A 115343-nucleotide genomic window follows, 5' to 3' on the forward strand; every position below is an offset into this window, starting at 1 on the left:
CGAACCGTCGACAGCCATATGAGCAAGCTGCGCAAGAAGTTGGATGCCGCCGGCGTCGGCGATCTCCTCAACGGCGTCAGGGGAGTAGGATACCGCCTTGGCGATTTCGGTTAGCAACAGCCTCAATGGGAAACAAGGTGGCCGCCGACCATCGTGACAAGAATGATGCCACAGACCACGGCAATGAGGCAGATTGCCGGCGTGCACTCAATACACTCAAGGGCGATGCGCAGGGCTCTGTTTTCCCGTGAACGTATCGTGGGCTCTGGCTGGCAGGGGCGTGCCTGATGACCTTGCTGGGTGTTTAAAGTCGGAGGGATCGCTCGCCGCAAATCTTCCGGCATCCACCAGTCTATTTGCAAACCAAGGGCACGGCGGCCATCATCTGTCAGCACATAGCGCGCACCATTGTTCCAGCCTGTGCTATCCTCTCTGATCACGCGAAGATTCAGCGCTTGTGCCAGCAATCTTGTCGTCTTGCGATCGACATCCGTAAAATCGGAAATCTCATAGATGCCGTCGCGAAGAATTCTCCTTAGGAGCTTCAATAGATCGGATTCATCTGGCGTTTGCATGTTCGCGTCCAATAGCGTCGGTCGTGTAATAGGCGTTCGCAAGCTCAGCACAGTTGCATGGACATTGCGTGGACGTTTGCGTGAGAATTTGCAAAGCGGCGGATCGTCAGCAGGCAAGCCGCTGCTACCGGCAAATTGTGTCTGTCCATGCGTCTGACATGACAGGAGGGCGCATATTCACTGTTCTGTGCCGTCTTCACTCGACCTGCATGCGACCTCCACAGAACCTGCACAAAAACGGGCTATATCGCCGGCAATCGTTGCGGAACATTCCAGATATGGGCAACCGCGATATGGTCGAGAAGGAAGCCATCGAAACATGAAATTCCCGGCCGAAGTAAAACAGATCCTGCTCGCAAGCGTTCTGGCGGCGGCATATCCGATGGTCGTTCATGCAGCTGTGATGGAATATTCGAAGACCGACGTGGTGCTTCGATCGGGACCAAACGACCGATTTCCGGCCGTCGGAATGGTGATGGCAGGCTCCCGCGTTCATATGTCCGGATGCACAAGAGAGTATGGATGGTGCGATGTCACCGTTTCAGGGCGAAGCGGATGGATGCCTGCCGCCGATATCGACGTCGAATACAACCATCAAAGACTGCCAATATCACGCTACATTCGCATCGCGGAAAGACCAGGTATCGCTGTCGTTTCCTTCGACATCGATACCTACTGGTCTCGAAACTACGCGCAATTGTACTTCTATACCGAGATAGGGATCTGGCGAAACATCCATTAATCTCACGACGAATTAGATCGAACCAAGACATTGATGAGATGCGCATAGAGGCTGGAAGCCTATGCGACCGCCAGGGCCACGAAATGGATCGCATAGTAACAAGATGATGATCGGCAGATCCTACAGAATTGCGTACCGACTGCGCGGCATAGGCAAAAAGGAAGCTCTCCATATATCGAATGGCAAGCTCAAGTATCTGTATCTCTTGTCGATCATGGCCGTCACGTTGATATTGCCGGCTTGCCAAACGATGGATTTAGTTCCGCCTGCGACACCTCCTCGCTTGCCCAAAGCCTATGCGGGAGCATCGCATGGGGTCGCTCGCGCGGAAGCAGGTGGCCTCGCATGGTGGGCGAGCTTTCACGACAGGACGTTGTCATCACTTGTCTCTCGCGCTGCCAACAGCAATCTGACCGTTGCGCAGGCTCGACAGAATCTCGCGGCGGCAAGGGCCATGGCTCATTCGGCGATTGCCGGCTATCGTCCCGAAGTCGGTGGCATTGCGCTTGCAAATGCCTCGACCGGCTCTCGGGTGAACAACGATTTCACACGGCGTCCGCTGCAATTGAACCTCGAGGCCAGCTGGGAGGCGGCACTTTTCGGGCAGGACAAACTAACACAGAGATCGGCTGACCTAAGCGCGGCAATCGCGAACGCGGATCTGGCGGCGGTGAGACTGGCGGTAACGACGGAAGTTGCTGCCAGCTATGTTCACCTTCGGGCACTCCAGAGACGTCACGCCGACGCCGTTGAGATGATCGGGTTGCTGGAGAAGAATTCAAAGCTTGCGAGCGTCAAGGAAAAGGTTGGGCTGTCCACGGCAATCGAAACCGAACCCCAGAAATTAGGCCTTGAGGCTGCGAGGTCGAAGCGCCTCGAATTGGAAAATGAGATCGCCATCGCAGCGCAGCAAATCGCGACCCTGGAAGGAACTTCCATTCCGGCCGCAGACATTCTCAAGCCTCAGCCGCAACCGCTCGCACGGACAAGCCTGATCGAAGGCCGGCCTGCCGATCTCTTGCGCTCACGGCCCGATGTGATGCGAGCCGAACTCGCAGTCGCTCAGGCCGGCGCGCAAGTGGGTATTGCAAGAAGCGATCTTTATCCGAAATTGCGCCTTTCGGGAACAATCGGGATTGGCGCTCCGATCGGTCACTCGTTGTTTGGGGTCGCCGGCGGCCCATCGCTGCAAATGCCGATATTCGATCTCGGTCGGCGCAAAGACGTCGTCGCGGCAAGCGAGGCGAAATTCCGCGAGGCGGGCCTGGCATATCAGCAGGTCGTTCTTGTCGCCTATGAGGAAGCGTCAAGGGCACTGCGAGAGTTCAATGCCGCAAGACAGAGAACGGCGGAACTGAGATCGCGGTTGAAACGCGTTACCATGGTCCGCAATGGTGCCGACATTCTCGTTCGCGAAGGTCTTGAAGATGGATCGAAGTCCATAAAGGGCGCGCTCGACCTACTGGAATTGCGGGCCTCATTGACCGACAGCATCGAAGACGAGGCTCGCGCCCTGATCGCCTTCCACAAGGCAACGGGCACTGCGCAGCAGGACGTCCCCCCGCGGACGTCGGACAGGCGGATGTGATCATGGCCGTGCCGATCGCGCGAAAAACTCTCCTCTATGAGTGGCGCCGGTTTCTGCCGGCGGTTGCGGCGGTTGCGTTTTCCGGGCTGCTCATGACGGCTCAGGGGGCACTTCTGTTGGGGATTGTGAGCGCGAACTCGCTTTATGTGTCCCAGTCAGACGCCAATTATTGGGTCGGCTTTCCGGGTACTCAAAGTGTCGAACTCGGGCGCACGGTCAAGGTTGGCGTATTGATGAGCCTGTACTCGGAGCCGCTTGTTTCTCATATCGAGCCGTTGCTGTTAGGATCGGGCGATTGGCGCGCGACCGGCGGCAATGGCGGCGTCAGCGTCACGGTCGTGGGTGTCGAGACGCAAGCCGACAGTGTCGGACTGGCCCGGGTCGTTCCAGCGGAACTACGCAATCAGCTACGCGAACCTGGCGCTGTGGTTGTCGATGCTTCGGACAGCGACAAACTTTCCACCAGGCCTGGCGATCTTGCGGAGGTGAATGGCCATACGGTACGCGTCATTGGCCTCATTGACGGGCTTCGCGGTCTGGGCGGGGTGAATGTCGTCAGTTCGCTCGATACCGCGCGCATGCTCGATCCGACACTGCCTGATGACGGCGCTGCAACGTATTTCCTCTTCAATGTGAAGGCCGGCAGTGATCCATCGGCAGTTATCGCGCGCCTCAATCGAAGGGCATCGGTCGAACGCTTCGAGATCTGGCCTTCGGGACAGCTGGCAAGTATGTCGACCAACTATATGCTGTTTGATTCCGGTGCCGGCATCGCTTTTATCTTCGCGACACTTATTGCCGCCACCATCGGGGCACTCATAACCAGCCAAACCCTAATGGCTGCCGTAGCAGGCGCGCTTCCGCAATATGCCACGCTTCGAGCGCTTGGCGTACCATTTGGCGGCTTGAGAACCATTGTTGCCGAGCAGGCGGCCTGGGTCGGTATTTCCGGCTTGATCATAAGCGGTGGCCTAAGCCTTCTCATTGCCCTCATTGCGCAGCTCTATAAGGTTCCCTTCGTGCTTGATGGCGTCGTTGTCCTTCTTGCTTCGCTCGTTGTGCTCGTCGTGGCAATTCTAGCCTGTCTTTTAGCAATTCATCGGCTGCGTCAGGCCGATCCCGCTTCGTTGTTGAGATGATCTCATGCGGTCCGCTATCTCGGCCTTCAATCTCCATAAATCGTTCACCGTTCAGAACGTGCGCACGAGCGCGCTCATTGATATTTCCGTCGAGATTTATCGCGGCGAGTTCACGGTGCTGAGCGGCCCTTCCGGCTGTGGCAAGAGTACGCTTTTGGCGACGCTCGGCGGCATGACGAAGCCGGATAGCGGACTTCTGCGCGCCGGTGAAATCGATCTCTCGTCGTCGACGGATGCGCAGAGGGATGCGTTTCGCTTAAAAAATTGCGGATTTATCTTTCAAGGCTTCAATTTGTTTCCTGCTCTGACGGCTCTCGAACAGGTTCAGGTGCCGTTGGACTATCTGAATATCCCTGAAGCCGAAGCGCGTGCGCGTGCGCTCGAGGCGCTGGAACGCGTCGGCCTGCTGCACCGCCAGCACTTGCGGCCCTCGCATCTGTCGGGCGGGGAAAAGCAGCGCGTCGCCATCGCAAGAGCAATCGTCAAGGAGCCGGCCATCCTGTTCGCCGACGAGCCGACAAGCGCGCTGGACACCAGCAACGGGCAGCGGATCGTCGAGATTCTGCGAGACACCGCAAGACAGTTGGGAACCGCGGTTCTGTGCGTTTCACACGATACGCGCCTGTTTTCGAAAGCAGATCGCCTCCTGAGGATGGAGGACGGGCGTCTGCTGCCTGATGAACGGCCTGCCTCCGGGCAAAACATTGACAAACGGGAATACTGGCATGGATCAAATTAAGCGCTCCCGCCGTCTTTGGGTGACCGGCTTGTTGGGATCGTCCCTGACATTGGGCCTTTTATGGATGGCCGTCGGCGTCCCGCAGGCGGACGAAAGCTCCGACACCATCGAGCGAGGCACGCCGGCAATCGCGGCCGCCGCGCGTGGGACGGTCGATGTGGAAGGAGGGCTCTATCGAATAACTGCCGTGCGCGATGGCGTCGTTACCGAGGTACGGGCGATGGAAGGGGCCTATGTGCGCAAAGGGGACGTGCTTGCCGCTCTGGATAGCCGGCAGGAGGAAGCTGCGGCGCGCATCGCCGAACAGGAGGTTTCCCAGGCGGATGATCACCATAAGCTCCTCGAAATCAAGGAGAAGAACCTTTCGAAGACGTATGAAAGAATGCGCCGCGCCGCTGTCGGCATGGCCGTGTCGGATCAGGCGCTTGCAGATGCGCGTGATGCTTATGAGACGCAGGTGATAGAAGCCAACTCCGCGGCGACGGCTCTGACCATCGCGCGTGAGCGTCTCGAAATAGCCAAACGTGAGGTCAGTCTGCGCTCGATCAAGGCGCCGGCCGACGGCATCGTCGTGCGCCAGGCGGTGAAGGCCGGCGAAGCCGTTTCCGCGCAGGCAATGAGCGAGATGTTCGTCTTGCTGCCAGATGGTCCGAAAATTGTGCGGGCAGACGTGCCGGAAGAATATCTCGATCTTGTCGGTCCCGGCATGAGTGTGGAGATCCTTCCCGAAGGACGCACGGCGCAAATCGTTTCGGGGCGCATCAGTCGAGTGTCCAAAGTGCTGTCGCATGCGAAACCGACGGAGAATTCCGGAGACCGAAGTGATATGAGAGCGGCAAACTGCATCATCACCGTCGCCCGCGACGCACATTTGGCCATTGGACAGCGCGTCGTGGTCCGCGTTCTAAAATGAAGCGGCCGGGGCCGTGACATACGACGGTATGTCAAAGGATCGGCCATGCCGTCTTGTCCGCAAAGGAGCGACGAGGTTCGCTGCTTCGGCCCTTGCCTCAATTCTTCTTAGGGCCGAACGACATTGCCTCTTGCGTAAATCATCTATCCCTAGCCTTACCGCCGCGCGTATGTAATTGGCGATGATGATAGATCTCAGGTCTTTTTGTACTCGCAACACGTTGGCGAAAGTCGCGATCCGTCGCATCCATCTTGCTACAGCATGCGCGGAAGTACATCCGTGTCTCCACCCTTGTCCGTCAGCCTGTGCTTTAATGTGCCTGCGAGATGCAGAAGGATACAGGTCAAAAGAACATAGGCGCTGTACTTATGCAGCGTTTGAAATATCGCGAAAGCTGCGTCGTTCTTGGGCAGGAGTTCCGGAATTTGGGAAATGAAGAAGAAAGGTACGCCATCGCTCTGCGTGAAGCTGCTCGACATGGAATAGCCAAGCAATGGAGTGATCAATGTCAGGACAACGATAAGACGGTGCGTGACATGCGCGAGCCATTTTTCCCAAGGCGCCAAGTTCAAAGGCGGATTGGGAAGAGAGGTCGTATATCGCCAGCGCAAGGCGAGATGTACCAATGCCAGAAGCCAAACCAGAACGCCAAACTGCTTGTGGTTGGGATAGAAAAAGCCGGCGGCGGCGACGGCATCTTCCGGGAGCCGGGTCATGTACAAGCCGGATGCCAGCAAACCCAGGATCAGAACTGCACGCAGCCAATGAAGAATTCGCATTGATAACGGATATTTTTTAATGCCGCTTTTGCGCGGGTATTCAGTCATGCCAGCTCCTTTCCAGAACGGAGAATCCGTCTTGGTTCGTGAGGATTTGCGATGTAACGAGAGGAACGGAAAAAACAATGGCACACAGCATCGCGACCATTAAAATTCCGGGCAAAAAACGAACCATATCGACAACTCAGCTTCCTTAATCATCTAAGGCGATAATTGTGGACGTTGCGCTGTCAGTTCGTGGAGATCTCGTGGAATGGTGCGGCCCGCTCAGCAAAGAAAGTCGCCAATCGCTGAGACAAAAGGACGACCGAAGTAATAGATGAACGGCTTCGCCATCGAGCATCGTGGTATCCTGCCGTTCTTTGATTGTGATCGGGATTGCCTGCGGCAGTTGGTTAATATCCGGCTGTTTCTCGCAGGCTTCCGACAAACTGAGTGATCGTGATGATTAAGAGACTGAACGGCCACATCGTTAGGGCGATGCTCATCCTGGCGCTGATCGCCTTCATCGTCACTTATCTAGGTCTCACCATTTACTATGTTTGGGTGGAGCAATGGCTTTATCCCGATGCCATTGATGAAACCAAATGGCAGATCAGCGACTTCGTCCTGATAGGCGTAATCCTCGCGATTGGCCTCATGGTGGCCTCCATTGCCGGCTGGCGTCTCACAAAGACTATAGTTGAGCCTCTGGAGGCAGTCGCCTCCGCTGCGCGAGCGATCGCCGAGGGCGATTTCACGGCGAGAGCGCCAAAAGTTCGGTCCGCTTTCCACGAGGCCAGCGCTTTGGTCGAGGACTTCAATTCCATGGCGGAGCGCCTGAACAAAGCGGAGGCTGAGCTCAAATATTCCAACTCGTCCATCGCCCACGAACTGCGCACGCCGCTGACCATTCTCCGCGGCCGACTGCAAGGCTTACTTGATGGTACATTCGAGCCGAGCTCGGATCTTTATGTTCGGCTGATTGCACATGTCGACGATTTGTCCACGATCGTCGAGGAACTGCGCACGCTGGCGCTGAGCAGCGCCGGAAAGCTGGATCTCGAACTCGATACGATTGATCTGGCAAGCGAGGTGAGGGGCATCCTCGAATCCATCGCGGAGGAACTGAGGCGTGCTGGAATAACATTGGACGGATATTTCGCGCCGGCGGTCTCGATGGCTGATCGGACCAAGATCCGCCAAGCCGTGTTGGCATTGCTGGAAAACTGTCGCCGCTATGCGCCAGGCAGCAAGGTCGAATTGCACACCGGGCAGACGTCGGATCACGCTTTCATACGGATCGCGGATAATGGGCCAGGGTTGAAGGATACAGGCCGCGAGCGTGCCTTCGAGCGATTTTGGCGAGCTGATGAATCCCGGACACGCGCTTTAGGCGGTTCGGGACTGGGTCTTTCTGTTGTGCGCGGAATAGCTAGAGCACATGGCGGCGAGGCGCTTATCGTCGATCAGCAGGGTCCTGGATTGGCGGTCGAAATTCGGTTGCCATTGAGACATGTCCAAACATAGAGCGTTCCATATGATGGCCGCGCTCACCACCGTGTGCAAATAGCGATCTCCTGTCATTCAAGGCTCAAGTTTGTCAGCTTTTTCTTCGGCAAGAGCGATGGATCAGGTCAGCAGCCCGTGCATGACAAGATCAATATGCGCTTTTAGATAGACGCTTTTGTCCAGAGCCCGGCGCTCGTCAAAAAGGAGCTTGAAGAATAGAAAGGCGATGGCGGGCGCCACGACTGCGTCGCAGAACGCCGCCGGCGCCGGCCGGAACTCCCCGAGTTTTACCCCTTCGTCGATAAGCGACTGCATTTGACGCTCGAGGGGATCGATAAATATGTCGTGGTGCCGATCGACGATCTGCGGGAAGCGCGAACCTTCGGCAATGACGAACCGCATCAGCTCCCGCAATTTGCGATCCTTGATTATGAGGTCGTAGATGAGCTCGATATTTCCCTGAAGCCGCTCCGTGGCGGTCCCTTTCAGTTCGTTTGCGCTTGCCAGCAGATTTTCGAGAGGCCCTGAAATATGCCTGATCATCGCCTCGAAAAGCTGTTCCTTGGTCTCGAAGTAAACATAGACGGTTCCCTTCGTAACGCCGACCCTGCTGGCAATATCTTCGACGCGTGTCGCGACATAGCCGCGCTCGACGAATTCTTCAAATGCGGCATCCAGGATCTGTACGGGGCGGCGGGCCTTTTGCTCCGCGCGCGTCGGCTTTTTTAGGTCGGTCATGATTCCACCTTGAGCGTTATTGACGGTTCGACGTCAACACAAATTCTATTGACTAATGGGTCAGTCAATAATATTCGTCGCGCCAACGGATGCAAGAGGTCAAATCATGAAAACTATCCTTGTCATCGCATGGCTGGGTGCGAGCGCGGTCGCGCTGTCCTCGTGCGAAAAGCAGGCCGAGAGTGAGACAAAGCCAAAGAACGTGGAGGCTGTCGTGGCCAAGGTCACGCCGGTCGTCGAAAGCAATGCCATTACCGGCGAGGTGAGTGCCCGCGTCGAAAGCGACCTCTCCTTCAGGGTAAGCGGACGTATCGTCGAGCGCCTTGTTGACGTCGGGACGTCGGTGAAGGCCGGGCAGGTGCTTGCGCGCATGGACGCCGAAGAACAGAAGGCGGATCTCGATGTTGCCACCGCGAACCTGCAATCGGCGCTCGCGCAGCAAACCCAGGCCCAATTGGCCTTCGACCGCCAGCAGAATCTCTTCAAGACGCAGGTGACGACGCGCGCTGCACTCGATCAGGCCCAGGAAACGCTGCTGACTGCCCAGGGAAGCGCGAAGTCGGCCCAAGCTCAACTCGACACGGCACAGGATGCGCTCTCCTATACGGAGTTGCGCGCTGATGCCGATGGCGTCATCACCGCCAGAAACGCCGAAGTGGGGCAGGTCGCGCAAGCCGCGCAGTTGGTCTTTACGCTTGCGCATGACGGCCCCAGGGACGCTGTCTTTAACGTCTTCGAGTCCCTCTTTTTGGGTCGCAACCTTGAAAACAAGGTCGCCGTCAGCCTCCTTTCGGCGCCATCTCACAAGATAGAAGCTTCCGTGCGCGAAATCTCGCCCACGATCGATGCGTCGACTGGAACGATCAGGGTCAAGGTGGGTCTCGAAGGCGCATCGGACATGCAGCTTGGCGCTCCGGTCGTCGGCTTGTTCCGGTCCACCGTGCGGGACGCAATCGAATTGCCGTGGTCGGCAATGGCCTCAAAAAGCGGCAAGCCGGCCGTTTGGATCATCGATCCCGCGTCATCGAGCGTGTCGCTGCGCCAGATCGACGTCTCCGGCTATGAGACCGGTCGCTTCGCAGTGCGGACGGGCGTGTCTCCGGGCGAGATCGTCGTCGTCGACGGCACGAAATTCTTGCGATCAGGCCAGGCCGTCACATACGACAAGGGAGCTGCAAAATGAATATCCGTATCACAGCCGGCCTTGCGATCCTTGGCTCATTGCTGCTGACGTCCTGCCAGAAACAGGATGAAGCTTACCATGAGCCGGCGCGCCCCGTGCTTTCCGTTGTCGTCAAATCAACCGCGGCCTCCGCGCTGACCCTGCCGGGAACGGTCGAGGCCAAGATCGAAACCCAGCTCGCATTTCGGGTCCTGGGACGGGTCATCGCGCGCAAAGTCAGCGTCGGCGACATCGTCAAGAAGGGCGATGTCGTTGCCGCCATCGATCCGCTGTCGCTGGAACTTGCGGTCAAAAGCTCGCAATCCGAGCTTTCCAACGCCCAGGCTCAGCTGGCAAATGCCGCATCCACCGAAGAGCGCCAGCGGTCCTTGCTTGAAAGCAGATCGGGAAGTGAAGCAGCCTACGAAGAGGCGGAACTTGGGCGCAGAAGCGCCAGTGCCGCGGTTGCCAAGGCACAGGCCAATTTGGACAAGGCCGAAGAGCAATTGGGATACACACAGCTTGCAGCGGAGTTCGACGGCGTCGTGACGGCTACTTCGGCGGAAGTGGGCCAGGTCGTGTCCGCGGGCCAAAGCATCGCCACCGTGGCCCGACCCGATCAGCGGGATGCGGTGATCGACATACCCGTCGCGAGTTTCGATGGGCTCAAGGTGGGGTCGCCCTTTGAAGTCGCTCTCCAGCTGGATCCGACCATCCGCGCGAGCGGTGTCGTCAGGGAGATCGCACCGGAAGCCGAAGCTACGACGCGCACGCGACGCACGAAAATCACGCTCATCGATCCGCCAGCAGCGTTTCGCCTCGGTTCTGTCGTCACCGCAACGGCGACCGTCGTTGCGGATCCGATGATCCTGCTGCCCTCTTCATCCATCCTGATGAAGGATGGAAAGCCGAACGTCTGGGTGGTCGATACCACGGCTCGCAAGGTCTTCATTCGCGCGATCAAGATCGACGGGGATCTCGTCGAGGGCGGTTCCGTGAAGATCGCAGAAGGCATCAGCGCCGGCGAACGCATCGTCGTTGCCGGAGTTCACAAGCTTGCCGACGGCCAGGCCGTCAGAGTAGATTAAGGAAAGCCCCCGTGAAAAAATTCAACCTGTCCGACTGGGCGCTCGAGCATCGTTCGCTCGTCTGGTACTTCATGATCGTCTTCATTCTGGCCGGCGCGTTTTCCTATATCGGTCTCGGCCGCGAGGAAGATCCCGCTTTCACCATCAAGACGATGATCATTCAGGCGCAATGGCCTGGTGCTTCGGCCGAGGAAGTGACGAAGCAGGTCACCGACCGTATCGAAAAGAAGCTCGAGGAACTGGATTCGCTCGATTATACCAAGAGCGAGACGGTTGCCGGCCAGACGACCATTTTCGTCGAACTTCTGCCGACGACCAAGGCCAAGGATGTCAATGCCATCTGGATGCGGGTCCGCAACATGATTGGCGACATCAAGGGAGATTTTCCGAGCGGTGTCGTCGGGCCGTTTTTCAACGACAACTTCGGCGACGTCTACGGCAATATTTACGCCTTTACCAGCGATGGGCTGACACAGCGCCAGCTTCGCGATCTGGTCGAGGATGCGCGCGCAAAAGTGCTGACGGTCCCAAATATCGGCAAGGTGGACATTATCGGCGCGCAGGACGAGGCCATCTATCTCGAATTTTCAACGCGAAAGATTGCGGCGCTGGGGCTTAACCAGCAGTCCGTCATCGATACGCTGCAGGCGCAGAATGCCGTCACCCAGTCCGGTTTCGTCGATGCCGGTCCCGAGCGCATCGCCTTGCGGGTCAGCGGCCAGTTCACGTCCGAGGAAAGTCTCCGGTCGATCAATCTTCGTGTTAATGACCGCTTCTTTCCGTTGACCGATGTCGCAACGATCAAACGTGGCTACGTCGATCCTCCCTCGTCGCTGTTCAGATTCAACGGCCAGCCGGCTATCGGGCTTGCCATCGGCATGAAGACCGGGGCAAATCTGCTCGAATTCGGCGAGGCGCTCGACAAGGAGATTGAACAGGTCACGGCCGATCTTCCCATCGGCGTGGACGTCCAGCGGGTTTCCGATCAGCCCGCCGTCGTCGACGAGGCCGTGTCGGGCTTCACGCGTGCACTGTTCGAGGCGATCGTCATCGTGCTGGCGATCAGCTTCATCAGCCTCGGCGTTCGGGCGGGGCTCGTGGTCGCCATCTCCATTCCGCTGGTGCTGGCGATTACCTTTCTCGTCATGGCCTATTCTGGCATTTCCATGCAGCGTATTTCGCTTGGGGCGCTGATCATCGCCCTTGGCCTCCTTGTCGATGACGCCATGATTGCCGTGGAGATGATGGTTGCCCGACTGGAGGTGGGCGATGATCTGAGAAAAGCCGCGACATACGTCTACACCTCGACCGCCTTTCCGATGCTAACAGGCACGCTGGTGACGGTCGCAGGCTTTATCCCCGTCGGCCTCAATACCAGCGCTGCCGGCGAATTCACCTTCACTCTCTTCGTGGTCATCGCCGTTTCGCTTCTGGTTTCGTGGGTGGTTGCGGTGTTGTTCACGCCGTTGCTCGGCGTCACGATCCTTCCGAAATCCATGAAATCGCATCATGAGCAGAAGGGGCGTTTTACGCGGGCCTTCGCATGGCTCCTGCGCGTGGCTATGCGTTGGCGCTGGATCACGATTGCCGCCACCGTTGCGGCCTTCGCTCTTTCCATCGGCGGGATGAGCCTCGTGCAACAGCAGTTTTTCCCTTCCTCCGACAGACCGGAGCTGATCGTCGACTGGAACCTGCCGCAGAACAGCTCGATCTCCGAGACGAACCAGCAGATGGCCAGGTTCGAACGCGAGATGCTGGCGAACAACAAGGACATCGACCACTGGACGAGCTATGTCGGCCAGGGGGCGCCTCGCTTCATCCTGTCCTTTGACGTGCAGACCCCCGATGTCTCCTTCGGGCAGACGGTGATCGTCACCAAGGGGCTCGACGTTCGCGACAAGGTCAAAGCCGAACTGCAGGAATATCTGACGAAGACCTTCCCCGGAACCGACGCGTTCGTGAAGCTGCTCGACATCGGCCCTCCGGTCGGCAAGCCGGTGCAATATCGGGTCAGCGGGCCGAATATCCAGAAAGTCCGGGACATTGCCCAGCAATTCGCAGGCATCGTCGGCCAGCATCCCCTGCTGTCCAACATGACATTCGACTGGAACGAGCCTTCGCGAGTGGTCAAGGTCGATGTCCTTCAGGATAAGGCACGGCAACTGGGTGTCTCGTCGCAGGACATTGCAACGGCTCTGAACAGCATCGTCGAGGGATCGGCGGCGACCCAGATCCGGGACGACATCTATCTTGTCGATGTGATCGGCCGGGCCGAAACCTCCGAGCGAGGTTCGATCGAAACGCTGCAGAACCTTCAGCTTGGCGGCTCCAATGGCAAGTCGGTGCCGTTGTCTGCGGTTGCGAATTTTCACTACGAATTGGAGCAGCCGACGATCTGGCGGCGGACGCGCATACCGACCATCACCATCAAGGCCGCAGTCGTCGGATCGACACAGCCGGCGACGATCGTCAACGAACTGCAGCCGAAAGTCGAAGAGTTCCGCAAGAGCCTTCCGAGCGGCTACCACATCGTCGATGGCGGTTCGGTTGAGGAAAGCGCAAAAGCGCAGGGGCCGATCATCGCCGTTGCACCGCTCATGCTGTTCATCATGGCGACGATCCTGATGATCCAGCTGCAAAGCTTCAGCAGGCTGTTCCTGGTCTTCGCCGTCGCACCATTGGCATTGATCGGCGTCGTCGGAGCTTTGTTGCTCAGCAATGCACCGCTCGGATTTGTCGCGATCCTGGGTGTCTTGGCACTGATCGGCATTCTGATCCGCAACTCGGTGATCCTCATCGTGCAGATCGAGCACCTTCGAAGCGAGGGCATGCCGCCTTGGCAAGCCGTCATCGAGGCGACGGAGCACCGGATGCGACCCATCATGCTGACGGCGGCTGCCGCAACGCTCGCGCTGATCCCGATCTCCAGGGAGATATTCTGGGGACCCATGGCCTACGCGATGATGGGCGGCATTGTCGTCGGTACGGTTCTGACGCTGCTCTTCCTCCCCGCCTTGTATGTTGCCTGGTTCCGAATTCCCCGCGACAGCGCGCAACACTGAAGAGGGGATCCGATGTCAAAGGCTGGAAGAACGGGTTTTGTCGTGCTGATGACCCTATCGGTATTGGCGGGTTGTGCGGGGCGGCTGGAGAATGTTCTCCAGCCGCTTGCAGCGGCCACGCCAGGCACGAGCACCGTGGACATGATGGTGGCCACTACCCGTCGGCCGACCGACAAGCCAGGCGAGCTTTATTCCGGCGAGCGCGGAACGGCGATCTCGTTCAACGATATCGTCGTTTCCATTCCTCCGGATCGAAATCGTAAAATCGGCGAGGTGCAATGGCCATCGCATGTGCCCGCCAATCCCGCGAAGGAATTCGCCGTCCAGAAGGTCGCAGGGGTCACATCCGAGCGCAATGTTTTTGAATGGTTCAGCAAGAACCGCAACGCCAAGCGGCAGGTCGTCATTTTCGTGCACGGCTTCAACAATACCTATTCCGATGCCGTCTTTCGCTTCGCGCAGATCATGCATGATTCCGGAACGGATGCCGCGCCGATCCTCTTTACCTGGCCCTCGCGCGGCAATGTCTTCGACTACCTCTACGATAAGGAGAGCACGAATTTCTCACGGCGAGCGCTGGAAGATCTGATCCTGCAAGCCGCGAAAAGTCCTGACGTCGGAGAGGTGACGATCCTCGCCCATTCGATGGGATCCTGGCTGACGGCGGAAGCGTTGCGTGGCGTTGCCATGCGTAACAAGACAATTCCGGCGAAGGTGAAGAATGTCATCCTGGCATCGCCTGACATCGATATCGACGTATTTCGCCGGCAGATGATCGAGATGGGGCCGCAACGTCCGCACTTCACGATCTTTTCCTCGACCAAAGATAAGGCGCTGCAGGTTTCGCAATGGCTCTCCGGCGGCGTCAGTCGCGTCGGCGGCTTCGATTCGACGCCCTATGCCGCGGATTTGGCTAAGCTCGGGATCACGGTCATCGACACGAGTTCCGTCAAGCCGGACGATGCGCTCGGCCACAATACGTTTGCGGATAATCGGGATATGGTCCAGCTGCTTGGACGGCGGCTGGCGGGACAGTCGCTGGATACCGGACGGGTCTCGCTTGCGGACCGCGTCGGCATGGCGGCCGTCCGAACGGCGGATCTGGCGGGATCGGCAGCGAAAGTCGCAGTCGCAGCGCCCATGTCGATCGTCAGCGATGATGCAAGGCAGGTGCTGAAGCAGCAATTTTCCTCGGGACCGTCGCCCATCGTCGACGGGCGTATCTCCTACTAAATTCCTTTATTGTTTGAAATTTCTAGGCTCGCTCATCCGTCCTGCCGTACCCGGGTGGCTTTCGGGGGATTTCGAGTGTGATGGCAAGGCCGCCGGCAGCCGGCAGCGACGCAAACACGCGTCCGCCGTGGCGCTCGATCGCCTGCCGGGTGATCGCAAGGCCAAGGCCGTATCCATCTCTGCTCACGGCGTCGTTGCCGCGCGAAAAAGGCTGGAAGATGCGCTCCAGCTCGTCCCGCCCGACCCCCGGCCCCTGATCGGTGACGCAGATGGTAAGCAGGTCGGGTTTCGCTTCGCAAAACACGGCTATACGGCTTTGCGCAGCAGTATATTTGACAGCGTTCCTCACCACGTTTTCAAGTGCCCTGTAGATCAATTCGCCCTCGACTTCCGCGAGGAACGTGCCGCCGACACTGGTGGTGATCGAGATCTCCCGCGACTGCGCTTCGAAATCTGCATCGCCCAGGATTTCGTTCAGAAGTTCGACGATATCGAGGGATTGGGTTTTCAGTGGCATGCTGGAGCCGGCCGTCAGCCTGGCAAGCGTCAGGATTTCGCCCACCAGCACATCGATGCGCTCGACCTCTCGATCCACACGGTCGAGCATGGCGTCGAGTTTCGCCGGGCTTTGCCGCAGAACACCCACGACGGCCTGCAGGCGGGACAGCGGCGAGCGCAATTCATGGGAGACGTCGTGAAACAACTGCTGTTGCGCATCTTGAAATTTCTGCAGTCGCGCCGCGCTGGAATCGAAGTCGTGCGCGAGCGCCGTAACTTCGTCCGTGCGTCCCGCCATCTTGTCGCCGATGCGGAAGTCGAAGCGGCCATGCGCAAGCGCGCTCAGGCCGTCACGCAGATGGACGACGGGGCGAATGAGATATCGCGCGAGCGCGCCCGCCGATATCGTGCTCGATATCAGGATCGTGAGCCATGGCAGGAATGGGGCGAGGTTCTCAAAGGTAAAACTCATCGGCGCCGCCGCGAAAATGCGGTAGCAACTCCCATCCCTTGAGACGGAACGTGCATCGGTCGCGTTCTCCTGCGGGCATGCATTGACGCTGGCGGACTTCGACAGGGAAAGGCCAACCGGTCGCGTCTTTTCGCTCGTCAACACGAAATGTCTGGCGGCGTCCTCGCCATCCTCAATCAGGACGTTTGCGGCAAGATTGATGAGGAGTGTCCGCCTGTCCTGTTCCAGTTCATGTGCGAAGGGGACTGCTTGAATGAGCTTGACGGTAATAATGACGACGCCGACAGTTGCTGCGAGCGTCAGCCAGATAATCGTGAAGAACTTCCAGAAGAGCTTGGGCATGGTCAATCCACGAGCAACTGATAGCCGAAACCTCGCACGGATTGGATCCATGATTGCCCGTCCTCTCGCAGCCCAAGTTTCTGGCGAACGCTGCTGATATGAACATCGATGCGGCGATCGAAGGGCGTAAGTGGCTTTCCAAAAGCCTGTTTGGAAATGTCCTGTTTTGACACCAGCTGGCCGGCGTTGCGGGCAAGGACTTCGAGCAGACCGAACTCGGTGCCGGTCAGCTCCAACGGTTCGCCGCACCATTCAGCGCTTCTTTTGCCCGGATGGATCACGAGCCGACCTGCCTTGACGACATCGATCGATGCGCCTGCGGGCTGATGCGTCCGGCGCAAGATCGCACGCAACCTCGCGGCAAGTTCGCCCGGCGAGCACGGCTTCGGAACATAATCGTCAGCGCCAAGGTTTAGACCGGATATTGTGTCGACGTCATCGCCTCTTGCCGTCAGCATCAGCACGGGGATCTGGCTGAGCTTGCGGATTCTCTGCAGAACCTCGATCCCGTTCATCCGGGGCATCATGATATCCAGGACGATGATGTCGACCGTATTTCCGGCGGCCGCCGCAATGGCCGCGCGCCCATCCGTGTCGGTTGCGACGTCATATCCTTCTTCAGTGAGGTATTCCTGCAAAAGTACCGTTAGCTCGACATCATCGTCGATGAGAAGAACCCTGCTCATTCACCCTGTCCATCATTCGTATCGGCGATCCATACAATATAAAGCCGAAGGTCGGACCAAGTTTTACATAACTTAACACTCACTTGACCGCACTTAACATTCGTCCGGCTACTGATTGCTATCGGTGAGCTGTGATCGGTTGCTCGATTGGAATAGCTCGCGCTCCTGCCAGAAGCCGCAAGGCCAGAAACTGCAAGGCCAGAAACTGCAAGGAATGCATTGTTGAAAAAGCTGTCTCCAAGGTTCGCAGTCGCATTCGTTGTGGCTACGCTTCTCTTTCCCTTTTCCGTTCGAAATGCCGCGGCGGAACAGACCGCAGCGTCCGCTCTTACCGTTTCTCTGACCGCGCCAGAGCAGCGGAACTGGCCCGAAGCCGTTCCGGCGAGCGGCTGGCTGAAATCATGGCAGGACGCAGTCATCGCCTCGGAAACGAGCGGCCTTCGCATCACGGACGTTCTGGTCGATGTCGGTTCCGTGGTGAAGAAAGGGCAGACGCTGGTGCAGCTGTCGCAGGACAGCGTTTTGGCGGAGCTTCGCAAACAGGAAGCGGCCGTCGTGACCGCCAAGGCAAGTCTCGCCAAAGCCAAGGCCAACGCAGATCGGGCACGGCAGCTTCAGTCTTCCGGCGCACTCTCCGCCGAGAAAATCACCGAGTATTTCGCCGACGAGCAAACCGCAACTGCGAGCCTCGCATCCGAGGAGGCGGCACTCGACAGCGAAAAGATCAAGCTTGCGCAGACGACGATTACCGCCGTAGACGACGGCCTGATAACCTCGCGCTCCGCCAATCTCGGTGCGGTCGTCTCCACCGGCACCGAGCTGTTTCGCATGGTTCGCCAGCAGCGCGTGGAATGGCAGGCGGAAGTATCGGCCCGCTATCTTCTAAGCATCTCGGAGGGTTTGAAAGCCACCATCAACGGCCCCGACGGCCGCCGGATCGAAGGCAAGGTGCGGCTGGTTGGACCGTCGGTGAGCACGGATACCAGCCGCGCGATTATCTATGTCGCGCTGCCGACGGATGTGCGGCCGCGGATCGGGTTCTACGTCACTGGAAGCATAGAGCTGCGGACGACGCCAGCCTTGACTGTTCCCGAACCGGCGATCGTTTTCCGCGACGGCCTTAGTTACGTTTTCACCGGGGGCGACGACAGCCGGGTGCGACGGGTTCGGGTGGAAACCGGGCGTCGCAACAATGGCGAGGTCGAAATTCTTTCCGGCATAGACCGGACAACGAAGATTGTAACGTCGGGCGGTGCATTTCTGTCTGATAACGACGTCGTAAAGATTGCGGAGACGCACTGATGAATTTCTCGGCGTGGTCTATTCGCAATCCCGTGCCTGCGATTTTGCTGTTCGCGATGCTCGGTTTTGGCGGGCTCCTGGCCTTCAAGCAGCTGGCGATCCAGAACTTCCCGGACATGGATCTGCCAACGATCAAAATCTCCGCCACGCTCGATGGCGCGGCGCCGACCCAGCTCGAGACGGAAGTCGCCCGCACCATCGAGGACAGTCTCGCCTCCCTCAGCTATCTCGATCACATCACGACGACGATCACCGACGGCAGCGTCTCGATCAAGGTTTCCTTCAAACTCGACAAGGACAGCGAAGCGGCACTGAACGAAGTCCGCAATGCCGTCGATAGCGTAAAGGCCGATCTGCCGGCACAGATGGAGACGCCGAGCGTTACCAAAGATACCGTGCAGAGCTCCGCGTTGGTTGCCTATGCCGTGCGCTCGACCAGCCTCGACGAGACGGAATTGTCCTGGTTCATCGACAACGATCTGACCAAGGCGTTGCTATCGGTCCCGGGTGTCGGACAGGTCAATCGTATCGGCGGTGTCGATCGCGAGGTTCATGTCGATCTCGATCCCGCGACCATGGCATCGCTCGGCGTCACCGCGGCCACCGTATCCTCGCAGCTCAAAGCGGTGCAGGCCGACACGTCGGGCGGGCTCGGCGAAATCGGGGGGACGCGGCAAACATTGCGTACCCTTGGCAACCTCCCGTCGGCCGAGGCGCTGAAGGGACTTAGAATTCCACTGGCGAATGGCCAGCAGGCGCGTCTCGACGATGTCGCATCGGTCCAGGACAGTTTCGCGGATCGCACGTCGATCGCCTATCTCGACGGCAAGCCTGTGATTGCCGTCGAGATCAAGCGTTCGAAAGGCTTTTCGGATAGCGGTGTCGCTGAAGATGTCGATGCGGCAATCAAGACGTTCGCTGCCGCTCACCCCAATGTGCAAATCGACCAAGCCTACAGCACGATCGGGCCGATCATGGATAACTACCATGGCTCGTTGCACATGCTGTATGAGGGTGCCATTCTCGCAATCATCGTCGTCTGGTTATTCCTTCGCGACTGGCGCGCGACAATCCTGTCCGCGGTGGCGCTGCCTCTGTCGGTCATCCCGACATTTCTTGCCATGTATTTTGCAGGCTTCAGTCTGAATATCCTTACACTGCTTTCCCTGTCATTGGTGATCGGCATACTCGTGGATGACGCCATCGTCGAGATCGAGAACATCGCTCGCCATCTGAAGATGGGCAAACGGCCGATCGACGCCGCGCTTGAAGCCGCCGATGAAATCGGGCTTGCCGTCATTGCAACGACCTTTACGCTGGTTGCCGTCTTTTTGCCGACGGCTTTCATGGGCGGTATACCGGGCCTTCTGTTTCGGCAGTTCGGCGTCACCGCCGCCGTCGCGGTCCTCGCCTCGCTTGTGGTGGCGCGTCTCCTGACGCCGATGATGGCGGCCTATTTCATGAAGGCCTATCCGTCCGAGGAGAAGGACGGCCGCATCATGCGCACCTATCTGGCCGTCGCGAAGGCCGCCCTGAATCACAGGATGACCACGGTTACGACAACGGCTGTCATCGTGGCGCTTTCGCTTTCCACCATTCCCTTCCTGAAATCGGGCTTTCTGCCCGCCTCCGATGATGCCCGCACACAAATCACGCTCACGATGCAACCCGGCTCCACAATCCTCCAGACTGATGCAATGACGCGCAAGGCGGCCGACATTGTCGGCAAGCTGCACGACGTCACACGTGTATTCTCCTCGGTTGGTTCGTCATCCTCCAGCAGCGGTGTAGATAGCAGTTCCACGAGTGATGTCGGCTCCGCCACGATCGTGGTCGTCCTCACACCCATTTCCGAGCGCAATCGAAAGCAGGCGGAGATCGAAAACGATATTCGTCAGGCACTCTCCGTCCTGCCGGGAATGCGCGTGGAAGTCGGGAATGGCGGCAACGGCACCAAGCTCGAGATTACCCTTGCCAGCGACGACGCCGATGCGCTCGACAGCGCAAGCACGGCACTGGAGGAGCAGCTTCGAACGGTTCAGGGGATCGGCGCGGTCACATCGACAGCAGCCAGGCAGGCGCCTGAGATCCAGATCACGCCCGATTTTGCCCGCGCCGCGGCGCTCGGCATAACATCCAATGCGATTGCCAGTGCCGTGCGCGTGGCGACAAACGGAGAATATTCCTCGGATCTGCCAAAGCTTACGCTGCCACAGCGGCAGATCCCGATCGTGGTTCGCTTTTCGCCTGAAACGCGCGCCAGTCTTGTCGATATCAAGAATGTGCGGGTGGCGGGAACGAACGGCAATGTCGACCTCGGTTCGATTGCCGACATCCATATCGGCGGCAGTCCTTCCGAGATCGACCGCATCGATCGCATGCGCAATGTCACGGTCTCGGTCGAACTCAACGGCCGCATCCTGGGCGATGTCAATCGCGAGGCGAAGGCGCTGCCGGCGCTCCGGCATCTGCCGCAGGGTGTAACGCTTGTGGAACAGGGAGAATTGCAGCGCAGCTCGGAGCTGTTCCAGAGCTTCGGTCTTGCGATGGCGATCGGCATCTTCTGCATCTATGCCGTCCTCGTCCTGTTGTTCCAGGATTTTCTGCAGCCTCTTACGCTTCTGATGGCCCTGCCGCTTTCGCTTGGCGGCGCGCTGCTGCCGCTCGTGATGACCGGAACGAGCTTCTCGATGGCGGCAGTCATCGGGCTGCTCATGCTGATGGGCGTGGTGACGAAGAACTCGATCCTGCTCATCGAATATGCGATCATGTCGCGACGGCAAGGCATGTCCAGGTTCGACGCGCTCATCGATGCATGTCACAAACGCGCGCGGCCGATCGTCATGACCACCATTGCCATGGCGTCAGGCATGCTTCCCGTTGCCCTTAGCCTGACTGGCGGCGATTCGAGCTTCCGTCAGCCGATGGCTATCGTGGTGATCGGCGGCGTGACAACGTCGACCTTGCTGAGCCTCATTGTCATCCCCGTTATCTTCACCTTCGTCGATGATTTGGAAACAGTCCTCAAGCGTCTCCTGCGTCGCGTCGGCCTGACCCATGAAACCGCCACGGAAACTCTGGCATCCGATGGTCACGAGGCTATCGCCTTCAACTCTGATCGTACACGGCGAGGACATGGTCACGGTTAATCCTCCCGTTTTGGAGAGTGGTCAGCCCCGCCGCCGGTTAATGTTCGTCGCCTTTCGGCTGCCATGGATCGCGGTTTGTGCCGACGCCTTCGCCCCCGACCGCAACACAGAATTGGAGAGATAAAGGAGATCCATGTTTCTGACCATCATCCCCGATATTCTGGTTGTAGATGGCGACGGCAAGGTTCGCTCTCTCCTCAGCCAATATCTTGGCGAGCAAGGCTTTCACGTGAGAACGGCAAGCAATCTCCTCGGGTGCAATGAGGCCATCACTCTGCGTCCTCCCGATCTTATAATTTTGGAGGTTATGCTGCCCGACGGATCGGGCCTCGATTTCTGCCGCGACCTGCGAAATCGCCGCTCCCGCGTTCCGGTCATTTTGCTGACTAACCTGACGGAGGACATCGACCGGATTCTCGGTCTTGAGATCGGCGCGGACGATTATCTTGGCAAGCCATTCAATCCGCGTGAGCTGGCAGCGCGCATTCGTGCCGTCCTGCGTCGAACGAGCAATAAGACGCCTCCAGAATCCGAGGCAAAACGGTTTAGGTTCGCTGACATCGCACTTGATCCGCAGCTTTGCCGCGTGACCAGGAGTAACGGCGAGCTGATCTTGCTGACTGGAGCCGAATTTGATCTGCTCAAGGCGTTTCTGGAGCGTGCTGGCCGATTGCTGTCGCGCGATCAACTGCTCAATCTGACGCAGAAGCGCGGCCGCGATCCTGCGGATCGTTCGATTGATGTCCTCGTCAGCCGGCTGCGTCGCAAGCTCGGTGAAACGCCTGAGGAGCCGATATTCAGGACGATCCGCAATGGCGGTTATCAGCTTGTGGTCCCGGTGGCGACGGCATAACGACATGCGCAAAATCAAAGACCTAAAGCGTGGGAAGCGAATCTGAAAGATTGCGGCGTCTTCAGACGTTTCTTTGCATGGCCAGATAGGCGGCAATTGCGGTCGATTATAGGTTACTGCAACCGTCGCCTATAACTCGATGAGGCGCTCGGCGCTGAACTTGTCCGTAATCAGCGTATCGATAACGCCGATACGCAAGGCACCGGCGATCGCGGCGGTCTTCTTCGTGCCGCCGGCAAGCGCGATGACCCGATCGACTCGTTCGAGATCTTCAAGCGGGAAGCCGATGACGCGCTCGTCGAGCGGCGTCTTTACAGGCCTGCCGTCCTTGTTGAAAAAACGCAGCGATATATCGCCGACGGCACCTGCCTCGGCAAGGTCGGCAAGCTCGCGCGACGAAAAGATATTGCCGGACCTTGCAAGCAATTCCGATGGCTCGACGGCCCCGATGCCGACGATGGCGAGCGTGATGCTGCCGAAGAGATCCATCGTCTCCCGCACGAACGGGTCCGACTGCATCAAAAGCTTGGCCTCGCGCGAGGTGGTCACGCCCTGCACCGGAAGAAGTTTCGGCTCGGCGCCGGTCAGTCGTGCAAGGCGGGTGGTCAGCTGGGTAGCATGCGTTTGCACCGACGGATCGCCCATGCCGCCAAGCGTCTGAACGACATACTTGGCCTGGGCGCTCTTCTGGGGATGAATATTTTCCACCATCTTGAAGATCGTCTGGCTCCAGCTGGAGACGCCGATGATCTCGCCAGGCGCAAGCGTGACCTCCAGAAGATGAGCAGCAGCTTCGCCGATCCGAGCCATGATGGCGCCATCACGGTCTTCGGTGCATTCGACGACGATGGCTTCGGGCAGACCGTATTTTGCGCGCAGCGCTCCTTCGAGTTCGCTATAGGTACCCACGGGCGGGATGACGCTCGTGCGGACGATGTCTTCCGCCTCGGCTCGCTTCAGCATTCGCGATACGGTTGCCTGCGATAGACGAAGGTGCTGTGCGATATCCGCCTGGCGCTTGCCCTCTATGTGGTACATCTGGGCAACTCTTGAGATGAGGCGGAGTTCGTTAAGGCGAGCCATCGTTGATCCCGAGGTGAATTTTTATTCACCTTTAACCGGAGTTGGGCGCAAGGTCGAGCGGGCCAGCGCATCATTCCATCTATTCAGGAGAGCCGTGTCGTCGATGCTTTCCGGCTTGATGACCTCGGTATTTCTCGGAAGCGCCGCGATGGCATCAAGATCCCGCCACAGGCCGATCGAAAGCCCCGCGAGATAGGCCGCGCCGAGCGCGGATGCTTCCGGTGCCTCGCATTGGATGATGGCGTGGTTTACGAGGTTCGAGACGCACTGCATGAGGAAACTGTTCCGGCTCGGCCCGCCGTCCACATAAAGCCTGCCGAGCTCGCCGCCGCTCTGTGCCCGCATCGCCATGATCACGTCATAGACCTGGAAAGCGATCGAGTCGGTGACCGAGCGCGCCATCTGCGCGCGGGTGGTGCTGAAATTGATCTGCGAGAAGAGAGCGCGAGCGTCGGAATTCCAGTGGGGAGCACCCAATCCGACGAAGGCGGGCACGAATCCCGGACCGCCCGGTTCCGCCGTCGCGGCAAGATCGACAAGCGATGCAACGTCCGGAAGGCCCAGAATGCCGGCCATCCATGGCAGGCTCGCGGCGCAAACAAGGATGTTGCCTTCGAACGCGAAGGTCGGCTGGCCGGCGATGCGCCAGGCGACTGTCGTGGTGATGCCATTGCGCGGCGCAATGAAGCGCGGCAGGGTGGTCATGACCGAAGACCCCGTTCCGAAGGTCGCCTTGCCATCGCCGGGATTGAAGGCGCCGTGGCCGAACAAAGCCGCATGGCTGTCCCCGATGGCCGATCTGATCGGCGTGCCGTCCGGAACACCGGGAAGGCCATGCGTGGTCCCGAAGTCCGCGGAGCTGTCGAGCACCTCCGGCAGGAGGCGGATATCCACGCCGAAAATCGTACCCAGTTCTTCGCTCCAGGCTTGAGCCTCAAGGTCGAACAGCTGGCTTCGCGCAGCATTCGAGGCGTCGCAGACATGCCTGCGGCCATCGGTCAGGCAATGGATGAGCCAGCTGTCGATCGTGCCGATGCGGACCTTTCGCCCATAGGGAACCCGCTCAAGGAGCCAGCGGAACTTCGGGCCTGGAAACATCGGATCGAGAGGAAGGCCGGTCAGCGCTTCGACGCGCTCCAGATGCCCGTCGGCGATGAGACGCTCGCAATCCGGCGCCGTGCGTCTGCACTGCCAGCTCAGCACCGGTCCAAGCGCCTTGCCCGTTTCGGCGTCCCAAACGGTGACGGACTCCCGCTGGTTGGAGATCGCCACCGCTTCGATCGTCGAGCCTTGCGCGCTTTGCAGGCAGAGTTCGATCGCTTCGCAGACGGATGCATAGAGCCGATCCGGATCCTGCTCGACCCAGCCGGGCTTCGGATAGGAGATACCAACCGGCGCCGAGCCTCTGGCAATAATGTCGCCGCCCTCAGAGACGAGAGCCGCCTTCGAGTTGGTCGTCCCCTGGTCGATTGCCAGAATGGCCCGCATCATATCCTCCACCAGAGCATGATGCCGAAAAGTGTGAGCGGTTTTCGGGCGACATTATGCTCTACTTCTTTGATTTCAGAGCGGGGCGGCAATCCGCCCCGGCTCGAATGCGCGCCGCTTGTCTACTTGCGCTTGATAAGTGCCTGTGCGGCGTCTGCAATGGCCGAGGGCGCCATGCCGAATTCATCGAGCAGGAACTCGGCCGAGCCGGTCGGCGCGTAGATGCCGGGAACGCCGAGGCGCGTCATCGGGACCGGAGCGTTGTCGACGACAACCTCGGCCACGGCCGACCCCAGCCCACCGAAGATCGAGTGCTCTTCCGCCGTCACGATCGCGCCGGTTTCCTTGGCGGCCGCAATAATGGCATCTTCGTCGATCGGGCGAACCGTGGCGAGATTGAGCACCCTGGCGCTTATGCCACGTTGCGCAAGGATGTCGGCGGCTTTCACCATGCGATGGGTCAGCGTCCCGTTTGCGATGAGCGTGACATCGGAACCTTCGCGCAGCAGATTGGCCTTTCCAAGTTCGAACCTGTGCCCCTCTGGCAGGAGGTCGGGCACGCCGACACGCGACAGGCGCAGGAAGCAGGGGCCATTGTAGCTCGCCGCCCATTCCACTGCCGCCGCCGTTTCGATGCGGTCGCATGGCGCGATGACCGGCAGGTTGGGCAGAACGCGCGTCCAGGCGAAATCCTCGATCGAATGATGGGTCGGGCCAAGCTCGCCATAGGCCATTCCAGACGAAATGCCGACGAGCTTGACGTTGGCATTCGAGTAGGAAATGTCGGCCTTGATCTGCTCGAGCGATCTGCCTGTGAGAAACGGCGCCGCGCCGCAGACATAGGGAAGGCGTCCGCCATTGGCGAGGCCCGCGCCGACGCCGACCATGTTCTGCTCGGCGATGCCGACATTGACCAGGCGATCGGGAAATCTGGACTTGAAGCCACCGAGCTTCGAAGATCCCACAGAATCGTTGCAGACCGCCACGATCGTTTCGTTCTCGGCGGCAAGGCGTTCGAGAGTCGATGCGAAGGCGTCGCGGCAGTCATGGAGCTTGGGTGCATTCACAGGCGCGTTCATTAGAGTGCCTCCGACAGTTCTGCCAATGCGACTTCGTATTGTTCCTTGCTCGGAACCTTGTGGTGCCAGTCGACACGGTCCTGCATGAAAGAGATTCCGTGTCCCTTGTTGGTGTGGGCCACGATGCAATGGGGGCGGACGCTTCGATGTTCGAGCGCTGGGACGACCTCGCGCATACTGTTGCCGTCGATTTCGCTGACCTCCCAGCCAAAGGCTTCGAGCTTCGGACGAAGCGGAGCGATATCGTTCGTATCCGAAAGTGCTGCACCCTGCTGGAACCGGTTATGGTCGACAATCAGGGTGAGGTTATCAAGCCGGAACTGCGCCGCGGCCATGATCGCTTCCCAGTTGGAGCCCTCCTGCATCTCGCCGTCGCCGGTAATCACATAAGTATGGTAGCCGGCGCCCGATAGTTTCGCCGCCTTGGCCATGCCGACCGACACCGGCAGACCATGCCCAAGAGGACCTGTGTTGGTCTCGACGCCCGGCACCTTGTTGCAATTGGGATGGCCATTGAGCCTCGAATGCGGCTTCAGGAATGTCGAGATTTCCTCTTCCGGAATGAAGCCGCGTTTCGCTAGGGTGACATAGAGCGCACATGCGGTATGCCCCTTCGAAAGCACAAACCTGTCCCGATCGGGATGTTTCGGCTGGTCCGGCCAGACACGCAGCACGCGAAAGTACAGCGCGGCCAGGAGGTCGATCACGGACATCTCGCCGCCAATGTGTCCCGCCCCTGCCTCATAGACGGCCTGGAGATCTCGCAGGCGTATCTGGCGAGCAACACGTTCAAGTTCGGAAGGCTCCATCGTTTCCTCGTGTGAATAAATATTCATCCGTTTATATTTTTGCACATGAAGGCAGTTAGTCAAGCCCCGGCGAGGGACAAGTTGCAAAACATGGTCCAGAAAACTCGGTTGACAGGCCTAAATTGAGTTGATAATGAATTTTCCGGCAAGCATGAATAAATATTCTAGCTTGAGGAAATATTGGCCGCTGGCCCTAATCTCCGGGAGGAATAATGGTGGCGATCAACGTCAGCGAAGAAAAACATCCGTCCGCGATATGGCTGAGCAAGCTCGCCGGTGCGACCGGACCGCTCGTCGGATTGCTTGCTCTTTGCGTTTTCCTGAGCCTCGGCACCGATGCGTTTCTTTCGCTCCGCAACGGTCTCAACATTCTCGATCAGATCACCGTGCTTGGAATCATGGCCGTGGGCATGACCTTTGTCATCCTGATCGGCGGCATCGACCTCTCGGTCGGTTCGGTCCTGGCGCTTGCCATGATGGTCATGGGCTGGACGGCAAATATTGCCGGCCTGCCGCTTGTCGCGGGGATTGCCGTGGCGCTCCTTGCCTCAGCTGTCAGCGGATTGATCGTCGGACTTCTCGTCACCCTGTTCAGGGTCCCGGCCTTCATCGCGACATTGGCGATGATGTCGGCAGCACGCGGCGTCGCGAACATGATTACGGACGGACAGCAGATCGTCGGGTTTCCCGACTGGTTCATGATGCTCGCGATCGATCGCCATTTCGGCGTGCTGACGGCGACGGTCTTCCTGATGCTGGCGGTCGTCGCCGTGGCCTGGGTATTCCTGCATTTCCGCTCCGAGGGTCGCATGCTCTATGCAGTGGGCGGCAATCCGGAAGTTGCTCGTCTTGCCGGCATCAATGTCCAGCTGGTGACGATTGCGGTCTATGTCGTAAGCGCGGTTCTTGCCGGTCTGGCGGGCATCGTGCTGGCGGCGCGCCTCGACTCCGTTCAGCCGTCCAGCGGCTTCGGCTATGAGCTGGACACGATTGCGGCTGTCGTCATCGGTGGAACTTCGCTCTCCGGCGGATCCGGCGGCATTGGCGGCACGCTCATCGGTGTCCTGATCATCGGTGTCCTGCGCAACGGGCTCAACTTGCTCAACGTCTCGCCATTCCTGCAGCAGGTCATCATCGGCATCGTCATCGTGCTTGCGGTGGGTGCTGAAACGATCCGCAGGCGGCGGGCCTGACATTCAGGTCCGCGCCCGGCGGACCCTAACGAGTTCCTCTCCGAGAGGTTTGGAGCGGATCACTTGCCCGAGGGGGAGGATGTACCCAAGGGTTCACTACAAAAAGGAGGAAATAAAATGAAACTTGCGCGCATTCTTCTGGCCTCGGCCGCCGTGCTGGCGATGTCGTTGGGCTCGGTTCAGGCAAAGGAGGCCAAGAAGATCGGCCTGGCCGTCGCAAACCTGCAGGCAAACTTCTTCAACCAAATCAAGCAGTCCGTCGAGGATGAAGCCAAGAAGCGTGGCCTTCAGGTCGTAACGGTGGATGCCAAGGGCGACGGTCCGACCCAGATCAACCAGATCCAGGACCTGCTGACCCAGAATATCGATGCACTGATCTACATTCCGGCCGGTGCTGCGGCGGCAAGCGTTCCCGTCAAGCTCGCCAAGAATGCCGGTATTCCGGTTGTCAACGTCGACCGCAATGCCGATAGTGCCCCCGGTGACACTTTCCTCGCCACGGATTCCGTCGCGTCCGCCAAGGCCGTTTGCGACTACATCCTCAAGCAGGCTGGCGGCAAGGGCAAGATGGTGATCATTCACGGTCAGAAGGGCACGACGCCCGAAGTCGACCGCAGCAAGGGTTGTGCTGAATCACTGAAGGCAAATCCCGGCGTGAAGGTCGTCGCCGAGCAATATTCCAACATGTGGGCTCAGGACGAGGGCTTCCAGATCATGCAGAACATGCTGCAGGCAAATCCCGACGTATCGATCGTGTTTGCTCAGGCAGACGCGCTCGCACTCGGCGCCGCGCAGGCGATCAAGGTGGCAAACCCATCCCAGAAGATCGTTGTCGGCGGCTTCGACGGCGATACGGCGGCTCTTGAAGCGCTCAGCAAGGCTGTCTTCGACGTCACTGCGACACAGCAGACGCAGAAAATGGGCCGCGATGCCGTCGCCAATGCGGTCAAGCTCGTCGCCGGCGAGAAGGTCCCTCCAGTGCAGCTCATGGACGCCACGCTGACGACCAAGGAAAACGTGGCCGGCTTCATCGCCAACCATCCGTAATCGTGCCGAAGTCTTGAGGAGGTGTGCCGTGACTGAGCCCGTTCTTTCCCTGAGGGGCATATCCAAGCGCTATGGACCGCTTCAGGTGCTGAAGAATGTCAGCCTGGATGTCCATCCCGGCGAGGTGGTCGCGCTTCTTGGGGAGAACGGGGCCGGCAAGTCGACATTGTCCGGCATCATCGCCGGATCACGGACGCCCTCCGAGGGAACAATGACATGGCTGGGGCAGCCCTATGCCCCGGCTACCCCACGCGAGGCGATCGATAAGGGCGTCGTTCTCATCCATCAGGAATTGCAGCTCCTGCCGCATCTTTCGATCGCCGAGAATGTCTTCATCGGGCGATGGCCGATGAAGAACGGAGCTGTCGATCGCCCCCAGATGATCCGGCGCGCGCAGGAGCAGCTCGCCCGCCTCAATCTGCATATACCGGCGACGCGAAAGGTCGCGGGTCTGTCGACGGCCAATCAGCAGCTCATCGAAATCGCCAAGGCGCTGGCGCTCAACGCCAAGTTGCTGATCCTCGACGAACCGACCGCCGCTCTTGGCGGGGCGGAGACGGAAGCGCTGTTCGAACAGGTGAGGAAACTTCGGTCCGAAGGCGTCGGCATTGTCTACATTTCGCATCGCATGGAGGAGATCAGGCAGATCACCGATCGCATCGTCGTCCTGCGCGATGGCGAGCGTGTCCAGGAGTTCGCCGACAGCGCGACACCCGTTCGCACCATCGTCGAAAGCATGGTCGGCCGCTCGCTCGACCGCCTGTTTCCTGCTCTTCCAGAACCGACGGATCGTGCGGTGCTACAGGTCAGCGGGTTAAGCTCGCCTGACGGCTCCTTCCGGGACGTGACGTTCGATGTTCATGCGGGTGAAATCCTCGGTATCGCCGGGCTGGTCGGTGCCGGTCGCACGGAACTCGTGCGTGCCATTTCCGGCGCAGATCCGATCAGCGTCGGTTCGATCAGGCTGGAAGAAGAAGAGCTCAAGCTTCGCGATCCGGCGGATGCGATCGCAAAGGGTATCGTGATGGTGCCCGAGGATCGCAAGGAACAGGGCCTCGTCGTCGGTCACCGCATCAGTGAAAATATCATCTACGCCAATCTCGACAAACTCGGCGGTCGTTGGATCACATCGCGCGTCAAGCGTGCCTTCGCCGAAAAAGCGGTGGCGAAATTCGGCGTCAAGGGTCGCGCCGAGCAATATGCCTCCGACCTTTCGGGCGGCAACCAGCAAAAGGTCGTCATCGCCAAGTGGCTGATGCGCGATCCCAAGGTCGTGGTGCTCGATGAACCCACACGAGGCATCGATGTCGGCGCGCGGGCAAGCATCTACGACATCATCGTGAACCTGGCGAAACAGGGGGTCGCGGTCATCGTCGTCAGCTCCGATCTCGAGGAGGTTCTCGGCGTGTCGAACCGCATTCTCGTGCTCGCCCAGGGCAAGCAGGCAGGCATTCTCAGTCGTGACGAGGCGAACGACGTCTCGGTCATGGAACTGGCGACAATTTAGATAACAGAAAGGAAGAGCGGTGTCCGACATCACTCTCAACGCCCCAAAGCTTTTCGATCTCAAGGGACAGGTCGCCATCGTGACCGGGGCCGGAAGCGGGATCGGGCAGCGTATCGCAATCGGCCTCGCGCAGTGCGGCGCCGACGTCGCGCTCCTTGACCGTCGATCCGACGACGGTTTGGCCAACACGGCGTCGCATATCGAGGCGGCCGGTCGCCGCTCCATCCAGATCGCGGCCGATGTCACCAGCAAATCCTCGCTTGGGGATGCGGTCGCCCGCACCGAGGCGGAGCTTGGGCCTCTGACGCTTGCGGTCAACGCCGCGGGTATCGCCAACGCCAATCCTGCGGAGGAGATGGAGGAAGACCAGTACCAGACGCTGATGGACATCAACCTGAAGGGCGTTTTCCTGTCGTGCCAAGCGGAAGCGCGCGCCATGCTGAAACATGGACGCGGATCGATCGTCAACATCGCCTCCATGTCCGGCGTCATCGTCAATCGCGGCTTGAGCCAGGCCCATTACAATGCCTCCAAGGCCGGCGTAATCCACATGTCGAAGTCGCTGGCGATGGAGTGGGTCGGCCGCGGCATCCGCGTCAACACCATCTCGCCGGGATACACGGCGACGCCGATGAACACGCGCCCGGAAATGGTCCACCAGACCAAACTTTTCGAGGAGCAGACGCCGATGCAGCGTATGGCAACGGTCGATGAGATGGTCGGCCCGGCCGTCTTCCTGCTGTCGAATGCCGCAAGCTTCGTGACGGGCGTCGACCTGCTCGTCGACGGCGGCTTCTGCTGCTGGTGATGTGATGAAGAAACTGATTGCCGGCAACTGGAAAATGAACGGTCTCGCTTCCTCCCTGGCTGAGATCGAGGCGCTGACGGGGATAACGGGCGAGGCGGCGTGCGATATCGTCGTCTGCCCGCCCTTCACGCTGGTGGAAAAGGCGGCCGAACGGACGCGGGGCTCAAGGATTGCCATCGGGGCACAGGATTGCCACGCGCAGGCGTCAGGCGCCTATACCGGAGATGTTTCCGCGGAGATGCTTACCGAAATCGGCGCGCGCTTCGTGATTCTGGGACATTCAGAGCGCCGCTCCGCCTATAGGGAGGCGGATTCTGCAGTCGCGGCCAAGGCGGCAGCAGTCCACAACGCGGGGCTGACGAGCATCATATGCGTCGGGGAGACGCGCGCAGAACGGGATGACGGCAGAGCGATCGAGGTCGTTCGCGCCCAGCTTGAAGGATCAATTCCCGATGCCGCAACCAGTTCGAACATGACGATCGCCTATGAACCCGTCTGGGCGATCGGGACAGGACTGGTTCCGACCCTCGAGCAGATCGAGGAGGTACATTCGTCCATCCGGCAAACGCTTGAGGCGCGGCTGGGAGAAGATGGCCCCCGTGTCAGGATCCTCTACGGCGGTTCGGTCAAGGCATCGAACGCAAGGGCGATCTTCGGCGTCTCCAATGTCGACGGCGCCCTGGTCGGAGGCGCGTCCCTGAAGGCATCGGAGTTTGCCGGGATTATCTCGGCAGCTGTTTGAAGTCGCCAGCAACAGGCAGGGCGATCGGCCTCAGGATCAGCGCCCGGCATGGCTGTCACTGCAAAAGGAATAGGAAATGCATCGCTTCGAAAACAAGACCGTCGTCATCACCGGCGCGAGCCGTGGCATCGGCGCCGCGATCGCCAGGCGCTTCGCGCGCGAAGGCGCCAATCTGGTGGTCTCCGCCAACGAGGAATCCGTTCATGCGGTCGCCGATGAGATCAAGGCTGGCGGCGGAAAGGCGATTTCCTTCGTCGGCGACGTGACGGACAAGGCCAGCGTAAAGGGTCTCTACGACGCGGCCGAGACGGCCTTCGGGGCTGTCGACGTTTCGATCCAGAATGCCGGCGTCATCACCATCGCCCGCGTCGAGGATATGACCGAAGGCGAATGGGACAAGGTCATGGCCGTCAACACGAAGGGCGTCTTCCTCTGCGCGCAACAGGCGATTGCCCGCATGCGCAAGCATGGACGCGGCGGCCGCATCATCAATACCGCCTCCGGCCAGGCGCGTGACGGGTTTATCTATACGCCGCATTATGCGGCATCGAAGATGGGCGTCGTCGGCATAACCCAGAGCCTTGCGAAGGAAGTCGCGATCGAGGGCATTACCGTGAACGCCTTTTGCCCCGGCATCATCGAAACCGACATGTGGGCTTATAACGACCAGGCATGGGGCAAGCTGCTCGGCAATTACGGTCCTGGTGAACTCATGAAGGAATGGGTCGAGGGCATTCCGATGAAACGGGCCGGATCGGGGGAGGATGTTGCAGGTCTCGTCACTTTTCTGGCCAGCGACGATGCGGCCTACATCACCGGCCAGACGATCAATGTCGATGGTGGTTTGATTATGTCCTAGCTTCGTTCAATAAAGAGGAACTGTGCTTTCACCGCAAAACCAGCTTTTCGAAAGCGGAAGTGCGGTCAGCCTCTTGCAGAACGAAACAATCATCATCTATCTTAGAGATGTTCTCAGGGCGGGGTGTAATTCCCCACCGGCGGTATCGAGGCAACTCGGAGCCCGCGAGCGCCTTCCGAATTTCGGAAGGGTCAGCAGATCCGGTGAGATGCCGGAGCCGACGGTCATAGTCCGGATGGAAGAGAGCAACGCAGGAGACGCCGCTTCAATGGTGGCGTTCACATGCTTGTTCGCCCAAGGGAAAATGGTGGCTTTGACAGGCCATGCGCGCCGTTTTGAACGGCAACCCTTGAAAGGCAGGAAAATGGCAATTTCGAAAATTGAAGATGCGATCGCGGCGATTGCGCGGGGTGAGATCGTTGTGGTCGTCGATGATCGTGACCGCGAAAACGAAGGCGATCTCGTGATTGCGTCCGACGCGGTCACGCCACAGGCGATCGCGTTCATGATGAGCCATGCCCGCGGTCTTATCTGCGTTCCGATGGAAGGCGAAAGGCTCGACGAGCTCGAAATTCCGTTGATGGTGCCGCGCAATACCGAGGTTTTGAAGACCGCCTTCACCGTCTCCGTGGATTACATCCCGGGAACGACCACCGGAATATCCGCCGCCGACAGGGCGGCAACCGTTCAGGCCCTCGTCAGGGATGGCTCACGTCCGGAGGAATTTGCCCGGCCCGGTCATATTTTCCCTCTCCGCGCGCATCCGAATGGCGTCTTGTCGCGTCCCGGCCATACCGAAGCGGCTGTGGATCTCGCCAGGCTTGCCGGCTTGTCGCCTTCCGGCGTGATCTGTGAAGTGGCGAATGATGACGGCACGATGGCTCGGCTGCCGGAACTCGAAATATTTGCAGAACGCCATGGCCTGCTTTTGGTTACGATCGAGGATTTGATAGCCTATCGATTGGCGAACATGCCGGAAAAAGCAGCCTGATGATTGGGGTCGCTTCGCAAGCCGGCATGCTATTCATCGTTTGGCACGAAGGATATTACTCGGTTTCTGCGCTCGGCCGGCCCACCGTGGCGACAAGCACGCTGCCCGGCCCATGCACGGCGGCGAAGAGCAGGCCAGCCACGAAAGTAAAGTGATCGACGAAGAAGCCGAATTCGGCCTGATTACCCGTCCAGTGTGATGGACCGTGGAATGAGAATGCAAGAAAGATGACATAGAGGGCTGCAATGATCGCCGCCGGGATGAAGAAGGCACCGCTGAGGAAGGCGATGACCAGCAGCGCCTCGAGAGCCGCTGCACACCAGGCCAGGAACAGCGGTAACGGGAAGCCGGCGGCGGCGATGTAGCTGGCGGTCGCGCCCATGTCCATGAGTTTGAATGAGACAGCCATCAGGAAGACGGCCGCGAAGATTAGACGGGCGATGAGAATGGCGGCGGTCTGCCAGGTCGATTGAATGTTTTCCACGATGTACCTCCGGTTTGAAAGCGGTTGATGCTCCAAGGACGGCCGGCGAAAGGAAATTCCGACAGAGGTCAGAAATTTTTTTGAGGTCATCCATCGTCGGAGGCACTTCGCTTCATGAGCGCCGGTAAACTACTGAGATTGGGTTGCGCACTTAGGATATTGCGCAATATTCCGGCGGATCGCTTTGAATATCGTGCGATGTCGCCGCGAGCGAAGGCCATCACAACACCGTCTCGAACAAGGGGACCAATGCCGCGCCGATCGCACCGGGGGAATCGGTCATCTCTGCTACCGTCAGCTCAGGCACGTCTCGTAATGCGCCGTGACGAGGCAGATTGTTAATCTCAGTCCGTTCGATCATCATCTTCGCCAGCCGATGCGGAAGCTCACCGCCAAGGACGATCAAGGCAGGGTCGAATACCGCACAGATCGCGTTGATGGCGCGATTATGCGCCGGCATCACACGATCGACCCATTCGGTGACGTCATCCCAATTCAATAGCTCTTCGCGTTTGAGATCCCGCAGCGTCAGATCCGGGTATCCTTTGGCGCGAAGATGTTCGAGCAAGACACCGAGTGCCGGTCGATCGCCATAGTCTTGACGCTCGAAGAGAACCGAAAACTCGCCGGCATTGCCGAAACTGCCGCGAAACGGCATGCCGCCGGAAACCAGACCGCCGCCATAACCGTGAAGATGGGCGATATAGGCGAAGTCCGGAGCATCGCGACCGACGCCGAAGATCGCCTCCGCCAAGGCCGCGGTCCTTGCGACATTATCAGCCCAAACCGGCAAGCCAAGCCGCTTGCCGACGATCGGCGCCAGGTCGATCAGTGACCAGTGAGCGAGCGGCAGCGGACAATTGAAGGCTGTTTCCAGCATGCGGTGCCCGGAGACTGCCAAGCCGACACCGAGGATATCGCCGCGCTTGGCGCGTCGGCGAATAAGAAGGTCTTCGAGCGCGGCTTCGATCCGGTCCAATTCTACCGGAAGCGAAGATCCCGCCTGCGGGATTTCCACGTTTTCCAGAGGCTCTCCGAAACCCATGAGGCAAAGGCCGATCGAGCCGACATTCACCGAGATTCCGAGCGTCAAGCACCAGTCTCTGCACAGCGTCAGTCCAGGGCTTGGCGGTCCGGGGCGCCGGGTTTCCGACGCGGAAAAGACGACCATACCTCGGTCATGCAGCCGCCCGACAATTCGATGCAGGGACTGCTGCGTGAGGTCCAGCGGCTCGGTCAGGTCGGAGCGCTCGATGCCGGGAGACTTCCAGATCAGCCGCAGCAGGTCCCGCTCGTTCCGGGAAGCCACGCGTGAAGGTTGAAGATCCCGCAAAAAATGGACTGCAACATGGTCGAGCGGATTATACTTCATTTTCTGACCATTTTAATTTACACTATAAGTGTGAATCTTTCGAGGACGCTTTGTTTTTCTCAAGCTGAGAAACCCGGTCCCTGATGTGCCGATCCTGCTTACTTCATCAAGATCGGCCCGGCCAGCGGAGATCGCGCCAATCCCAGCCCGTCAAAGGAGGCAGCATTGGAGCATTCGGGAGGTCATATCGGTGTTGCGACAATCTCAGGCGAGGTGCGGTACGCGAATGACAAGTAGGCAAGGGGAGTAAGAGCCAAGCTGCATGGTATCGTTGAGCTTCGACAATGTTGCGCGCCGTCACGACGCGTCACCTTATGATTTCGCGCCAACCCACAAGGGCCGCGATTTCGAGTCGATGGTCGAGGCGTTTTCAGGAGCCTATGGCGTCTTTGCTGCCAAGCCATTGGGCAAGGACCGGGCTTTCACCTGGGCGGCGGATTTTAGAAGAAGCGGGTCTCTTACGGCGGTCCATTCGGCCTATGAAAGTCCCTGGGAAGTCCGGACGCTCGATGAAACTCCGCAACATCTTGGGCTTTACATACCTCGCGCGGGTTCGCTGCGGCTGGCCATAGGAAGAAGGGTCGCGGAAGGTGGTGCCGGGCACATTCTCATGGCGAACAATCATGAGGCCCGCGATCGCTCGCTTCAGGGCGAGCCGAATAGCCTGGACGCCCTCTTGCTGGACTGGAAAATCATAAAGAGAATGCTGGCCTCGCTCCTGGAAAGGCCGATCCTCGAATCGTTGGATCTGGAGCCCGTTCTCGATCTTGCAACACCCGCCGGTCAGCTCATCGGCAACCTGGCACAAACGATCATCCAAGGCATGCGCAATGACGGGCCGCTCTTATCCTCCCCACTTGCCGTATCGGCGATGAGCGAAACGCTTGCCGACCTTGTCATCAGATTTGGCCAGCATCGTCTTTCCTGCCATTTGGGTAAGGAGAAGGTGTCGATGGTTGCGCCGTGGCATGTGCGCCGTGCCATAGACTATATGCACGCCAATATCACCGAGCCCTTCACCATATCGATGGTGGCTGACGATGTCGGAGTTTCGCTTCGTGCCCTGCAGATGGGGTTCAAGGCATTCAGAAAAACATCGCCGGGTGCCTATCTACGCACAATCAGGCTGAAAGCTGCGCGCGATCAATTGCGAGACCCATTGAACCGGCAATCCGTTCGCGAAGTCTGCGCGACATGGGGTTTCTTTCATCCGGGAAGGTTCTCCATCATCTATCGCAGCACCTTCGGAGAAAGCCCAAGCGACACGCGTGCGAAAGCGGTGGGACTGCGTTAATAGCTATATCTGACGGCGGACGCTTGTCGTTCCCTTTTTGGCGGAAGGGCTAGGCATCCGAGAAGACTTTTGCGACTGCCGCGATCGCATTGAGAGCCATGACTGCATCGGCATCCTTCCGGCTCGGCTCGGGATGACCAAAGAAATAGCCCTGGACCTCGCTGCATCCTTCGGTCAGAACGCATTGAAGATGCGCTTCCGTCTCCACGCCCTCGGCGACGGTCGTGACACCAAGCCGCTTGCCCAGATCGGCAATCGCCCGGACGACGGCGGCGGATTCCGGCCGCCTCACGGCATCCCTTACGAATGAACCATCGATCTTGATCTTGTCGAAGGGGAAGGCGCGAAGATGGGTGAGGGACGAGTAGCCGGTTCCAAAATCGTCCAGGGCCACGCGGACCCCCAAGTCATGTATGCGCCGCAGATCTCCAATGCCCCCATGCTCATCGTCGAAGATCGCAGTTTCGGTCACCTCAATTTCAAGCCGATCCGGCGACAGCCCGGAAGACGCCAGCGCCGATAATACCGTGGAGGCAATCCTCCCCTTGCCGAGCTGAGCGGCCGATACGTTGACGGCCACGCGCGCACCATCCTCCCATTGGACGGCATCCCGACATGCTGTATTCAAGACGAAGTCGCCAAGTTGTTCGATCAATCCGTTCTGCTCTGCGATGGGAATGAACTCGGCAGGTGGGATCCAGCCCCTTTGTGGGTGGTGCCAGCGGATCAATGCTTCCCGTGCCGTGACCTTGTTGCTGCGGATATCGACGATCGGCTGATAGAAGACGAACAATCCGCGGCCGTCCCGCAAGCATGCCCGCAGCGTTGTTTGAAGCCGTATGCTTTCCTGGATGCGATTTTCCATCTCTGCGGAAAACACCTTATATACGCCCTTGCCGGCGGCCTTTGCCGCGTAAAGCGCGATATCGGCTCGTGCGAGCAGAGCTTCTCCCGTTTCCCCATGAATCGGTGCGTGTACGATGCCGATCGATGCGCCGATTTGAACCTGGCTCGCCTGGTCAAGGTCGAACGGCATGGAGAGCGCATCTATGATCCGGCCGGCCAGGATCGCCGCCGGCAAGGGTTCGGCATATGGAGCAAGCACGGCAAATTCGTCACCGCCGAGCCGTCCAATCGTCATGGCCGGTGCTGCGCAAATGGCTCGCAGCCGATCGGCGACCGCCTTCAGCAGGGCATCGCCGATACGATGGCCTTTGGTATCGTTGACCAGCTTGAAGCCGTCGAGATCTATGAATAATAGCGAGGAATCATGCTCCGCCTTGCCGAGGCTCGCGTCAAATTGCGCATTGAACGCGGTGCGGTTTGCCAGCCCCGTCAGCGTGTCGTAATGCGCGAGCTGGCGTATGCGTCCCTCAGCCTCCACTTCCTTGGTGACGATCGCCCAGCTGAGCATCGGCCCCAGAAAACTCCCGTCATCGGCGGTAATTGCCGAAATCCTGAGATCGAGCACTTCCGGCCCGAGCTTGATGCGGGCATTGTGGGGCAGATTTGCCGGATCCGCGAGAATGCGGCGCTGGTGTTCCGGATTCCTATGGAAAACATCGATCGAGGTGCCAAGCAGCTCATCTGCCTTGATCGGCAGCAGATGCTCGATCTTGCGTATGAGGTCTTTCGAGGTCTCGTTGGCGTAGTTGATGATCAATGTTTCGGGCTCAACCGTCATCACAGCAACGGGCATGTCATCGATCATCCGCAGCAAACGGCTCCGCGCCTCCTCGCGTCGATACGCCTCCGTCTGCGTATTCACCATGTGCGCAAAGTCGCGATAATTGATGTTGAGGATAACGAGCATGCCAATCGATACCAATGCGATGTTGATCGCAGTCGCAATGAAGGTTGGCTGTCCGGTCGCGCAGAAGAAGATGATGAAGGCGCCGTTGACGATTGCGGTTACGGTGATGGCTGCGGAGCGAAGATGCGTCAGGCAGAAGATGCAGGAGATCACCGTGATGGCCATGTAAAAGGCCAGGTGCGAACGGGTATATGCGTCACCATAGGGAAAGAGCAGGAACGACCAGGCTGTAAAGGTAAAAGCAATTGCGAAAGCAAGCCGATTGGTCCGCCTCAGGGCATGCAGCGCCACTTCCGGAGTTGGATCCATGTGACGCGACCGCCACCAATGGTGGACACGGAATAGGGATGCCAATGTGAGGACAACAGGAGCTCCAATCGTCAGCCAAGTCGGCGCGATCGTCATGTGCGTCGTGGCAACCGCCCAGGTGCTCGACATCAGGATGAAATACATCATCGGCATCTGGCGTGAAAAAGCACGGTATTGCGCTTTCAACAGCTCGGGATTGTCGACCGATACCGCCATAAATCGCAGAACGCTGTCGAACATCCGCCACATGGAGGCGCCCTTTCCATGCATTCCAAATTGTCTATGCGCCATCTCGCCCATGCGCTGCGGGACGGTCATGGATGCAGCAATTTATTGATTGATAGAGCCACACGACGCAGGCGGTTGCGAAGAACCACCCGAAGATAAGCGTCAGCCATCCCGGATTGAGCTGCACCAGCGAGTTGCCGAATTCTCGGGTTCCAGCGTTCAGGCAATATGAGACGGTCGCCAAACTCATCACGACCCAAGCAATCCATGACAGATTGAACATGAACCCGATTTTCTTTCGCTGTTCTTCCCGCCGCTGCAAAAGAACAAAGCTGATGACGGGAATGCTTGCGCCCATCAAGACGAAGGGCGTCCATGAGGGGGAGAATGCATGTGGAAAGCAAGCCATCAATAAGGCGGCGGCTGCAATAGGCCCAAGAAATATGAGGGTCGCGCTCAACGGCGATGTAGACAGGATGCTTGTCAAACTATTCGAGTAATCAACTTCCGATAGCAATACTTCCGCATTCTTATCTACGCTCTTCAAGTGCTTCCCCGATGGTTGTAAATGCTTGTTGTTACGTGATCATCCCTTCCGATAGCTTTTAGAGTGGTTGTGAAATGTTAATGATCTGTTGGTGTTTCCCGAACCGATAGCGCAGCGTTGTCACTCGGTCGGATTGTTGCGTTACTTGGATATCTATTTCGCAAAATGTGGGCCTAGGCCGGTACTAGTTGAATTTCGAGAACGATTTTGTTGTATAGTGATATCCACAATGCGCGTCCGATCCAGATGATGCAGAAAACTACGCATCGTCCGACCTAGTCATGAAATCTCCATCTAAGTCAAAGGTGTGCACCCGCAATTCGGCTTTGCGAAGCGCTCGATGCGGAAGTCCTGCAATGGGATGTCCGTTTTCCCCGTTGCCATGATTTCGGCCATAACGTCGCCAACGCCGGGTCCGAGTTGAAAACCGTGGCCGGAAAAGCCGAATGCGTGGAAAAGCCCCGCCGTCGTCGATGACCGGCCCATCACCGGGAGGCCGTCTTCGACGTAGCCCTCGCAACCCGACCAGGTGCGTATCACGGCAACGTTTCTCAACGCCGGTAAAATCGGCAGCAATGACCGAAGCTGGCCAGGCAAGCGAGCGGGGTCCGCCTTGGCGTATCCCGTGTCGAGTGAAACGTCGGTGCGATCGGCGCCGCCACCGAAGACGATGTTGCCTCTTTCCACCTGCCGCAGATAACCGCCGCCGTGATCATGCGCCCATACGCCGACGACCGGGAGAATGCGATGGGGAAGCGGTTCCGTCACGCCCATTTGCGGACCCTTGGCAACGATCGGAACGGTCTCTCCGAACAGGCCCGCGACGCGCGCACCCCAGGCGCCCGTCGCGTTGAGCAGCATCGAGGCTTCGTGCAAGCCTTTCGACGTTTCGACCTGAAATCCGTAGTCACTTGTTCTGACGGCCCTGATCTCGACATTTTCGACGATGTCGGCCCCCAATTTTCGGGCTGCGTCCGCGAAGGCCGGTGCAATGAGACGCGGGTTGCCGCTTCCATCGTTCGGGGAAAAGGAGGCCGCAATCGCATCGGGACCAAGGCCGGGAAAGCGCGACCGCACGTCCTTCGCGGTCAACTCTTCCAGGCCCAGTCCCCATGGCCGGGCATCCTTGACGAAGGCCCGCATCGCCGCCAGCCCTTCCTGGCTGAACACCAGCCGCAGATGGCCGGTTGCGCGGAATTCCACGTCGCGTCCGAGCATGGCCTCCGCCTGCCCCCACAGGGCAAGCGAGCGGTGAGCAAGCGGCAATTGCGGAATATATCGGCCGCTTCGCCTGATGTTGCCGAATGACGCCACCGTCGCGCCGCTCCCGACCCGATTGCGTTCGATAAGCGTCACACGGATGCCGCGCCGGGCGAGAAAGAAGGCGGAGGCGGCTCCCATGAGCCCGCCGCCCAACACGATAGCATCCATCGAGGTTCTCCAGAGGCTGAAAACAACCCCCACCTTGTCCGACCCGGCTTGGCACTGTCAAAGTCGGGATCACGCTGCGCCCATAAGTCCGGCCTATGGTTTTTGCCCATCGTCAGAGCATAAGTCCGGCTTATGACCTTTGGCATTTTCGCTCTTGGACGTTGCTGATCCGTCCATGCCAGTTTCATGGCAGGCAAAGGAAAGGAACTGATATGGCGGATGCGACAGGGCAAGCTCGAGAGGCTTCGCAGCAGGATTGGAAGATCGGCGTCGATATCGGCGGCACCTTCATCGATTTCTGCGCGCTGGAAAGCCGCTCCGGTCGCGTCGCTTCGCTAAAGGTGCTGACGACGCCCGATGATCCGGGTGCGGAATTGATGACCGGGCTTTCCTTGCTTGCCGAGCGGGAGGGATTGGAGCCGGAGGCAATCAGTCGCTTCGTTCATGGCACCACGGTCGGCATCAACACCGTCATCCAGAGGCGCGGTGTGTCGCTCGCGCTTATGACGAATGCCGGTTTCGAGGATGTCATCGAGCTGGCGCGGCTCAGAATGCCTGATGTCTATTCTCTCTTCTGCTCGCGGCCGGAACAGCTCATTGCACGCGACATGATCTTCGGCATTCCTGCGCGGTTGCGGGCGGATGGCAGCGAAGCGCAGGCGCCGGACATGAAGGCGGTTACCGCCGCCGTGGCAGCCGCAAGGGCCAAAGATGCGGCGGGCATCATCATATCCTTTCTGCATTCCTGGCGGGACGATGCCCAGGAAACGGCGGTCAAAAACGAAATCGAAAAGCTCGCACCCGATCTCTTCGTCTTCACATCCTCGGAAGTGTGGCCGGTCATTCGTGAATACGAGCGGACGACGACGGCGATCCTCAATGGCTACGTCCATCCGCGGGTTTCGGGTTACCTGACGGCTCTTGAAGACAAGCTTGCATCGCGCGGAGTGAAGGCGCCGGCCCTGCTGACGAAATCGAACGGCGGCGTGATGAACGCGGCGGAAGGAAAGCGTTCCTGCGTCCAGATGCTGCTTTCCGGCACGGCCTCGGGCGTGATCGGCGCCGCCTGGCTGGCGCGTCTCGCCGGTGAGAAACATGTCCTCACCCTTGACATCGGCGGCACCTCGGCAGACTTCGCGTTGATCATCGACGGCGAGCCGCAATTCGGGACAGGCGAATTGATCGGCGAGTTTCCGCTTCACATTCCCTCGGTCTCCGTCAGCTCCATTGGCGTCGGCGGAGGCTCCATTGCCAGCATCGACGCCCATGGTGTCTTGCGGGTGGGGCCGGAATCGGCCGGCTCCACACCCGGTCCCGCCTGTTATGGCCGCGGCGGCACGCAAGCGACCGTGACCGATGCCATGGCCGTCTGCGGTTGGCTGGGGCACAGCGAAATGGCCTACGGTCAGTTGCAGGTCGATGTCGGGCTGGCGCGCGCAGCCGTCTCGACGCTTGCCGAGCGTATCGGTCGCTCGGTTGAAGAGGTGTCCCAGGCTATTCTCGATATCGCTATCTCGGAGATGTTCGTCGAGGTGGAGAAGCTGGCATCGCGGGCGGGGGTCGACCTGCGGGAGTTTACCCTCATGCCGTTCGGCGGTGGCGGACCCATGCTGGGCGCGTTCCTGGCCCGCGAATTCCGTATGGCCAAGGTCATCGGGCCGCCGCGTCCGGGCGTGGTGTCGGCTCTCGGCGGTCTGGTCGCGGATCTGCGCGGCGACTTCATCAAGACGGTTTTCACGCATCTGTCGCCGGAGGCCGTGCCGTTGCTGCGCGGCTCTTCGGAGGCGCTGTCGGCCGAAGGGCGAACCTGGCTCATCAAGCAGGGCCATGAAGGGTCTGCTGAACTGCGGATTTCCGCCGACATGCGCTATGTCGGCCAAAGCTTTGAAATCGAGGTTCCGCTGCGGGCGGCCTGGGTGGCGGAAGGCGATCTCGCCGCAATGGAAGAGGCGTTCCATGCCACGCACGCCCGTCTTTATGATTTTGCCGACCCGGACGGCAGGATCGAAATCGTCAATCTTCGTCTGTCTGCCATCGGCGCCGGACCGAGGCTGCAAACGACCGTCGACCTCGAAGAGATTGACGGCATGGCCGAACCGGAACGCGAAATACCGGTCTATACCGGCAAGGCATTCGAATGGATCGGACTATACCGGCGGGACCAATTGCGTCCAGGCGGCCGCTTCAGCGGCCCTGCCGTCGTAGCCCAGGACGATACGACCTTCGCCATTCCGGCGGGCACGCAGGTGACGATCGATCGCCACCTGAACCTTCATCTCACCTTTTCGGAGTAGCGGCCCATGTTCGACCGTTCGAACCTTCAAGTGTTTGCCAACCATACCCGGGCTGCCGCCGAAAACATGGCCTATACGCTGCAGCGGACGGCCCATTCGGCCTTCGTCAAGGAGACGGAGGATTTCACCGTCATGCTGATCAATCGCAAGGGGGAAACCTTCGGCGTCCCGATGGGCCTCGGTGCAACATGGTATCCCGGGCTTACCTACACCCGGGCCATTGAAATGATCGAGGATTACAAGCCGGGCGACGTTGCCTTTACCAACGATCCCTATTCCTGCTTCGTGGCCACGCACGCACCGGACACGCATCTGTGGAAGCCGGTGTTCCATGACGGCGAGATCATCGCCTGGACCGGCGGGCATATCCACAATACCGACATGGGCGGCGCCGTGCCGGCCTCTCTGTCGCGCGCGTTGACGGAGATCCATCAGGAAGGCATTCGCTTTCCGCCGATGAAGCTGGTCAACGAAGGTGTCTTCGACGAAGACATCCTGAAAATCATGGCCACGAATGTCCGCAAACCCGATCTCAACATCGGCGACATCAAGGCGCTGGTCGGGGCGCTCAACACCGGTGAGCGCAAGATCCTGGCCATGGTCGAGAAATTCGGCAAGCGGGCCTTTCTCGAAGGCACCGACGTGCTTCTGGATCACGCCGAAGCGCAGGCGCGCGATCTCCTGCGGTCGATGCCGGATGGCACTTGGGAATTCGTCGATTATGCCGACGAGGATTCCGTCGAGGCCAATCCGTGCCGCCTGAAGCTGACGCTGACGATCAAGGGCGACGAGGCGATCCTCGATTTTACCGGATCCGATCCGCAGCTCGGCTCGTCGCTCAACGTTCCCTCGGGCGGCGATCCGCGCCACACCTTGCTGCTGGTCGGCGTCTATTACATTCTCTATACGCTGAACCCCAAGATCCTGCTCAACACCGGGCTAACCCGCCCCTTCACCTGCATTACACCACAGGGCAGCGTTCTCAATCCAGTGTCACCGGCGGCGGTCGGCATGCGTTCGCTCACCTGTGCACGCTTGCGGTCCGTGATCTTCGGAGCCTTCTGCCAGGCGGTTCCCGAGTTATTGCCTGCCGCGCCGGCCGGCAATAATTGCATCGTCAACGTCATGACCACGGACGAACGGACCGGCCGCAGCGTGATCGCCGCCGTCAATCCGGTGGTCGGCGGCGGCGGCGGGATGCCGCATCGTGACGGGACCAACGGTTCGGGTGCCGATGCTGCCTATCTGAAGAATACGCCGATCGAAATCACGGAAACCGAAGTGTCGATCGAGTTCGTCAAATACGGGCTTGCCAGGGACAGCGGCGGTGCCGGCCGTTGGCGTGGGGGGCTGGCGACCGAAATGGCGTTCCGCGTGTTCTCGCCCGAAAGCCGTATTACGGCCCGCAACCGCGACCGCAGCTTCTTCCGGCCCTGGGGTGTGCTTGGCGGCAAGGCGGCGGGGCTCTCCGACATGGTATTGAACCCCGGGCGCGAGGATTATCGCCGGCTCGGCAATATCGATACGGCCGTCCTGCAGCCCGGAGATGTGCTGGAGATCCGCTCGGCCGGTGGCGGCGGCCGCGGAAACCCCTTGGAGCGCGAGGTCTGGCGTGTGCTGCAGGATGTTGAGCGCGGCTATGTTTCGCTTGAAGCGGCCGAGCGCGATTACGGCGTGGTTATCCGCGATGGCAAGGTGCAGGAGGCCGAAACCTCCCGTCTCAGGGCATCGCGCACGGTTCCAACTGCCCACTTCCACTACGGCGAGGAGCGAGACGGTTACGAGGCGCAGTGGACATCAGCTGCTTACAACCTGCTCACGGATATCCTTGCCTGCCTCCCGATCCACTGGCGGTTTTTCACCAAGACGGAGATTTTTCGCCGAATGAAGGGACGCGCCGGGCATGAGGGCGTTGCCGCCGCTTTTGCCGATGTCCGCGCCCGGTTCCCGGAAATGCCCGAGGTACGGCTTCAAATCAAAGAGGCGGCCGAATGAGCAAGGGTCCGCATCCTGTCGGAGAAACGGGGCGCATCGTCCGTCTCGCCGAACAGGGCCGGCCACCCGTCCGATTCCTGCTTGACGGCATCGAACGCCAAGCCTTGGCCGGCGACACGGTGCTGACGGCCATGCTGACATTCTCACCGGTTCTTCGGCAATCCGAATTCGGGCCGGAAGGGCGGGCGGGCTTCTGCCTGATGGGCGCCTGCCAGGACTGCTGGGTCTGGCAACAGGACGGAACCCGCATGCGTGCCTGTTCGACCCTTGTCGGCAACGGCATGTCCCTGTCAACCCAGGCGCCGGGAGATTGGCCATGACGGTGGTGAATGACCGGAAGGCAACGGTGATCGTCGGGGCTGGTCCGGCGGGCATACGCGCAGCCGAGCTGCTGGTGGCCGCCGGTGTCCGGCCCGTCGTCATCGATGAGGGGATGAGGGCGGGTGGCCAGATATATCGCCGTCCACCGGAGGGTTTTACGCGGTCGGCCGAGCAGCTCTATGGATCAGAGGCTGGCAAAGCCCTTTCCCTTCATTCCCTCTTCGATCGCATGGTCGCTCGCGGCGAGGTCGAATACCATCCTCGAAGCTCGGCAATGGCGCTCGCCGCCAATGTGCTGCAGGTGCTGACGCCCGCCGGCCGCCGGGAGTTCGCCTATGACCGGCTGATACTGGCGACCGGCGCGACCGACCGGCTGGTGCCGGTACCCGGCTGGCAAGCGCCTGGCGTCTACAGTCTCGGTGCTACGCAGATCGCGCTGAAGGCGCAAGGCATCGCCTTGGGGCGAAGGATCGTTCTGGCGGGCTCCGGGCCACTGCTGACCCTCGTTGCCGTCCAGCTTCTAAAGGCTGGAGCGAATGTTGCGGCCGTCCTCGATACCTCCTCGGTTCGAAACCAGATCCTTGCCATTCCGGGCATGATGGCAAGGCCGGCCCTGGTCCTGCGGGGCCTGGCAATGCGGATGAAACTTAGCCGGTTATATCGCGCGGGCGTGACGCTGACGGACATCATCAGCGGCGAGAAGGGACCGGTGGCCGTTCGGTGGCGGGATGCTGGCGGGCACGACCATCGCACCGAATGCGATATGGTCGGCATCGGCTGGCACCTGAGAGCCGAAACGCAACTTGCCGGCCTGGCTCAATGCAGGTTCGAATACGATCAGGGCTGGGGCCAATGGCTGCCGCAGGCGGATCGAATGGGCCGGTCTGCCGATGGTGTCTATCTTGCCGGCGATGGCCTGCGGATACTTGGCGCCGATGGCGCGGAAGTTGCCGGACGGCTTGCCGCGAGTGCCTGCCTTGCCGACATGGGGCTGCCTTATCCTAATCCGGCACGGGATCTCCGCCGGCTTGCCCGCTACGAACGCTTTGCTCGCAGCATCGCCCGCGCCTTTCCCTGGCCCGCCTGCATGGTCCGATCCGTTCCCGATGAAACGATGGTCTGTCGCTGCGAAGGCATCCGCGCCGGCGATCTGCGTCAGAGTGTCGACTATGCCGGAGGTGAAGCAAATCGGGTAAAATCAATCGTGCGGGTGGGCATGGGACGGTGTCAGGGACGGTTTTGTCAGCTCGCCGGCGCCGAGCTGATTGCGGAGCGTGCGGGAATCCCGGTCTGTGATGTCGGTCGTCTGCGCGAGCAGGCGCCGGTTCGCCCGCTGCCGATCGGATCCTGGATCAACGAGAGCTGAGCAGGCTCGCTGTGACTGTATGAGCGCGATTTTACTCCGACACAGCGTCGCCATCCTTCAATACGCCGGCACAGGCCCGGCGCAGATAGTCGCGCATCGTAAGGTGGCTGCCCGTCAAGGGACGGTCCCGGCTGGTCAGCACGGCGATCGGGACTGTCTTTCGTGGGATGAGCGGCCGGCGCACGAGGCCCGGAAACTGTTCCCATGGCAGGAGACCATCCACGATCGCGACACCAAAGCCGTTGCGGACAAAGGGCAAGGCGGTAATGGAAATATCGATCTCGATCGCGGGATTGAACGACTGATTTTCCATCGCTGCGGCATTGGCGAGCAGCTGGCCGGGAAAAGTGTCGGCGCGGTAGGAAATCAGGGTTTCGTTCTGAAGATCGGCAAAGGTGATGCTGTCGCGCGCGGCGAGATGGTGCCCTTCCGGCACAATGCAGATGAGCTCGGCATATCCGAGCGTTTCGACATCGATGCCGGGCCGCGCGATGTTGTTCATGACGATGCCGAGCGGGGCGTCGCCATTGCGGATCATATCGACGACGTTGACCAGCGGTGCGATCAGCGAACGGACGACGATATCCGGATAGGTGGTCCTGAAGGCAAGAAGCGCCTTGGGAACGATCGACATGGCCGGTGGCGTCGTTGCGGCGATCCTAATCAGCCCGGTCCGGCCAAAGCGCATGTCGGTCGTTCGGCGCCGAAGCGCTCCGAGCTCGGAAAAGATGCGTTCGGCCTCCGGATATAGTTCTTCGGCTTCCCGTGTGGGGACCAGCTTGCCGCGCACGCGGTTGAAGAGTTTGAACCCCAGCTGGTCTTCGGCATGCAGCAGGATCTGGCTCAGCGCCGGCTGCGTGATGTTGAGCATGGCGGCAGCGCCGGTCACCGTCCCGGATCGCATGAGCATGCAGAAGACTTCGAGCTGACGGGCCTGCATGAGGAAATTCCGTGTTGTCTGGTTTGGTTGCCGGCGAAGTCTAGCACGGACGAACCATTTCAGAAGTCCGCCACCTTGCCCCATGCGGATTGCAGGAAGCGGTCGGGGTGATAGGGTTTCAGATCGACGATCGGCGTGGCACCAGTGACGATGTCGGCGATCAGGTGGCCGGCTCCCGGTCCGATCCCGAAGCCGTGGCCACTGAAACCGGCAGCCAGCACCAAGCCTGGTATGGTTGTGACTTCGCCTATGCCGGGCACGCCGTCCGGCGTCGAATCGATGTAGCCGGCCCAGCTTGCGGTGATGCGGCGGCTTGCGATCGCAGGCAGCAATTCGACCGCGCGGTCATAGGTCAGCTGGATCGTGCCCTTGTCGACGGCCGGATCGAGGATGCGCATCCGCTCCATTGGCGACGGCCGATCCAGGCGCCAGCGCGACAAGTTTTCGTGGCCGCTGCGAAAGCCCTCGACGCCGCCGAGCGAAAGCGCGCGCCAGCGGCGAACGAACATCGGCAGAAACTGTGCCCCAAACCGAATGTTCTGCGGCGTGGGATCGACGCGGCCCCGCCCGCTGATCGCGAGCGTATGGCCGCCATCGCCTCTGCGTGTGACCGAAACATATGCGGTATGAAGAGCATCTGGAAGTTCGCCGTCGCCGGCGCTGACGGAAAGGATCGATGAGCGGATCGATGCCTGCGGGAAACGGACGCCGAGCTGGCGGCAGAAGGACGACGCCCAGGCACCACCGGACAGGACGGCAATCCGGGTCTTGATCGTGCCTTGCTCGGTAACGACCGCGGAGAGTTTTCCGCCTTCGGTTTCTATGCCGCGCGCTGCGCAGTTCTGGCGGAGGCACCCCCCCAGTTTCATCAGGGCGCGAGCGACCGCCGGCGCGGCATTGGACGGATCGGCAATGCCATCGGTCGGGGAAAAGACGCCGCCCTTCCAGCTGCGGCCGGTCGCCTTACCGCGCGTGCTGGCTTCAGCGCTGTCGAGCATATGCGTGGTCACGCCGACACCGCGCGCAAAGTCGCGCCAGCGGGCCCATCCGGCAAGCTCCTCCTCGCTGTTGCTTAGATAGAAGAGGCCGCAGCGGCGAAATCCCGTATTCTCTCCTGTTTCCGCGGCGAATTGGTCCCAGAGCTCGAGGCTCTTTGTTGCCATCGGCAGCTCGCGGGCATCGCGGTTCTGCTGTCTGCACCAGCCCCAGTTGCGGCTGGATTGTTCGGCGCCGACGCGTCCTTTCTCAAGGAGAACGACCGAGAGGCCCCGCTTGGCCAGATAATAGGCCGTAAAAACGCCGACGATACCTGCCCCGATGACGACGACGTCGGCAGAGGTCGGCAATTCGGCAGAGTTTTCGACAAGTGTAAGCGGTGCGGGCATGGATGCGGGTCTCCTATCGAGCCGACAGCATAACGAAATGATCGGACATGAAGCTGCCGCACAACCGCGCCATGCGGCATAAGATTCTGCTCATGGCGAACCAAGCGGCTTATTGTGCCGGGCCGATTCATGCAGAATGAAATAGACAAGATAGGCCATGGTGTTATGCTCGATCTTGGAAAATTCGCAGCATAAAATGCTGCCTCATGTGGGAAAGATTTGGCGATGAAGCTCGACCGCATCGACATCAAGATCCTGTACGAACTTCAGAAGAACGGCCGCATCACCAATGTCGAACTGGCGGAACTGGTCAACCTGTCGCCGAGCCCCTGTCTGATGCGAGTGAAGAAGCTGCAGCAGGAAGGCTACATCGAGGGATATTCGGCCCAGATCAATATCGGAAAACTAGGCCAGACACTCACTGTGTTTACGGAAGTCACACTCAAGAACCATCGGCAGATCGACTTCGCGCGTTTCCTCTCGGCGGTGGAGAAGGTCGATCAAGTCGTCGAATGCCATCTCGTCTCAGGTGGCTACGATTATATGCTGAAGTTCGTAACGGCCGGCATCGGAGAATATCAGACGATCATGGAGCGCCTGACCGACATGGATATCGGCATCGACAAGTATTTCAGCTTCGTGGTGCTCAAGTCGCCGATCGTCAAGGCGCATATGCCGTTGACCAGCCTGTTTCCCATGTAGAGGCACGCCGGTGATGGGTCCGGCTAGCCATGGCCATATTCACGCTTGAGTTCCGGATCCTGGACAAGATTGTCCAGCCAGGTCGGATCGAGCTTCGGAACAGACCCGAACAGCAGCTGGGAGTAGGGGTGGCGAGGCGCGTTCGCGGTTTCGCGTGTGATTTGTTCGACTTTTCTGCCGCCATACATCACGACGATCTCGTCGCAGATCGCCTCGACCACCGACAGATCGTGGCTGATGAAGATGTAGGACAAATGCAGTTCACGCTGCAGTTCCTTGAGCAGGTCGATGATCGCCGCCGCAACGACGGTGTCGAGAGCGGATGTGATTTCATCGCAGATGATCAGGCGCGGCTCGGCGGCAAGCGCGCGGGCGAAATTCACGCGCTGCTTCTGTCCGCCTGACAATTCCGACGGATAGCGATAGCGAAGCGCGCGGGGCAGTCGCACCATGTCGAGCAATTCGTCGACTCTTGCCTCCCGAGCCTTGCGGTCCATCCCGTGATAGAAGGCCAGAGGCCGCTCGAGAATATCGGCGATCGATTTTGCCGGATTGAGCGCCGTGTCGGCATATTGAAAGACGATCTGCATCTCCCGCAGCTGATCGCGCGAGCGCAATTTCGCGGCGCGGTTCATCTCGCTACCATTGAAGCCGATGCTGCCTGATATGGCGGGCAATATGCCGGCGATTGCACGCGCCAGCGTCGACTTTCCGCATCCGGATTCGCCGATAATGCCGAGATTTCTGCCCTTCTCCACCTCCAGGCTCACGGATTGAACCGCGCAGACCGCCGGCAGGCCGTTGGCCTGGATATCGCCATAGCCCGCTACCAGGCCGTCGATTCTCAGCACAGGCGTTATCGAGCCGTTCACGCTGCTGCTACGGAAGGCCTGTTTCGGCTCGACGGCGGCCAGCAGCTCGCGCGTATAGGGGTGGCTCGGCCGGGCAAGGAGTGCGTCCGTCGCTGCCAGTTCCTGGATTTCGCCGCCCTTGAGTACGGCGATACGATCGGCGATCTGCGCCACGACCGCCAGATCGTGTGAAACATAGACGCCGGCAATGTCGCCGGCACGGATGACGGATTTGAACGCCTTCAGCACATCGATCTGCGTCGTGACGTCGAGTGCGGTGGTCGGCTCATCGAAAATGACAAGCTTGGGCTCGCCGATCAGGGCCATGGCCGCCGCCAGGCGCTGCAACTGGCCGCCGGAGACCTGATGCGGATATCGTTCGCCGATCGTCTCCGGATCCGGCAGCGACAGCGCCCGGAAGAGCTCGATGGCGCGCTGGCGCGCTTGGTCGGGAGGCATCAGCCGGTGAATGCGGGTGACCTCGATCACCTGCTCGATGATCTTCGTGGCCGGATTGAAGGCCGCCGCCGCGCTCTGCGGAATATAGGCGACCGTGGTACCGCGGACCTTCGAGCGTTCGCTTTCGGAAAGGGCAGCCATGTCCTGTCCATCGACATGGACCTCGCCGCCGGAGATGCGACAGCCCTCCCGCGCATGCCCCATGAGCGTCAGCGCGATCGTCGTCTTGCCCGAGCCGCTTTCGCCGATGAGCGCGACGATCTCGCCTTTGGCAATATCGAAGCTGACGCCCTTGATGATCTCGATAATGCGACCGGAATCGGTCGTAGCCTCGACCTTCAGATTGTTGATTTCTACGAGATTGGCCATCGTCATGCGTTCCTGTCTCTGATCCTGCGCGGCAGGTTGTCGATCAGCAGGTTGACGCTGATGGTGAGGCTGGCAATGGCAAAAGAGGGCACGAGCACGGCCGGGGCGGCGAAGGGCAGTCCGCCGATATTTTCGCGAACCAGCGCACCCCAGTCGGCATAGGGCGGCTGCAGGCCGAGGCCGAGAAAGGAAAGACCGGACAACAGGAGCACGACAAAGACGAAGCGCAGGCCGAAATCCGCCAGAACAGGGCGAATAATGTTCGGCAGAATTTCCGAGCCGATGATGTAGCCGACCCTCTCACCGCGGGTGCGTGCAACCGTGATGAAGTCCATCGTGTTGATGTTGACGGCAAGCGCACGGGCAAAGCGATAGGCACCGGGCGTGTAGATGACCGCGAGTGTGATGATCAGCACCGGAATGGACGAGCCGACGGCGGCAACGACGACCAGGCCGAAAAGCTTGCTTGGAATGGAATTCAGGGCATCGAGAAACCGGCTGAGGATCGTGTCGAACCATCCACCGATAACCGCGGCAATCATGCCGAGCGTCACGCCGCAAAAGCAGCATAGCGCGACCGCAGCCAATGAAATGCCGACCGTATAGCGTGCGCCCATCAGCACGCGCGAGAACATGTCACGGCCGAGATAGTCCGAACCAAGCCACAATTGTCGGCTTATCGGGCCGAAATAGTCCGTATCGACGATGTCGCCGACGGAATACGGAAGCATATAGGGTGCGAACAATGCAACGATCGTCCAGCCAAGGATGACGGCGAAGGCCACGATGCCAACGAGGCTGACATTATAGCCAAGAAGGGAGGGGGTGCGGCGAAGCAAGCTATTCGTGGTCATCGCAGCCTCGGGTTTGACAGGATTGCGACGATATCGGCGGCGGTGATCAGCAGGAGATAACCAAGGCAAAAGATCATCGCGCAGCTCTGGATGAGCGGGAGATCGCGGGTCGCGACTGCGTCCACCATCAATTTGGCGATACCCGGATAGTTGAAGATGGTCTCGACGATGATTACGCCGCCAACGAGATAAGAGAGCGAAAGCGCGATCGCGTTGACGATCGGCCCGAGCGCATTGGGCAATGCGTGTTTGAACACCATGCGACCGCGCGAGGCGCCCTTGAGCAGGGCCATTTCCACGTAGGGTGTCTTTAGCGTCTCGATCAGCGCCGCCCGGGTCATGCGGATCATCTGGGCCGATATGACGAAGGTCAGCGAAATGACCGGCATGGCATAGATCTTCAGAAGGTCGAAGACGCTATGTGCTTCGCTGATCGAAGACAGTGCCGGTAGCCAGCGCAGATAAACGGCGAACAACAGCACGGCAAGCGTCGCGACCATGAATTCGGGTACTGATATGACGCCGATGGAAATGATCGTGACGGCCCGATCGTAATAGGAGCCGCGAAGCATGGCCGAAGTAATGCCAAGCAGGAGTGCAAGCGGGACCGAGACGAGCGTCGTGATGGCGGCAAGCTCCAGCGTCGCCGTCAGGCGGCGTCCGATCAGCTCCGCAACGGGCATATTGTTTGCATAAGAGGTGCCGAGGTCGCCCTTCATCAGGCCCATCAGCCATTCCAGGAATCGCAGGATCGCAGGATCGTCGAGATGCATTGCCTTGCGCAGGCCGGCAACCGCTTCGGGCGTCGCCGCCTGGCCGAGCAGGATGGAGGCCGTGTCTCCCGGCAGCATGCTGGTTGCGAAAAAGACGGCGAACGACACGATCAGCAAGGTGATGACCGCGATGAAGAGCCGGTTTAGGACAAGAATGGAGACCTCGGATCTCAAAGGCAATGCTCCTGCGGCGATCTACGAAACGAACGGCGTTCGTGAGCGGAGGTCCCCGGGCGGCTTTGCGCCGTCCGGGGAGGTTCAACGGCCGCTAGGCATCGAGCCATAGATACTCCGCCATTGCGTAACCCATCATGCCACCGAGCGGGTTGGCTTCCAATCCGTTCACCTTGCTCGAAAGTGCGTCCACATTCGAAATATAGGCCGGGATGATGGTCCCTGCTTCTTCAGCGACCATCACCTGCATTTCGGCGTAGATCTGCTTGCGCTTGGCCTGATCCAGCAAGCCGCGGGCTTCGATAAGCATCTTGTCGAATTTTTCCGACTTGTACTGGCTCTCGTTCCACGGTGCGTTCGAAGCATAGAGAAGCGAAAACAGGATGTCGGGCGTCGGGCGCGGATTGATATTGCCGAAATGGATCGGCGCCTTCAGCCAATAATTATCCCAATAGCCATCGGAGGGAACGCGCTGGACGTCGAGCTTCATGCCGATGTTGGCGCCGGCCGCCTGGATGATCATCGCCATGTCGATCGACGAGGTTGCCGCGTCCGAGGCTATCACTGGAATGGATTGCCCGAGCACGCCTGCCTTCTGGAAATGGAACTTGGCCTTGTCCGGATCGAAGGCCTTCGGCTTCAGATCGTTGTTATGATAGATGTTGGCGGGGGAAACGGGCTGATCATTGGCAACTTCGCCAAGGCCGCGCAAGGCCGACTTGACGATCTGCTCGCGATTGACCAGGGACTTCATGCCATCGATGAAGTCCTTCTTGTTGCCCGGCGTCATGTCGAGGCGCATGTTGAGATTGGTATAATTGCCGCTGGTCGTTTTCGACAGCGTAAAGCCCGACTGGCCGTCGATCAGCTTCATGGCGCGTGGATTGATCGAAGCGGCGTAGTGAATGTCGCCCGAAAGCAGTGCATTGACGCGGGCATTGTCGTCGCTGATCGCAAAGAATTCAAAGGAATCGAGATAGGGCTGGCCGGATTTCCAGTAGTTCTTGTTCTTCTCCACGACCGAGCGATTGCCCGGATCGAAGGTTTTGAGAACGAACGCCCCGGTGCCATTGCCTTTCGAGAAGTCGGTCGTGCCGTCGGCGACGATCATGAAGTGATGCAGGGCGAGAATGGTCGGCAGGTCGGCGTTCGGGTCGGCCAGGGTGATCTCGACCGTCGACTTGTCGACAGCCTTGAAGCCGCTCATCTGCGCGGCAATCTTGGCGACTTTCGAGCCGACGCCGGGGTCGAGATGGCGTTTGAGCGAGAAGACGACGTCGTCGGCCGTCAGCTCCTTGCCGTCATGGAACGTCACGCCCTTGCGCAGCTTGACCGTCCAGGTCTTGGCGTCCTTGCTTTCGATGCTTTCGGCAAGCTCCATCTGCGTCACGCCGGCTTTATCGATGAGGGTCAGGCGATTGTAGAGGGAACAGCAGCGCACATAATCCGTGGACAGCGAGGCCTTGGCAGGATCGAGCGTATCGGCGGTCGAGGACGACCAGCCGGCCGCTTTCAGATGGCCGCCGGATTTGGGCGTGGCCGCGACGGCATTCGACGCGCGGCCGAGCACCAGGCCACCCGCCGACATGGCGACGCCGCCCGCCAGAAGCATGGTGAGAAGTTCGCGGCGGGTGGCGCCCCGACGAATGGCATTCTCGACCATTGCGTCATCCGAGGCAGTCCAGTTCATGATCTTGTCGTTCATGTCATTCCCCTTTTTCTGGTTGGCAGTCTGCTTTTTATTGGATGCGACGATGGTGACGGCCGGTCAGGCTGCCTGCAGCGCCCTCACGGCTTCGGCGAGTTCGGCCATGGATTTGAAGTGGAAATCCGGCGTGGTGAATTCGGCCGGTTCGATGGTGCCGCCATATCCGCGCTGCGCGTGCCGGCGCTGGATCCAGCAATTCGTCATCCCCAATTGCCGGGATACGCCGATATCGTGGTACTGGCTCTGCGCTACGTGGAGAATGTCGTCCTTGCCGGCATTCTCGCCGGCCACGAAGTCGAAAACCTTGTGAAAGAAGGCCGGGTCGGGTTTTTCGGTGCCGGTGTCGTCGGCGGTAAAGGCAGCGTGAAAGGGATGTCCAAGTTCCGCCGAGAAATGTTCGAAGGCCCAACGGCGGGCGTTCGTCATGGCGATAAGCCGATATTTGTGGGCAAGCTGCGCCAAAGCTTCGGCACTGTCGGGAAAGGCTTTCCATAGTCTGGCGGAATCGCGCAGGCGCTCACCATAGGTCTCGTCGGCCGGCAAACCGAGTTTCGGGGCGATGGCGAGATAGACACGCACGAGATCATCGGGAAACAGATCCGCATCCTCGGCGTAGCGGGCGGCGCGATAGAGAGCGAGCGCCTCCTCACCGTCGATCGTCACCTTCGCCTCAGCTGCAATTTCGTTGAAGCAGGCTTTCAGGCCGCCTTCGAAGTCGATCAGCGTTCCGACAACGTCGAAGCTCATATATTTGAATTCTGCCAATGACTTAGTCATGTCTTACCCCAGTCTGCTTGCTGGCGGCACCGGGCGGCCGCCTTGCGGAAGGTTATGCTGTTCCCAGGCCCACTTGTTTTCTGACGTTCCCGAATTTGCCGGGATGGACCTTCATTAAGGACAAGTTTGGCACTTCGACCGCGCCGTTTGCGCCGAATCGGACTAGTGATGCGGCACAAAATTCTGAAAAACGCCTGCTCGCGGTATATCGGTCCCGGGTCTTGGCGGGTTCAGTCCCTGAGCGCCCGACGGACGTCGGGATCTTCGAGTGTCTGATCAAGCGTTCTTTCCGTTCGTTCGATGATCGCGTCGATATCGGCATCCGTGCAGCAAAGCGGCGGAGCATACCCCAGCACGCCGTTGTTGAAGGCGCGGACCACCAGGCCGTTTTCCCAGGCTCGGTCGAAAATCCGTCGTGACGGCTGGGTCTCAACGGGCAGCGGCGTCTTTGCGGCCTTGTCCACGACCAGCTCGATCGCAGCCAGCATGCCTCGGCCGCGGACGTCGCCCACCAGGGGATGATCTCTCAGGCTTTCAAGGCCGGCCATCAGCCTCGCGCCGGCTTTTCTGCCGTTTTCGAGCAGTCCGCCTTCGTAAAGTTTCAATACCTCCAGGCCGACGGCGGCACTGACCGGATGGGCGGAATAGGTGTAGCCATGCCCCACGGCGGAAGCTCCCGCTCCGTCGGCAATGACCTGATAGACGTGATCCGCCATGAAGACGGCGCCCATTGGAACGTAGCCGGAGGTGAGCCCTTTCGCCGTGGTGATGAAGTCGGGAACGATCTCGTCTTCGGAGCAGGCGAAAAGCGGGCCTGTCCGGCCGAAGCCTGTGATCACTTCGTCGGCGACGAAGAGAATGTCGAGCTCCTTGCAGAGGCCCCGCATGGCCTTCATCCATCCCTTCGGCGGGACGATCACCCCGCCCGAGCCCTGGATCGGTTCGGCGTAGAACGCGGCGACGCGGTTTGCTCCAATCGCGTCGACCTTCGTCCTGAGTGCGGCGAGAGACGCCTGGATGATGGCGTTCGCATCCTGCCCGACGGGATTGCGATAGGGATAGGGTGACGGAATCTTGTGCTGCCAGTCGAGGGGAACGCCGAAGCCGGCATGGAAGTTGGGGAGGGCGGTCAGCCCGGCACCGACCGTCGAAGAGCCGTGATAGCCCTGCTGGATCGAGATGAACTGATCGCGTTGCGGTTGGCCGCGCGCATACCAGTAGTACCGGATGAAGCGGACGGTACTGTCGATAGCATCCGAGCCGCCCAGTGTGAAATAGATGTGGTTGAGGTCGCCGGGCGCGCGTTCGGCGAGCTCGGCGGCAAGGCGGATGGCCGATTCGCAGCCAAGACCGAAATAGGCTGTCGCATAGGGAAGCTCGCGCATCTGGCGAGCCGCCGCCTCCACGATCGTTTCGTGACCGTAGCCGGCGTTGACGCACCAAAGACCCGCGAAACCATCCACCAGCTGGCGGCCTTGAGCATCGGTGATCGTCGCTCCCTTGGCGGATGAAAGCACCCGCACGCCTTGCTGCTCATGGCCGCGATAGGAGGCTACCGGATGGACCAGATGGGCGCGATCGAGCTCGATGAGGGAATTGCTGTACATGGTCTTCTCCGGATCAGCCGAGCGCCTGATTGGCGAGGGCGAAAGTGGTGACGGTCGAGGAATTGCTGCGCTTGATAACGGGGTTCGCCATGGTGATGCCGCCACCGACATGGACAAGCGAATGGCTGGCCAGCCATGGTCCAAGACCAGTTTCCGCGCCGGTGTCGACGCGCAGGAACGCGCCGGTTTTCCGGCTCATGAAGTGGGACAGGAGCGATTTCGCGTCTTCGACATTTGGTGCGACGACCGGCCCCACGACCTCGCCTCTGCCGAAGGGACGAAGGCAGGCGAAGGCGGCGACTTTGCCGTTGCGGCGGATGATCGCGAATTCACCCAGATCGGCAAACCGCGCAATGAGAGCGGAACGATCGGCGCCGAAAGCCTCGCGGTCGAGCGCTGTAATTGCCAGGATATCGGCCTTGGTCGCCGCTTCGGTGTTTCGCGGTTTCGCAATTGCCGTAACAGGACCTTGGTGTTGAACGACGGCACCAGTCTGGCGGAACCCCAGCTTTTCATAGAGGGGCAGACCATCGGCGGTCGCGATGAGGCGCAAGGGGCGGTCGTCCGCGAGAGCCAAGGCGGCCTCCATGAGGCGTCGCCCCAGCCCGCGTCCGCGCATGCTCGCAGCGACGATCACCATATTGATCGTAGCGCAGTCGGTTCCGTAGGGTGTCAGGAGCGTGGTCCCGACGACGTCATCGTCAGCCCCAATGGCAACGACACCTTTGCTGAGGTCCAGGGCGACTTTCCAGTCATCCGGGCGATGAGGCCAGCCGGCCTCCTGCGACAAGCGGACCGCGGCATCCAAATGTTCCGAACCGAAAGGCCTGATTTCTATCTGTCGCTCCTGCATGACGCTCCTCGTATTTCTTTTGTCCAAGTGTCGGAGCGTCGGTGCCGGAAGATTATCTGAAGGCGATGTCCTTGACGGTATCTTTCGCCGTAGCTGCTCACCCTTGCCGCATCTTATGCCGTTACCCTCGCTAATGGCGGTCCCGAGAGTGACCGCGAAAGGCGCCTTTGTCGGTCGTCCCTGCAAGCAAATGCCAAACAAGCGCCGCTATACGAAACTTTCTGCTCCGAACCTTGCAAAATCAGTGGGCTCCAATGCCGAAAGCAATCCTATTATCTTGGTATCCACCAATCGCCTCGAGGGGCAGCACGCAAGGACGAAGCGCATGACCACCTTCCGCCCGAAATATATCACCTTCGATTGCCACGGAACGCTGATCAATTTCCAGATGGCGGAAGCTGCCCGCGATCTCTATGGCGATCGTCTGAATGAACAGGCCATGCTGCAGTTCATCAACAACTTTGCCGCTTACCGGCTCGACGAGATCATGGGCGACTGGAAGCCTTATGCGGACGTGGTGCACAATTCGCTCGAGCGGACCTGCAAGCGCAGCGGCGTCGCCTTCAAGGAGGAAGACGCCAGGATGGTTTATGAGCGCGTACCCACCTGGGGTCCGCATGCCGAGGTTCCGGCTGGTCTCGCCAAGGTCGCGAAGGATATTCCGCTCGTCATCCTCTCGAACGCGATGAATAGCCAGATCATGTCAAATGTCGCAAAGCTCGGGGCGCCCTTCCACGCCGTCTATACGGCGGAGCAGGCCAATGCCTATAAACCGCGCTTCCAGGCCTTCGAATACATGTTCGACATGCTGGGCTGCGGCCCGGAAGATATTCTGCATTGCTCGTCCTCCTTCCGCTATGACCTCATGTCGGCTCACGATCTCGGCATCAAGAACAAGGTCTGGGTCAACCGTGGTCACGAGCCGGCCAATCCCTATTATGGCTATGTCGAAATCGCCGACATTTCCGGCCTGCCGGGCGTGGTGGGGCTCTGAGAAAGGGCGACCAGATGAAATATTCCTCTTATTGGCACGATACGGCGCCCCGCTTTACCGGGGCGGCTATCGGTCCCGTCGAGGGACACTATGATGTCGTCGTCGTGGGTGGCGGCTTCACCGGGCTCGGTGCTGCTCGCCAGCTCGCCATCGCGGGTGCGAAGGTTCTTGTTCTGGAGGCCGAGACCGTCGGCTTCGGCGCGTCCGGGCGCAATGGCGGCCACCTGAACAATGGTCTGGCGCATAGTTACATTGCGGCAAAGGCGCAATTGGGCAAGGAGCGGGCGATCGCGCTCTATCGCGCATTCGATGCGTCGATCGACACGCTCGAAGCGATTATCGCGGAAGAAGGGATCGACTGCAATTTCCGTCGTGCGGGCAAGCTGAAGCTTGCCTCCAAGCCGCAGCATTTCGAAGGCCTGGCCAGGAATTTCGAAGCAGTGCATGCCGAGGTCGATCCCGACACCGCGCTGCTTTCAGCGACCGATCTCAAGGACGAGATCGGTTCGCCGTTCCATGGCGCGATGCTTTCGAAGAAAAGCGCCATGATGCATATGGGGCGCTATGTCGCCGGACTGGCCGAGGCCGCCAGGCGCCGCGGTGCGGTCATCATGGAAGGCGCTGTCCTGACGGAACGCAGCCAATCAGGCGGCAGGCACGTCCTCAAGACCACCAAGGGCACCGTCACGGCGGACCAGGTCTTGATCGCGACCGGGGCCTATACGATGGCCAATTTCAGTTACTTCCGCCGTCGTATCATGGCGGTCGGCAGTTTCATCGTCGCGACCCGGCCCTTGACGGACGCGGAAGTGGCCTCGGCAATGCCCGGCAACCGCACCTGCGTGAACACGATGAACATCGGCAACTACTGGCGCCTGTCACCCGACAACCGGCTGATTTTCGGTGGGCGCGCCCGGTTCTCCGCAACGTCGGACCAGCGTTCCGATGCCAGGAGCGGTGCGATATTGCGCGAGAGCCTCGCCTGCATATTTCCTCAGCTCACCGGGGTTGAGATCGACTATTGCTGGGGCGGTCTCGTCGACATCACCAAGGACCGCTATCCGCGCGCCGGCTATCATGACGGCATCTGGTACGCCATGGGCTATTCAGGTCATGGCGCGCAGCTTTCCACGCATCTCGGCATGACGATTGCCGATGCGATGCTGGGAAGGCCGGACCGCAATCCGCTCAAGGGGCTCGATTGGCCGGCTGTTCCCGGCCATTTCGGTAAGCCGTGGTTCCTGCCCCTGGTCGGCTTGTATTACAAAACGCTCGACAAATTTCAGTGATATCAGCCGGTGGCGGGTTTTGACGAAATCATCAGCGCAAAAGAGAGGGGCCGCACTTGCGCCCCCTTTTCAATCCCACATGCCGGAGCTCAGCTGAGGCCACCAATGTGGAAGGCCTTTGTTTCCAGATATTCCTCGATGCCGAGCTGCGAGCCTTCGCGTCCGAGGCCCGATTGCTTGACGCCGCCAAACGGCGCGACCTCCGTGGAGATCAAGCCGGTATTGAGCCCGACCATGCCGAATTCAAGGGCTTCGCCCACCCGCCATGCGCGCTTCAGGCTTTCGGTATAGAAATAGGCCGCAAGTCCGTAGGGCGTACCATTGGCAATAGTGATTGCCTCGTCTTCCGTCTCGAAGCGGAAGAGCGGCGCGACCGGTCCGAAGGTCTCCTCGGCGGCGAGCTGCATGGCGGCGGTGGCCCCCGTCAGGACGATCGGCGCGGTATATTGCGGGCCGGCCGGTAGGTCCCGCTTGGCTGTGATGATCGTCGCGCCCTTCGAAAGCGCGTCTTCGACATGGCGGTTGATCTTGGCGATCGCCGCTTCGTTGATCATCGGACCGATCGCAACGCCGGCTTCGGTGCCCGGACCGACCTTCATGGCATCGACGCGGTCGGCGAGCCTCTTGGCAAAAGCCTCGTAGACGCCAGCCTGGACCAGGATACGGTTGGCGCAGACGCAGGTCTGGCCGCCGTTGCGGAATTTGGAGACGATCGCTCCCTCCACGGCAAGGTCGAGATCCGCGTCATCGAAGACGATGAACGGAGCATTGCCGCCGAGCTCGAGGGAAAGGCGCTTGATGCTGGCCGCCGCACCGCGCATCAGCAGCGAGCCGACGGGCGTAGAGCCGGTGAAGGAAATCTTGCGCACGGTCGCGTTGGCGAGGATCTCGGCGCCGATCTCGGACGGCATGCCGGTGACGATATTGATGACGCCGGCCGGGATGCCAGCCATCTCTGCAAGCACGCCGAGCGCCAGAGCCGAGTAGGGGGTGAATTCGGAAGGCTTCACCACGACCGTGCAGCCGGCCGCGAGCGCCGGCGCGAGCTTGCGCGTGATCATCGCATTCGGGAAATTCCAGGGCGTGATGATGCCGCAAACGCCGACCGGTTCCTTCAGCACGAGAATGCGCCGGTCGGGCGTCGGCGAGGGAATGGTCTGGCCGCCGACGCGGCGCGCTTCTTCCGCGAACCATTTGACGAAGGAGGCGCCATAGCGGATTTCACCACGGGCTTCGTCAAGCGGCTTGCCCTGTTCGATCGTCAGGATCAGCGCGAGATCGTCGATATGCTCGAGCATCAGATCATGCCAGGCTTCGAGCCGCGCCGCGCGCTCGGCATGCGTGCGCTTCCTCCAGGGGCCATAGGCCGCCTCGGCGGCCTCGATTGCGGCCCGGGTCTCGTCGCCGCCCATATCCGGCACCGTTCCGATGATGGCCTGCGTTGCCGGATCGATGACGGCGACGGTCTTGCCCGAGCGAGCGGGAAGCCAGTCGCCCCCGATCAGCGCCTGCTGGCGGAACAGGGATGGCACTTTCAGATTTTGCATGTTCGGATCCTCGATGAGACTTCAGATTGCGGCAAGCAGTGCGGTTGTGATCGCATCGGTCCGGTCTTTGCCCGGAACCGTGCCGATGCCGCTTGCGGTCGTCGCTTCGATCGCCGCCATGATGGCATTTGCCGCATCCTGCTCGCCCAGATGTTCAAGCATCATAGCGCCGGACCATACCGTTGCGATCGGGTTGGCGATGCCGAGATGCGCAATATCGGGCGCGGACCCGTGCACGGGTTCGAACATCGACGGAGCACTCCGCTCGGGGTTGATATTGGCTGATGCCGCGAAACCGAGGCCGCCCTGGATTGCTGCGCCGAGATCCGTGAGGATGTCGCCGAAGAGGTTGGATGCGACAACCACGTCGAGGGTTTCCGGTGCCATGACCATGCGGGCAGCCATGGCATCGATGTGATAGCTCGTGACCTCGACATCCGGATAGTCCGGCGCGAGCTGCCGGGTGATTTCGTCCCAGAAGACCATCGAATGCTTCTGGGCGTTGGATTTCGTCACCGAGGCGAGCTTGCCGCGGCGAGTTCTTGCCTGCTCGAAGGCGAAACGCAGGATGCGCTCGACGCCTTTGCGGGTGAAGATCGACGTCTCGACCGCGACTTCGTCGAGCGTGCCTTGATGAATGCGGCCGCCGGCGCCGGAATATTCGCCCTCGGTGTTTTCGCGGATGCAGAGAATATCGAAGGCCGACGCCTTGAGCGGCCCCTGGACGCCCGGCAGCAGGCGGTGAGGGCGAATATTCGCATATTGCACGAAGTTCTTGCGGATCGGCAGCAGCAGCCCGTGCAGGGATACCGCATCCGGCACTTCGGCCGGCCAGCCGACGGCTCCAAGCAGAATGGCATCGAAGCCGCGCAGCGTTGCGATACCATCGGCGGGCATCATGGCGCCGGTTTCCTTGTAGAAGGCGCAGGACCAGGGAAATTCCGTGCCGTCGAGCGTAAAGCCGCGGGTGCTCGCCGCCTTTTGCAGAACCGACCAGGCCGCGGCGGTCATGTCGCGGCCGATGCCGTCACCCGGTATCAATGCGATCTTGTAGGCTTTCATGTTCGCTGTCCTCAAAGACTGATCAAAACGCTCTTGCTTTTGCGATTGGCCTGAAATGCCTCACGGCCGAGATCCTTGCCGATACCGGATTGCTTGTAGCCGCCGGTCGGCAGGATGTGGTCACGCGAACGGTTATAGCGATTGACCCAGACGGTGCCGGCTTGCAGACGACGGGTCAGCCGGATGGCGCGCGAGAGGTCGCGGGTGAAGAGGCCCGCCGCGAGCCCGTAGCATGGATGGTCGGCGAGTTGCAGGGCTTCCTCTTCGTCCTCGAATGTCTGGAGCGTCAGCACGGGACCGAAGATCTCCTCGATGATGGCAGGAGAATTTTGATCGATGCCGGCCATCAGTGTCGGGGCGTAGAAATAGCCCGGTGCGTCCATGCGCGTGCCGCCGGCAAGGCATTCTCCGCCGGCTTCGATAGTGGCGGAGACGATCGCATCGATGCGCTGTCTCTGTTTTTCCGAAATGATGGGGGAGTACCGGCTTGCGGCATCCCAGGTGGGACCTGGGACAACGCCCTTCATCCGGTTCCGGATGGCCTCGGTCAGTTCGGCCGCGATCTTCTTCTCCAGGATGAGCCGCGATCCGGCGACGCAGGCCTGGCCGGCATTGCCGATGATACTGGCGGTAATGGCCGCCGCGGCCTTGTCGAGGTCCGCATCGGCAAAGACGATCTGGGGGCTCTTCCCGCCAAGCTCAAGCGTCATCGGCTTTACACCCGTGCGGGCGATGTTCTCCATGATCGCCGATCCAGCCCGGGTCGAGCCGGTAAAGCTGATCTTGGCGATGTCGGGATGGCCGGTGATCGCCTGGCCGGTCGTCATGCCGTCACCCAGCACGACATTGATCAGGCCGGCGGGAAGGCCGGCACGCACGGCGAGTTCTGCCAGATAGATGGATGAAAACGGCGTCATTTCTGACGGCTTCAGGACAACAGCGTTTCCCGCGGCCAGCGCCGGGCCAAGTTTCCAGGCGGCCATGTTGATCGGAAAATTCCAAGGCGTGATGGCGCCGACCACGCCATAGGGCTCCGTCATGATCATGCCGATATTGCCGTCGTCGGTCGGCACGAGGTCGCTGCCTTCCTTGTCGGCGAATTCGGCAAAGAAGCGGATCTGCTCTGCCGAAATCGCGATATCGCCATCGACAAGCTGGCCAACGGGCCGCGTCGAAGCGACAGCCTCGAGCCTGGCCAGCGTTTCGGCTTCCTGTTCGATGAGATCGGCCCAGCGGTGCAGCACATTCAGGCGCTCGCGCGGCCGGACGCCGCCCCAATTGCTGTCCTTCAGCGCGGCCTTGGCCGTCTGGACAGCCTGGTCGACGACGGAGGCATCGGCGACCGGGCATTCGGCATAGGCCCTGCCATCGGAGGGGCGATGCATCGGAATGACACCGCTTGCGGCACTGAGATGCTCGCCGATGAAATGTCCGACGGGGAGCGAAAGGCTGTCGGGATCGAAGCTCAGGTCCATAATGATACCTCCGGGTCAATTTATCGAGATGCTATAGGATCGGCGAAGCAGCTTGATCCGATCGCGTCGGCCGCCGCGGCGGAAAAACCCGTTTTGGGGCTGGGCGGCAGTGTATTCTTTGGCTAGATCGGATGCGGCGCGTGCCTGGAAGCCGCGCCGCAGAGCGAAACTCAAGGGGTGACGGTCACGTAGATCTTCCGGACGGTTTCGATCGTCTTCCAGATCCCGACGAAGCCCGGCTTCATGACGAAGCTGTCACCCGCCTTGTAGACGACCGGCTCGCCGCCTTCCGGCGTCAGTTCGACGACGCCGGAAAGAATATGGCAGAATTCGAAGGTTTCGCCCTTGATCGAACGGCTCACGCCGGGCGTGGCCTCCCATACGCCGGTGTGCACCGTCTCGTTGCGGGCAACGTCCTGTGCCCAGGTCTTGAGCTTCGGATCGCCCGAGATCAGCCGCTCGGGAGCGACAACGTTTTCACGCGGTGCGAAAGAGGGATTAGGGTCAATCGTCTTGAGGAGGGACATGCGAATCCTTTTGGGCTTGAGGTCAATAGCCGCGGCGGCGGTCGACGAGGCCGAGCGGGTCCACGCCCGCCCTTATCCTCTTGATATTGTCGATGACGGCGCGCGCAGCGCTATGGGGCTGGGTGACGCTGGCGATATGCGGTGTCAGCAGGATGCGTTCGTGGTTCCAGAATGGATGAGCGGCGGGCAGCGGTTCGGGATCGGCAACATCGATCACGGAGCCGGCAAGCCGGCCACTGTCGAGCGCTGCCAGGAGATCTTCGGAAACGAGCTGCGGTCCACGGCCGACATGCACGAGACCCGCACCCTGTGGCAGTTTCTCAAAGAGGTCGGCGTTGAGAAAACCGCGCGTCTCGTCGGTCAGCGGCAGCAGGCAGATCAGGATGTCGGTCGCGGAAAGCATGGCATGAAGTCCTGCTTCGCCGGCAAAACAGGCAACGCCTTCCAGCTCGTGTTGACTGCGGCTCCAGCCGGAAAGCAAAAAGCCGAACGGCTTCAGCCTTTCGAGGACGGCCTGTCCAAGGTTCCCGAGCCCCAGCACGCCGATGCGGCGCTCCGTTGCCTGAACTTGTGGCAAGGCGTTCCAGACCTGACGCCGTTGCTGGCTGAGATAGGCCGGCAGATTGCGGTGGAGAGAGAGGGCGCCAAGCGTCACATATTCCTGCATCATGCGGGTGATGCCGTCTTCGACCATCCGGACGACTTTTACGTGAGCCGGAACATGCGCCGTGTCGAATTGGTCGATGCCGGCGCCAATGGAAAACAGTACTTCGAGATTACGGTAGCGCGGCAAATCGTCCGGAATCGTCCAGGTGATCAGATAGCGCACGGCATCCGGGTCGACCGACAGCGGATCCATGGAAAAGGAGATATCCGGCAGCTCGCGGGCGAAGGCTTGCTGAAAGATATGGCCGCGGCGGGCATCCGAATTGAAAAGGAACGTCATGGGCTGTTCATCCTTCGGTCTTGTGCCATCACACCAGGCAGCGACGGCCGAGAGCCTCGATCATGGCCTGGCAGGCGGCGAGTTCGTCCGCGAGGATGAATTCGTTCGGCTTGTGCGCACGCCCGATATCGCCCGGGCCGCAAATGATCGCCTCAAGGCCGGCGCGCTGGTAGAGCCCGGCTTCGGTCCCGTAGCTGACGGCTGCCAGCGGCTCTATGCCCGTCAGCTCGGTCAGCAGACCGGCAAGCGGGGCTGCCCGTGGAAGAGAGAGGGCGGGATAGGAGCTCAGCTCCTCCCATTGGACCTGGAAGCCTCGATGCTCAAGCGCGGCAGCAGCCTCGCGCACCGGTAAGAGCAGCGCTGCCGGATCCGCGCCGGAAATCGCCCGCGCTTCGACCTCGATCGCACAGAGATCGGGAATGATATTGAGGGCCTGCCCGCCATGAATGATGCCGACCGAAACCGATGAATAGGGCGGCTCGAACGCCGCTTCGAATGGCCCCTGGGCAAGAGAATGCGCGGTCGAAACGGCTGCCTGCAGAACCTCGGTGGCGGCATGGATGGCATTGAGGCCCAGATCCGGCCGCGACGAATGACCAGAGCGTCCCTTCAGGGTGATGCGGGCGGCTGATTTCCCCTTGTGGGCGAGGATGGCGCGCATGTTGCTGGGTTCCCCGACGATGACGCCGAGCGGGGTTTCGCAAAGCTCCGGCAGGCACGCAATGAGATGCGGCACGCCGCGGCAACCCGCTTCCTCGTCATAGGAAAAGGCTAGATGGATCGGCCGCACGAGAGCGCTCGCCGCAAGCATCGGCAGAGCAGCCAGAGACGCGGCCAGAAAACCCTTCATGTCGCTGGTGCCGCGGCCATATAGTCTCTCGCCATCGACCCGCAGCACGAAGGGGTCGCTCGTCCATCCGGCCTCGTTGGCCGGCACGACATCCATGTGGCCGGAGAGGACATAACCCGGCTTGTCGCGGGGACCGATCGTCGCGAAAAGGTTCGACCGGTCGCCCTCTGGGCCTGCAAGGATATCAACCGTGGCGCCGAAGGACTTGAGGTAGGCACAGATCCACTCCACGATTTCAGCGTTCGTCGTTCCGACGACGGAATCGAAACCGACCAGTTTTGCCAGGATGTCCGGTGCCTGCATTGCTGTTGCCAATCTCCGATTGCCGTCCTCGGCTGTGCAAGCGAGGTTTCGATCAAAGGAAGGTTAAGCCTCCGTCAGAAGAATACCTGCCGAAAGCGCGGCTCATACGGTCAATTCTTGCGCCGGTGTTTGCATACGCAGTGAAATGTTTTGCGCGGTCTCGGCTAAGGTCGCCAAGCATGATGTCGGCTTGCGCCAATAAGCAGCCGGAAGATCGGATGGCGGCTGGACCACGAATGAAGACAAAGGTACCCGAGAAACTGCATGTCGATGCATTCGAAATGCGTTTTGCCGACATTGCAGATGTTGCTCTGTCACAGCTTCAGGCTCTCTCGATGTCGGTCGGGTGGCCGCATCGATCGCAGGACTGGCAGCACCTGCGGGATGTCGGCCGCGGCTTCGTGGCGCTCGATGAAATCGGCAGGGTTTCCGGCTCGACCATGTGGTTTCCGCACGGCGAGAATTTCGCCACATTCGGCATGCTGATCACCGCGCCGCGCCTGCAGACGAATGGTACGGCCGAGTGGCTCGTCAAGCGGATGCTGGCCGAATGCCATCAGCAACGAATAAGGCTGAATGCAACAAGAGCGGCGCGCCGGATGTGCGCGACACTTGGATTCAAGCCGCAACAGACGGTCTTTCAGTGTCAGGGCGAGATCGTATCCGCGCCCGAGGTCGGCAATATCAAACCGGGGGTTCAGCTGAGGCGGCTCGAGCGCAGCGATCTGGATGTCGTCGCGACCCTGGATGAGCCTGCTTTCGGCACGCTGCGCCACCCGCATCTACTGCGATTGTTCGAGAGCTCTATCTGCTACGGTCTTTATGAGGGCGAAAAGCTGACGGCTTATTCCATGCGGCGCCGGTTCGGCCGCGGTCATGTCGTCGGTCCTGTCGTTGCCCGTTGCGAGGAAGATGCAATTTCCGTCGTTCATCCACATGTCGTCGCGCATCTTGGCAGTTTTCTCCGGCTCGACACCCATTTCGGTACCGGCCCATTCGCCGGTTTTGTCCAGCAAAGCGGCATGTCCGTCTTCGACACCGTGACAACAATGGTTTCTTCCGAGGCCGCCGCCTATGGATGCCCGAACACAGGATCTCCGATCGTTTTTGCACTTGCTTCGCAATCTTTCGGATAATTGTGACGGCGTTCCTCTCGATAAATCGACGCTGGGTGAGTTTAAGCCGAACATATAGCTTGTTTTCATGTTGAACGCTTTATATGTTATGTTCAACATAGGAGGCTATCATGAGTGCCCAAACCAATCCTGCCGCGGGAAGCGAAACAGAGGTCGCCTTGACCCGCAACAAGCTCGTGCTTGAGCAAGCGAGGGCAATAGGCCTTCTCGGCGCAAAAGATACCCGTTTGTCCGGGCGCGTTCCATCCGAGCTGGTCGAAGCGGCGAAGAAGCGAGCCCACGTGACTTCGGACACCGAGTTGTTGGAGTTAGCGCTGTCGCGGTTGGCGTTGGAGGATGATTTTGGTGCCCAGCTTGTTAGGCGCAAAGGCAGCATTCCATCGGATATCGACCTTGAGATTTGATCTTAGAGAAACCCTTCGATCACTTAAACCGCAAAAATACAAAGGGACACTTGAACGGCGGTTCGACGGCGAACTGATTTGGGTCGATGACGAGCCAATTATAGGTGGGCCATTGTTTCTGGATACCACCGTCTATCTCGATGTGCTGAAGGGGCGGTCGCCGGTTACCGTGGATACACTCCTGACATATCGGCTATGTCATCACTCTGCTGTTTGCCTTTCTGAGTTGACCCACGTCTTTGGCCGCCTGGATCCGAAGCATCCGTCAACGAGGACGGTGTTGGAAACGGTCCAGGCAACCATTGACGATATACCGGAGCATCGGCTTCATGCGCCGAACGCAGCTATATGGGGGCAGGCAGGGGTCCTGGCTGGTTTGCTTTTTCGGATGAGTAATTTGCCAAAAGGTGAGGGCCTCGAGCGTAAGTTCATCAACGACGCTTTGGTTTTCCTGCAAGCCCGGCAATTAGGGGCAAGTGTGCTAACCGGAAACATTCGTGATTTCGATTTCCTTTCGCAGCTTGTTCCAACCGGACGTATCATCCTCTACCGCTCTTAGGAACAAAAGCAGGTAGGAAGTGCCGCAAATCATCGTCACAGCGCTCTCGTCGCTGAGGCCGATGTCATCGCGAGGGTACGATACTCTCACAAGAATGGCTTGTGCCAACGCTTACGGGCATCATCCCATTGGTTTCAGCGGGTGGAGAGGGCCGGCGGTGGCGGTGGGGTGGTCGAGCCCGAGGCGAGTGAGCGCTGGACCATGACCGTGTCAGCCCAACGGCCGTAGCGATAGGCAACCGCCGGCAATAGGCCGACACGGGCGAAGCCGAAGCGTTCGTGCAGTGCGAGCGAAGCGACGTTGTCTGCGTCGATATAGCCGATCATCTGCCGGAAGCCGGCCGCGGCACAGGCGTCGATCAGCCCGCGCATGAGCAGGCTCCCGACGCCCTGGCCGATATGGTCGTGATGCACATAGATCGAGTGCTTGACGGTGTAGCGATAGGCCGGGCGCTTGCGGAACAGCACCACATAGGCATAGCCCACGACCTTCTCGCCGTCGATCGCAACGACATGCGGGAAGCGGCGATCCTTCAAATTCTTGCGCCGTTCGCGCAGATCGTCCGGTTGCGGCGTGTCGCTATCGTCCACCCCAGCCTCGACGCCACGGTGAATATGGCGGCGATAGATTGCCAACATGGCATCGACGTCGCTCTCCCGAGACGGGCGAACGACGATTGCTTTATCCTGTTTCATGACCAATCCGAATTTTCCAGCCTATTCCGCGACGACGTAGGTATAGAGCCGGATTTTGCCGGATGCGTCGATCTCGCGGTAGAGACCCTGGATCTCCACCTCGAAGCCAGGGAAGGTGTTGAAGCAGGTCTCGAACATCTTGAGATAGTCGATCATCGGCTTTGCCTGCTCCGTCAGGCGCTCGCCGGGCACGATGGTCGCGATCCCGGGAGGATAGACGACGAACGGCGTCGTTGCGATACGGCCGGCAATGGCGTCGATCGGCAGATAGTCCACATCGTTGCGCACCAGGCAGCGCGCGGCATCATGCGGCGACATGGCAATCGGCGGCAGGTGGTCGGCGGAAAACTGCTTCGTCTGCAGCGCGCTGACATCGGCCTGGCGGAAGAAATTGTGCATTTCCGCGCAGAGATCGCGCAGCCGCACGCCGGCATAGCGGCTCGGGCGGCGTCGATAGAATTCCGGAATTGCCTCCTCCAGCAAAGCATTTTCGTCATGGAGTTTCTTGAAGGCGACAAGACCGCTGATCAAGGTGCCGGCCTTGCTGGCCTCCACACCGGGGGTGAGGAGGAACAGCAGCGAATTGAGGTCGTTCTTTTCCGCCACGATGCGGTTTTCGCGCAGATATTGCGCAACCACGGGCGCCGGTATGCCGTGCTCGGTGTATTGTCCGCTCGCCCGGTCGAAGCCGGGGGTCAGAAGGGTCAGCTTGTTCGGATCGGTCATGGCAAAGCCCGGCTCCATTGCGGAAAAGCCGTGCCATGTCGCGTCGGGCGTCAGGTGCCAGAAGGCGGGATTGGTGGCGAGCTGGTCGGTGGCGACACTCTCCCAAGGCACATTGTGGACGGCGCCGGGGCTGGACACATCCGGGATCGCCACCCGGTCCGGCACGAAGGGCTCGAAGAACCAGCGGCGCTCGGGACGATGCTCCTTCTCCTCGAATTCGCGGCGCACGGCGCGGATTTTCTTGCGCAGTTCGATGCCGAGACGGATCGTATCATCCCAAAGCACTTCACCAGAGCGGCCCTTCATCATCTGCGCGCCGACGTCGAGCGAGGCAAACAGCGGATAGAAGGGTGAGGTCGAGGCGTGCTGCATGAAGCTTTCGTTGAAGCGACGGTGCTCCACGCGGCGCTTCTGGCCGGTGATATGCCGGTCCTTCATGTGGATCTGCGAGGCCTGCGAGAAGCTGGCAAGCTGCTTATGGGTCGATTGCGTGGCGATGATACCAGGCGCGTCCGGGCCAAGGTCGGAAAGGCCCATGGCAAAACGCCCGGCATAGAGCGGATGAAACTTCATGAAGCCCGCCCAGGCCTCGTCGAAGAGGATGTAATCGCACAAATGGCCAATGCGCTTGAGGATCATCTCGGCATTGTGGATCGTGCCGTCATAGGTGCACTGCTCCACGACCGCGACGCGGAACGGCCGCGGCTTCTTATAGGCCTCGGGGTCTTTCACCAATGGATGGGTGCGGATGCGCTCGCGCAGGGCCTCCTCGTCCATTTCTGCAAAATCCATGGGGCCGATCAGCCCATAGAGGTTGCGTCTGGTCGGCAGATAGACCGGAATGCCGCCCGAGATCATCAGAGCGCCATGATGGGCAGCCTTATGGTTGTTGCGGTCGAACAGCACGAGATCGCCGTCGGTGACGAGGGCCGACAGAGCGACCTTGTTGGAGGTGGAGGTGCCGTTCAGCACGAAATAGGTCTTCTCGGCGCCGAAGATCTTGGCTGCTTCCTTTTGAGCGGCAAGCGCAGGCCCCTCATGGGTCAGAAGGTCGCCGAGGTCGAGCACGGAATTGTCGAGGTCGTCGCGAAACACCGCTTCGCCGAGATGCTCCATGAAGACACGGCCGATGGGGCTGCGGCTGTAGAAGATGCCGCCATTGTGTCCGGGACAGGTCCAGAGGTGGTTGCCTTCCTCGGCATAATCGACCAGCGCACCAAAAAACGGCGTCTTCAACGTCTCGGCATATTGCTTGAGCCGGCTGATGAGGCTCTTGGCGATGAAGGCAGGTGTTTCTTCGGACAGGAAGACATAGCCGTCGATAAAATCGAGGACCTCTACCGGCACATCCTCGAAGCGCTTGCGGCGGATGAGCAGGATGATCGGAAATTCGAGGCCGCGCCGGCGCATCAGGTTGATGAGGGAAGCCGTCTTGCCCTCGAGCCCCTTCTTGCCCCAGTCGACCAGCATGCAGCCGATGGCGGCGTCCGTCTGCACGGCGATCTCCGCATCTTCGAGATTGCGCGCGCGCACCACTTCAAAGCCGGAGCGTTCGATCTCCTCGACGATCTGGTTGTAGCGGGCACCCTCCAGATCCTCGTTGTCAAAGGTTGGCGTTGCGAACAGGAAGTTGAAACGTCTGAAATAATCCATCTGGGTACCCGCTTTTGATCTGGCACGAGGTGTCGACGTATTTCATGACATGGATGTGACAAGATATCGAATGTCCGAAACACTCGGACAGAATGGCATTTCTGCCAGTCGTGTCGTCTGATTGTACCCGTCTCGGCGCAAATGGATATTCCGCAGCCACAGCCGCGATGATTTTGGTCTCAACGACGATCTCGATCTACCGAAGTCAGGTTCGAACACCCTTGAGGGGGACCGATCAGGCGAGGTAGGTCGACGTGGCCGGTTCGCTCATTCCGGTTGTTCCGTCCGCTGTCTCGAAGTCGAAAAATTTCTGGGTGACGAGGGCGGCCGCGCCGCGTGCCCAGGAATTGTCTTCCCAATCGGGCAGGAGAGACGGCGAGGCGAAAAAGGTGCGAGCCGCCATGCTGGCTTCCAGCGGGCCGAAAAGAGCATCGCCGAACGAAACGGCCTCGCCTCCGATGACGATGACCTCAGGGTCGGTGATGTTGACGAGGTTGGCGAGAGCCTTGCCGATCCCGGCGCCGGCGTCACGCAGGATATCAAGGACCTTGGCATCTCCTGCTTTTGCTGATTCCAGCATGTCGGAGAGGTTGTGGCTACTATCTCGACCGGTCGCCTCGCGCCATGTGCGGAGCATGGCCGGTTCGGAATAATAGGCCATCAGGCAGCCACGCTTGCCGCATTCGCAAAGCCGGCCATTCTCCTCATGCAAGGTATGACCGAATTTGCCGGCCGCGCCATGGGCGCCGCGGTAGAGTTTTCCATCGACGATGACCGCGCAGCTGATGCCGACGCCGATCGCAAGCACGGCCATATTGCGATGATGCCTTCCCGGGCCAAAGAGCTGTTGGGCGATGGCATAGGCATTGGTATCATCCTCGAGCCAGACCGGTACCTTGACCTTTTGCGCGACCATCGATGCAAAAGGCACATTGTTCCACTTGAAGCGAAAACTGCGCACGCAGACGGCCTGGCCGTTGTCGATGACGCCAGGCATGGAAACACCAATGCCTGCCAGTCGTGCGTGAGGACGCCCCGCGGCCTTGACGAGCTGGGGCACGGCTTCAGCCAGCGTCGTTGCAACGTTTTCCGGCTCGTTGTCGTCAAGGGACAGGCGGCAGGAGGCAAGCGGGTTGGTTGCAAGGTCGGTGACGACGCATTCGACGGAACCGACCATCAGCTTGAAGCCGATCGCCAACCCGTTGGTGTAGTTGATCTCGACGGGTATGGGGCGCCGGCCCGAAAGCCCGGCCACGGCCTTGCCTTCGGCGACATGCCCTTCCTCGATCAGGTCGGCAATGACGAAGGTGACGGCCGCTGGACTGAGGCCGGTGATCGTTGCGATTTCGGCGCGGCTTTTCGGCCCTTCTTGTCGCAGAAGGTTCAGGATGAGCCGCCGGTTGAGGGCTCGCGAAGTGCTCTGATCGCCTTTCAGCTTCACGATGTCTCTTTCTTAATTTTGTAAATTAATTATTGCGTCCGTTTCAGACTTATGCATAACTTCACTCGTCGATCAACATCCGGCAGGTGCGCAAGCACGAAGAAGTCAGCAATAGGACAAGGTTTCTCGAACCGAGGGTTCCGGGCGGTGCAAATGCATTGCGGCGGCAGGTTTGTTGCGACCGTTGCGTAGGGGGCAAGAGGGGCGTCCGCCGCGCATTCCGTCCGGTTCGCTGGCTAAGGACGAGATAGATACCACAACGGGAGGAGTCCAAATGACTTTCAATTTGCTTGGAAGGCCGGCAAGCCGGCGCAATTTTTTGAAGGGGGCAGGGGCGGTTTCCGCCGCAGCGCTCACCGGTTTTCCCATGCCCGCCATTGCGCAGGCGCAGGACATCAACATTATTTCCGACGAGAACAACGCCGATGCACTGGCGATCCTGCGCAAGATGGCCGACGATTTCGGCAAGCAGGCCGGCGTCAAGGTCGTGATCAACAATATGGATCATGAGGCGCACAAGACCGCGATCCGCAACTATCTGGTCGCCGGTGCGCCCGATATCTGCTTCTGGTTCTCGGGAAACCGCATGCGCGCCTTCGTCAAGCGCGGCCTGTTCGACGACATCTCCGATCTCTTCGAAAAAGAGAAATACAAGGATGTCCTTGGCGCGGCGGCCGGTTCGGTCACGGTCGACGGCAAGCAATACGGTCTGCCGACGGGCGGCACGCTCTGGGGCATGTTCTATCGCAAGGACGTCTTCGCCCAGCTCGGCACCGCCGTGCCGGCAAAGTGGGACGATTTCCTCGCCTACGGCGCCAAATGCAAGAGCGCCAACCTCACGCCGATCGCGATGGGCACCAAGGAATTGTGGCCGGCAGCCGGGTGGTTCGATCAGATGAACCTGCGCATAAACGGCCTCGACAAGCATATGGCGCTGATGAACGGCGAGATGAGCTATCTCGATCCGGCGCTGAAGCCGGTGTTCGACATGTGGGAAACCCTGATCAAGCAGGATTTCTTCACGCCGAACAACACATCCTTCGGTTGGCAGGAGGCGGGTGCGCTTCTGTCGCAAAAGAAGGCTGGCATGATGAATCTCGGCGCCTTCGTCCGCTCCACTTTCCCGAAGGAGGAGCTCGATCAACTCGCATTTGCTCCTTTCCCGATGATCGATGCGAAGATCGGCCGTTTCGAGGAGTTTTCGCTGAACTCGGTGCATATCCCGGCCAATGCCAAGAACAAGCAGGGTGCGCGCGAATTCCTCGCCTATTTCTATCGGCCGGAAAACCTCGGCCCGTATCTGGAACCTGGCGGCAACGTGCCGCCCCGCAACGATCTGCCGCCCGGCAAGGATCCGCTCGTCAACGCTGCCGTCGAAGCGCTGAAGACAGTGCAGGGCACCTCGCAATATTACGACCGCGACAGCGATCCCGACATGGCCCAGGCCGGCCTCGTCGGCTTCCAGGAGTTCATGGCGAAGCCCGAGCGGCGCGATGCGATCCTGAAGCGGCTCGAAGGTACGCGCAAGCGTATCTACAAGATCTGACCTTCCTCCCAGCGACCGGCAGGCGGAGCCACTGCTCCGCCTGCCCATACCGAACGAGGATAAGATGATGAGAATTTGGCGCCGCCATCGCTGGTGGCTCACCCCGACTTTGTTGATATTGCCTGCGGCCATTCTCTTTTCGGTCGTGATCCTGTGGTCGGCGATAGAAAGCCTCTGGATCAGCCTGCACGAATGGGATGGCTTTAGCCCGATGACCTGGATCGGCTTCGGCAATTATGTCGAGCTGTTCAACGACCCGCAATTCTATGTCTCGTTGAAGAACAACATCATCTGGCTCGTCATGTTCATGGCAGCGCCGCCGCTCGGATTGGCGATTGCCCTGCTGGTCAACCAGAAGATTCGCGGCATGCGGCTCATGAAGTCGCTCTTCTTCATTCCGCTGGTGCTGGCCTCGGTCGCCGTCGGTGTCGTCTTCACCTGGGTCTATACGCCGCAACTCGGTTTGCTGGCTCTGGTCTTCGGCTTTTTCGGCGCGACCGCCCCCGCGGTCCTGTCGGACGAGCATTTCGTCACCTTTGCGATCGTGATCGCAGCGCTCTGGCCGCAGATCGCCTTCTGCATGGTGCTCTACCTCGCTGGATTGAACAATCTCAGCGAGGAATTGATCGGCGCCGGCCGTGTCGACGGGGCGAGGGGCTTGAACATGCTGCGCCATATCGTCCTGCCGCAGCTGACGCAGGTGACCTTCATCGCGATCGCGGTCACCGTCGTCGGTGCGCTGCGCTCGTTCGACATGGTCTCAGTGATGACGCAAGGCGGTCCTTTCGGCTCATCCGAAGTGCTTGCCTACCAGATGTTTGAGCAATCGATCTTTTCCTATCGCTTCGGCTACGGTGCCGCGATCGCCTCGGTTCTGTTCGTGATCATGGCGGTATTCATCGTCTGGTACCTCACGCGCATCATTCGTATCGAAGAAAGAGGGGCCTGATGTATCCGCGCCCAATTGCCGAAGATGCCATCTGGCGGCGTCGCTTCTATTTCATTGCCGTACTCGCCATCCTGATCCTCTGGCTCTGCCCGCTGTTTGCCATCATCCTGACGTCGTTCCGCTCGACGCAGGATGTCATGGGCGGCAATCTCTGGGGCTGGCCGACACAGTTCGGGCTGGTGGAGAACTACACGTCCGTCTTCACCCAGACGCCGATGGCGCGCTATTTCCTCAACAGCCTGATGATCACCCTGCCGGCCGTCGTCGGTGTGCTGATCCTGAGCACGCTTGCCGGCTTCGTGCTGGCGCGTTATCGCTTTCGCGGCAACATGCTGGTGTTTGCCCTGTTCGTCGGCGGCAATTTCCTGCCCTATCAGATCATGATGATCCCGGTGCGCGACCTGATGGTGCGTATCGGCCTCTACGACACGCCCGTGGCGCTGATCATCTTTCACATTGCCTTCCAGACGGGCTTTGCGACGCTGTTCATGCGCAACTTCATCGCCGCCTTGCCGGATGAGCTGTTTCAGGCAGCGAGAGCGGAGGGCGCGACACCCTTCCAGACGCTGGTTCACGTCGTCGTGCCCCTGGTGCGCCCGGCGCTGGCAGCGCTTGCGATCCTGATCTTCACCTTCGTCTGGAACGATTACTTCTGGGCCGTGGTGCTGACCATCAGCGATACGGTGAAGCCGGTCACGGCTGGACTTGCTAATCTGCGCGGCGAGTGGGTGTCCGCCTGGAACCTGATCTCCGCCGGCACCATCGTCGTCGCCGTGCCGCCGGTCATCATGTTCTTCCTGATGCAGCGGCATTTCATTGCCGGGCTCACCATGGGCGCGGTGAAGGGATGAAGATTCCATTCGCCGTATCCGCCCTCCGTGCCAATCCTTTCCTTGCGAGCCTAGAAGCATGACCAGTCTCGAACTCCGTCACATCAACAAGAATTACGGCGCCTATCACGCGCTGCGCGGTATCGATCTCTCGGTCGAGCAGGGCGAATTCATCGTCATGGTCGGCCCCTCCGGCTGCGGCAAGTCCACGCTGCTGAAGTCGATCGCTGGGCTGGAGACGATCTCTTCCGGCCAGATCCTGATCAATGGCCGCGATGTCACCGTCGCCGAGCCGGGCGAGCGCGGTATCGCCATGGTGTTCCAGTCCTATGCGCTCTATCCGCATATGACGGTCGCCGAGAATATGGGCTTCGGCCTGCGCATGGCCAAGCGGCCGAAGGCGGAGATCGATGCGGCAGTGGCGCGCGCCGCCAAGATCCTCAGGATTACCGATCAGCTCGACAAGCGGCCGAAGCAGCTTTCCGGCGGCCAGCGCCAGCGCGTCGCGATCGGCCGCGCCATCACCCGCTCCCCGGATGTCTTCCTGTTCGACGAGCCGCTTTCCAATCTCGACGCGGCACTTCGCACGCAGATGCGCGTCGAGTTGAGCAGCCTGCATGCCGAGCTTGGCGCGACCATGGTCTATGTCACCCATGACCAGGTCGAGGCCATGACTATGGCGAGCCGGATCGTAGTTCTCAACCGCGGCATCATCGAGCAGGTGGGCTCGCCGTTGGAGCTTTACCGCAATCCGGAAAATTTATTCGTGGCGGGCTTCCTTGGCGCGCCGCGAATGAATTTCTTCACGGTGACCGTCGATCGGACCTTGGCACATAGCGTGACTGTCTCCGCGCCCGGTCTTGCGCCGGTTGCCGTCGAGCTCGCGCCCGGTTGCGAGGTTCGGCAAGGAGAAAAGCTCACCCTCGGCATCCGGCCAGAGAACATCTCCGTCGCTGAGGGGCGATCCGCGAGCGCGCCGATTTCGGGCCAAGTCCGCCTCGTCGAGCATCTCGGGCGCGAGACGATCCTCTACGTCGATGCCGGCGCGCTGCAATGCATCGGCTCCGAAAGCGGCACCGGCAACATCACCGTACAGATCGGCCATGTCGCCGGCATTGCCAACGATGCGCCGATCGGCCTCAGCATCGATCCTAAGGAAATCTACCTTTTCTCCGGCCAGGACGAGCGGACCATTACCGTCCGCAAGCCAATTCTAGATAAATAACAGTTCAGGAGCCTGATATCGTGTCAGTGAGCAGCAGTAAGAACGACCTTTCCGTATGGCGGACCATCAAGACCGACAGGTTTCTTGTGGGAGCACCGCACTATCCGGAACATGTCGACGAGAGCTATTGGGCGCGTGACGCCAAGCGCATGGCCGAGGCCGGCTTCAATGTCGTACGCCTCGGCGAATTTGCGTGGCATCTTTTCGAGTCGAAGCTCGGCACGTTCGAGTTCGATCTCTTCGACCGTGCCATCGAGGTGCTGGCGCGCCACGGCATCGATACCATCATGTGCACGCCGACGGCGACGCCGCCGCGCTGGCTGACGGCCGCTCATCCCGAAATCCTTCGCGTCGACGGCAACGGCCGGACAATGAGCCACGGTTCGCGTCAGCATGCCGACACCGCAAGCCCGGTTTTCCGCGAGCACAGCAAGCGAATTACGAAAGCGATGGCCGAGCACTACCGGGATCATCCCCGTGTTATCGGCTGGCAGACGGACAACGAGCTCAACACCAGCATGCCGGAATCCTTCTCAAAGGCGACGCTTTCGGAGTTTCAGGCCTTTCTTGGCGAGAAATACGGGACGATCGACAGGCTCAATTTCGCCTGGGGCGGCGATTTCTGGGCGACGGCCTATGACGATTTCAGCCAGATCGTGCTTCCGATCGAATTCGGTCCTACCTTCCCCAGTCCCGGCCATGTCCAGGACTACCATCGCTTCCTCGCCTTCGCGACGGCCCGCTTCCAGCACGACCAGGTGGAAATCCTGCGGGCGACCAAGCCCGAGTGGTTCATCTTCCACAATCTCGGCGGTCTTCGCGATATCGATTTTCGCGGGCAGTTTTCCACCGATCTCGATTTCGTCGGCTACGACATCTATCCGATGCTCTATGACGAATTCCAGCGCATCGGCAACCATGCCAAGGTACAGGCACTCCACCTCGACATCTGCCGCGGGTTCTCGGGAAACTACATCGTGCCCGAGCAGCAGTCCGGCTTCGGCAGCCAGCCGGGCTTCTGCACGCTGACGCCGGAGCCCGGCGAAATGCGGCGCATGGCCATGTCGTCCGTTGCGCGCGGCGCCGATGGCCTGATGTTCTTCCGCTGGCGGCCGGCGCATTTCGGCGCGGAAATCTACTGGATGGGTATCATCGATCATGACGATGTGCCCCGTCATCGCTACGACGAGGCCAAGCGTTTCGCGACCGAGATGACGGCGCTCAAGGACAAGATCCTCGGCACTTATGTGCGCATGGATGTCGGCATCGCCGGCTCGGATTTCGACAATCAGGAGGCGCACAAGACCTATTCGATCGGATTGCCGAGCCCACAGGACGACGCCGTTCAGCTGCATCAATATTGCTACGATCGCGGCATTGCCTGCGGCTTCATCCATCCCGAAGACGATCTGTCGCGGCTGAAGTTGCTCTATGTGCCGCATTGGGTGATGTGGAAGGACGATTGGACCGAGCGGCTTGAGGCTTTTGCCCGGGACGGCGGCACCGTTATCATCGGTGCGCGCACCGGCACGCGTGATGAAAACAACCATGTCATCCGCGAGGCCGCGCCGGGCTCGTCACTGACGCGATTGACGGGTGTCAAGGTGGAGGATTTCGGTCGCCTGGCAGCCCCCGACGCCAAGGGTCTTTTCGACGTCATGTCGCGGTCGGGCGGGCTTGTCGTTCCACCTGGCCGTCCGGCAGAATCCCATCGTCGCGTTCGCCGCTTCACTTTCGGCAATCGCGAGATCGAGGCAGCGCATTTCTACGAGAACCTGGCGGTGACGGATGATGTCGAGGTGATTGCGGCATGGTCGAACCGCTATGCCGAAGGTATGCCGATGGCAGGCCTGCGCCGGGTCGGCAAGGGCAGGGTCCTTTATCTCGGCACCTATCTGACGCCGGAACTGACGGATGCCCTGGCCGATCGTACCTTTGCGGAAGCGGGAATTGCGCCTCTTGTCGGCGATCTGCCCGAGGGCGTCGAAGTGACGATGCGCCAGAACGACGAGCGGCGCCTGCTGTTCCTGCAGAACTATCTCGACCAGCGCGCCGAGTTGAGAGAAGTCCCGGCCGGGATCAATCTTCTCGATAATGGCAAAACGGTATCCGGCGCTCTGTCGCTCGACGCCTATGGCTGCGCCATTATAGAGCTTCGCTAGGCATGATCTTTCGGCACCCGCTTCTTGGGCGGGTGCCGATTGTTGCGATGCTGCGACCACCAGTGGCCTCTCCGGCCTATTCTCATGGCCGCCCATCGCGACGCAATCCTGAGAAAGTTGCGATTTCCTCGCGGCGGGTGACAAAACCGCGCACGCTCCTATTCTCACATGCGGATTACGTCTCGAATTTCGGCGGCAGCCGATTTTGATCACGACTATTGGGAGGATATCATGACGCGCACGGTGATTATCGGCGCCACCGGCCATGTCGGCACCTATCTCGTGCCGCGACTGGTCGAGGCAGGACATGACGTGGTGGCGATCAGCCGCGGCCAGGCCAAGCCGTATTCGCCGAACAAGGCCTGGAACGAGGCCGAGATGCTGGTGATGGATCGCGCCGCCATGGAGAAGGATGGCAGCTTCGGTCCGGCCATCGGCGCATTGAAGCCGGATATCGTCATCGACATGATCTGCTTCACGCTCGACAGCGCAAGGCACCTGACGGAGACGCTTGTCGGTCATGTCGGCCATTTCCTGCATACGGGCACGATCTGGACGCATGGCTTTGCAACCGTCGTTCCGACACCGGAGGAGGCGCCGAAGCAGCCGTTCGGAGACTATGGCACCCAGAAAGCAGCCATCGAGGCATATTTGCTCGAGGAGGCGCGCCGCAGAGGATTTCCCGCAACCCTGATCCATCCCGGCCACATCGTCGGTCCGGGCTGGGCACCCCTCAATCCGGCCGGGCATTTCAATCCGTCGGCATTCTCGACATTGGCGCGCGGCGAAACGCTGGTACTTCCGAATTTCGGCCTGGAGACGGTTCATCATGTCCATGCGGATGACGTCGCGCAAATGTTCATGGGCGCGATCGCCAATTGGCGCGTTTCGACCGGCGAGGCTTTTCATGCGGTTTCAGGCGGGGCGCTGACGCTGAGAGGCTACGCCGAGGCCATGTCGCGCTGGTTCGGACATGAGCCGAAGCTGGAGTTCCTGCCCTATGAGAGATGGGCGGAAGGCCAGGCGCCGGAAGATGCGCAGGCGACATGGGAGCATATCGCCCGAAGTCCGAATTGCTCGATTGCCAAGGCCGAGCGACTGCTTGGTTACAGGCCTCGCTATACGTCGCTGCAGGCCGTTCAGGAATCGGTCACCTGGCTGATGGAGAAGGGCCAGATTGACTGACAGGTTAAGGCGTTTAGGCTCATAACCTGAAGGCCGCAGGTTCAAATCCTGCTCCCGCAACCAATTCATACTCCATAGTATCCTACGATAGCCCAAAGTTACGATCCACTGCGCTAAACAGCTACGATCGTCAGTGCTAAATCCCCGGCACGAAACACGAATTCCCAATTCAGCAGGTGCAAAGCGGGCAGGGCGCCGGCGCGGCCATGCCATGTGTTCGAGGGATATACAACGTCGCAGTATGCCAACGCCGCTTCTCGATAGGCAGGAGGCGTTCTCGCTCACCCGTCGGTGCTGGCTTCCTCGAGCGCACCCAATTCGCAGACGCCTGCGCCTCGGTCTGGAGCGACGGCGAACTCGCCCATATCGAGGACCTGTTTCTCCATGACGGTCTGCGCGATGTCCGCACTCCCACCCACGAACTCACCATCGCACGCGACGTTCTAAAAACCCGCCGGCGCATTTCTGGCCAGTCGCCGGATTGGGCGCTGTCACCCGAGGGCGTTCGCTCGCTCAGACAAATTGCGGAGATCATGTCGGCTAATACCGGCGATGCGATGGCGGTGAACGCGGTCGATCGGGAAGGAGAGGGAGATGAACCCGATGACATCGAAAATCTCCCGGGCGTCGATCTTGCAGCCATCAATGCGACGCTGGTCCGATCAGAGGCGGCCATCGAGGATGCCAAACGACCTGGCCGCGCCGGCGCTCGTGCGGCGGCTAGCCGTGCCGAAAAGGATCCGATGGTCTATGATCTCGATTGGGATGAGGATGCCCGGCTCGACGAGTGGCGTGGCGTGTTGCGTCAGGTCGAACACGTGCCGGCGGTGCTGCAGGCGATCGTCGCCCTCGATGCCTAAGGAGCTTTCTCTCCTGCAGCATGCGCCTTGGCTCGACAGGCTATTTGCAGCGTCGATCCTGCGCGAGGCCGGCATCACCGGCGCCCATCTCGCGGCCGTCAATTTCGGCCTCAAATCCATACCGGCTGATCGGCGCCGGGATCGCGATCGGGAAACGCGACTGCTCGCCATCGCCGAAGGGTTTCTGGCGGCCGCCGAGATTTGCATGAAAGAACAAGATCGGTTGGCACTGGCGAAAACGATGACGGATCGAAAGCTCGAAGGGCGACGGCCTCTTCAAAACTGCCGGAGCAGGTCGAGCTGGTGATGGCGAAACCGCTGGTGTCGGCGGGGATGGTGGCCAAAACGCTCGAGGTCACGCCGCAGGCGGCGCGGGGCATCGTTTTGGAACTCGGCTTGCGCGACGAGATAACGGGGAGGGGGAGGTTCTGCGCGTGGGAGATTCCTTGAGAGGTGCCCCATGTTGCGTTGGATTCGCTAGCTGCATTCTTGAGGATTTGTCGTGTCCGTTGCTCGGACGCCGTTGGAAACTTACAGGGCCACCAGCAGGAACAGCATCACTGGAAAAAGCTGTCTTGCCCGCAACTTAAAATAAGTTATCGATATTAATACGCGCAGCATCGTGCAAATGCAGTCTTTGAGAATTCGGAGCTTACGAGCTTGGTTGGCTATTTTATGAAACTGGCAAGTCCACTTGCTGCGATCACATCGAGATTTACTCGGCGCCGTAACGACAAAGGCGCCGTATCTCGGTTCATTGACCTTGCTCCGACCGACAAAGCGGATCCCGCTGGTGTATATTCGAGCGCCTTGACCGAGGCGATCGAAAATCCTCGTGTGATGAATATTGCTCTTACTGGACCTTACGGGTCCGGAAAGAGCAGCATAAGGCTGCGCGGCTCGGGCTTTGGCTATTGGGCCAAGCACTCCTCGGTGTACCTCACGAGGAGATCCGGGTTTTGGACGTTATCCGTGGCGAACCCTTCTCAATTGATCGCTATCCGCTTGCAGGAAACGAGGAAGATAGCTTCCGAGACCGATACGCTGCCCTCCTTGAAGAATGGGAAGCGCTTCGAGCAGAATACGACTGACGGTCTTGCCAGCAGATGTGAGAAGGATGCTGGCGGGACACCGATGCATATGCGGTTGTCGCAAAAGTGAAACTTAGTAGATCAGGGGGAAACGACTGTTTTCGGCCACAAACTGGCTATCCTTGTCAGGCTAACGTGCTGAATCGTCAGTTAGACTGACACCTTAGACATGATTTGGTAAACGGGCCGTAGGTTCGCATCCCTTCAAGGCGAAGAATGCAGCGGGGTGGCGCACACGGAAATCTTCTATAGACGCTGTAATTCATATGCATTACGATTGGTCTTTCAGTTGGAGATAACTATGGCTTCGAACGCACTCGTTCAAACTCGCATTGATGCTGAAGTTCGAGATCGTGCCTCTGCGGTGCTTGAGAGCATGGGTCTTACGGTGTCGGACGCGGTTCGTATCTTACTCACACGGACGGCGAACGAGGGAGCATTACCGCTCGAACTTATATCAGGCAGCGAAGCTCATGATGCTTGGTTTCGCAGCAAGGTCCTTGAAGCGCTGAACGACACGCGACCTGACGTTTCGGATGATGAAGTCGAGGCTCATTTCGAAAAACGGCGAGCGGCAGCGCGCGTTAAAGCAGCGGCGCGCAAGTCGTGAAGCTAACCTGGTCAGCGTTTGCGTTGTCAGATCGAGACGCCATCTTCACCTTTATCGAGGCGGATAGTCCCTCAGCTGCCATCTTGGTCGACGAACGGATCGTCGCGGCTGCTCGTCGCTTAATTGATTTTCCGGCGAGTGGTCGTGTTGGCAGAATTGCCGGGACGCGCGAACTGGTGATCAACGGTACCCCATATGTCGCGGCTTATGCTGTAACGCAATCGGCGGTTCGCATTCTCCGCGTACTTCATGGCGCACAGGAATGGCCAGACACTATTCCTACCAGCTAGGCTCCGAACTTCATGTCTGGGATCAACCGGTCGCCAATTCGATTCCGTTCAATAGCCTCGATATTTCCTTCTCACAACACTGATGGTCGATTGGCGGTATCAGACAGGGGGTAATACTTCGGTGCCTTTTGCGTGATGCCGGGGTGTATAGTCCTCCTGCTTTCCTCTGGATAATGTGACCTACAACTTCTCTCTTGCCCTGGTTGCTGGCAAAGGGCGTTCCCCCTTTGAAATGCCAGGAATGCCAATGCCGAACGTTGCCCTCTATGCCCGATACTCCTCCGACCTCCAGAACCCACATTCGATTGACGATCAATTCAACCTTTGCCGTCAGTTCGCGGAGCGTCAAGGGTGGAAGGTCGTCGGGTACTACCGCGATGAAGCCATCTCCGGTGCCAGCATCCGCGGCAGGGAGGGAATCGCCCGGTTGCTGGATGATGCGCAGGCAGGGCGGTTCGACATTTTGTGCGCCGAGGCGCTCGACCGAATTTCCCGCGACCAGGAGGACATGGCTCATATTTACAAGGCCCTTCGATTTCGTGGAATTGCCCTGCATACGGTGGCCGAAGGATTGACCGACGAGATGCACATTGGCCTCGAGGGCACGATGAATGCGCTGTTCCTAAAGGATCTGGCTGAGAAGACGAAGCGCGGCCAACGCGGACGGATCGAGAAAGGACGTTCGGGCGGAGGTCTCGCCTACGGCTATGACGTATCCAATAATGGTGAAGGCGGTGCCGGAGGCCGCTGCATTAACGAGCAGCAGGCGATTGTCATTCGCCGAATCTTTGTAGCCTTTGCCAAGGGAGAGACTCCCAATGCTATTGCGGCTGCGCTGAACCGGGAAACCGTTCAGGGGCCGGGCGGACATTCCTGGGGTGCCACCACCATTCGCGGACATCGGGCGAGGGGGACCGGTATTCTCAACAACGCCCTTTATCGCGGAGAGCTTGTCTGGAACCGCCAGCGCTTCATCAAAGATCCAGTCACCGGAAAGCGTCAGGTACGCCTTAACCCAGAGACGGAATGGGTCAGACAGGATGTTCCCCATCTGCGGATTATCGACGAACCTTTGTGGCAGGCGGTGAAAGACCGACAGCGGGAGGCGGAACGGCGTCATGGAGGTGTTCGTGACGGCGTCTGGAAATCCAGAGAGGCTCGGGCGCTTGGCCTCAGACCAGCTTCCTCGAACCTATATCGTCTCCTGACCTGTGGGCAATGCGGTGGCGAGTTCTGTAACGTCGGGAGGGATCGTTACGGCTGTGCGGAGCATTACCGGCGAAAGACCTGTTGCAATGGCAAGACGGTCCAACGAAGGGTAATGGAAGCAGCGGTCAGGGATATTCTTGCTGAGACTTCCATGTTGATCACCCATCACGCGGACGCGTTGGCTGCTGACGAGCAGATGAATAGCGATGAGCAGAGCCGCCAGATACAAAAGGATCGGTTGCAGCTTGAGAAGATAGGTCGACGGCTTCAAGGCTTGATGTCCGCCATCGAGGACGGGCTATTTACGCCAGCCTTGAAGGCGCGTTTCCAGCAGCTCGAAGACCAAGCCGAAAGCCTGCGAACGAGATTACAACTCAGCGCAAGGATGTTGGCGCCTGCGAAACGGGAACCTGAGCGGAAGTGGAACGAGCTGCAAACTTTGATTGCCAGATTGCAGGCGAGCGACACGGAGTATGATGTCCTGCAGTTCAAGCGAATGGTCGGAACGATCAAGGTCATTCCCGGAACGGCTCGCAGCACTTCCAGGTTCTCGCCAGCGTGGCAGCCATTGAATAAAACCATGAAATAATAATAGCTGCCCGCCAATTTTCCCAGCTGCTCGTTCGTTCTCGTTACTGAAACATACCGCCCATAGCCTGCGGCGTCGTGCGCATAGGGCCGCGACATTTCAGGAGAACGATCATGACGCAACATCAATCAATACCGCTGGCCGGGGGCATTCGTACATGGCTTAACGACGGTTCTGCGATGCCGCCCTGGGTTTGCGATCGAATAACGGAAGACAAGTCGCCCAACGGATCTTTCCTGATCCCGACACCTCTCGGCACAACTCGCGTTCACGCTGGCCATGTTGTCATCGAACATGGTGGCAAGTTGTGGTGCCGCGAACCGGAGGAAGTTCCTGAACTTCTGGCGGGTTTCACTGCCGAAATCGTTCCGGAAATCACGGCTATCGGCCCAGGGAAATCCGCTCAGTTTGGCACGAAAAGTAAAACCGGTTATGGGGGAAAGCGCGGAGGCCAACGGAAGATCGCCTTTGGCGCGCCGCGTGGCACCATGCCAAGTATCGAGTGGGTGCATGTTACCGAACTGACGGTCGACAGCTCTTATCAGCGATCTATCGACAACGACGGATCGCGCCGCCTTATCGCTAGCATTGCCGCAAACTTCGATTGGCGGCTTTGTGCGCCTCTGGTGGTATCGCGGCGGCATGACGGTTCAAGGGTAATCATCGACGGACAGCATCGTTGGGCTGCAGCCGTGCGCCGGGGAGATTTGCTGCACTTGCCTTGCTGCCTTTTCACCTATGACAGTCCAGAAGATGAGGCACGCATGTTCATTGTTGCGAACAGGGCGCGCAAGGCGATGAACCGTATGGATGACTTCCACGCGGCCCTTGCTGCCGGCGATGAGGATGCTCTGGATATTCGACGGCTGGTGTCTGAGGCAGGATTGGCTATCGCCCGAAGCACTTCGTCAACTGCATGGAAGCCAGGAGATGTCACTTTTACGTCTTCGATTGCCACCGCGCTTCGCAGACATGGTGATGCAGTCGTTTCGGCTGCACTGACCTGCATGGCTGAAGCATATAAGGGTGAACCACTTATACACGGTGCTTCGATCTTCGGTGCGCTCGTGCGTATCTATGCCAATCCCCCCGAGGGATTTGATCCCGACGAACTCGTACCAACACTAAGGCGATTCCCCATGGCGGAATTGAGCGAGATGGTTCGGGATCAAAAGGGAGGTGATGCCCGCGCGTTCGCACTGTCAAAAGCCGTCATCAAAGCGTTGAACAGGGCAGATGCATGACCGTTTGATAGTCATCTGCCGCGCTCAATGGGGAGCGCGGCAGACTGCACTTCAGGTATTCAGGCGATTGTGCTTTCTCGAAATCAGAATGGTAGTCAGGCCTTTCTGTCGTGCTGTAGAAGGGCGAACGTCACAATCGCAATCGGGTACATCGTGTGGGCGAGTCAAAAGACAGTATAACGATACGGCTCTCGGAAGCGGACGCCGCAGTGGTTAAGCGTGCAGCCGACCAATGCGGTCAGTCGCCGGTGGAGTTTGCTCATACCTCCATTCTAAGATTAGCAGGCAACGTGATAAATGGGCGTTTGATTGTCATGGCCCCTGAACGGTTTTCGGATTTTTGTCGAGCTTTATCCAAGTCGGTTGCACCGGTTCCGGAAATGGTCGAACTGATAAATCGGTCAGCACATTGGGAGCGAGGACGCGCTGCCGATAAATAATCTGCCCCTGATGTTACCCCCGGTCGCCGTTGTAAGTGCCAGGCGGTGGCTATGAGTGAACGCTTAGACTGGTTTCTATCCGTGTGTAATTATCGCTAGGCTACTACGCGACTGTACGAAATAGGCCGCTTTTACCGCCGTTCGTAAGAGATTTTAGCAAAGAATGGCGTCGTTGCGATGATCGCAAGTAAAGATGAAAGCAGGCCCCCGCAACCACTCTACAGCACGCCACGCTATCCAAAAATACGATCTAGTGCGCACAGCACGGCGATCAGTCGCCTGCGTCATGGATGGCCGAATCTGGCCACTCGCCATCGCTCAGGGTCTCTTGGGAGCGAGTGAAATTGGGATGACGGAGCATATCGGCTCATTCGGCTATTCCGATCGGGACCGCCGGATCTCATCGAACGATCCGGCCGGTGAAGGGCAGAAGCAAGCCGTTATGCGACCTGTGCGGCAAGCGTTACGGCATCCGCGCCGGCCGGGATGCGAAACGGCGAAGAGGCATCGGTCACTGCCTGCCAGACCGCTTTTGCCACGTCGCTCGCAGTGGTGATTTCGGCCGGCTGCGGTGGCGTTGCGGAGAACACCTGTTTCGCCCAGCCGGCATAGGCTTCGGGTATGCCGTTTTGCGAGCGGTCGCGGGCGGTCGCGCTAAAGGAGGTTTCCGGCGCTCGACCGGGGACGATCAGCCGAACGCGCACTCCAAACGGTGCCACCTCCAACGCCATGTTTTCGCTGAATGCTTCTACGGCCGCCTTGCTGGCCGTATAAGCGGACAACATCGGCAATGGCTTGAGTGTCACGGCGGACGACACGTTGACGATCACGCCCGTCCCTTGCGCGCGGAAGCCGGGCAGTACGGCTTGTGACATTGCCATGGTGCCGAACGTGTTCAGTTCGAATAGTTGGCGTGTTGCGTCGATCGACACACCTTCCAGCGTCCCCATCAGACCGGCACCGGCATTGTTGACCAGGGCGTCGATCGGTCCTGCTTCCTCCAGAGCACGAGCAATGTTGGCAGCGTCGGTCACATCGAGTGCAACGACGCGCAGCCGGTCGGATGCGGGCAAGAGATCCCGACGAGGCATGCGCATCGTGGCAATGACAGTCCAGTCGCGATCAAGGAAATAGCGGGCAGTTTCAAGCCCGAAACCGGATGAGCAGCCGGTGATGAGGATGGTGTTCATGTGAAACTCCTGTGTGTGATGATGATTTTGCGCAACGTTGGAAGGCGCGGACGGAAAAGGTGTCCGGCGGCCTGCTTCGTCTCGACGCTGCCTTCCGGCGCAGCATCGGCTGCCAGCGTCGCGACCGTATCGGAAAATGCGGGATCGCCGGGGTAGAGCGCGCTGCGGAGGAAGTCGGTTGAAAAGCGCTGGATCGCGGCGACCCGCTGGGGCCGTTCGTCTGTCGTCTCGCGCGCCTCGTAACCAGGGATACCGCCAAGAGCATGCTCGCCGCCAAAGGCCGCAAACAATGCCTTGGGTGAGGGGCTCAAATCGTAGGCATCACGCCACCATTCGGCGCCACGTGTCGAAAGCCTGCCCACATCACGGTCGCCGATGATGATCAGGGTCGGCGCCGTCATGGCCGAGAAATCTGGATACATGAATGGGTAGGTACGGGCTGCGTATTCGGTCAGGTCATTGCCTCGACCTGGCGCCGCCAGCAGCACGCCCGCCTTCACGCGGTTGTCCTTCCTATTGACCACCGACCCGTCGTCGGGATCGGGATGGGTGGCGCCAAGCAAGGTACTGGCGGTCTGCCCGCCCCACGAATGGCCGGCAACCGCGATACGCGAGTGATCGAGCCGCCCCCGGATCATCGGTGCCTCGCTCTCGATGTGATCAAGCCCATCGAGAATGGCGGCAAGGTCATTCTCGCGGAAGCGCCAGAGTTGGGGGCGGCGAGGATCGTCTTGTGCAAGACCGAGCATCCGCGAATCCAGATGTGTTGGCTGGATTACGGCGAAGCCATGTGCTGCCCAATAATCGACGAGTGGGCCATAGGCGTGAGATGACTGGCCATTCCCGTGCGAGAAGATGATGACGGGCAGCGTGTCGCCTGAGATCGGTAAGGAGATCCGAACGTGCAGGTCAACGCCTCGTCCGGGGGACGGCAGGGTAATGGGAGAGATGGACAAAATAGCGGGTGAGCCGGGGGCATGCGCGCGGGTTTTTGCGAACGAGCTGGACATAGGACTGCGAACCTCCGAACTGGCAAACGGATCATTGATCCGTTGTACTATAAATACGGATCAATGATCCGCTTAGTAAGAAGGATCACGGAAAATGTTGCCGACCAAATTCCGGAATGCAGTCGAGGCCGCGTCACCGGCTCCTGGCGATGCCGAAGCACCCGCACCGCGAATGCGTGCCGATGCCCGCAGGAATGAGGAAGCAGTTTTGGAAGCCGCCAAGATCGTGTTCGCCCGTTCGGGGGTCGATGCGCCCATCCGGGAGATTGCGACACAAGCGGGCGTTGGGCTGGGTACGCTTTACCGCCGGTTCCCGACGCGTGCCGACTTGGTTGCCGCGGTGTTCCGCCGGGAGGTTGATGCCTGCGCCGATGCGGCAGTGCTGCTTGCCGCTGAGCACGGGCCAGCCGATGCGCTGGCAGCTTGGCTGAAGCACTACACGCGCTTCCTCGCCACCAAACGGGGGTTGGCCGCCGCGCTCCATTCCGGCGATCCGGCATTCGCCACCTTGCCGGACTATTTCCGAAGCCGATTTGAACCGGCTCTGTCGATGCTACTGAAAGCCGCTTCGGATGCAGGGGAAGTCCGTGCCGATGTCGCTCCCTACGATCTGCTGCGCGCGATCGGGAACCTCGCTGTAGCTTCGGGGGAGGACGGGCCTTCGCACACCAAACGAATGCTCATGCTGCTACTGGATGGCCTGCGTTATGGTGCGGTGAAGCCGAAGTAGCCTTATTTGCTAGCTTTGTCGGGATCGCCAAGTCGCGAAACCTGTCGGTGGTGGGGTCCAAGCCCGCTCTGCCCCGGTCTCGGGCGAGCAACTGCTATCCTTCAGTCGGTACGGAGGCCGTAGCCGTCCGGTGCTTGAGACGGCAGAGCCGCCGCAACCTCAAGCATTATATAGTGTCAAGTGACGTGTCGTCATAGCGGCGCTGGCAGTCCTGAATCACTTCAATGTTCTCGACGGTCCAGTTGAATAGGATCGCGAACGGACCTTGCAGCGACCTGCCGAGGGGCGTTAAGGCATATTCAACCCCGAGCACACGCCCATCCAAGATCCTGCGCGTCAGCATGCCATTGCGCTCAAGCTTTCGAAGCGTCTGTGTGAGCACTCGTTGGGTTACGCCATCCAGGCGACGCTTGATCGCGTTGAAGCGACGGGGCTCGCTCAATACGGCTAGTACCATCATCGACCACTTGTCCGCGATCTGGTCGAGGATCACCCGGCTCGGGCAGTCGGCATGGTAAACCGGGTCATTTACACTTGTTGGTTCATCCATCGGTATCCTCCGGCATCCCTGGGATGCTTTAGGTGCGTAATTGACGCTAGGTATCCGATGAATACTTTAGGGTCAATGGCGCCAAACCAGCGCCAGAATTTCCCGAAGAACAGAGATCTTACAGATGACAGACACAGATTTCCGCAAGATTCTAGTTTCCCAGGCGGACGGCGTCGCGACGATCACGATCGACAATCCTCCAGTCAACGTTCTCGATGTTCCTTTGATGAGCGAGATGCGCCGCTTTCTCCTTTCCGTTCGCGATGACCCGGACACGCGCGTCCTCGTTTTCCAGAGCGCAGACCCGGAGTTCTTCATTGCTCATGTCGACATGACATTGATCGATGAGCCGCACGCCTTCGACGAAATTGCTCGTGAGGCTCCGGAGGGCCTCAATCCGTTCCAGGCGCTCGGGGAACTTTTGCGAGAACAGCCGCAGGTTACGATCGTCAAGCTGGCCGGCTTGGCGCGCGGCGGCGGTGCGGAATTCGTCGCGGCGGCCGACATGGCGTTTGCCGCCGAAGAGCGGGCGGGACTCGCCCAATGCGAAGCGCTGATGGGCATCACGCCCGGCGGCGGCGCCACGCAATATCTGTCCAGCCGGATGACGCGCGGCCGCGCCCTCGAAGTGATCCTTGGCGCCGATCTCATTGATGCGGCGACGGCGGAACGCTATGGCTGGATCAACCGGGCGCTGCCTGCCTCGGAGCTTGATGGCTTCGTCGACCGGTTGGCGTGCAATATCGCCGCCTTGCCCGAAGGCGTCGTCGCCGCGGCCAAGCGGGCGTTGCTTCCTGAAGATCTGCGGGATGGCTTTAAGCGCGAGCATGAGGCCTGGGCAGGATTGTTCGAGCGCCCCGCTGCCGAAAGGCTCATCCGGGGCGGATTGAAAGCAGGAGCACAGACTAAGGAGGGTGAGAGAAATTTGGAAAGCTTGCTGCGTGCATTGAAGATGTGAGGCGTGAATGATCAGACTATAGCGGAACCGCTCCAACGAGCTGTCGTGGAGCGGTTTCAGCCGTTGATGGGCACGCCTGCGCTATTGCAAGCGCTGGCGCCAAAAATCCTCACTTCATTCGCACCGCCGTCTGCCGCGGGAAGAGGATTTCTCCAGATGATGTCTTCACTCCGGTAATGGATATTCGAAAATCATACTGCGCCGGGCAGGGTATTCCGAGCGTCGCGTGCAGCCTGGAAGCTGTTTCAGGTAAGAACGGGAGCAAACATCGAGCAACGATGGCGAGGCCGTAGACCTGTTCTGCCAGAGTAGCCCCAAGGCGATCGGATATCGCTTGTCGTTCCGCACTACCGAGTTCAACGGCTAAAGCCTTGGCATCGGACCAAGGGGCTTTGCGTGTAAACTCCCGGTTCGCGGACCCGAGGTAGGAGAAAATCTCATTCAGGGCGAGATGAAGCTCGTAGTTGTCAAAGGAGTTCAGGACTTTTTCCGGAAGGCTGGCTGCTTCGCGGACAAGAGCGCTGTCCGGAACCGACGGTGTAATTCCGGAAAAGGAGGATACAAGCAAGGTGAGAACCCGATTGACAAGGTTTCCCAGCTGCCCGCCGAGTTCTCCAGACCATGCGGCCTCAAGCCGTTCTTCAGAGAAATCCCCATCATCGGCGGAACGGATGTGGCGTAGCAGGTAATAGCGCAATGCGTCAGGGGTCTTGTAGTCCTGCACGAAGACCTCGGGATCGACGCCGTTGCCGGCCGACTTTCCGATTTTTCGACCGTCCAGTGTTAGATAGCCATGAACGAAGATCGAAGACGGGAGCGGCACTCCGGCAGACAGGAGTATTGCAGGCCAGTAAATCGCGTGAAACTTGGAAATTCCCTTGCCGACAAAATGGATGCGTTCGCCTTGTTGCGACCAATATCGCTGGAACAGGCTTTGGTCGGAACCGTAGCCGAGGCCTGTGAGATAGTTCGCGAGAGCATCGAACCAGACATAGATGACTTCGTCGCTCCGCGGCACGGGCACGCCCCAGCCGCGTGCTCTTTCAGCACTGCGCGACACACTGATGTCCTCGAGTCCTCGCCGAAGCAGGGCGAGTATTTCGTTTCGCCGGTGAACCGGGACGACCTCGATCTCGTTTGTCTCGATCAGATATCGAATGCGTTCGCCATATCGAGACAGCCGAAAGAACCAGTTTTCCTCCCTCACGATCTCAAGCGGGATACCGTGCTCCGGGCATCTTCCGTCGTCCAGATCCGTGAGTTCGTAGAACTGCTCACAGCCAACGCAATAAAAGCCCTCATAGCTTTTTCGATAGAGGTCGCCATTCCTGGCGCACGCGTTCCACAGCGAATGAACGCAGGCAATATGTCTCGTATCCGTGGATGTGCGAACGAATGCATCGTTCGAAATTTGGAGCTGCCTGCCGAGCTGTTCGAAGCGGTCTGCGTTCTCTCCCACGAAGTCGGCCACCGGACGTCCTGCTGCTTCCGCGGCGCGAACGTTTTTCAGACTGTTGTCATCCGTGCCACACTGAAACCTGACGTCTTTGCCCAGAAGTCGAGAATGGCGGGCGTAGGCATCGGCCTGCACAAGTTCGAGCGCAAAACCAACATGCGGCGCGGCATTGACGTATGGAATCGAGGTGGTGATGTAAGTTTTCGTGCTGTTCATCGGGATATCCTTGTTGAGGCTCAATGTCCCTCAAGGCGGATCGACCAATGAAAAAAACCGCCTCAAGGGCGGTCTAAGGTGCATTACAAGCGCACAAAATCCGCCACGCTAGGAGCGCGGCATCATCATAGTGGCGTTGGCGAGGCTTGTGTTCATGCTGTCAGTGCTATCATCAGGTTACGACCAGAGCAACGCCGCATTTGAGGAGCGCTTCCGAACTCATGTCGCTCGTTCGTTCGTAACAGATCGCCCTTTCGATCCGTCGAAGTAATGTTTGGATCGTCAGCGAGCCAATTCCGGGAGACATTCGGTAACAAAACGGGTTACTTCCGCGGCGAGCTCCATATCTTCCGGAGATCCTGAAAATCCACCATGCGGCATCGCCTCGAACACATGAAGTTCGACCGGGGCTCCCACGCGTCGCAGCTTGCGATGCAATCTCACCGCGTTGGAGAGGAACAGGTCGCGCGTTCCGCTCTGCAGGAATATCGGCGGAAACGCGGCCGACATCTCTCCGAACAGCGGCGACAAATACGGATGCGTCAAGTCGGCGCCGCCTGCATAAAGCAGATTGTTCGACATGAGGGGATTGGGAAGCACGACATCGATGGTGCGGTTGGTTTGAAAGCTGTCCCCCGATTCCGTCAGATCCAACTCCGGGGACAACAAGACGACGCCTGCCGGGAACCGCAGGCCTTCATCGCGTGCCCGCAGGATGGTGGCGAGGGCTAGATTGCCACCGGCCGAGCGACCGCCAAGTACGACGCGATCGGCCCCATAGTGATCGATCACGTGCCGATACACCGCCATGCAGTCGTCGAGTGCTGCCGGATAGGGATGGTCCGGTGGCATCCGGTAGTCGATACCGTAGCAGGTCATCCCGAGCCGGTTTGCTTGCAGCCGTGCGCTCTCACGACAGGCATCGCCACCACCGAATACGAGCGCGCCGCCGTGCAGGTCGATGAAAACGCAGTCTTTGAGCCGCGGGCTTTCTGGTAACACAACATGGACAGTTGCTGTGCCCAGGCGCCGCGTTTCGATCTCGGTGCTTGTTTCATTCGTCGCTGCATTGAGAGCCGCGGCGTAATGGGCCTCGGCTGCGGACTGCAACTGACGCCAAGCTGCCCGATCGTTTGGTGCCGGTATTGGATAAAGCGCATTGAGTGGTGTGCCGTCATATTGTGCGGCTGCGCGCAGCATGGTCTGCGCTTCCTGACTGATCGACGTTGGAACAGGAATGATCCGTTCGCCGACGTGTACACCTTCCACGGGGGAGAGATTCTGTTCGTTCTTCAAGCGGGCACTCCTGTTCACACGTGGTTTGGCGTGCAACTACCCGAACCAACGCAAATGACCCACGCCGACAGACGCAACGGTAGGTCGGCAGAATCGATCGTCCACATCACGTTGAGCTCGATGATGTGGGTTCTGGCTGCTGCCAATGAGGAAATGTCACATAGGCGGTCACGGCGCCCGTCTCATGAGAACGGATGGTCACCTTGTCGCCTTTCTGCATTGCAATGATCTCGCCAGGCCCCGCTGTCTGCGATCCATGCGCGTCTGAGACAGTTATGTTTCCTTCCAGGACGATCATCGTGTCGTGTACGGCCATGGTCTCTTGCAGAACCTGGTTCGGGCCGTAGCGCCCGAACCCGATGGTGACTGGCCCGCCGTGGCGCTGGTCGAGCAGGTTGCCGGTGAAGATCTCACCTTCCTGCCCCGGCGAACGTTCAAACACTGCGTCGGCAATGGCGAATTTGTAAACAGTCATGGATTATCTCCTGAAGATTGGAACCGCGAGAGATGGGTCGACAGCGTGACCACCGCGCGACTGTGGGATGACACGGTGGTCCGAATTGATGGAGCCTGCTATTTGGCGATGAAAGCCAGGAGATTCTCGTTCAGAACATCAGCGTTGACCGTCAGCATTCCATGTGAGTATCCAGGATAGGTCTTCAATGTGCCATTCCTGAGCAGTTTGACCGCCTTTGAAGCCGATGCCGCAATCGGAACGACCTGGTCGTCCTCGCCGTGCATCACCAAGGTCGGAACGGTGATGGCTTTCAGGTCCTCCGTCTGGTCGGTTTCCGAAAACGCCTTGATGCCGTCGTAATGTGCCTTGGCGCTACCCATCATACCCTGTCGCCACCAGTTCTGGATCACGCCTTCATGGACTGTCGAACCATCGCGATTGAACCCGTAGAACGGACCGGCGGGAACGTCTCGGAAGAATTGGGCACGGTTGCTGGCCAGCGCCGAACGAAAGCTGTCAAAGACCTCGATCGGTGTGCCTTCGGGATTGCTACCGGTCTTCAGCATCAGCGGCGGAATGGCAGCGACCAGAACGGCCTTGGCAACACGACCAGTTGGTTCGCCCTGCCGCGCCACATATCGCGCCACTTCGCCGCCGCCGGTGGAGTGGCCAACGTGGACCGCGTTTCTCAGGTCCAGCGCCCTAGCTACGGCAAAAGCATCGGCGGCGTAATGGTCGATGTCATGACCTTCGGCAACCTGCTCCGAACGGCCGTGCCCGCGCCGGTCATGCGCCACGACCCGAAATCCCTTCGATAGGAAAAAGAGCATCTGCGCGTCCCAGTCGTCGGATGACAGAGGCCAGCCATGGTGAAACACAATTGGCTGGGCATCCTTGGGACCCCAGTCCTTGTAGAAAATCTGTACACCGTCGTCTGTGGTCACGAAGCCCATATTGCGCTCTCCTTCTGATGATTTGAATGTGGCAGGTTCCTTGCCTCGCACGTGGCGCGGCCAAAATGTGAAACTTGCAGCAACGGCCGCTGCCGAGGTCAGGGCGTCGCGGCGACTGAGCGGCAAGTTCGGACTTAAGATACGAGGCATTGATGTGTCCCCCTGGCTTAATCAAATACGGGCGGGTTTGGCCGAACAACCCTTGTCGTGTTCCTATTGCGGTGTTGGTAAGAACGACTGGGGACGTACGGCGAAAGAATCCGGTGCTCTTTCCTACGAAAATTAGGGTTTGCAGGCCTGCTGGAAGACCTGCTTCCAAGCGCGGTCAGTACACTTGATGGCAGCTCGAGAGGCGGTTTGATAGGCCACTTGCGTGCAAAGCTGTGTCGCTGAAAGCGGAACGCCAAACGGGATCTGGCTCTACCGTCAATCCAGTGGGTTTGCCGAGCAGGATTCATCGTCGCAGGTCAGATACGGGCGCGGTGCCAAATATCTGTTTATATTCTGATAAGTTGAACACATGAGAAGAGATCCCAGATGCCGTTCGCCGCCCCTGGATAGCGCGCCGACCTCAATACCACCCCTGATCAACTTTTCCGCGGCTGGTTGCGCAACGAGCCGGCCAAGGCGGCATGCAGAACGGCAATCTGTCTTGCAGAGCGCGCGATGAAGCAATAGATTTTTTCCGCCAGCGGATAACGACTGGGTTCATCGCTCCAGATCAGCCACCGGCGCGCTGCCGAACATGCTCTTGTACTCGCGGCTGAACTGCGATGGGCTTTTATAACCCACCTCATACGCCACGCGCGACACATTGGTGCTCCCGCCGGCAAGGAGCTTCTGCGCCTCAAGCAAGCGGATATGGCGTTGAAACGCAAGCGGGCTGAACCCGGTGACTTCCTTGAAATGCCTGTGAAAGCTCGTGACGCTCATATGAGATGACGCTGCCAGTTCAGGAATGTTGACAACTTCGCTGTGATTGATGGCGAGCCAATCGGCTGCCGCCTTGAGTTGCTGGAAACGGTCGTTCCTCTGGTTGACCTGTCGAAGCGTATCGCCCATCGAACTCTGAAGCAGGCGATAATAGAGCTCGAATTCGTAATGCGGTGCCAACGCGCCGATATCGTCCGGCTCGTTCAGCAGCCCAATGAGGCGAGTGAATGCATCGCCGACCGCTCCGTCGAGATCGCCTGCGGCGACTGCGCACGTCCAGCGATCCTCGCGTTTGGGCATATCGAGCATGACGCGCGTCAAGATGCCGGCATCAAGATGAAGGCTTATGCCGACATAGGGGAGGTTGGCCTTAGCGCCGGTCAACTGGTGGCTATAGGGAAGACCGAAGGACGAGACTGCACAGGCTCCCGCTGTGAGCTCGAATCTATTTGCGCCCATGATCAAGACTTTGGTTCCCCGCAGGACCGCATAGAACATGGGTTCGAACACGGCCGGAGTGGGCGGCGTCACCCTTGTACTGGTCCAAAGCGTCAGCCGCGGAACAGGCGTGGGAAGGCCGACGGTTCCTCCCTGTTCCGGGATAAGCGGAGCGACATCGTTCAACAGGCGTGTGGTCGGCATCTCAAGGTCTTGCATCGTGTAAGCATGCAGCAATTTGGTAGGATCAGGCAAGTGTCTGGGAAAATCGGGAATGTTGTCTGCATCGTGACTGCCTATCTTGAAGCTTAACGGAAAGCCTGCCGGAGCGACCAGTGCCGAGGAATGGACCTCGACATCGGTAATACGGCGATAGAGAAAGCAAAGGGTATGATTATGCAGGAACTGGCTGGAAAGAATGCGCTCGTGACCGGTGGGTCGCGCGGCATCGGCGAGGCGATTGCGATTGCACTGTCCGAGAAGGGTGCAAACGTCGCGATAACGTACGAGCGATCGGTAGACAGCGCGGAGCGACTTGTCCGGACTATCGAAGGCAATGGCGGCAAGGCAATCGCGATACAAGCCGACAGCGCGGATCCTTCGGCCATCCAGCGGTCTGTGGACGAAACTGTGCGTGCGCTGGCCGGTCTCGACATTCTCGTCAACAATGCGGCGATCGCGCGATACAACACGATCGCAGATTTCACAGTCGAGGATATCGACGCACTGCTTGCCGTTAACGTGCGCGGGCCGGTTCTCGCTGCAAAGGCCGCAATTCCCCACCTCAAGAACGGTGGGCGCATTATCACCATCGGATCGGCGGGCGCGGATCGCATCGCAGGAGTCCCTGGCACGATCTACTACATGACCAAAGGCGCGCTCCAGGCATTTAACCGCGGCCTTGCGCGCGAATTAGGCTCCCGGGACATAACGGTTAATCTCGTCCAGCCCGGATCGACGAACACGGACTCGAATCCGGAGACGGGCGAATTCGCCGACTACCAGCGCGGTCTCAGCGCACTCGGTCGCTTCAACCAGCCAGAGGATGTTGCTGCTGCAGTCGCATTCCTTGCAACGCCGGCTGCCCGACAGATTACCGGCACCATCCTGACGGTGGACGGTGGTGCTCTCGCTTAGTCCATGGTGAAGGCGCATGGTTGCTTGACTGCAATCAGGCAACCTTCGTTTCGCCAATAGGCCACCCGCCGCATAAGTCGTGTTCCACTTTCAGCGACAGAGTTTTGCCGATGCTATGACTATTCGCGACAACTTCGCGACGATACCTCATTCAGGCAGAGGCGGCTCAACCAAGGTGAGCCTTTTTGATTGCTTCAAACGAGAAATCGGGAACGTGTTGGCATGGCTGAGGTGAGCTTGGGGCAGACGATTGGGCCGGCGGTCGTCCTGATGGGAGCGGCTGTGGTCGCGGTGCCCCTGTTTCGGCGGCTTGGTCTCGGCTCGGTTCTGGGCTATTTCGCTGCGGGAGTACTCGTCGGTCCGTCGGTCATCGGCCTGTTTGCTGATGCTGCGTCTATATTGCATTTTTCCGAACTCGGCGTGGTGATGTTCCTGTTCGTCATCGGATTGGAACTCAGACCCCACAAGCTTTGGGCCATGCGCGGCCAGATTTTCGGGCTCGGCCTCGTGCAGGTGGCGGCGGCGACAGCCGCCCTGTCCTTGGCGGGTGTGCTGGTCTTCGGCCTGCCTGCCACGGTGGCCTTCGTCGCCGGCGCGGGTTTCGTGCTGTCGTCGACAGCCGTCATCATGTCGGTACTGCAGGATCGTGGTGAGATTTCAAACCCGGAGGGCCAGAAATCCGTATCCATCCTTCTCTTCGAAGACCTGATGATCGTGCCGCTTCTGGCGGTTGTCGCCTTTCTGTCGCCACTCTCGCAGGGACAGTCGGGATGGGTGGATGTTCTCCTGGCGCTCGGCGCACTGCTCGTTCTTCTCGGCGTATCGAAATGGGGTTTGAACCCGTTCTTCGCCCTTCTGGCGCGGGCAAGGACCCGCGAGGTGATGACGGCCGGCGCGCTGCTGGTAGTGCTGGGGGCCGCTTTGCTGATGGCGGGTGCCGGGCTTTCCATGGCGATGGGCGCCTTCCTTGCCGGCGTGATGCTTTCGAGTTCGAGCTATCGGCACCAGATCGAAAGCGATATCGAGCCGTTTCGCGGCCTGCTCATGGGCCTGTTCTTCATGGCTGTCGGCATGTCGCTGGACCTTGCCGTGGTGGCGGCCGAATGGGGACTTCTGCTAGCTATGCTGACCGCCTTCACCATCGCCAAGGGCGTGGTGGTCTATGCGGTTGCCCGCCTGTTCGGCGGCTCCAGCTACCAGGCGCTGCACCGTACCTCGATGTTCCTGCAGGGTGGCGAGTTCGCCTTCGTCCTCTATGCTGCCGCAACAACCGGCGGGGTGATCGATCCGCGCGAAAATGCGCTGTTCACGACCGTTATCATATTCTCCATGGCGCTGACGCCGCTGCTGATGATCGCCGCGGATCGGTTGCTGCGCGGCGAAGCTTCGATGGAGGGTGTTGAGGCGGCGCGTGATCTCAGCGGAAGGGTGCTCATCATCGGCTTCGGCCGTTTCGGCCAGATTGCCTCGCAACTGCTTCTGTCGAAGGGGGTCAACCTTTCCGTCATCGACATGAACCCCGATCGTATCCGTGAAGCGGGGCGTTTTGGTTTCAAGGTGTTTTTCGGCGACGGCACGCGTCTCGACACGCTGCACCATTCCGGCGCCGGTTCGGCCGAGGCCTTGCTGATCTGCATCGACGATCCAAAGGCCGCCCTGCAGATCGTGGAACTGGCACAACATGAGTTCCCGCAGGCCAAGATTCTGGTGCGCAGCTATGATCGCGGCCATGCCGTGGACCTGATCCGCGCCGGCGTCGACTACCAGATCCGCGAAACGGTCGAATCCGCCTACAGGATGGGGGCGGAAGGCTTGCGCGCCCTGGGTTATGCCGAGCTTGACGTGGAGGAAGCGGCAGAGGACGTTCGTCGGCGGGACAATGAGCGGCTGTCCGAACAGGTGCAGGGAGACGCCATGTCCGGCATGGATCACCTGCATCTCGGACCCGTTCCCGAGCCGCTGAGCGGTGTGGCAGCGAAATAACGGAAGAGCGGGACGATGAACACGGTGAGGATTGCGATAGCAGGCTTCGGCGGAGTGGGACGGGCAACGGCAAGCTTGCTTCTGTCCCGGCGGGAGCGTTATCGCGACGTCTACGGCGCGGATATGCGGCTCGTGGCCGTCTGCGGATCCCGGTCCGGTGTAAAAAGCGCGGATGGACTGGAAGAAGAGCAACTTTCCACGCTCGAAGACGGGCTCTCGGGCCCGGCCTTCATCGAGGAGAGCGACGCTGATATTCTGATCGAGGCGGGGCCGAGCGATTTCCGCACCGGGGGGCCGGGGCTTGCCTATCTTCGTTCATCGCTTTCGGCCGGGCGTGACACGATCGTCATATCGAAGGGCGCGCTGGTTCATAGCGGGCGGGAACTGTGGGCGCTCGCCAAAGGCTCCGGCGCGATGTTGAAGCTTAGCGGTGCCGCCGCGGCCGCGCTGCCGACGATCGATCTGGTTGAGCATAGTCTCAAAGGCTGCGAGGTGCTCGAAGTCGAGGGCATTCTGAATGCCACGACCAATTATCTGCTCGATGCAATGACGACACGTAGGATCGGCTTTGACGATGCCCTGCGCGAAGCTCAGCTCGGCGGTTTCGCCGAAGCTGATCCACGCAATGACACCGAGGGTTGGGACACCGCTTGCAAGCTGCTGATTCTCGCCAATTTCGGACTGGGTGCTAATCTTACGATGGGCGATCTGACCGTGGCAGGCATCCAGTCGGTCACCGCGGAACGGATCGAGGCCTGGCGCGGGCAGGGGCTTGTCCCGAAACTCGTTGGCCGCCTTTGGCGCGAAAACGGTGCGATCCGCGCCGAGGTCGGCATCCGGACCTATCCGCTTGCCGATCCTCTCGCGAATATCCGCGGCAAGGACAAGGCGATCCGCATCGTCACCGATGCGATGGGCGAGACGCTCGCAATCGGGGCTGGAAACGAGCCGCTTGCGACGGCCGCGGCGGCCCTGAAAGATCTGGAACATATCCTGGCGGTAAGGATGGCCTGAAACCGGGCGATACAGCCACCGCGACCACTCAAGGCAAGAGGTCCCCAACGGGAAAGGAACAGCGCATGAAAGCTGCAGTCTATGACAACCCCGGTCCGCCGACAGTCTTGAGGTATGCCGATGTGCCCGATCCCGTCTGTGGGCCGCAGGACGTCCTGATTGCCGTCGAGGCGATTTCGATTGAGGGCGGCGACTTGATCAACCGGCGCTCGACACCACAGCGATCCTCTTGGATCGTTGGTTATGCGGCTGCCGGGACCATTGTTGCAGTTGGCGAAAACGTGAGGGACCGAAGCGTTGGTCAAAGGGTGACGGCCTTCGACATGCAGGGATCGCATGCCGAACTATGGTCTGTGCCCGCCTCTCGCACATGGTTGATCCCGAATGACGTCGGCACGGTGCAAGCCGCGGCACTGCCGATCTCCTTCGGGACGGCCCGCCACTGTGTCATCACCAAGGGCCGGCTAAATGAAGGCGAGACGGTTCTGATCCAGGCGGCCGCGGGCGGTGTTGGTCTGGCGGCCATTCAGCTCGCGCGTCAAGCGGGGGCGACGGTCGTTGCGGTCGCCGGTGGTCGCGAACGACAAGCGCGTTTGACCGCACTTGGCGCCGCGCATGTCATTGATCGATTTGAGCAGGATGTCGTTGGGGAAGCCCGTCGGCTGACCGATGGCAGGGGAGTTGATCTCGTGATTGACCCCGTTGGATCGACCTTGCAAGCCTCCCTTTCCGCGCTTGCCGTCGAGGGACGTCTTGTCTTCGTCGGAAACGCTGGCGGTGGCGGTCTCGACGTCGATCTCTGGTCGCCCATGCAGAACAATCAGACGCTTCACGGCGTTTTCATGGGGTCACTGTTCGAACGGCCTGCTGTGCATCGGACGGTTGACGAACTTCTGGAGGCCACTGGCGAAAGGCGGTTGGACGTGGTCATCGATCAGGTCTTTCCGCTTCGAGAGGCAGCAAGAGCTCATGAATATGCCGAAACGGCAAAGCCGTTGGGCCGCGTCGTGATGACACCCTGACGCGGAGGCATCGAAAAACTGATCTGGCGGCAGGAAAGCCGTTGGCATGGAACGGACCTCGTTGAGGAACAGTTGCCGCGAATGTCGATCTACCGACGGGTTTTGATGAGACCTTCTCATATCCGGCACTTGTTTTGTCGATCCAAGCAGCAGTGCGAACGAGCAAACCTTCTTGGCTTCGCGGCTTTCAACCTTTTTCCTGAGTTTCTGATACAGTTTCTGCAGGTCATCATCGGAGGTCGCCACGGTGCCGCCGGTCGATACGAGGCCGGCCACCGTCTGTTCGATCTCTCTCCGTTCAGCGAAAAGGACTTTTGTAGCCGAAGGCGCCGGCCATTGCTGCATGTATTGCAAGCCGGCTAGCGTTAATCGGTTTGATGCCCGCCGCTGCCGAAACACTCGATCAGCATTTCGGTCAGAACGCGGACCTTTCTTGAGGGGTGCTGTCCCGGCGGGCGAACGACATAGATTCCGGCCGGTGGCGGCGGATGATTTTTCATGACTGTCACCAGCGCCCCGGAATCCCGATAATCCTGGGTGAGGCCATCGGGGAGTGCGGCGATACCCAAACCGGCTGCTGCAGCGACGACAAGAGCCGCCCCGTTATCAGCCTTGAAACGGCCCTGCGGGCGAATGGTCAGGATCTTGTCGCCGTCCATCACCTGCCACGTTTCCATCCCCTGCATCAGCGCCTGATGTGTCACGAGTTCCTCCGGTGTTTCCGGGGACCCGTGGGCTTTGATATAGCCGGGACTGGCGACGTATTTTCCGTAAAGGGGGCCAACGCGTCTCGCAATGAGATTGGAATCCTGAAGTGTACCGACCCTGATCGCGCAATCAAACCCTTCCGCAATCAGATCAACGAAACGGTCGCTGTAGCTTGTCTGGATCTGCAGTTGCGGATGGCGCAATGCCATGTCGGCAAGGACAGATGCAAAGTGGGTGGCCCCGAACGACAGGGGTGCCGCAATTCTCAGGCGGCCGCTCAGTTCGCCAGCCGGCAGGATCGTATCTCTGGCGACATCGATCTCGGCGCTGACCCTGGCAGCATAATCACGGAAAGTGGCGCCCGCTTCCGTCAAGGAGGCCCCGCGCGTGGATCTTGCGAGCAGTTGCACGCCGAGTTCTGCCTCAAGCCGCGCAAGCCGCCGGCTCACCATCGACTTGGAAACGCCCAGCCTCAGCGCAGCGGGCGTGACCCCGCCCGCATCCGCTACCTCCACAAACGTCCGCAGGTCCTCGATGTCCATCTTGTGTTCCCCATTCCGCGACACTGTTCAGCACAAACGATGACTACCGCATCGAAATCGGGAATGACAAGGTTATTCCGCAGACGGCGCTTCGGAGGGCGCTCGCCCCTCCAGCAGTATCTCAATCAACCGCCAACATAGGATACAAGTATGACCTTTCGTAACGGCCTTGGCTCACTTCTTCGCCCCGAAGACTCCGTGCTCGTCATGATCGACCATCAGCCTTATCAGCTCGCAAACGTGAACAGCCACGATCCACAGGCGGTCGTCAACAACACCACAGCGCTTGCGAAAGCGGCAAAGGTTTTCAACGTCCCGACGATCCTGACAAGCGTGATTGCCGGTCGCGGCGGATTGCTGTTTAAGCACCTCACCGATGTGTTTCCGGGACAGGAGGTGATCGACCGCACGTTCATCAACACCTGGCAGGACTCGAAAGTGGTGGATGTGGTGAAAGCCACCGGCCGCAAGCAGCTCATCATTGCCGGTCTGTGGACCGAAGTCTGCGTTGCCATGCCGGCAATCCAGGCTGCCGGCGAGGGCTGGGACGTGACCGTGATTACCGATGCATCAGGCGGAACCTCGGTCGAAGCGCATCAGGTCGCGATCCAGCGGATGATGGGGGCCGGCATCAACATGATGACGTGGCTTGCGATCGCTGCCGAATGGCAGCGCGATTGGGCGCGTGAGGAGACCGCAGCGGCGCTGACGGACGTTATCGTCGATCATGCTGGCGGCAGCGGCATCGCCTATCTGTGGGAGCAGCAGCTTCTCAACACGCCCGTACAGGCGGCCAGCAAGGCCGGTCTGTAAAAGCCGACCGGGATGGCGGAATTTCGAATTGATGTTGCCGCGAAGGCCCTCAAGTCGGACCTCGCCATCCCCACTCAAGCATGTTTAATCGGACGCCAAAAGTGCCTGCGCCCATCGCGACGGCGGCGATCCGAGAGCGTCGATGAAACTGGCCTGGTAAGTACGGCGATAAACCGGCGAAATTTGGAAGGACCAAGCATGGAAATAGGTATCGATAGTTTTGCAGCCATTCTGCCGGATCCTAAAACGGGTAAGCTCCCATCGCCGACGGATCGCATGGCTGAGCTTATTGAGGAGGTCGTTGTCGCGGATCGCGTCGGGATCGACGTCTTCGGTATCGGAGAACATCATCGTAGCGAGTTTCTCGATTCCGCCCCTGCTATTATTCTGGCTGCTGCCGCCGCCCGCACCACTCGGATCCGGCTAACGAGCGCAGTCACGGTCCTGAGTGCCGCCGATCCGGTGCGTGTCTTCCAGGAATTCGCAACCCTCGATCTGATTTCCAAAGGCCGTGCCGAACTTGTGGTCGGCAGGGGGTCCTTCATCGAGGCCTATCCACTGTTTGGCCTTGATACCCGGCATTATGACGAACTTTTTGCCGAAAAGCTTGACCTCTTTCTCAAGCTCGGCGAAACGACAGAGATCACTTGGGAAGGCCGCTTCCGTCCAGCTCTCAAAGGGCAGGGGGTCTTTCCGCGTCCACACCAAGAGCGGCTTCCAGTCTGGATCGGCGCCGGCGGTTCGCCGGAATCCTTCGCGCGCGCCGGCACACTCGGTCTTCCCTTGATGGTGGCGATCATCGGCGGCAGCTTCGACCGCTTCCGGCCGCTTGTCGATCTCTATCGCGAAAGCGGTCAACGCGCCGGACATGATCCCGAGAAGCTCAAGATAGGCGTCCACGCAATGGGTTTTGTCGCTGAAACCGATATGGCGGCGAAGGATGCCTTCTTTCCCGGATGGGCGCATCTGACGACGAAGGTCGGTCGTGAGCGCGGTTGGTCGCCGCCCACGCGCCAGCAGTTCGAGATCATGGCGGGTCCTGGCGGTGCATTCCTTGTCGGCGATCCGAAAACCGTGGCTGCAAAAATGCTGCAGGCCAGTGAAACGCTTGGCGGCCTTTCGCGCATCACCTTCCAGATGAGCACCGCCTCTCTCGAAACAGAAGCGATGAAACAGTCGATCGAGCTTCTGGGCGCGGAGGTCGCGCCGATCGTCAGGACTGCGCGACAGGACGGGTAGCGATCGTGTCGCAACAGAGGAGTGCTGCATGGACATCGAAGATCTGCGGATATTCGTCGAGGTGGCCGATTCTGGAGGGATCACTTCGGCTGCGCGACGACTGGGGGTTTCGAAGTCGATGGTCAGTCGCGGCCTGACCAGGATCGAAGGTGCACTTGGTACGCAGCTTCTTGCGCGAACGACACGGGGAGCCGGTTTGACGGAAGCCGGGGTCCTGTTTCGGGACCATGCGGCAAGGGTCTGTGCGGAGATCGACATGGCGCGCGAGGCGGTCCTACCCGAAGGTGACCTCCGTGGGCGGTTCCGGGTGGCCGTTCCGCTGACATCGGGTCCGGTCCATTTCGCACCGGTTCTGGCCAAAATAGCACGTCAAAACCCGCAGCTTCAGATACAAGCCGACTACAGCGATCGGTTTGCCGACCTGATCGTCGACGGGTTCGATTGCGCGATCCGTGTTGGCGCCTTGCGTGACTCCAACCTGATCGCAAAACGGGTCGGCCAGATCTATGGCAAGCTGGTGGCGAGCCCGGACTATATCAGATTGCATGGCGCACCCGAGACACCGGAAGACATCACGTCTCACCAGGCTCTGGTTGGTGCGGAGACCTGGCGATTCATGGACGGCGACAAGATCGTCACCGTGCAGCCGCAAGGCCGCTTCAGGACCGACAACGGCATGGCGCTTGCGAGCGCAGCCGCCGAGGGACTCGGCATCGCCTGGCTCCCTGATTGTGTCACCCGTGACTATCTCGCGTCAGGGGTTCTCGTTCCGATCATGACCCGTTTTCCGCTACCGGTTGGCGGGGTCTATGTCGTGCGGCCTCCCAGTCCACATCCATCCCGGAAGGTGCGGGTTCTCTCGGAGTTCCTGATCGAATCCTTCGAGAATGACACGCATTGTTGGGACGTCGAGATGTGATGCCGCGACAGCGTGTTGCGTCTTCGGCGACACAGCGTAGCGCTATCCGCAGCTAGTCGCCGTTGCTTTCTATTTTTAGTGTCGGGTTTGCCCAGTCGGTTCGTAAACGGGTAGGCGAGCGGCCCCATTCTGCAGAGCGAAGAGGAGAACAAGCATGAGTTGGAATCCTGCCCTGGCACCAGCCTGTCCTGAAGAGATCGGTCTGGATGCGATTGACACCCTCATCATTCCACGTTCGCGCGACCTCGGTGGTTTTGAAGTTCGACGCGCCCTGCCTGCGCCGAATCGTCAAATGGTGGGGCCATTCATCTTCTTCGATCAGGTCGGACCCGCGGAACTCCTGACTGGACAGGGCATTGATGTGCGGCCGCATCCGCATATTGGCCTCGGCACCGTCACCTATCTCTATCGCGGCGAATTCCATCACCGCGACAGCACGGGAGCCGATCAGATCATTCGCCCTGGAGCCCTGAACTGGATGGTTGCGGGCCGGGGTGTCACGCATTCCGAGCGCACTACGCCTGAAGGCCGCAGCGGGCCGCAAAGCTTGCTAGGAATCCAGACCTGGGTTGCGCTTCCTGACAGCCACGAAGACATGGCGCCGATGTTCGAACATCATGGAGCACAGGCGCTTCCCATCATTGAAGATCGCGGCGCGAAGGTCCGGCTTATCCTGGGAAATGCCTACGGCGAGACAGCTCCTGCGAGGATGTTTTCCGAGACCTTTTATGCCGATGTCATGCTGGAAGCGGGTGCACGACTGCCCCTGCCGGACGATCACGAGGACCGCGGGATCTATATCGTGGAAGGTTCGATTTCGATCGCCGGCCAGGACTTTGAAGCGCCGCAGATGATGGTGTTCCGTCCCGGTGACAGGATCACTGTCACCGCAGGCGGTCGGGGCGCAAGGCTGATGGCGCTTGGCGGCGCCACATTTTCAGGACCACGCTACATCTGGTGGAATTTCGTCGCCTCCTCGAAGGAGCGCATCGAAGAGGCTAAGGCCGAATGGCGTGCAGGAAACTGGGGAGAGGGGCGTTTCGATCTTCCAGCCGACGACAGGGATGAGCACATTCCCTTGCCCGATTGATTTCTGCCGACCGACTTCAACGAGAAGACCATCGCGGCGGATCGCAACAATGAACAATCATGCTGACGGGGGAAATGTGATGAGCGAAGAGGTTGAGCGGGAAGATGGCGCATCCAAGGGACGCTACCGGATCGTCGTCGATGGGCACGAAGCCGAGATGACATACAGTCGTGCGGGAAAAAAGCTGATCATTATCGATCACACGGATGTTCCTGCCGCGTTGCGTGGCCGGAAAATTGGCGAGCAATTGGTCCGCCAGGCCGTTGAGGATGCCAGGCGGGACGGCATCACGATCATCCCGCTTTGCCCATTCGCCAAAGCGCAGATCGAACGACACGCGGAATGGCAGGATGTTTTAAGAAAGTGAGAAATTCAACCGAACAAAGAGCCAGAGCCGGTGGCGAGCCTTTCAAGCTGCTTGCAGAGAGATGAACAATGGCTGAAAACACTCCTGATCTGACTCTGGCAGACCGCCAGATCGCCGAGGTCATCAGTCGGACTGACAAGACCCTTGCTGCCGCGGTCTCCTGTGCTCTGGAAGAGGCGACCAAAAGGGCGCTCGAGGACATGCGAGCAATCGGCCAGGAAGATGCCGCCCCCGCATTGCAATATTTTGCGGCAGTCGTTCATCAGAGAATGTATTGTATCATGTGTGGTGCGGACCCGGATACTTTCGCAGGGGGAAATCCTGAAACCGCCTATCACGTCATCCGGAACTCCCAGAATATCGCCAGGCACTATTGGTCCGCTGACATCGAGCCGTATCCGACGAAATAGCGCTTTATTGTTCACCGGCATCGAGTATCGCGCAGTTTGTTCCGTCCGGCACCGATCTATTTTGCGAAGCCACAGAGTTTGAGAGAGCCGGTCGACCTGCAAGCTTGCCGCGATATACAAGCTGATCGTTCGTCTTACTTGCCATGGGGCGCTGGGCCGTCCAAGACGGACGCGGTTCCGAAGCGTTCGATGAGCATCTCAGTGAGTATCCTCACCTTTCGCGAGGGATGCTGGCCGGGTGGCCTTACGACGAAGATACCGGCAGGCGGAATCGGATAACGCGTCATGATTGGCACCAAAGCGCCTGAGCTAATATGATCTGCGACAAGCGGTTCAGGCAGGTAGCCGATCCCAATGCCATCCAGAGCGGCAGACACGAGAGATATTCCGCTATCAGCTACGAAGCGCCCCTGGGGCCGCACGGTAACGATCCCGTCGCCATCCATGAATTGCCATCTCTCATCGTCTCGCATGACGACTTGATGATTTACGATATCGCCTGGTGTTAGCGGAGCGCCGTGAGCGTCAATGTATTCGGGGCTCGCAACCAGGATGCCAAAGATCGATCCGACACGTTTTGCGACCAGCACTGAATCTTGAAGGTGGCCAAGCCGAATGGCGCAGTCAAAACCCTCTCCGACGAGATCGACGAAACGATCGGTATAGGAAGAATGGATTTGCAGTTGCGGATGTCTGCGCGCCATTTGAGAGAAGATGGGAGCAAAATGTGTCGGGCCAAAAGAAAGCGGCGCAGCGACACGTAACCGGCCACGCAGGTCTCCTGAGGGAAGTGTGGCGTCCCTTGCAACATCAAACTCATTACAGATTTTTGCTGCGTGCTCGCGAAACGTTGCGCCAGCTTCAGTCAAAGAGGCGCTGCGCGTCGTGCGCGCGAGCAATTGAACGCCCAGAAATTGCTCAAGCCGAGCAAGCCGTCGGCTGACGAGCGATTTGGAAACGCCAAGCCGGCGGGCTGCCCGTGTGACGCTGGAGGCGTCAGCAACTTCCACGAAGGTGCGCAGTTCCTCAATATCCATTGGTGTTTCCTTTCCGGCGACACAGTGTGGCATCTTGGTGGCCTACCGTAGCCGAAATTGCAATGGCACTGTTCGCTTGGACATGCCGGAGGCGTGTGACGAGTCGCCCTTCAACGATGGGTTGGGGAGGTGGTGACGTTTTGCGGCAGCTTCAACGCACTTCAATCAATCGCAACCATCCGCAGGGCGCCGGCTTCCGCATCAGCGCAATTTGTAAAGTAGTCGATCGAGGGCAAAAATGATCAGGAAAATATTCATCACGTTTGTGACAAGTCTTTCTTTCTCTGCCGTGCAGGCGCAGACGACGCAGGAGCAGGCCGGCGCTGATCTGATCGTTTTCAACGCAAAAATCTTCACCGGCAACCAGGCTCAACCCGAAGCTTCGGCTTTGGCGGTCAAGAAAGGCCGTATTTATTCCGTCGGCTCTGATGTGAACATACTCGGTCTGAAGACCTCTAACACCGAGATTATTGATGCTCGCAGCCGCAGACTGATACCCGGCATCATCGATGCCCATATCCATGTCCTCAACGATCTGGCTTACAGCTACAATGTTCGATGGGATGGCGTGCCGACGCTGCGCGAGGCATTGACGATGCTGAGCGAACAGGCCGCCCGCACGCCGGAGGGTCAATGGGTCAAGGTTATCGGAGGCTGGTCGCCCTACCAGTTTGAGGAGAACCGCTTTCCCACACTGGACGAATTGCACAGCGCCGTGCCCGATCGCCCCACGATCGTGCAATATGCCTATAACCAAGCCTTTTTGAACAAGCAGGCGATGGAGGCGCTTTGCGTGGGAACCGATCGGTTCCCGAAAATACCGGACGTCGAATTCGAAAAGGACAGCCGAGGCAACCCCACCGGTGTGGTCCACGGCTATACCTGGTTGTTTCTCGCTCTTGAGGCCATGGTGCCGCAGCCCACGTTCGACGAACAAGTGAGTTCGTTGATCTACAGCATTCACGGTCTGAACAGGTTTGGCGTGACCTCGATCATCGATAACGGCGGCAGGTTTCCTTACCCGGAAGCACAGGCGAGAGTAGACGTGCTTGCACGAGACAACCGCCTCAACGTGCGCATGCCCTTTGTGGACTTGCAACTCGGCGACGGTGGGCCGGTAAACATGGTGGACCTGGAAATCGATGCGATCACCAAAACGGCGCCGATAAGTCCGGGGCAAAACCTGCATCCAAACTTGGCACATGGCCACGAATATCGGGGCGCCGGGGAGGTCTTGAGCGGGGAAGTGCATGATCATGAGAATTTCGACCGCCCGGCGGTCATTATCGAGCCTGAGAAGATGCGGCGTTTCGTCGAGCAGGATGTGATGAAGCTGGTCCAGCGGCGTATCCCGTTCCGCATGCACATCAGCTATAACGAGAACATCTCCCCGTTTCTCGACGGTCTGGAGAAGGTAAACCAGACGATTCCGCTCGATGGCCTGAAATGGAGCCTCGAACACGCCGAGACCATCAGTCCGGAGAACATCGCCCGGGTGAAGAAGCTGGGCGGCGGAATTGCCCTGGACGCCAAGATGGCGCTGCACGGCGATGGTTTCATAAAAACATATGGTCGCGAAAAGGCGTTGCAGACGCCGCGCCTGGGCATGCTCGTGGATAGTGGTATTCCTCTGGCCATGACCACCGACGCCTTCCGGGCAGCGACGTACAACCCGTGGGTTGCTTTAAGCTGGATGGTGTCCGGGAAGTCGGTGTCCGGATCCGAGGTTCTCGCCAGCGACAATCGCCTTTCCCGCACCGAGGCGCTGAAACTGTTCACCAGTGGCGCAGCGTGGTTCATGAACACGGAGACCGAAATGGGGATGATCGCCCCCGGCAATCTCGCGGATTTCGCCGTTCTCGACAGGGATTACTTTTCGGTGCCTGAGGATCAGATCAAATCTGTTTCTTCGGTTCTGACGGTTATGGATGGCAGGGTCGTGTTTGGTGCGCAGGACTATAGCGCTCTATCGCCAAAACTGCCCGCGATCCTTCCGGATTGGTCGCCTGTGAAATATTTCGGCACCTATTACGGGGAAAAATGAACCCGGCGGAAAAGTTCTCCGCGTTTTCCCTGAAATGTCATTGGACTGAGGCTTCGACGCCATTCCGAACCATGCCGACATTGACAGGGATTTCGCGCCCCGGTTGGGAACCACACGCGGCAAGGTGTCCGTCGTCATATTAGGAGAATAACAATTGGCTGACTTCAATCCGCAGCGTGATAGAACATCATCGCTCTTCGCCGATGTGCGCGGACATCACGTTGCGATCCGTGTTCCTGATCGGGACGTCGCCATAAAATGGTATCAGGATAAGCTCGACTGGCGCGTCGTCCACACGTGGGCTTATGGTGACCAACAGCTCGCCTTTCTCGCGCCGCCAGATGACGATCGGTTCATGGTCGAACTGCTTGCCGGTGGCGACCCTAGCCCGCACCCGCTACCGCCTTACAAGGATCTGGCCGATAGCTTGAGATACGCTGGTTACCATCATTTCTGCCTGACCGTTACCGATATCGAAGCCACGACGGACGAACTGCGCCGCCGCGCCGTCAATATCCTCGTCGAACCGTTTCAGGTGGATGAGATCAGCTGCAAGATCGCTTTCGTCGCCGATCCTTTCGGGAACGTGATTGAATTAGCCGAAGTCATCCAGCCGCGCATAGCCTCGCGGACGAATCCAGAACGATTTCACCCATAAACCCGTCTGGTTACGAAATCCCATCTTCGGTCGGACGATATAGCTGGGATCGCCGCGTGCGCCCGCGTTTCGCCTGATGAGTGGTGATTGGCCGCGATCACCCACAAAAGCTGACATAGGACGTTGCCATGTGGCGAAAGCCGGAAAGAGAGCCGATGATCGGCCAGAAGAAGAAATACGTCATTCCCGGTATATCCTTGGCGTTCAGCCTTCGATCCGCTCGATGCGTGCGGTCACTCCCGCTCACACTTGCCGTCCTTGCCTTTGCTCAGTGGGGCTACCGGTCAGCCTTGGCAGCGGATGATTTTCTCTTGGAGCAGAAGAGGCCTTTGATAAAAGCCGACCGGTCGCGGGAGGACTGGTCGCTTCTTGCGGATCCGAAACTGCGGACTGAGCCGTTGGATAGTCTCAAGTACATTCCGTTGTTTCCGTCCAATCCCGACAGCTACATCTCGCTCGGGCTCAATCTTCGCGAAATCTTTGAAGTCAGTGATGCGCCGGCTTTCGGAACCGTACGTGCAAATCCCGGAGACTCCTACTGGTTGCAGCGCGCGCAGTTCCATATCGATGTTCACCTGAACGAAAACTGGCAAGTGTTCACGCAGTTCGAAGATGTGCGTGCGTTCGACAAGACGGTGGTCGGCCCTAACGACGCAAACCAATTCGACCTTCGGCTGGCATTCATCGGCTACACGCAGGAGACTGACGCGGGAACGTTCAGGGCGAGGGTCGGCCGCCAGGACTTCGCTTTTGACCTGGAGCGGTTCGTATCGGTGCGCGATGGGCCGAATGTCCGCCAGGCGTTCGATGCGGTCTGGGCCGGGTGGGAGACGGATGCATGGCGCTTCTATGGTCTTGTTAGCCAACCTGTTCAGTATCGCGATGACGATCCTTTCGATGATCGATCGAGCAGCGATGCAATGTTCAGCGGGGTCCGCGTGGAGCGGCAGCTCTCGCCGGATATCGAGGCCTCCGCCTATTACGCGCTTTATCAGCGCAAAGACGCCACATTTCTCACCGCGTCGGGTGAGGAGGACAGGCATATCCTCAATATTCGGACGGCCGGCAAATATGCCGGTTTCGACTGGGATGTGGAAGCGATGGGACAGGTCGGCAAGGTGGGCGCAGCCGATATTCTGGCCTGGGCCATGGGTGCGAGAACCGGCTACACCTTCGAGAATGTCACCTGGTCGCCGCGCATCGGTCTGCAGTTCGACGTGGCGTCGGGCGACGGTGATGCGGGCGACGGTACGCTCGGCACTTTCAATCCGCT

Annotated in this window: 101 protein-coding genes, 1 pseudogene and 1 riboswitch (1 of these 103 running past the window's edge); of the genes and pseudogenes, 60 read left to right on the forward strand and 42 right to left on the reverse strand. The window is 59.6% G+C overall.

From position 1 onward, the window contains the following. Positions 1-114, forward strand: a 114-nt coding sequence (locus HGP16_RS19460) for a winged helix-turn-helix domain-containing protein (RefSeq protein ID WP_205926486.1), incomplete at its 5' end; no start/stop codon positions are given. A gap of 8 nt (positions 115-122) precedes the next feature. On the opposite strand, the gene HGP16_RS19465 is transcribed toward HGP16_RS19460, so the two are convergent. Then, complete coding sequence (locus HGP16_RS19465) at positions 123-575, reverse strand: hypothetical protein (protein WP_168841660.1); 453 nt, start codon at positions 573-575, stop codon at positions 123-125. Between the two features lie 319 nt (positions 576-894). On the opposite strand from HGP16_RS19465, the gene HGP16_RS19470 reads away from it, so the two are divergent. From HGP16_RS19470 to HGP16_RS19490, 5 genes are all read left to right on the forward strand, one after another. Then, positions 895-1317: an SH3 domain-containing protein gene (locus HGP16_RS19470; RefSeq protein WP_168841661.1), complete on the forward strand. Its 423-nt coding sequence runs from the start codon at positions 895-897 to the stop codon at positions 1315-1317. 373 nt (positions 1318-1690) lie between these two features. Beyond that, positions 1691-2905 carry a TolC family protein gene (locus HGP16_RS19475; protein WP_246703404.1) on the forward strand — a complete coding sequence of 405 codons (1215 nt, stop codon included), beginning with the start codon at positions 1691-1693 and terminating at the stop codon, positions 2903-2905. A gap of 2 nt (positions 2906-2907) precedes the next feature. Beyond that, positions 2908-4044, forward strand: a complete 1137-nt coding sequence (locus tag HGP16_RS19480; protein ID WP_168841662.1) for an ABC transporter permease — start codon at positions 2908-2910, stop codon at positions 4042-4044. Positions 4045-4102: 58 nt separating this feature from the next. Next, on the forward strand, positions 4103-4783 hold the full coding sequence (locus HGP16_RS19485) for an ABC transporter ATP-binding protein (protein ID WP_312862897.1): 681 nt from the start codon (positions 4103-4105) through the stop codon (positions 4781-4783). Next, a complete protein-coding gene (locus tag HGP16_RS19490) occupies positions 4770-5696 on the forward strand; it encodes an efflux RND transporter periplasmic adaptor subunit (RefSeq protein ID WP_168841664.1) in 927 nt (308 codons plus the stop codon). Before HGP16_RS19485 ends, HGP16_RS19490 begins: the two co-directional genes overlap by 14 nt. Before the next feature lie 254 nt (positions 5697-5950). On the opposite strand, the gene HGP16_RS19495 is transcribed toward HGP16_RS19490, so the two are convergent. Next, positions 5951-6523 carry a cytochrome b gene (locus HGP16_RS19495; protein WP_168841665.1) on the reverse strand — a complete coding sequence of 191 codons (573 nt, stop codon included), beginning with the start codon at positions 6521-6523 and terminating at the stop codon, positions 5951-5953. 396 nt (positions 6524-6919) lie between these two features. On the opposite strand from HGP16_RS19495, the gene HGP16_RS19500 reads away from it, so the two are divergent. Continuing rightward, the gene (locus HGP16_RS19500) at positions 6920-7984 is read left to right on the forward strand and encodes an ATP-binding protein (RefSeq protein WP_246703403.1); all 1065 of its coding nucleotides are present in this window, start codon (positions 6920-6922) and stop codon (positions 7982-7984) included. Positions 7985-8086: 102 nt separating this feature from the next. On the opposite strand, the gene HGP16_RS19505 is transcribed toward HGP16_RS19500, so the two are convergent. Continuing rightward, on the reverse strand, positions 8087-8704 hold the full coding sequence (locus HGP16_RS19505) for a TetR/AcrR family transcriptional regulator (RefSeq protein ID WP_168841666.1): 618 nt from the start codon (positions 8702-8704) through the stop codon (positions 8087-8089). Between the two features lie 106 nt (positions 8705-8810). On the opposite strand from HGP16_RS19505, the gene HGP16_RS19510 reads away from it, so the two are divergent. From HGP16_RS19510 to HGP16_RS19525, 4 genes are read left to right on the forward strand one after another with little or no spacing between them, the layout of a single operon-like run. Continuing rightward, positions 8811-9887 carry an efflux RND transporter periplasmic adaptor subunit gene (locus tag HGP16_RS19510; RefSeq protein ID WP_168841667.1) on the forward strand — a complete coding sequence of 359 codons (1077 nt, stop codon included), beginning with the start codon at positions 8811-8813 and terminating at the stop codon, positions 9885-9887. Then, positions 9884-10954 carry an efflux RND transporter periplasmic adaptor subunit gene (locus HGP16_RS19515; protein WP_168841668.1) on the forward strand — a complete coding sequence of 357 codons (1071 nt, stop codon included), beginning with the start codon at positions 9884-9886 and terminating at the stop codon, positions 10952-10954. Before HGP16_RS19510 ends, HGP16_RS19515 begins: the two co-directional genes overlap by 4 nt. A gap of 11 nt (positions 10955-10965) precedes the next feature. Continuing rightward, on the forward strand, positions 10966-14016 hold the full coding sequence (locus tag HGP16_RS19520; RefSeq protein ID WP_168841669.1) for an efflux RND transporter permease subunit: 3051 nt from the start codon (positions 10966-10968) through the stop codon (positions 14014-14016). 12 nt (positions 14017-14028) lie between these two features. Then, a complete protein-coding gene (locus HGP16_RS19525) occupies positions 14029-15249 on the forward strand; it encodes an alpha/beta hydrolase (RefSeq protein WP_246703402.1) in 1221 nt (406 codons plus the stop codon). 22 nt (positions 15250-15271) lie between these two features. Here the strand turns inward: HGP16_RS19525 and HGP16_RS19530 are convergent, their stop codons facing one another. Both HGP16_RS19530 and HGP16_RS19535 read right to left on the reverse strand, forming a co-directional pair. After that, positions 15272-16561 (reverse strand): HAMP domain-containing sensor histidine kinase, encoded by a 1290-nt coding sequence (locus tag HGP16_RS19530; RefSeq protein ID WP_168841670.1) that lies wholly within the window; start codon positions 16559-16561, stop codon positions 15272-15274. A 2-nt stretch (positions 16562-16563) separates the two neighbouring features. Continuing rightward, positions 16564-17247 (reverse strand): response regulator, encoded by a 684-nt coding sequence (locus HGP16_RS19535; protein ID WP_168841671.1) that lies wholly within the window; start codon positions 17245-17247, stop codon positions 16564-16566. Between the two features lie 231 nt (positions 17248-17478). Here HGP16_RS19535 and HGP16_RS19540 point away from each other — a divergent pair, with 231 nt between their 5' ends. From HGP16_RS19540 to HGP16_RS19550, 3 genes are all read left to right on the forward strand, one after another. After that, the gene (locus HGP16_RS19540; RefSeq protein ID WP_246703418.1) at positions 17479-18549 is read left to right on the forward strand and encodes an efflux RND transporter periplasmic adaptor subunit; all 1071 of its coding nucleotides are present in this window, start codon (positions 17479-17481) and stop codon (positions 18547-18549) included. Continuing rightward, positions 18549-21698 (forward strand): efflux RND transporter permease subunit, encoded by a 3150-nt coding sequence (locus HGP16_RS19545; protein WP_168841673.1) that lies wholly within the window; start codon positions 18549-18551, stop codon positions 21696-21698. The genes HGP16_RS19540 and HGP16_RS19545 overlap by 1 nt, the downstream gene beginning before the upstream one ends. Before the next feature lie 133 nt (positions 21699-21831). After that, positions 21832-22551, forward strand: a complete 720-nt coding sequence (locus HGP16_RS19550) for a response regulator (RefSeq protein WP_168841674.1) — start codon at positions 21832-21834, stop codon at positions 22549-22551. 129 nt (positions 22552-22680) lie between these two features. Here the strand turns inward: HGP16_RS19550 and HGP16_RS19555 are convergent, their stop codons facing one another. The 4 genes from HGP16_RS19555 to HGP16_RS19570 form a co-directional block, all read right to left on the reverse strand. Next, positions 22681-23634, reverse strand: a complete 954-nt coding sequence (locus tag HGP16_RS19555) for a sugar-binding transcriptional regulator (RefSeq protein ID WP_168841675.1) — start codon at positions 23632-23634, stop codon at positions 22681-22683. Between the two features lie 21 nt (positions 23635-23655). Continuing rightward, positions 23656-25122: an FGGY family carbohydrate kinase gene (locus HGP16_RS19560; RefSeq protein WP_168841676.1), complete on the reverse strand. Its 1467-nt coding sequence runs from the start codon at positions 25120-25122 to the stop codon at positions 23656-23658. A gap of 122 nt (positions 25123-25244) precedes the next feature. Then, complete coding sequence (locus tag HGP16_RS19565; protein WP_168841677.1) at positions 25245-26201, reverse strand: transketolase family protein; 957 nt, start codon at positions 26199-26201, stop codon at positions 25245-25247. Beyond that, positions 26201-27010 (reverse strand): transketolase, encoded by an 810-nt coding sequence (locus tag HGP16_RS19570; RefSeq protein WP_168841678.1) that lies wholly within the window; start codon positions 27008-27010, stop codon positions 26201-26203. Before HGP16_RS19570 ends, HGP16_RS19565 begins: the two co-directional genes overlap by 1 nt. Positions 27011-27222: 212 nt before the next feature. Here HGP16_RS19570 and HGP16_RS19575 point away from each other — a divergent pair, with 212 nt between their 5' ends. From HGP16_RS19575 to ribB, 7 genes are all read left to right on the forward strand, one after another. After that, positions 27223-28203, forward strand: a complete 981-nt coding sequence (locus tag HGP16_RS19575) for an ABC transporter permease (RefSeq protein ID WP_168841679.1) — start codon at positions 27223-27225, stop codon at positions 28201-28203. Positions 28204-28320: 117 nt separating this feature from the next. Beyond that, a complete protein-coding gene (locus HGP16_RS19580; protein WP_168841680.1) occupies positions 28321-29250 on the forward strand; it encodes a sugar ABC transporter substrate-binding protein in 930 nt (309 codons plus the stop codon). Between the two features lie 28 nt (positions 29251-29278). Next, on the forward strand, positions 29279-30757 hold the full coding sequence (locus HGP16_RS19585; RefSeq protein WP_168841681.1) for a sugar ABC transporter ATP-binding protein: 1479 nt from the start codon (positions 29279-29281) through the stop codon (positions 30755-30757). Between the two features lie 19 nt (positions 30758-30776). Beyond that, positions 30777-31565 carry an SDR family oxidoreductase gene (locus tag HGP16_RS19590; RefSeq protein ID WP_168841682.1) on the forward strand — a complete coding sequence of 263 codons (789 nt, stop codon included), beginning with the start codon at positions 30777-30779 and terminating at the stop codon, positions 31563-31565. A 4-nt stretch (positions 31566-31569) separates the two neighbouring features. Then, positions 31570-32307 (forward strand): triose-phosphate isomerase, encoded by a 738-nt coding sequence (gene tpiA, locus HGP16_RS19595; RefSeq protein WP_168841683.1) that lies wholly within the window; start codon positions 31570-31572, stop codon positions 32305-32307. A 76-nt stretch (positions 32308-32383) separates the two neighbouring features. After that, entirely contained in the window at positions 32384-33166 is a 783-nt protein-coding gene (locus HGP16_RS19600) for a glucose 1-dehydrogenase (RefSeq protein WP_168841684.1), read from the forward strand. Between the two features lie 105 nt (positions 33167-33271). Further along, positions 33272-33417: riboswitch (FMN riboswitch) on the forward strand. 113 nt (positions 33418-33530) lie between these two features. Further along, entirely contained in the window at positions 33531-34157 is a 627-nt protein-coding gene (ribB, locus tag HGP16_RS19605; protein WP_168841685.1) for a 3,4-dihydroxy-2-butanone-4-phosphate synthase, read from the forward strand. Between the two features lie 55 nt (positions 34158-34212). Here the strand turns inward: ribB and HGP16_RS19610 are convergent, their stop codons facing one another. After that, positions 34213-34641, reverse strand: coding sequence for a DoxX family protein (locus tag HGP16_RS19610; RefSeq protein WP_312862895.1), 429 nt, complete (start codon positions 34639-34641; stop codon positions 34213-34215). A 220-nt stretch (positions 34642-34861) separates the two neighbouring features. Continuing rightward, a complete protein-coding gene (locus HGP16_RS19615) occupies positions 34862-36013 on the reverse strand; it encodes an ROK family transcriptional regulator (protein ID WP_168841687.1) in 1152 nt (383 codons plus the stop codon). 262 nt (positions 36014-36275) lie between these two features. Between HGP16_RS19615 and HGP16_RS19620 the strand changes: the two genes are divergently transcribed. Then, complete coding sequence (locus HGP16_RS19620) at positions 36276-37307, forward strand: AraC family transcriptional regulator (RefSeq protein WP_168841688.1); 1032 nt, start codon at positions 36276-36278, stop codon at positions 37305-37307. A 49-nt stretch (positions 37308-37356) separates the two neighbouring features. Here HGP16_RS19620 and HGP16_RS19625 read toward each other — a convergent pair whose 3' ends face one another. From HGP16_RS19625 to HGP16_RS19635, 3 genes are all read right to left on the reverse strand, one after another. Beyond that, entirely contained in the window at positions 37357-39747 is a 2391-nt protein-coding gene (locus tag HGP16_RS19625) for a putative bifunctional diguanylate cyclase/phosphodiesterase (protein WP_246703401.1), read from the reverse strand. Then, a complete protein-coding gene (locus HGP16_RS19630; RefSeq protein WP_168841689.1) occupies positions 39710-40204 on the reverse strand; it encodes a hypothetical protein in 495 nt (164 codons plus the stop codon). Before HGP16_RS19630 ends, HGP16_RS19625 begins: the two co-directional genes overlap by 38 nt. A gap of 294 nt (positions 40205-40498) precedes the next feature. Next, positions 40499-41635, reverse strand: a complete 1137-nt coding sequence (locus HGP16_RS19635) for an NAD(P)/FAD-dependent oxidoreductase (RefSeq protein WP_168841690.1) — start codon at positions 41633-41635, stop codon at positions 40499-40501. A gap of 212 nt (positions 41636-41847) precedes the next feature. Here HGP16_RS19635 and HGP16_RS19640 point away from each other — a divergent pair, with 212 nt between their 5' ends. The 4 genes from HGP16_RS19640 to HGP16_RS19655 are packed head-to-tail and all read left to right on the forward strand — an operon-like array spanning position 41848 to position 47611. After that, positions 41848-43929, forward strand: coding sequence for a hydantoinase/oxoprolinase family protein (locus HGP16_RS19640; protein WP_168841691.1), 2082 nt, complete (start codon positions 41848-41850; stop codon positions 43927-43929). Between the two features lie 6 nt (positions 43930-43935). Further along, positions 43936-45924 carry a hydantoinase B/oxoprolinase family protein gene (locus HGP16_RS19645; RefSeq protein WP_168841692.1) on the forward strand — a complete coding sequence of 663 codons (1989 nt, stop codon included), beginning with the start codon at positions 43936-43938 and terminating at the stop codon, positions 45922-45924. After that, positions 45921-46244 carry a (2Fe-2S)-binding protein gene (locus HGP16_RS19650; protein ID WP_168841693.1) on the forward strand — a complete coding sequence of 108 codons (324 nt, stop codon included), beginning with the start codon at positions 45921-45923 and terminating at the stop codon, positions 46242-46244. Before HGP16_RS19645 ends, HGP16_RS19650 begins: the two co-directional genes overlap by 4 nt. After that, a complete protein-coding gene (locus HGP16_RS19655; RefSeq protein WP_168841694.1) occupies positions 46241-47611 on the forward strand; it encodes an NAD(P)/FAD-dependent oxidoreductase in 1371 nt (456 codons plus the stop codon). The genes HGP16_RS19650 and HGP16_RS19655 overlap by 4 nt, the downstream gene beginning before the upstream one ends. A gap of 31 nt (positions 47612-47642) precedes the next feature. Here HGP16_RS19655 and HGP16_RS19660 read toward each other — a convergent pair whose 3' ends face one another. Beyond that, positions 47643-48551 carry a LysR family transcriptional regulator gene (locus HGP16_RS19660; protein ID WP_168841695.1) on the reverse strand — a complete coding sequence of 303 codons (909 nt, stop codon included), beginning with the start codon at positions 48549-48551 and terminating at the stop codon, positions 47643-47645. 59 nt (positions 48552-48610) lie between these two features. Next, complete coding sequence (locus HGP16_RS19665) at positions 48611-49936, reverse strand: FAD-binding oxidoreductase (RefSeq protein WP_168841696.1); 1326 nt, start codon at positions 49934-49936, stop codon at positions 48611-48613. Positions 49937-50161: 225 nt separating this feature from the next. Here HGP16_RS19665 and HGP16_RS19670 point away from each other — a divergent pair, with 225 nt between their 5' ends. Continuing rightward, a complete protein-coding gene (locus HGP16_RS19670) occupies positions 50162-50638 on the forward strand; it encodes an Lrp/AsnC family transcriptional regulator (protein WP_007536030.1) in 477 nt (158 codons plus the stop codon). A gap of 23 nt (positions 50639-50661) precedes the next feature. Here the strand turns inward: HGP16_RS19670 and HGP16_RS19675 are convergent, their stop codons facing one another. The 7 genes from HGP16_RS19675 to HGP16_RS19705 form a co-directional block, all read right to left on the reverse strand. After that, positions 50662-52317 carry an ABC transporter ATP-binding protein gene (locus HGP16_RS19675; RefSeq protein ID WP_168841697.1) on the reverse strand — a complete coding sequence of 552 codons (1656 nt, stop codon included), beginning with the start codon at positions 52315-52317 and terminating at the stop codon, positions 50662-50664. Positions 52318-52319: 2 nt separating this feature from the next. Further along, positions 52320-53171: an ABC transporter permease gene (locus tag HGP16_RS19680; protein WP_168841698.1), complete on the reverse strand. Its 852-nt coding sequence runs from the start codon at positions 53169-53171 to the stop codon at positions 52320-52322. Beyond that, entirely contained in the window at positions 53168-54118 is a 951-nt protein-coding gene (locus HGP16_RS19685) for an ABC transporter permease (protein WP_168841699.1), read from the reverse strand. The genes HGP16_RS19680 and HGP16_RS19685 overlap by 4 nt, the downstream gene beginning before the upstream one ends. 94 nt (positions 54119-54212) lie before the next feature. Beyond that, on the reverse strand, positions 54213-55823 hold the full coding sequence (locus tag HGP16_RS19690; RefSeq protein ID WP_168841700.1) for an ABC transporter substrate-binding protein: 1611 nt from the start codon (positions 55821-55823) through the stop codon (positions 54213-54215). A gap of 63 nt (positions 55824-55886) precedes the next feature. Further along, entirely contained in the window at positions 55887-56603 is a 717-nt protein-coding gene (locus tag HGP16_RS19695) for an HAD-IA family hydrolase (RefSeq protein ID WP_168841701.1), read from the reverse strand. Between the two features lie 230 nt (positions 56604-56833). Continuing rightward, entirely contained in the window at positions 56834-58210 is a 1377-nt protein-coding gene (locus HGP16_RS19700) for an aspartate aminotransferase family protein (protein WP_168841702.1), read from the reverse strand. Between the two features lie 13 nt (positions 58211-58223). After that, on the reverse strand, positions 58224-59063 hold the full coding sequence (locus tag HGP16_RS19705; protein ID WP_168841703.1) for a GNAT family N-acetyltransferase: 840 nt from the start codon (positions 59061-59063) through the stop codon (positions 58224-58226). Positions 59064-59388: 325 nt separating this feature from the next. Here HGP16_RS19705 and HGP16_RS19710 point away from each other — a divergent pair, with 325 nt between their 5' ends. Continuing rightward, the gene (locus HGP16_RS19710; RefSeq protein ID WP_168841704.1) at positions 59389-60057 is read left to right on the forward strand and encodes a haloacid dehalogenase type II; all 669 of its coding nucleotides are present in this window, start codon (positions 59389-59391) and stop codon (positions 60055-60057) included. A 14-nt stretch (positions 60058-60071) separates the two neighbouring features. Further along, positions 60072-61346 carry an NAD(P)/FAD-dependent oxidoreductase gene (locus HGP16_RS19715; protein WP_168841705.1) on the forward strand — a complete coding sequence of 425 codons (1275 nt, stop codon included), beginning with the start codon at positions 60072-60074 and terminating at the stop codon, positions 61344-61346. 89 nt (positions 61347-61435) lie between these two features. Here the strand turns inward: HGP16_RS19715 and HGP16_RS19720 are convergent, their stop codons facing one another. The 6 genes from HGP16_RS19720 to argE form a co-directional block, all read right to left on the reverse strand. Beyond that, entirely contained in the window at positions 61436-62893 is a 1458-nt protein-coding gene (locus HGP16_RS19720) for an NAD-dependent succinate-semialdehyde dehydrogenase (RefSeq protein WP_168841706.1), read from the reverse strand. A gap of 21 nt (positions 62894-62914) precedes the next feature. Further along, positions 62915-63955, reverse strand: a complete 1041-nt coding sequence (locus HGP16_RS19725) for a tartrate dehydrogenase (protein ID WP_168841707.1) — start codon at positions 63953-63955, stop codon at positions 62915-62917. 11 nt (positions 63956-63966) lie between these two features. After that, positions 63967-65430, reverse strand: a complete 1464-nt coding sequence (locus HGP16_RS19730) for an aldehyde dehydrogenase family protein (protein ID WP_168841708.1) — start codon at positions 65428-65430, stop codon at positions 63967-63969. A gap of 170 nt (positions 65431-65600) precedes the next feature. Next, entirely contained in the window at positions 65601-65957 is a 357-nt protein-coding gene (locus tag HGP16_RS19735) for a cupin domain-containing protein (protein ID WP_168841709.1), read from the reverse strand. A gap of 22 nt (positions 65958-65979) precedes the next feature. After that, positions 65980-66903, reverse strand: coding sequence for a glyoxylate/hydroxypyruvate reductase A (locus tag HGP16_RS19740; protein WP_168841710.1), 924 nt, complete (start codon positions 66901-66903; stop codon positions 65980-65982). A gap of 28 nt (positions 66904-66931) precedes the next feature. After that, positions 66932-68056, reverse strand: a complete 1125-nt coding sequence (gene argE / locus HGP16_RS19745) for an acetylornithine deacetylase (protein ID WP_168841711.1) — start codon at positions 68054-68056, stop codon at positions 66932-66934. 236 nt (positions 68057-68292) lie between these two features. Between argE and HGP16_RS19750 the strand changes: the two genes are divergently transcribed. From HGP16_RS19750 to HGP16_RS19760, 3 genes are all read left to right on the forward strand, one after another. Continuing rightward, positions 68293-69192 (forward strand): GNAT family N-acetyltransferase, encoded by a 900-nt coding sequence (locus HGP16_RS19750; protein ID WP_168841712.1) that lies wholly within the window; start codon positions 68293-68295, stop codon positions 69190-69192. A gap of 110 nt (positions 69193-69302) precedes the next feature. Continuing rightward, positions 69303-69596 carry a hypothetical protein gene (locus tag HGP16_RS19755; RefSeq protein ID WP_168841713.1) on the forward strand — a complete coding sequence of 98 codons (294 nt, stop codon included), beginning with the start codon at positions 69303-69305 and terminating at the stop codon, positions 69594-69596. Then, the gene (locus HGP16_RS19760) at positions 69586-70155 is read left to right on the forward strand and encodes a type II toxin-antitoxin system VapC family toxin (protein ID WP_168841714.1); all 570 of its coding nucleotides are present in this window, start codon (positions 69586-69588) and stop codon (positions 70153-70155) included. The genes HGP16_RS19755 and HGP16_RS19760 overlap by 11 nt, the downstream gene beginning before the upstream one ends. A 134-nt stretch (positions 70156-70289) precedes the next feature. Here the strand turns inward: HGP16_RS19760 and HGP16_RS19765 are convergent, their stop codons facing one another. From HGP16_RS19765 to HGP16_RS19775, 3 genes are all read right to left on the reverse strand, one after another. After that, the gene (locus tag HGP16_RS19765) at positions 70290-70850 is read right to left on the reverse strand and encodes a GNAT family N-acetyltransferase (RefSeq protein ID WP_168841715.1); all 561 of its coding nucleotides are present in this window, start codon (positions 70848-70850) and stop codon (positions 70290-70292) included. Positions 70851-70871: 21 nt separating this feature from the next. Next, positions 70872-73229: an Orn/Lys/Arg decarboxylase N-terminal domain-containing protein gene (locus HGP16_RS19770; RefSeq protein WP_168841716.1), complete on the reverse strand. Its 2358-nt coding sequence runs from the start codon at positions 73227-73229 to the stop codon at positions 70872-70874. A gap of 235 nt (positions 73230-73464) precedes the next feature. Beyond that, a complete protein-coding gene (locus HGP16_RS19775) occupies positions 73465-74670 on the reverse strand; it encodes an ROK family transcriptional regulator (RefSeq protein WP_168841717.1) in 1206 nt (401 codons plus the stop codon). A 274-nt stretch (positions 74671-74944) separates the two neighbouring features. Here HGP16_RS19775 and HGP16_RS19780 point away from each other — a divergent pair, with 274 nt between their 5' ends. From HGP16_RS19780 to HGP16_RS19840, 13 genes and pseudogenes are all read left to right on the forward strand, one after another. Then, on the forward strand, positions 74945-76216 hold the full coding sequence (locus HGP16_RS19780; RefSeq protein ID WP_168841718.1) for an ABC transporter substrate-binding protein: 1272 nt from the start codon (positions 74945-74947) through the stop codon (positions 76214-76216). Between the two features lie 64 nt (positions 76217-76280). Continuing rightward, positions 76281-77165, forward strand: a complete 885-nt coding sequence (locus HGP16_RS19785) for a carbohydrate ABC transporter permease (protein ID WP_168841719.1) — start codon at positions 76281-76283, stop codon at positions 77163-77165. Next, positions 77165-78016, forward strand: a complete 852-nt coding sequence (locus HGP16_RS19790; RefSeq protein ID WP_168841720.1) for a carbohydrate ABC transporter permease — start codon at positions 77165-77167, stop codon at positions 78014-78016. The genes HGP16_RS19785 and HGP16_RS19790 overlap by 1 nt, the downstream gene beginning before the upstream one ends. A gap of 58 nt (positions 78017-78074) precedes the next feature. Further along, positions 78075-79220, forward strand: coding sequence for an ABC transporter ATP-binding protein (locus HGP16_RS19795; protein ID WP_168841721.1), 1146 nt, complete (start codon positions 78075-78077; stop codon positions 79218-79220). A 20-nt stretch (positions 79221-79240) separates the two neighbouring features. Beyond that, positions 79241-81382, forward strand: a complete 2142-nt coding sequence (locus tag HGP16_RS19800; protein WP_409526853.1) for a beta-galactosidase — start codon at positions 79241-79243, stop codon at positions 81380-81382. 231 nt (positions 81383-81613) lie between these two features. Then, entirely contained in the window at positions 81614-82567 is a 954-nt protein-coding gene (locus HGP16_RS19805) for an NAD(P)-dependent oxidoreductase (RefSeq protein ID WP_168841722.1), read from the forward strand. A 269-nt stretch (positions 82568-82836) separates the two neighbouring features. Then, positions 82837-83877, forward strand: a pseudogene (locus HGP16_RS19810) (RHE_PE00001 family protein); the annotation flags it as partial. A gap of 210 nt (positions 83878-84087) precedes the next feature. Continuing rightward, positions 84088-84588, forward strand: a complete 501-nt coding sequence (locus HGP16_RS19815) for a hypothetical protein (protein ID WP_168841658.1) — start codon at positions 84088-84090, stop codon at positions 84586-84588. Between the two features lie 231 nt (positions 84589-84819). Continuing rightward, entirely contained in the window at positions 84820-85128 is a 309-nt protein-coding gene (locus HGP16_RS19820) for a type II toxin-antitoxin system RelB/DinJ family antitoxin (protein ID WP_168841723.1), read from the forward strand. Continuing rightward, the gene (locus HGP16_RS19825; RefSeq protein WP_168841724.1) at positions 85125-85418 is read left to right on the forward strand and encodes a type II toxin-antitoxin system RelE/ParE family toxin; all 294 of its coding nucleotides are present in this window, start codon (positions 85125-85127) and stop codon (positions 85416-85418) included. Before HGP16_RS19820 ends, HGP16_RS19825 begins: the two co-directional genes overlap by 4 nt. 175 nt (positions 85419-85593) lie before the next feature. Beyond that, positions 85594-87216 (forward strand): recombinase family protein, encoded by a 1623-nt coding sequence (locus HGP16_RS19830; RefSeq protein ID WP_168841725.1) that lies wholly within the window; start codon positions 85594-85596, stop codon positions 87214-87216. Positions 87217-87329: 113 nt separating this feature from the next. Further along, positions 87330-88460, forward strand: coding sequence for a DUF6551 family protein (locus HGP16_RS19835; protein ID WP_168841726.1), 1131 nt, complete (start codon positions 87330-87332; stop codon positions 88458-88460). A 155-nt stretch (positions 88461-88615) separates the two neighbouring features. After that, positions 88616-88900, forward strand: a complete 285-nt coding sequence (locus HGP16_RS19840; protein WP_168841727.1) for a DUF1778 domain-containing protein — start codon at positions 88616-88618, stop codon at positions 88898-88900. 440 nt (positions 88901-89340) lie between these two features. Here HGP16_RS19840 and HGP16_RS19845 read toward each other — a convergent pair whose 3' ends face one another. Together HGP16_RS19845 and HGP16_RS19850 are read right to left on the reverse strand one after the other, a co-directional pair. Next, positions 89341-90090 carry an SDR family oxidoreductase gene (locus HGP16_RS19845; protein WP_168841728.1) on the reverse strand — a complete coding sequence of 250 codons (750 nt, stop codon included), beginning with the start codon at positions 90088-90090 and terminating at the stop codon, positions 89341-89343. Next, on the reverse strand, positions 90087-91100 hold the full coding sequence (locus HGP16_RS19850; RefSeq protein ID WP_168841729.1) for an alpha/beta fold hydrolase: 1014 nt from the start codon (positions 91098-91100) through the stop codon (positions 90087-90089). Before HGP16_RS19850 ends, HGP16_RS19845 begins: the two co-directional genes overlap by 4 nt. Before the next feature lie 172 nt (positions 91101-91272). Between HGP16_RS19850 and HGP16_RS19855 the strand changes: the two genes are divergently transcribed. After that, positions 91273-91830 carry a TetR/AcrR family transcriptional regulator gene (locus HGP16_RS19855; protein ID WP_246703415.1) on the forward strand — a complete coding sequence of 186 codons (558 nt, stop codon included), beginning with the start codon at positions 91273-91275 and terminating at the stop codon, positions 91828-91830. A gap of 166 nt (positions 91831-91996) precedes the next feature. On the opposite strand, the gene HGP16_RS19860 is transcribed toward HGP16_RS19855, so the two are convergent. Then, positions 91997-92380 carry a winged helix-turn-helix transcriptional regulator gene (locus tag HGP16_RS19860; protein WP_168841731.1) on the reverse strand — a complete coding sequence of 128 codons (384 nt, stop codon included), beginning with the start codon at positions 92378-92380 and terminating at the stop codon, positions 91997-91999. Between the two features lie 124 nt (positions 92381-92504). Between HGP16_RS19860 and HGP16_RS19865 the strand changes: the two genes are divergently transcribed. Beyond that, positions 92505-93338: an enoyl-CoA hydratase/isomerase family protein gene (locus HGP16_RS19865; protein WP_168841732.1), complete on the forward strand. Its 834-nt coding sequence runs from the start codon at positions 92505-92507 to the stop codon at positions 93336-93338. Positions 93339-93447: 109 nt separating this feature from the next. On the opposite strand, the gene metG is transcribed toward HGP16_RS19865, so the two are convergent. The 5 genes from metG to HGP16_RS19890 form a co-directional block, all read right to left on the reverse strand. Continuing rightward, entirely contained in the window at positions 93448-95010 is a 1563-nt protein-coding gene (metG, locus tag HGP16_RS19870; RefSeq protein ID WP_168841733.1) for a methionine--tRNA ligase, read from the reverse strand. A gap of 282 nt (positions 95011-95292) precedes the next feature. Next, on the reverse strand, positions 95293-96306 hold the full coding sequence (locus HGP16_RS19875; RefSeq protein ID WP_246705578.1) for an alpha/beta hydrolase: 1014 nt from the start codon (positions 96304-96306) through the stop codon (positions 95293-95295). Between the two features lie 106 nt (positions 96307-96412). Beyond that, the gene (locus HGP16_RS19880) at positions 96413-96781 is read right to left on the reverse strand and encodes an ethanolamine utilization protein (protein ID WP_168841734.1); all 369 of its coding nucleotides are present in this window, start codon (positions 96779-96781) and stop codon (positions 96413-96415) included. A gap of 98 nt (positions 96782-96879) precedes the next feature. Continuing rightward, positions 96880-97716, reverse strand: a complete 837-nt coding sequence (locus tag HGP16_RS19885) for an alpha/beta fold hydrolase (protein ID WP_246703399.1) — start codon at positions 97714-97716, stop codon at positions 96880-96882. Between the two features lie 708 nt (positions 97717-98424). Then, a complete protein-coding gene (locus HGP16_RS19890; protein ID WP_246703398.1) occupies positions 98425-99291 on the reverse strand; it encodes an AraC family transcriptional regulator in 867 nt (288 codons plus the stop codon). 192 nt (positions 99292-99483) lie between these two features. On the opposite strand from HGP16_RS19890, the gene HGP16_RS19895 reads away from it, so the two are divergent. The 4 genes from HGP16_RS19895 to HGP16_RS19910 all read left to right on the forward strand — a co-directional run bounded on the left by HGP16_RS19895 (position 99484) and on the right by HGP16_RS19910 (position 104243). Next, complete coding sequence (locus HGP16_RS19895) at positions 99484-100224, forward strand: SDR family NAD(P)-dependent oxidoreductase (protein ID WP_168841737.1); 741 nt, start codon at positions 99484-99486, stop codon at positions 100222-100224. A gap of 222 nt (positions 100225-100446) precedes the next feature. Further along, entirely contained in the window at positions 100447-102207 is a 1761-nt protein-coding gene (locus HGP16_RS19900) for a monovalent cation:proton antiporter-2 (CPA2) family protein (protein ID WP_168841738.1), read from the forward strand. Positions 102208-102222: 15 nt separating this feature from the next. Then, the gene (locus HGP16_RS19905; RefSeq protein WP_168841739.1) at positions 102223-103221 is read left to right on the forward strand and encodes a homoserine dehydrogenase; all 999 of its coding nucleotides are present in this window, start codon (positions 102223-102225) and stop codon (positions 103219-103221) included. Between the two features lie 65 nt (positions 103222-103286). Further along, on the forward strand, positions 103287-104243 hold the full coding sequence (locus HGP16_RS19910) for a zinc-binding alcohol dehydrogenase family protein (RefSeq protein ID WP_168841740.1): 957 nt from the start codon (positions 103287-103289) through the stop codon (positions 104241-104243). 365 nt (positions 104244-104608) lie between these two features. On the opposite strand, the gene HGP16_RS19915 is transcribed toward HGP16_RS19910, so the two are convergent. Then, the gene (locus HGP16_RS19915) at positions 104609-105493 is read right to left on the reverse strand and encodes a LysR family transcriptional regulator (RefSeq protein ID WP_168841741.1); all 885 of its coding nucleotides are present in this window, start codon (positions 105491-105493) and stop codon (positions 104609-104611) included. Positions 105494-105643: 150 nt separating this feature from the next. On the opposite strand from HGP16_RS19915, the gene HGP16_RS19920 reads away from it, so the two are divergent. The 6 genes from HGP16_RS19920 (at position 105644) to HGP16_RS19945 (ending at position 110331) form a co-directional block, all read left to right on the forward strand. Next, positions 105644-106306: a hydrolase gene (locus tag HGP16_RS19920; RefSeq protein WP_168841742.1), complete on the forward strand. Its 663-nt coding sequence runs from the start codon at positions 105644-105646 to the stop codon at positions 106304-106306. A 198-nt stretch (positions 106307-106504) separates the two neighbouring features. Further along, positions 106505-107545, forward strand: coding sequence for an Atu2307/SP_0267 family LLM class monooxygenase (locus tag HGP16_RS19925; protein WP_168841743.1), 1041 nt, complete (start codon positions 106505-106507; stop codon positions 107543-107545). Between the two features lie 28 nt (positions 107546-107573). Beyond that, the gene (locus tag HGP16_RS19930) at positions 107574-108464 is read left to right on the forward strand and encodes a LysR family transcriptional regulator (protein ID WP_168841744.1); all 891 of its coding nucleotides are present in this window, start codon (positions 107574-107576) and stop codon (positions 108462-108464) included. Between the two features lie 154 nt (positions 108465-108618). After that, a complete protein-coding gene (locus tag HGP16_RS19935) occupies positions 108619-109554 on the forward strand; it encodes a pirin family protein (RefSeq protein WP_168841745.1) in 936 nt (311 codons plus the stop codon). Then, positions 109529-109921, forward strand: coding sequence for a GNAT family N-acetyltransferase (locus HGP16_RS19940; protein WP_246705579.1), 393 nt, complete (start codon positions 109529-109531; stop codon positions 109919-109921). Before HGP16_RS19935 ends, HGP16_RS19940 begins: the two co-directional genes overlap by 26 nt. A gap of 68 nt (positions 109922-109989) precedes the next feature. Continuing rightward, entirely contained in the window at positions 109990-110331 is a 342-nt protein-coding gene (locus HGP16_RS19945) for a hypothetical protein (RefSeq protein WP_168841746.1), read from the forward strand. 134 nt (positions 110332-110465) lie between these two features. Here HGP16_RS19945 and HGP16_RS19950 read toward each other — a convergent pair whose 3' ends face one another. Then, positions 110466-111368 (reverse strand): LysR family transcriptional regulator, encoded by a 903-nt coding sequence (locus HGP16_RS19950; protein WP_168841747.1) that lies wholly within the window; start codon positions 111366-111368, stop codon positions 110466-110468. 238 nt (positions 111369-111606) lie between these two features. Here HGP16_RS19950 and HGP16_RS19955 point away from each other — a divergent pair, with 238 nt between their 5' ends. From HGP16_RS19955 to HGP16_RS19965, 3 genes are all read left to right on the forward strand, one after another. Continuing rightward, a complete protein-coding gene (locus tag HGP16_RS19955) occupies positions 111607-113412 on the forward strand; it encodes an amidohydrolase (protein WP_168841748.1) in 1806 nt (601 codons plus the stop codon). 154 nt (positions 113413-113566) lie between these two features. Further along, entirely contained in the window at positions 113567-114070 is a 504-nt protein-coding gene (locus HGP16_RS19960) for a VOC family protein (RefSeq protein ID WP_168841749.1), read from the forward strand. A 155-nt stretch (positions 114071-114225) separates the two neighbouring features. After that, on the forward strand, positions 114226-115343 hold the 5' portion of the coding sequence (locus tag HGP16_RS19965) for an alginate export family protein (protein WP_168841840.1). The gene runs 364 nt beyond the window's last position; 1118 of the gene's 1482 nt are visible here — the first part of the coding sequence; the start codon lies at positions 114226-114228; its stop codon lies beyond the right edge, outside the window.

It is taken from the genome of Rhizobium sp. P40RR-XXII, assembly GCF_012641405.1.
Lineage (GTDB): Bacteria > Pseudomonadota > Alphaproteobacteria > Rhizobiales > Rhizobiaceae > Rhizobium.

Coding starts and splice junctions, on each gene's coding strand:
- HGP16_RS19500 (WP_246703403.1), top strand. CDS start 6,920: ATGATTAAGAGACTGAACGGCCACATCGTTAGGGCGATGCTCATCCTG.
- HGP16_RS19855 (WP_246703415.1), top strand. CDS start 91,273: ATGCGTGCCGATGCCCGCAGGAATGAGGAAGCAGTTTTGGAAGCCGCC.
- HGP16_RS19565 (WP_168841677.1), bottom strand. CDS start 26,201: ATGAACGCGCCTGTGAATGCACCCAAGCTCCATGACTGCCGCGACGCC.
- HGP16_RS19915 (WP_168841741.1), bottom strand. CDS start 105,493: ATGGACATCGAGGACCTGCGGACGTTTGTGGAGGTAGCGGATGCGGGC.
- HGP16_RS19505 (WP_168841666.1), bottom strand. CDS start 8,704: ATGACCGACCTAAAAAAGCCGACGCGCGCGGAGCAAAAGGCCCGCCGC.
- HGP16_RS19655 (WP_168841694.1), top strand. CDS start 46,241: ATGACGGTGGTGAATGACCGGAAGGCAACGGTGATCGTCGGGGCTGGT.
- HGP16_RS19530 (WP_168841670.1), bottom strand. CDS start 16,561: ATGCCCAAGCTCTTCTGGAAGTTCTTCACGATTATCTGGCTGACGCTC.
- HGP16_RS19770 (WP_168841716.1), bottom strand. CDS start 73,229: ATGGATTATTTCAGACGTTTCAACTTCCTGTTCGCAACGCCAACCTTT.
- HGP16_RS19910 (WP_168841740.1), top strand. CDS start 103,287: ATGAAAGCTGCAGTCTATGACAACCCCGGTCCGCCGACAGTCTTGAGG.
- HGP16_RS19615 (WP_168841687.1), bottom strand. CDS start 36,013: ATGAAGTATAATCCGCTCGACCATGTTGCAGTCCATTTTTTGCGGGAT.
- HGP16_RS19725 (WP_168841707.1), bottom strand. CDS start 63,955: ATGAAAGCCTACAAGATCGCATTGATACCGGGTGACGGCATCGGCCGC.
- HGP16_RS19675 (WP_168841697.1), bottom strand. CDS start 52,317: ATGGCCAATCTCGTAGAAATCAACAATCTGAAGGTCGAGGCTACGACC.
- HGP16_RS19955 (WP_168841748.1), top strand. CDS start 111,607: ATGATCAGGAAAATATTCATCACGTTTGTGACAAGTCTTTCTTTCTCT.
- tpiA (WP_168841683.1), top strand. CDS start 31,570: ATGAAGAAACTGATTGCCGGCAACTGGAAAATGAACGGTCTCGCTTCC.
- HGP16_RS19860 (WP_168841731.1), bottom strand. CDS start 92,380: ATGGATGAACCAACAAGTGTAAATGACCCGGTTTACCATGCCGACTGC.
- HGP16_RS19820 (WP_168841723.1), top strand. CDS start 84,820: ATGGCTTCGAACGCACTCGTTCAAACTCGCATTGATGCTGAAGTTCGA.
- HGP16_RS19525 (WP_246703402.1), top strand. CDS start 14,029: ATGTCAAAGGCTGGAAGAACGGGTTTTGTCGTGCTGATGACCCTATCG.
- HGP16_RS19645 (WP_168841692.1), top strand. CDS start 43,936: ATGTTCGACCGTTCGAACCTTCAAGTGTTTGCCAACCATACCCGGGCT.
- metG (WP_168841733.1), bottom strand. CDS start 95,010: ATGAACAGCACGAAAACTTACATCACCACCTCGATTCCATACGTCAAT.
- HGP16_RS19700 (WP_168841702.1), bottom strand. CDS start 58,210: ATGTACAGCAATTCCCTCATCGAGCTCGATCGCGCCCATCTGGTCCAT.
- HGP16_RS19940 (WP_246705579.1), top strand. CDS start 109,529: ATGAGCACATTCCCTTGCCCGATTGATTTCTGCCGACCGACTTCAACG.
- HGP16_RS19865 (WP_168841732.1), top strand. CDS start 92,505: ATGACAGACACAGATTTCCGCAAGATTCTAGTTTCCCAGGCGGACGGC.
- HGP16_RS19600 (WP_168841684.1), top strand. CDS start 32,384: ATGCATCGCTTCGAAAACAAGACCGTCGTCATCACCGGCGCGAGCCGT.
- HGP16_RS19625 (WP_246703401.1), bottom strand. CDS start 39,747: ATGACCGTCCCGCAGCGCATGGGCGAGATGGCGCATAGACAATTTGGA.
- HGP16_RS19720 (WP_168841706.1), bottom strand. CDS start 62,893: ATGCAAAATCTGAAAGTGCCATCCCTGTTCCGCCAGCAGGCGCTGATC.
- HGP16_RS19690 (WP_168841700.1), bottom strand. CDS start 55,823: ATGAACGACAAGATCATGAACTGGACTGCCTCGGATGACGCAATGGTC.
- HGP16_RS19665 (WP_168841696.1), bottom strand. CDS start 49,936: ATGCCCGCACCGCTTACACTTGTCGAAAACTCTGCCGAATTGCCGACC.
- HGP16_RS19900 (WP_168841738.1), top strand. CDS start 100,447: ATGGCTGAGGTGAGCTTGGGGCAGACGATTGGGCCGGCGGTCGTCCTG.
- HGP16_RS19805 (WP_168841722.1), top strand. CDS start 81,614: ATGACGCGCACGGTGATTATCGGCGCCACCGGCCATGTCGGCACCTAT.
- HGP16_RS19490 (WP_168841664.1), top strand. CDS start 4,770: ATGGATCAAATTAAGCGCTCCCGCCGTCTTTGGGTGACCGGCTTGTTG.
- HGP16_RS19785 (WP_168841719.1), top strand. CDS start 76,281: ATGATGAGAATTTGGCGCCGCCATCGCTGGTGGCTCACCCCGACTTTG.
- HGP16_RS19740 (WP_168841710.1), bottom strand. CDS start 66,903: ATGACGTTCCTTTTCAATTCGGATGCCCGCCGCGGCCATATCTTTCAG.
- HGP16_RS19560 (WP_168841676.1), bottom strand. CDS start 25,122: ATGCGGGCCATTCTGGCAATCGACCAGGGGACGACCAACTCGAAGGCG.
- HGP16_RS19680 (WP_168841698.1), bottom strand. CDS start 53,171: ATGACCACGAATAGCTTGCTTCGCCGCACCCCCTCCCTTCTTGGCTAT.
- HGP16_RS19550 (WP_168841674.1), top strand. CDS start 21,832: ATGTTTCTGACCATCATCCCCGATATTCTGGTTGTAGATGGCGACGGC.
- HGP16_RS19790 (WP_168841720.1), top strand. CDS start 77,165: ATGTATCCGCGCCCAATTGCCGAAGATGCCATCTGGCGGCGTCGCTTC.
- HGP16_RS19620 (WP_168841688.1), top strand. CDS start 36,276: ATGGTATCGTTGAGCTTCGACAATGTTGCGCGCCGTCACGACGCGTCA.
- HGP16_RS19905 (WP_168841739.1), top strand. CDS start 102,223: ATGAACACGGTGAGGATTGCGATAGCAGGCTTCGGCGGAGTGGGACGG.
- HGP16_RS19635 (WP_168841690.1), bottom strand. CDS start 41,635: ATGGATGCTATCGTGTTGGGCGGCGGGCTCATGGGAGCCGCCTCCGCC.
- HGP16_RS19670 (WP_007536030.1), top strand. CDS start 50,162: ATGAAGCTCGACCGCATCGACATCAAGATCCTGTACGAACTTCAGAAG.
- HGP16_RS19890 (WP_246703398.1), bottom strand. CDS start 99,291: ATGCCGACCACACGCCTGTTGAACGATGTCGCTCCGCTTATCCCGGAA.
- HGP16_RS19935 (WP_168841745.1), top strand. CDS start 108,619: ATGAGTTGGAATCCTGCCCTGGCACCAGCCTGTCCTGAAGAGATCGGT.
- ribB (WP_168841685.1), top strand. CDS start 33,531: ATGGCAATTTCGAAAATTGAAGATGCGATCGCGGCGATTGCGCGGGGT.
- HGP16_RS19575 (WP_168841679.1), top strand. CDS start 27,223: ATGGTGGCGATCAACGTCAGCGAAGAAAAACATCCGTCCGCGATATGG.
- HGP16_RS19580 (WP_168841680.1), top strand. CDS start 28,321: ATGAAACTTGCGCGCATTCTTCTGGCCTCGGCCGCCGTGCTGGCGATG.
- HGP16_RS19470 (WP_168841661.1), top strand. CDS start 895: ATGAAATTCCCGGCCGAAGTAAAACAGATCCTGCTCGCAAGCGTTCTG.
- HGP16_RS19695 (WP_168841701.1), bottom strand. CDS start 56,603: ATGACTAAGTCATTGGCAGAATTCAAATATATGAGCTTCGACGTTGTC.
- HGP16_RS19710 (WP_168841704.1), top strand. CDS start 59,389: ATGACCACCTTCCGCCCGAAATATATCACCTTCGATTGCCACGGAACG.
- HGP16_RS19735 (WP_168841709.1), bottom strand. CDS start 65,957: ATGTCCCTCCTCAAGACGATTGACCCTAATCCCTCTTTCGCACCGCGT.
- HGP16_RS19465 (WP_168841660.1), bottom strand. CDS start 575: ATGCAAACGCCAGATGAATCCGATCTATTGAAGCTCCTAAGGAGAATT.
- HGP16_RS19925 (WP_168841743.1), top strand. CDS start 106,505: ATGGAAATAGGTATCGATAGTTTTGCAGCCATTCTGCCGGATCCTAAA.
- HGP16_RS19920 (WP_168841742.1), top strand. CDS start 105,644: ATGACCTTTCGTAACGGCCTTGGCTCACTTCTTCGCCCCGAAGACTCC.
- HGP16_RS19705 (WP_168841703.1), bottom strand. CDS start 59,063: ATGCAGGAGCGACAGATAGAAATCAGGCCTTTCGGTTCGGAACATTTG.
- HGP16_RS19950 (WP_168841747.1), bottom strand. CDS start 111,368: ATGGATATTGAGGAACTGCGCACCTTCGTGGAAGTTGCTGACGCCTCC.
- HGP16_RS19715 (WP_168841705.1), top strand. CDS start 60,072: ATGAAATATTCCTCTTATTGGCACGATACGGCGCCCCGCTTTACCGGG.
- HGP16_RS19885 (WP_246703399.1), bottom strand. CDS start 97,716: ATGGGCTTCGTGACCACAGACGACGGTGTACAGATTTTCTACAAGGAC.
- HGP16_RS19640 (WP_168841691.1), top strand. CDS start 41,848: ATGGCGGATGCGACAGGGCAAGCTCGAGAGGCTTCGCAGCAGGATTGG.
- HGP16_RS19545 (WP_168841673.1), top strand. CDS start 18,549: ATGAATTTCTCGGCGTGGTCTATTCGCAATCCCGTGCCTGCGATTTTG.
- HGP16_RS19730 (WP_168841708.1), bottom strand. CDS start 65,430: ATGGACCTGAGCTTCGATCCCGACAGCCTTTCGCTCCCCGTCGGACAT.
- HGP16_RS19510 (WP_168841667.1), top strand. CDS start 8,811: ATGAAAACTATCCTTGTCATCGCATGGCTGGGTGCGAGCGCGGTCGCG.
- HGP16_RS19660 (WP_168841695.1), bottom strand. CDS start 48,551: ATGCAGGCCCGTCAGCTCGAAGTCTTCTGCATGCTCATGCGATCCGGG.
- HGP16_RS19880 (WP_168841734.1), bottom strand. CDS start 96,781: ATGACTGTTTACAAATTCGCCATTGCCGACGCAGTGTTTGAACGTTCG.
- HGP16_RS19495 (WP_168841665.1), bottom strand. CDS start 6,523: ATGACTGAATACCCGCGCAAAAGCGGCATTAAAAAATATCCGTTATCA.
- HGP16_RS19570 (WP_168841678.1), bottom strand. CDS start 27,010: ATGGAGCCTTCCGAACTTGAACGTGTTGCTCGCCAGATACGCCTGCGA.
- HGP16_RS19930 (WP_168841744.1), top strand. CDS start 107,574: ATGGACATCGAAGATCTGCGGATATTCGTCGAGGTGGCCGATTCTGGA.
- HGP16_RS19945 (WP_168841746.1), top strand. CDS start 109,990: ATGGCTGAAAACACTCCTGATCTGACTCTGGCAGACCGCCAGATCGCC.
- HGP16_RS19650 (WP_168841693.1), top strand. CDS start 45,921: ATGAGCAAGGGTCCGCATCCTGTCGGAGAAACGGGGCGCATCGTCCGT.
- HGP16_RS19535 (WP_168841671.1), bottom strand. CDS start 17,247: ATGAGCAGGGTTCTTCTCATCGACGATGATGTCGAGCTAACGGTACTT.
- HGP16_RS19850 (WP_168841729.1), bottom strand. CDS start 91,100: ATGTCCAGCTCGTTCGCAAAAACCCGCGCGCATGCCCCCGGCTCACCC.
- argE (WP_168841711.1), bottom strand. CDS start 68,056: ATGCAGGCACCGGACATCCTGGCAAAACTGGTCGGTTTCGATTCCGTC.
- HGP16_RS19515 (WP_168841668.1), top strand. CDS start 9,884: ATGAATATCCGTATCACAGCCGGCCTTGCGATCCTTGGCTCATTGCTG.
- HGP16_RS19845 (WP_168841728.1), bottom strand. CDS start 90,090: ATGAACACCATCCTCATCACCGGCTGCTCATCCGGTTTCGGGCTTGAA.
- HGP16_RS19480 (WP_168841662.1), top strand. CDS start 2,908: ATGGCCGTGCCGATCGCGCGAAAAACTCTCCTCTATGAGTGGCGCCGG.
- HGP16_RS19765 (WP_168841715.1), bottom strand. CDS start 70,850: ATGAAACAGGATAAAGCAATCGTCGTTCGCCCGTCTCGGGAGAGCGAC.
- HGP16_RS19895 (WP_168841737.1), top strand. CDS start 99,484: ATGCAGGAACTGGCTGGAAAGAATGCGCTCGTGACCGGTGGGTCGCGC.
- HGP16_RS19750 (WP_168841712.1), top strand. CDS start 68,293: ATGAAGACAAAGGTACCCGAGAAACTGCATGTCGATGCATTCGAAATG.
- HGP16_RS19755 (WP_168841713.1), top strand. CDS start 69,303: ATGAGTGCCCAAACCAATCCTGCCGCGGGAAGCGAAACAGAGGTCGCC.
- HGP16_RS19795 (WP_168841721.1), top strand. CDS start 78,075: ATGACCAGTCTCGAACTCCGTCACATCAACAAGAATTACGGCGCCTAT.
- HGP16_RS19780 (WP_168841718.1), top strand. CDS start 74,945: ATGACTTTCAATTTGCTTGGAAGGCCGGCAAGCCGGCGCAATTTTTTG.
- HGP16_RS19555 (WP_168841675.1), bottom strand. CDS start 23,634: ATGGCTCGCCTTAACGAACTCCGCCTCATCTCAAGAGTTGCCCAGATG.
- HGP16_RS19835 (WP_168841726.1), top strand. CDS start 87,330: ATGACGCAACATCAATCAATACCGCTGGCCGGGGGCATTCGTACATGG.